Below are 111399 nucleotides of genomic sequence, written 5' to 3'. Positions count from 1 at the left end.
CCGACAGCGCGGAGTTCTGCGCGGGATGCATCCGGAAGTCCTCGGACTGCCGGCTGAGGCGCTCGTGCAGGGACTGCGCGAACGACTCCGCCCGCTGCCACCTCTCCTCGTGCGCCTCGCTGTGCCGCCGGCGGCTGCGCAGGTAGTCGCGGCCGCTGGCCGGTTTCGCCGCCGGCACGGCGGCGGACTCGGCGGGCTCGGACTCCACGAACACCTTCACGCCCCACTCCACCCGGCCCTCGAGCCGGTCGAGGGCGCGCCGGAAGTCGTCCTCGCGGGCCTCGATCATCGCCCGGATGCCGCTGTCGTCCCGGAACACGGTCGCGAGACGCAGGGGCAGCGGGGTGGTGACCGTGCTGAGCGCGGCGATCACGCCCTGATGGGCGCGGGCGGTGGCGCTCAGCCAGTCCAGGTCCTCCAGACGGGCCCGCAGCCCCTGCTCGTCGAAGTCCGCCTCCGGCACCGAGCTGACGACCGCGACCAGCCCGTGGTGGTGCAGCAGCGCCGGCGGCGCGCCCCCGATGCCGGTCAGCTCGGCCTGCAGGGGCGCGTCGAGCGGGCGGCAGACCGCGTAGACGTAGCGCAGTGCGCTCATGGGGCCTCTTCCTCCGTCGGCACGCTGCCGGGCGCCAGTTCCTGGAGTCGTTCGAGCCGCTCCCTGAGCTCGGCGTTCTCCTTCGCCAGCTCGTTCTGGCGGGCGCGGGACGACAGCGCGGGATCGGTCTCCCACCAGTCGATGCCCATCTCCTTGGCCTTGTCGACCGAGGCCACGACCAGCCGGAGCTTGATGGTGAGGAGTTCGATGTCGAGCAGGTTGATCTTGATGTCGCCGGCGATGACGACACCCTTGTCGAGCACCCGTTCCAGGATGTCGGCGAGGTTGGCCCCGCCGCCGCTCTGGCCGTAGGGCTCGGGGAACCGGCTGGCAGTCGTCATCGACGGCTCCTGCCTCCGGAGTACTCAGGCTCCTCCTCGGGCTCTTCCTCGTACTCCTCCTCGGGCTCCTCCTCGTACTCGTCCTCGTACTCCTCCTCGGGCTCGTCCTCGCCCTCGGCCTCGTCCTCGTAGGGCTCCTCGCCCTGCTCGTCCTCGGCTGCGGGCCGCTGGCCCTCCTCGTCCTCGTCCTCTTCGGGCTCTGCGGACTCCTCGCCCTCCTCGGGCTCCTCGCCCTCCTCCTCTTCGGACTCCTGGGGCTCCTCGCCCTCTTCGCCCTCTTCCTCCTCGGACTCCGCGGACTCCTCGGGCTCCTCGCCCTCCTCGGGCTCCTCCTGCCCGTTCTCCTCCTGCTCGGACTCCTCCTCTTCCACCGCGTCCTCGTGGCTGCGGACGACCTCGCCGTCGCGGATCTCCCCGCGCCAGCCGTCCTCCGCCTCGCCCTTGAGCGTGATGTGACGGGCGAAGTTCTTGAAGTCGAGCCGGACCCGGCGGCCCTGGGCGCGCCAGATGTTGCCCGTCTTCTCGAAGAGGCCGCTCGGGTAGTACTCCATGACCAGGAGGATGCGGGTGAGGTTCTCGTCGAGCCGGTGGAAGGTGACGACGCCCTTGGTGGTGCCCTTGGCGCCCTCCGACGACCACTGGATCTTGTAGTCGGGGACCTGCTCGACGGTGTGCGCCTTCCAGCTCCGGCTGGACCAGAAGATCTTGGCCTGCCAGTCGGAGTGCGTGTCGTCGGCGCGGCTCGCGCTCTTCACGCCCTTGGCGAAGGTGCTGAAGTCCTGGTACTGGGTCCACTGGTCGTAGGCGGTGCGCACCGGCACGCCGACGTCGACGGACTCGATGATGACGGTGGGCTTGTTGCCCCCGCCCTTCTTGCCCTTGCTCTTGCCGCCCCCGAGGCCCTTCAGCTTGCCCATGACGGTGTCCTTGGCGTGCGAGGCCCCGAGTTCCAGCGCGGAGCGCAGCGGGCCCTTGCCCTCGGTGACCTTGCGGCCGGCGTCCAGGGCGAGCTTGGCGAAGCCCGGACTGTTGCCCTCGGCGATGTCGTTGAGCTTCCCCGTGGTCTCGCCCAGCTTGCGGCCGAAGCCGGTCAGCAGCTTCTGCGCCTGGGCGCCCAGGTATTCCTGGACCTCCTCCTTGAGGCGGTCCGCCGCCTCGCTGTGTGCCAGATCGGACAGGGGGTTGCTCTTGGCCGCTCCGCCCGCGGCCTTGCCGACGGTCTCGGTCATCGGTCATCGCCGCCCTTCGACTGGCCGCCGCTCCGGCTGCCGCCGGCCGCGGCCGTCTTCTTCGTGGCCGTTCTGCGGGCAGCGCCCGCCTTCTTGGCGGCCGTGCTCTTCGCCGCGGCCTTCTTCGCAGGCGCCTTCTTGGCCGGCGCCTTCTTGGCGGCCTTCTTCGCGGGCGCCTCGCGGCGGGGCCGCTCGTCCTCCTGCTCGGCGGAGTCCTCGTGGGCCCCCTCGTCCTCCTCCTCGTTCTCCTCCGGCTCCTCCCGCTCGGAGCCCTTGCCGGGCACCACGCCGGAGAGCTGGTCACGCACCGCGTTGGTACGACCGTGCAGCCGGTCGGCGAGCGCGTTCATCTGCCGCTCGGCCATGGCTCCGGTGGCGGCCTTGCCGACGCCGCGCAGATCCTGCCGGAGCTGGTCCCCGATCTCCTTGAACTGCGGGTTGTCACGCAGCTGCTGGCTCAGCAGGTCCGCCACGGCCCGCGGAGTGAGGTTCAGCTTCTTCCCGGCCACCACGGAGCCGACGGCGAGAGCCAGTTTGAGCTTCTTGGTGCGTCCCAGCATGTAGCCGGCCCCTATCGCGAGGCCGAGTCCCGTTCGATTCATCACGTCGTCCCGTTCCCAGTGGTTTCGCCGGAGCGCAGGGCGGTCTCCAGCCGGTCGAGCAGTTCGTCCTCGCGGCGGTCGAACTCCTCCTCGCTGATCTCGCCTGCCTCCAGTTGCTCCTCCAGGCGGGCGAGTTCGGCCCGTACGGTGGCGGGGTCGTAGTAGATGCGCTCCGCCTCGCGGTACACCTGCTCGATCGCCCATCCGGCGCCGCGGACCGGTGCGAACGGCAGCAGCAGCACCTCGCTGATCAGTCCCACGATGTCCCTCCTTTCCGTTCGGGCCGAGCCGCCGTTACTGCGCTCCGGCGTCGGCGCCGGCCGTGCTGTCCGCGGGCGCGGCGGGGCCGGGCTCCACGAAGCTGTACGGCGGGAGCGGTCCGTTGACCCGCAGATCGAGATGGGGGTGGCTGGTGCGGACCTGCTCGACCGCGGCCAGGAACTCCTCGGCCGTGTCCCGGGGCACCAGGAACGACAGGTTGACCAGCCAGCCGGTGGACTCGGGGCCCACGCTCAGTGCGGAGCCGGCCGTTTCGAGGGCGGCGCGCACCTCAGCCGCGTCCTCGGCCTCCTTGTCCTTGACCGCCGCCGCGACCATCTCGCCGAGCCGGATCTTGTCGTCGTAACTGCCGCCGCCGGACTGCCGGTTGGCCTCGGCCAGGGAACGCACCTCGGCGTTCTCGGCCATCACGCGGTGCAGTACCGCCTCTTCGACGTGCGTGGCCTTGACGTTGTACTCGACCTTGCCGTCCAGCTCCCGCAGCCGCTCCTGGTAGTGCTGCGCGCGCTCGCCCAGCACCTGGGTGACGGAGTCGTCGTCGGGGGCGACGCTGCCGAACCGCATCGGCAGGATGCAGCCGGCCGCGCCGGTCTCGGCGAGCACGTTCTGGTGCGCGAGCAGGTCCCGGCGCTTGGGCCGCAGCCCCTCGGGCGCGTCGCTCACCACGGCCGCCAGGTCGCCGGCGGTCAGCACGCGCACCGGCATCGGCGGCTCGCCCACGCCGGACATGCCTTCGGGGAGCGCCGGGTGCGAACGGGCGGTGATGCCGTAGACGTAGGTGCTCACTCCGACTCCTCCTTACGCCGGGTCGCGGTCTTGCGGGCGCGCGGCCGGGACTCCCGCTGCCCCTCCTGGCCCTCGTCACGGGCCTGCTGGAAGGCGCCGGATATGGTCTCGGCGGCGCCGGACAGGGCGCCCTTGCTCTTGCCGCGGGCACCGGACTCGGTGACCTCGCCGACGATCTCGGGCAGGCCGGGGCTCTTGTTCGGACCCGACTCCAGGTCGAGGCGGTTGCACGCCTCGGCGAAGCGCAGGTACGTGTCGACGCTGGCCACGACGACGCGGACGTCGATCTTCAGGATCTCGATGCCGACCAGGGAGACACGGACGAACGCGTCGATCACGAGCCCCCTGTCCAGAACCAGTTCCAGTACGTCGTAGAGGCCGCTGCTGCCGCCTCCGCCGCCGCTCTGTTGTGCCGGTACAACGGTCATGCCGGCCATTCCTCCTTCTCGGTGATCGGACAAGCGGTGCGCCGGTGGTGCCGGGCGCGGGGGACGGGGGCTCAGCGGCCGCGCGCGTCCGCCCGTCCGCGTTCGTAGCGGCGGACGCGGCGATAGCCCGTGAGCTGCCCCTCCGCGTCCAGCTCCACCTGGTAACTCGCCATCAGGCTCATGGTGTCCGGGACCCGCTCGAGCTCCAGGACCTCCACGTCGAGCGACCATCCGTCCTCGGTCTGCTCGAAGGAGGACACCGACTCCGGCTGGAGCCCGGTCAGCTCGGCGAGCTGGGCGCGTGCCTCGCGCAGCACTTCCATGGGACGCGGCCGCCGGCCGGTGGCCGCGCCCTGCGGCGCGTCGTCGTCCGTCTGGGACGAGTTCTGCTTTTCCTGTGAGTCCTGTGACTGTTGAGTGTTCTTTGTGTTCGTCATGGCCACCTCTCCCCTGCGTGTGGCCGCTCATCCCTTGGCCAAACATTCCGGGGACGCGGGTTCTCGAAGCCGCAGGTGACAGACGGTGAACGCGGGCCCGGAACCGGCCAGGACCGGCCGTCGTCAGCCCTTCAGTCCCGCGAGGCGGCGCTGGGCGGGCCCGAGGGCGCGTCCCCGGCCCGGCAGTGCGGCCCACGGGTCGGTGCGGGCCTGGTCGGCGGCGTCGGCGATGGTCCAGCGGCGGGCGTGTACGCCCGGATCGGCCACCTGTTCCCAGCTTAGGGGCACCGCGACGGGCGCGCCGGGCAGAGCGCGGACGGTGTAGGGGGCCACGGCGGTCTGCGCGTAGCCGTTGCGCTGCACGTCCAGGTAGAGGCGATCGCCTCGGTCGCGCTTGCGGGCGGCGGTGGTGAGCCGGCCGGGGTGCTCGGCGGCCGCGAACTCGGCCACGTCATGGGCGAACCGGCGTACCTCGTCGAAGTCGTGGCGGCCGTCGAGCGGGACGACCAGGTGCAGCCCCCGCGAGCCCGTGGTCATCGGCGCCGCGGGCAGACCCAGCTCGTCCAGCAGCTCACGGAGCACGCCGGCCGCCTCCCGGACCGGGGCGAAGGTCTCCTCGGGGGCGGCGCTGGTCCCCGCGGGCGCCGGGGCCGGGTCGAGGTCGAAGACCAGCAGGTCGGGGTGGTCCGGACCGCCGGCCCGGTCGGTGCGGGAGAGCCAGCGGTGCAGGGTGAGGCAGGCCTGGTCGGCGAGGTACAGCAGGGTGGCGGTGTCGTCGCAGACGACGTGCGTCACCGTGCCGCCCTCCTTGGCGACCTCGGCCCGGGTGATCCAGTCCGGGTAGTGGTCGGGGGTGTTCTTCTGCATGAAGCGGGGGCCGTCGAGGCCGTCCGGATACCGTTCCAGCATCAGCGGACGGCCCCGCAGGTGCGGCAGCAGATACGGCGCGACAGACCGGAGGTACTCGGCGAGATCGTTCTTGGTGAAGCCCTCGGCGCCGCCCGGGAGGAGGACCTTCCCGGGCCGTCGGACGCGCACCGTGCGGCGGCCCGCCCGTATCGTCCGCGCGTCGTCGTCGCTCATCCCACGACCGCCTCCTCGACCAGCAGCTTGGCCGCGGCCGCGATGCCCGTGGCGTCGATGCCGGCGGCGTGCAGCTGCTCGTCGGGCGCGGCCGAGCCCGGCATGGTGCGCACCGCGAGCCGGACCAGGCGGGGCACGGGCCGCCCGTCGGCGAACGCCTCGGCGACGGCGTCGCCGAGACCGCCCTCCTCGTGGTGGTCCTCGACGGTGAGCAGGCAGCCGGTCTCCTCGCCGGCCCGGCGCAGGGTCTCGCCGTCGACGGGCTTGACGGAGTACAGGTCGATCACGCGGATCTGGATGCCGTCCTGGGCGAGCCGGTCGGCGGCCGCCAGGGCCTCGTGCACGGTGACGCCGGCCGCGACGACGGTCAGCCGGTCCTGCTCACCGGAGCGCAGCACCTTGCTGCCGCCGACCGGGAACTCCTCCTCGGGGCCGTAGATCACCGGGCTCTTGCCACGCGAGGTGCGCAGGTAGCGGACGCCGTCGAGGCCGGCCATGGTGGCGATCAGCCGGGCCGTCTGGTTGGCGTCGCACGGGTACAGCACGGTCGAGCCGTACACGGACCGGAACAGCGCCAGGTCCTCCAGGCCCATCTGCGAGGGCCCGTCCTGCCCGATCGCCACGCCGGCGTGCGAGCCGACCAGGTTGATCCCGCTGCCGCTGATGGAGGCCATGCGGACGAAGTCGTGGGCGCGGCTGAGGAAGGCCGCGAACGTCGAGGCGTACGGCACCCAGCCGCGGGCCGCCATGCCGACGGCGGTGGCGACGAGCTGCTGTTCGGCGATGTAGCACTCGAAGAAGCGGTCGGGGTGCTCCTTCGCGAACACCTCGGTACGGGTGGAGTCGCCCACCTCGCCGTCCAGCGCGACTACGTCGCCGCGGGCGGCGCCGAGCGCGGCGAGGGCCTTGCCGAAGGCGTCCCGGGTGGCCACCTCCTCGCCCTTGTCGTACTGCGGCAGCCGGACCGCGTCGGTGCTGAGGGAGCGGAGGGCGGCCGCGGCGGCCGGCTCGCTGACCCGGACCTTCAGCTCGCGCGGTCCGCCCAGCTCGGCGATGGCCTCCTCGGCCTCGGGCAGCGGCTTGCCGTGCAGGCCCTCGCGGTCCTCGACGGCGGCGACGCCCTTGCCCTTGAGGGTGCGGGCGAGGATCACGGTGGGCTGTCCGGTCGTCGACAGTGCCTCGCCGTAAGCGCGGTCGATGGCGTCGACGTCATGGCCGTCGATCTCGACGGTGTGCCAGCCGAAGGCCTGGAAACGGCGGGCGTAGGCGTCCAGGTCGTGGCCGTGCCGGGTCGGGCCGCGCTGGCCCAGCCGGTTGACGTCCACGACGGCCACGAGGTTGTCCAGGTTCTCGTACGCGGCGTGCTCGGCGGCCTCCCAGACGGAGCCCTCGGCCAGTTCGCTGTCCCCGCACAGCACCCACACGCGGTAGCCGGTGCGGTCCAGCCGCTGTCCGGCGAGCGCGATGCCCACGCCGACGGGCAGGCCCTGGCCGAGCGAGCCGGTGGCGGTCTCCACCCAGGGCAGCCGGCGCGGGGTCGGGTGCCCCTCCAGGCGGCTGCCGAGCTTGCGGAAGGTCAGCAGCTCGCCGTCCTCGATGGCGCCGGCCGCCTTGTAGGCGGCGTACAGCAGCGGCGAGGCGTGGCCCTTGGAGAGCACGAAGCGGTCGTTGGCGGGGTGCTCGGGGCGCTCGAAGTCGTAGCGCAGGTGGTTGGCGAGCAGCACGGCCATCAGGTCGGCTGCGGACATCGACGAGGTGGGATGCCCGGATCCCGCCGCGGCGGCGGCCCGCACGCTGTCCACGCGCAACTGCTGGCCGAGTTCGGCGAGTTCGGCGGTGTTCATGAATCTCCTTCTGCTGCTTCGGGTGGGTCCGCGGGGGCCGCGGAGTCGGTGCGCCGGACGGGACCGGGGGCGGGACGGCCGGTGGGCGGTGCGGATGCGGGCCGGTCCGCCGCGCGGGGGTCCGCCTGCCGGCCGGCGGACGGTTCGCCGTCGTCGCCGTGTGCGCCGCCGCCCGGACGTCCGGGGCCGCCGGGTACCCGGGCCAGCTCGGGGGATGCCGTGTCGAGGGGGACCGACCAGGACCGCACGAGACCCAACTGCACGGTCTGGCGCGGAAGTACGGAGTCCAGCAGCCAGTCGGCGGCGACGCGCAGGCGGTTGCCGGGCAGTGCGGCCAGGTGGTAGCCGCGGGTGACCGCGCCGGCCGGCGGGCCGGACAGCGGGACGCCGAACGGGTTCGCCGCGGCCTGTACGCCGCCGAGGTCCACGGCGAAGCCGAGGTCGCGGTGGCGGTAGGCGCGCCGGCGGCGGCCGAGGCCGAGCGAGGCGGCCACGTTCTCGCCGGCCACCCTGCCCTGCCGCCAGGCGTGCTGGGCGGTCATCGGGGTGAACTCGTCGGGACGCTCCAGGTCCGGCACGGCCGCCGCGTCACCGCAGGCGAACACCTCGGTGCGGCCCGGCACCTGGAGGTACGGATCGACGATGAGCCGGCCCCGCTCCAGCGGCTGCCCGACGTCCTCGATCAGCGGATCGGGCCGGACCCCGACGCACCAGACCAGGGTCCGCGACGGCACGAACTCGCCGTCGGTGAGCAGGACGCCGTCGTGCGTGGCCTCCTTCACGGAGGTGCCCGTGCGGACGTCCACGCCGCGCGCCCGCAGCACCCGGTCCGCGGTGCGGGAGAGCCGTTCGTCCATCTCCGGCAGCACGCGCGGCGCGGTGTCCAGCAGGATCCAGCGGGGCCGGGCCACACCGGGCAGGTCGCGGCGGGCCAGGTGGTCGGTGAGCATCCGCATCTGCGCGGCCACCTCGGTGCCGGTGTAGCCGGCGCCGACCACGACGAAGGTGCACCGCGCGGCGCGGACCTCCGGGTCGTCCTCCGTCGCGGCGAGTTCCACCTGCCGGGTGACGTGGTCGCGCAGGTACAGGGCCTCGGGCAGCCCGCGGAACCCGTGCGCGTGCTCGGCGACGCCGGGGATCGGCAACAGCTTGTTGACGCTGCCCACGGCCAGCACCAGCCGGTCGTAGCCGAGGGTCCCGGCGCGGTCCTCGGGGTCCCGGTAGTGGACGGTGCGCCGGTCGAAGTCGACCCGGCCGGCCTCGCCGAGCACCAGACGCACCCCGCGCAGGGTGCCGGGCAGCGAGACGGTGACCCTGCGGGCGTCCAGGATCCCGGCGGACACCTGGGGCAGCAGCGGCAGGTACAGGAAGTAGTCGGTCGGGTTGAGCAGGGTGATCAGGGCGCGGCCGCGGGTGATCCGGGCGAGGGTGCGGGCAGCCCGGTACCCGGCGAAGCCGGCGCCGACGATCACGACACGTGGTCGACTCACGGGTGTCCTTCCGGCGGTGTGGCTCCCTCCAGGCATTCCGCGTAGCCGGGGCCGTCGCACCCAAACGCCGCCCGGCTCACCCGGACGCCGGTCGCGCCCGCGTTTCGCCCGGACGGCGGCGGTTACCCGGCCCGGGTCCCGAAGCCCCCCACCAGTCGCGAATCCGGCCGTCCGGTCGCGCGGAGGTGTCCGTCATGCCCGAATACGGTTATTTCCTGGCCTGCGAGGAGCACGGGCCGGCCGAGCTGATCGAACAGGCCCGCATGGCCGAGCAGGCCGGATTCCAGGCGCTGTGGATCTCCGACCACTACCACCCGTGGAACGGCGAGCAGGGCCAGAGCCCGTTCGTCTGGTCGATGATCGGCGCGCTGTCGGAGGCCGTTTCGCTGCCCATCGAGACGGCCGTGACCTGCCCGACGGTACGGATCCACCCCGCGGTGCTGGCGCAGGCCGCGGCGACCAGCGCGGTGCTGACCGGCGGCCGCTTCCGGCTCGGGGTCGGCACCGGCGAGGCGCTGAACGAGCACATCCTCGGCGATCGCTGGCCCCCGGCGCATGTGCGACTGGAGATGCTGGAGGAGTCGATCCAGGTGATGCGCCGGCTGTTCACCGGCGAGGAGGTCAACCACCACGGCACGCACTACACGGTGGAGAACGCCCGGCTGTACACGGTCCCGGACGAGCCCGTCCCGATCGACATCTCCGGCTTCGGCCCGAAGGCCACCTCGCTGGCCGCGCGGGTGGGCGACGGCTACATCACGATGATGCCGGACGAGGAGATGGTCACCCAGTTCCGCAAGGGCGGCGGCGGGGCCAAGCCGGTCAGCGGCGGTACGAAGGTCTGTTACGGGACCGACCGCGACGAGTGCGTGCGGACGGTGCGCAGGCTCTGGTACAACGAGCTGCTGCCGGGCGAGATGGGGCAGGTGCTGCCCTCGCCGCGGCACTTCGAGCAGCTCGCGGAGCTGGTCACCGAGGACATGGTGCGGGAGAAGTCGGTGTGCGGGGACGACGTCGACGAGCATGTCGCGGCGCTGCGGGCGTTCGGTGACGCGGGGTTCGACCGGGTGTACGTGAACCAGATCGGGGCTGATCAGAAGGGGTTCTTCGACTTCTACCGCACGAAGGTGCTGCCGCGGCTCGGGTGAGCGGTGCGTTGTCGGGTGCGGGTGCGTTGGGGCTGGGCGCAGTTCCCCGCGCCCCTGGTGGGCGCGGGGGTGGGGTCAGGCCCTGTGGTGGGGGACTTCGTCCGGGGGGTCGGTGGGCATCGGGGGGTAGGGGGTGGCGGCCGGCCGGGTGGGGGCGTGGCCGGGTTTCGGGTGGGCGGCGCCGCGCAGCACGTAGGCGAGGGCGCCCAGGATCGCGGCGGTGATCAGTGCCGCCGCCCAGCCCGGCAGGCCCACGGCCAGGGCGAGGCCCACCGCGAGCGCCAGGGCGCCGCCCGCGTACAGGGCGACGGCGCCCGAGGCGGCGTAGAGCATGGCGGTGCGGCGCTGCTTGCGGCTCTGCTCGCGCAGTTCGTCGCGTACCGTCTCGCGTGCCACCTGTGCCAGCTCCTCGACGAGGTGCTTGTCCAGATGTTCCAGGTGATCCAAACGGTCCATGTCCTACGCCTACCCGCCGGCCTCGCGCGGTAACGGCGTCGCCCGGCGCCCGCCCGGGACTCGCCTGCGCCGGACCCGACGTCCCAACTAGGCTCGTGCGCATGGAGATTCTGGGCGCCACACTGCGTATCTGCGTCGACGACCTCGACACCGCGGTCCCCTTCTACGAGCGGCTGGCGGGCGGCCGGGCGCTCCGGTTCGAGCGCGGCGGGGTCGAGGTGGCCGCGATCGGCTCCTTCCTCCTGATGAGCGGCCCGGAGGCGGAGCTGGAGGTGCTGCGCAAGGTGACGGCGACGATCGCCGTCAAGGATGTGACCGAGGCGCACCGGCTGCTGACCGACCTGGGCGCCCGGGTCATCGTCGGGCCGGTGCCGACCCCGGCGGGCCGGAACCTGCTGGCGATGCACCCGGACGGCTCGATCTTCGAGTACGTGGACCAGAGCGGCTGAGCCGCCCGCTCAGCCGGCGTCCGGCCGCATCCGGAAGTCGAGGCGGGCGGGCAGCGGGTCGTCGGTGACCCGGGCCCACAGCCGCTCGATCACGTCCGCGCCCTCCCGCAGGTCCGCCACCTCGAAGCCGTCGTCGAGGACGGCCCGGGCGTCCGCCCGCCGCCCCTCGGCTAGCAGCAGCCCGGCCTCCAGCAGCCGGAACGCGCCGCGGCGCCGCACGGCGGGCAGCAGCCGGTCCCACACCGCGCGGGCCTGCGCCGTGCGTCCGGCCCGCAGCAGCGCGTCGAGCGCCTCCCTGCCGAGCGCGGCCACGGCGGCGGTCCAGGCCTCGCCGTCGGTGGGGGTACCTCCCACGCCGTTCAGGCAGTGGGGGAGCCGTTCGCGGCACAGGTCGTCGAAGGCCTCCGCGTACCGGTCGGCGGCCCGCTCGTGGTGGCCGGACTCCTGGTCGGCGACGGCCAGGCAGCGCAGCAGCGGCCACTGGGAAGGGGCGAGCGGCAGGGCCCGCTCCCAGCTCCGTACCGCCTGGGCGCGGTCGCCGGCGTGCCACTGGGCGACGCCGAGGTGGTACTCGGTGTGCGGGGTGGCGGGCGCGGTCTCCAGCATGTCCCGCCAGTGCGGGGCGACCAGCGTCTCGCCGGGCGGGCGGACCCGGCGCGGTTCCGGCAGCGAGCCGGTGCGCAGCAGCTCCAGCCAGGGCTCCTGCGCCTCGCCGAGGGTCGACTCGGGGAACGGCGTGCCGGGCAGTTTCCAGCCGGCGCGCCGGACCTCGAGCGCGCCCCAGCCGGAGCCGGTGGCCAGCCGCTCGCCGGGTTCGGTGTCGGCGTACGGCTGCCAGTCCGCGTACGCCTGCTCGACGCGGGCCCGCGGCAGGACCGCCGCCAGCCGGTCCTCGGCGCCCCGCACGACCGCGGACCACGAGGGGCCGTCGGGGTCGGCGTCCAGCGGGCCGTACGCCTCCAGCCAGGACAGCTCGCTCCCGGGTTCCAGCCGGACGTGCTCGAGCTGGGTGCGGGCGAGACCGGCCTGGATCTCGCAGTAGCCGGCGGTGCCGGGCTCGGTCAGCCACCCCTGCCAGCGCCGGCCGCCGGGGCCGCTGCCCCACACGAACAGCTTCCGGCCGCGCAGCACGTCGGTGGAGGTCTGCACGAGGCCGTGCCCGTCGGTGTCCAGCGCGGCGATCCAGCGGCGCCGGCCGTCCGGGACCTCGTAGAAGTAGTCGGCGGCGTAAGGGCTGTTGAGGGGGTAAGTGCGGTCGACGCCGTCATGGCTCGGGACCGGCACCCGGCGCAGCCGGCGCTCGTAGCCGAACTGCCAGGCCTCGTCGGCGGGGGCGAGGACCCGGCGGTCCTCGGGGACGGCGATGTTGGACCACCAGTAGACGGGCGCCGGGTGCTCGTGCGGGTTGCGGACACGGACGCCCACGTACAGGAAGTCGGAGCCCGGCGGGAGCCACAGGTCGACCTGGAACGGCAGGTCGCGCAGCCGCTCCCACTCCCACAGGCGCAGCATGGCGCCGCCGTCGGGGGCGGGGACGGGGGCGGCGTGCACGGGCGCGCAGGACAGGGTGGTGTGGCCGGTGGCGCCGATGTTCCACTCGATGCCGCCGGAGTACCAGGCGCCGTTGAGCGCGAAGTTGGCGGGCTGGAACACCGGGTTGCGGTAGAGGAGTTCGCGTCCGGTGGGCAGGTGGACCAGGGAGGCTATCCGGCCGCCGAGGCCGGGCAGCACGGTGGCGCGCAGCCGGTCGTTCTCGATCACCAGGGCCTGCAGGGCGCGGGGTTCGCGGGTTCTGCCGTACCCGTCGCGCACCCGCACCGGCAGGAGGCTGCGCAGCGGCTCGTAGTCGAGCTGCCGGGCCATGTCCCGAGGCATGTCCCCGCGGTCCCGGTCGTCGACGCGGTGCATCTCGTCGAGGGGGCGGAGCGGGGGCAGGGGGTTGTCGGGGCCCAACCGCGCGGCGGGCAGGGTGATGACCTCACGTCGGATCCTCGTCACGATGACCATGGAACCCGGCGTGCGGCGAGTCGGCCAGGGGATCTGCCGGTCAGGATTGCGCAAAGGCGGCCACGACCAGGTCCGCCAGCAGGGCTGCCGCCGTGCCCTCGGGGTCGAGGTCGGGGTCGTAGATGGTGACGTTGAGGCCCACGCAGCGCGGGGAGGCGAGCAACGGGCGCAGCAGCTCCTCCAGTTCGGCCGGCAGCAGGCCGTCGGGGTCGGGGCTGTCGACGGCCGGCATCACGGACGGGTCCAGTACGTCGGCGTCCAGGTGGACCCAGAAGCCGTCGAGTCCGGGTGCCCGGAAGGCCTCGGCGGCGGCCCGGGCGACCGGCCCGGGGCCCTCGGCGCGGATGCCGGCGACGGTGGCGGCCGGCATCTTCAGCGAGGCGAGTTCGGCCAGGTCGTCCGTGCAGGCGTCGCGGATGCCGAAGAACCGCACGTCCTCGTCCCTGAGATAGGGCCGGAGCCCCTCGATGTCCGTCAGGTCCGCCTGGCCGCGTCCGGTGCCGAGCGCGACCTCCTCACCGCCCGCGGCGCCGATCCGGCCGGAGTTCCCGGGGTGCCGGAAGTCGGGCGAGGCGTCCACCGCGGCGAGCCCGTACCGGCCGAGGCGGCGCATGGCGAGGGAGGCGCCGAGCTGGATGGAGCAGTCGCCGCCGAGCACGACGGGGAACTCCCCGGCCCGCAGGTGGCGTTCGACGCGGTCGGCGAGCCGCACGGTGTATCCGGCGAGGGCGGCCGCGTTGAACACCCCGTCGCCCTCCCGCCAGTCGCCGCGGTCGTAGCGGGGCGGTACGACGACTCCGCCCTCCCGCGCGCCGAGCCGCCGCGGCAGGCCCTGCTCCCGGAGGGCTCCCGCCAGCTTGTAGCAGCCCGGGACGGTGCCGGGGGCCGGCGGGCGCAGACCCAGGTTCGAGGGGGCGTCGAGCACGACGAGCGTTCGCATGGGCTCTCCTTCGGCCGGACGGAGGTTCAGTCGGCGGTGCGCATCTCGGCGGTCAGCGCCCAGCGTTCGTGGTCGCGCCAGGCGCCGTCGATGAAGATCATGGCCGGCGAGAAGCCCTCCAGCCGGAAGCCGGCGCCGCGGGCCAGGGCGACCGAGGCGGCGTTGTCCGGCTGGACGTTGATCTCCAGCCGGTGCAGTCCGAGCGGCCCGAACGCGTACCCGATCACCAGGTCGAGGCCCTCGCGCATCAGCCCCCGGCCGGCCGCGTGGGCGAAGACGCCGTAGCCGAGGGCGCCGCACTGGAAGCCGCCCCGGACGATGTTGTTGATGTTGATGAAGCCGGCGATGCCGCCGGTGTCCTTCTCGCACACGAGGAACCCGGCCCGGGCCGGGTCCTTGATGAGCGCCCCGGCATAGCTCGCGTACCCCTCGTCGTCGTCCGGCGGGAACAGCCAGGGCCGGTGCAGGTCCTTGCTCTCCCTGGCCCGGGCGGTGAACTCGGGGCCGTCCCCGGGGGTGAAGGCGCGGATGCCCACCCGGGGGCCGGTGGCGAGGTAGTGGGCTGCGGTGTGCGGCATCCGGCCAGCCTACGCGTCACCGGCCCGGGCACCCCACCGTGTTTTCCCGGCCCCGGCCGGCCCCGGCGCGGCGTGCCGGGGCCGGCCGGGGCCGTCGCGGGTCAGCGCAGGGCGGGCTCGTCCAGCGTCAGGGTTCCCGCGTCGGCGTCGAGTTCGGCCGTCACTCCGAACGGCACCGTCAGCGCCCCGTCGCAGTGCCCGAATCCGATGTCCTCGACGACCGGCACCCCGAGCCCGCCGAGCCGGTCGGCGAGGACGGCGCGGAGTTCGCCGTACGGGCCGCAGTCCCGCCAGGAGCCGAGCCCGATCCCGGCGACGCCGTCGAGCCAGCCGGAGCGCAGGAGCTGGGTCAGCAGCCGGTCCACGCGGTACGGCTGCTCGCCCACGTCCTCCAGCAGCAGCAGTCCGCCTCGGGCGCCGGGGTGGGCCAGGGGCGTGCCGAGGTCACTGGCGAGCATGCTGAGGCAGCCGCCGAGGGTCACTCCGCGGGCTCGCCCCGAGGCCAGGGCGGGGCGGCCCGAGGCGAGGGTGCGGACCGTCTCCGGTGCGAACAGGGTGGCCCGCAGGTGCTCCTGCGCCCGGGCGTTCTTGATGAAGTCGACGCCCGCGGCGGCCGGCCCGTGCAGGGTGACCAGGCCGAGCCGGGCGGCGAACGCCTGGTGCAGCACGGTGATGTCGCTGAAACCGGCGAACACCTTGGGCCCGGCGGCGCGCATCGCCTCCCAGTCGAGGAGGTCGGCCATGCGCTGGGCGCCGTACCCGCCGCGGGCGCAGAGCACCGCGTCCACGGCGGGGTCGCACCAGGCGCGCTGCAGATCGGCCGCCCGGTCGGCGTCGGCGCCCGCCAGATAGCCCAGCTCCCCGTGCCGGTCCAGCACATGGAGCGCGACCACCGGGTCGAGGTCCCAGCCGCGCAGCACGTCGAGACCGGCCTGGAGGCGTTCCTCGGGCACCGGGCCGCTGGGGGCGACGACGGCCACCCGCGCGCCGGGGGCCAGCCGGTGCGGCCGGCGCAGTTCCCTCATGGTCATGTGCCCAGCTCCAGCTTCGGCACGGCCGGTGTCGGGTCGAGGCCGAACACCTGCGAGTACAGGGAGAGTTCGGCCTCCAGGGCGCGCACCATGGTGTCGGCGCGCCGGAAGCCGTGCCCCTCCCCCTCGAAGGTGAGATAGGCGTGCGGCACCCCCCGGCCCTCGATGCCGGCGAGCAGGCGCTCGCTCTGAGCGGGCGGGCAGATCACGTCGTCCAGGCCCTGGAGCAGCAGGAACGGCGCGGTGAGCCGGTCGGCGTGGGTGGTGGGCGAACGTTCGGCGTACCGCTCGGGGACCTCGGCGAGCGGGCCGATCAGCGACTCGAGATAGCGCGACTCGAAGTCGTGGGTCTCCCCCGGCCCCCAGGTGGCGAGGTCCAGCACCGGGTAGATGATCGTGCCGCAGGCGTACACGTCCGTCCCGGTCAGCGAGGCGGCCGTGGTCCAGCCGCCCGCGCTGCCGCCCCGGATGGCGAGCCGGCCGCGGTCGGCGGTGCCCTCCTCGGCGAGGGCGCGGGCGACGGCCGCGCAGTCCTCGACGTCCACCACGCCCCACTGCTCGCGCAGCCGCTCCCGGTAGGCGCGGCCGTATCCGGTGGAGCCGCCGTAGTTGACCTCGGCGACTCCGATGCCGCGCGAGGTGAAGTAGGCGATCTCCAGGTCGAGTACGCACGGCACCCGGCCGGTGGGACCGCCGTGCGCCCAGATGACGTACGGCGGCAGTTCGCCGTCGGGGGCGGTGCGGCCGGGGTGGTGCGGCGGGTAGACGTGGGCGTGCACCTCGCGGCCGCCGGGCCCGGTGAAGACACGGGTCTCCGGCCGCGGGTAGTACGCGGGGTCCACGGCGTCCCGGTGGCGGGCGCCGATGGCCCGGGCGCGGCCGATCCGGGTGTCGAGTTCCACCACCTCGGGCCCGGTGCGCGTACCGGCCCCGACCGCGACGACCCGCTCGCCGTGGACGGCGAGGGCGGATCCGAACTCGGTCCAGGGCCCGGCGGCGTCGACGACCTCGCCGGACTCGGGGTCGAGTATCCCCAGCACGGCGGCGCCGCGGCCGTGCACGACCGCGATCAGGCCGTTGTCCAGCGGCGCGAACCAGTTCAGGCCGAGCTTCCACAGCGGCCCGGCGAACTCCTCCTCGCGCGGGCACAGCGGGGCGCCGTCGCGGTAGAGGTTCCACCAGCCGCCGCGGTCGCTCGCGTACAGCAGGGCGCCGTCGGCGGCCCAGTCCACCTGGGCGACGGACTCCTCGGGGCCGCCGGCGACGGTGCGGACCGAGTGCAGGGTGCCGTCGTCACCGACCTCGCCGACGAGCAGCTCGGTGCCGTCCCACGGCATCCGCGGATGGTCCCAGGCCAGCCAGGCGGCCCGGCGGCCGTCGGGCGAGAGCCGGGGCCCGGTGACGAACCGGTGCCGTTGCTCCACGAGTTCGCGGACGGCGGCCCGGTCGGCGGCGGCCGAGCCGTCCAGCGGGACGGCGGCCGGGACGCGCCGTACGTCGTCCGGACCGTCCCCGGTGAACTCCTCCAGCACGCACCACACCTCGCCGCGCGCGAGGTCCACCCGCGGCTCCGCCCAGCGCAGTCCGCCCTCCACCGGCGACAGCGGGGTGAGCGGGCGGGGTTCGGTGCCGGGCTCCCACCGGTACAGCCGCTGGTCGGCGAAGTTGGCGAACACCACGAGCGGCGCGCCGTCCTGGACCGTACCGGTCCACGGCCGGCCGCCGTACTCGATGACCCGGGTGCGGACGTTCCACGGCGCGGGCAGCACCGACTCCTCGGCGCCCTCGGCCGTGCGCCGGACCAGCGCCCGGCGGCCGCCCTCGGCGGGCCGGGGCTCGGTCCACCAGACCTCGTCGCCGACGAAGCCCACCCACTCCGGCTGCCCGTCGTGCGCCGCGGCCAGCGCCGCGTCGATCGGCGAGGGCCAGGACCCGTACGGCTGCTGCATGTTCTCCCCCATCGCCTAGGCCGTCCGCAGGAACCGGTCGAGGACCCGGACGCCGAAGTGCAGCGCCTCCACGGGCACCCGCTCGTCGACGCCGTGGAAGAGCGCCTGGTAGTCGAGGTCCTCGGGGAGCTTCAGCGGCGCGAAGCCGTAGCCGGTGATGCCGAGCCGCGAGAACTGCTTGGCGTCCGTCCCGCCGGACATGCAGTACGGCACGACGTGCCCCTCGGGCGCGAACTCCTCGACGGCCGCCCGCATCCTCGCGTAGGTGGGCGAGTCCAGGGGGGCCTGCAGGGCGACCTCGTGGTGGGCGAACTCCCAGTCCACGTCCGGTCCGGTGAGCCGGTCGAGGGTGTCGCGGAACTCCTCCTCGCCGCCCGCGAGGTACCGCCCGTCCACGTAGGCGACGGCCTCGCCCGGGATGACGTTGACCTTGTAACCGGCGTCCAGCATCGTCGGGTTGGCGCTGTTGCGGACGGTGGCCTCGACCAGCTTGGCGGCCGGGCCCAGCTTCCTCAGCAGCCCGTCCACGTCCTCGAAGTCGGCGTCGACGCCGTACAGGCCGGCCAGTTCGCCGAGCGCGGCCCGCACGGTCGGGGTGAGCCTGAGCGGCCACTCGTGCTCGCCGATGCGGGTGACGGCGGCGGCGAGCCGGGTGACCGCGTTCTCCTTGTTCACCTTGGAGCCGTGTCCGGCCCGGCCGCGTGCGGTCAGCTTCAGCCAGCCGGTGCCCCGCTCCCCCGCGGCGATGGGGTAGAGCTGCCGCCCGGAGCCGTCGTGGAAGGTGAAGGCGCCCGACTCGCTGACGCCCTCGGTGCAGCCCTCGAACAGCTCCGGGTGCTCGTCGGCGAGGAACCCGGAGCCGTCCTCGGCGCTGGCCTCCTCGTCGGCGGTGAACGCGACGACGACGTCCCGGCGGGGCCGTACGCCCTGCCGCGCCCAGGAGCGGACGACCGCGAGGATCATCGCGTCCATGTTCTTCATGTCGACGGCGCCGCGCCCCCACACCACGCCGTCGCGGATCTCGCCCGAGAACGGGTCGACGCTCCAGTCGGCGGCCTCGGCCGGCACCACGTCGAGATGGCCGTGCACCAGCAGCGCGTCGGCGGACGGGTCGGTGCCCTCGATCCGGGCGACGACGTTGGTCCGCCCCCGGGTCCGCTCCAGCATCACGGGTTCCAGGCCCGCCCCGGCGAGGCGCTCGGCCGCGTACTCGGCGGCCGGCCGCTCCTGGCAGTCGCCGCCGCCCCGGTTGGTGGTGTCGATGCGGATCAGACCGGAGGTGAACTCCACCACCTCGTCCAGGGCCTGCTGGTCAGCCATACTGCTCCTCCACTGCGGCCGAGACGATCGTGGTGACCGCCTTGAAGGTCCGGATTCCCTCGTACATGGTCCCGCTGGTGTACGCCACCTTGCGCTCGCCGACGCGTGCCACGCCGGGCACGACGGTCGCGGCCATCGCCAGGTGCTCGGCGTCGAACTCGACGGCGACCGTGAACGGACCGGCCGCCACCGGCTCGTACCGGACGGCGAGCTGGGCGGCCTCCTTGGCCGCGGCGCGGATGTCGGCGGCGGTGCGGGTGGGAGTGCGGCACACCGCCGCGTACCGGGACACATGGTCCTTCACCGCGACCTTGCGCGCCTCGGGCGCGTACCCGAGAGCGTCCTCGCAGGCCAGGTCGTCGCCGGTGACGAGCACGACGGGGACGCCGTACTCGGCGACGACGTGCGCGTTGAGCAGACCCTCGCTCGCGCGGACGTCGTTCACCCACACCCCGGTGATCTGGTTCGCGAGGTAGGTGTGGGCGAGGACGCCCTCCATGCCGGCGCCCGCGTGGTAGCCGATGAACGCGATGCCGTCGACGTCGCCGTGCTGGACGCCCTCCACCATGGAGAGCGACTTGTGCCGCCCGGTGAGCATCTCGACCCGCTCGTCGAGCCGCTCCAGGAGCAGGTTGCGCATGGTCCAGTGGGCCTCGTTGACGAGCACCTGGTCGGCGCCGCCGTCGAAGAAGCCGAGCACCGCGGCGTTCACGTCGGAGGTGAACATGGAACGGCACCGCTCCCACTGCGGTGTCCCCGGGAGCACGTCGGCCGGCCAGGTGACGCCGGTGGCACCCTCCATGTCCGCACTGATGAGGATCTTCATGCACCGCACGTTACGCGGTGTCCCGGGGCGGCGGCTACGACCCCCGTACGTGTGACCGCCGGCCCCGGGGCCCCGTCACTTGCGGGCGAGCACGAACCAGCGGGCGGGCAGGTCGATGCGGGTGCCGTCGGCCAGGTGCTCGGTCTGCGGCACGGTGGTCTCACCGGTGGCCAGTATCTCCAGGCCGGCCTCGCCGAGCAGGCGCGGGATCTCCTCGTCGTCGGCGTCGGCGGGCTTGAGGCCGTGGTCGAAGACCCGGCGCAGCTTGGGCCCCGGCCCCTCGGGGCCGCCGGCGGCCTGCTTGAGGACGTCGCGGGACCCGGACGTCAGCTCGACGACGAACGCCCGCCCCTCGGAGCCGATGAGCTCGGCGACCGCGGCGGCCACCGCGGCGCGGGCGTGCGGCTCGCTCTGGTGGATGACGGCGCGCATGTACACGTTGCTGTCGCCGAGCCGCTCGTGCAGTTCCCGGACGGCGCCGCCGTCCGTCAGGTCGAGCTGCTGGAACTCGACCGGGCCGCCGTTCGCCGCGCGCCGTGCGTGCTCGACTGCGGCGTGCGAGAGGTCGACGCCGACGGCGCGGGCGAACCGGGTGGCGAGGAAGCGGGTCTGGGTGCCGTTGCCGCAGCCCAGGTCCACTATGGGGCGGCCGGTGTCCGCGTACGGCAGGAGCAGTGCGCTGTGCGGCTCGGCACTCAGGGACGGGTCGGAGTCCCAGATCGCCTCTCCCGTCCCGTCGGCGGTCTCCCGCCAGTAACTCTCCCAGTTGTCGCGATAGTTGTCCGAGACGTTCACGGCGATCTCCCCACGGTCGGTTGCTTGATCGGAATATCGCGATCGCCGTGTGCGGGGCAAGGGTCCGGAGGCCACCTTCACCGGATGTACGGGCCGTGGCCACCGCGGGGGGCGCGCTGAGCAGGCGGCGCGCCCCCGGCTCAGCGCCCTTCGGCGAGGCCCTGTTCGAACCAGACGGTCTTGCGGTGCCCGGTGGCGCTGGCGCCCCACTCGCGGGCCAGCCGGCTGACCACCCGCAGACCGCGCCCGGCCTCGTCGTACGGTCCCGCGGCGAGCATGGAGGGCAGGGCCGGCTCGTCGTCCGTGACCTCGAACAGCAGGGCGTCGGTGCGGACCACCCGGAGTCCGACCCGGCCGCCGCCGCCGTGCCGTACGGCGTTGGTGACGACCTCGCTGACCAGCAGCCGCGCCGTCTCCACGGCCTGCGGCAGGTCCCAGTCCAGCAGCCGCTCGCACACCAGGCCGCGGACCCGGCCGACCTCGCGCGGGTCGGCATCGACGTGCCATTCGGCGACGTGGTCGCCGGGGATGCCGTTGAGCCGGGCCATGAGCAGGGCGACGTCGTCCTTGCGGCCGCCGTGGGTGTTGAGGGCCCGGATGATGGTGTCGCAGGCGTCGTCCATCGAGGCCGCGGGGTGGGCGGCGGACTCGCAGAGCGCGGCCAGGCCCTCGCCGATGTCGGAGCCACGCACCTCGACCAGGCCGTCGGTGCACAGCACCAGCCGGTCGCCGGGCGCGACCCGGACGACGGTGGCCTCGAAGGGGACACCGCCCACGCCTATGGGCGCGCCGGTCGGCAGGTCGAGCAGTTCGCTGCGGCCGTCCTCGGCCCGCACCAGCACGGGCGGGATGTGCCCGGCGTTGGCGAGGTGCAGTTCGCCGCGGATCGGGTCGTAGACCGCGTAGAGGCAGGTGGCGAGGTAGTTCTCGCCGAGCCGGCGGGCGAGGTCGTCGAGGTTGCGCAGCAGCTGGGCGGGCGGCGTCTCCATGGTGGCCATGGTCTGCACGGCCGTGCGCAACTGGCCCATCATCGCGGCCGAGTTCAGCCCGTGGCCCATCACGTCGCCGACGACGAGGGCGGTGCGGGAGCCGGGCAGTTTGATGGTGTCGAACCAGTCGCCGCCGATCCGGCCGAGCCGGGTGCCGGGCAGATAGCGGGTCGCCACGTCGCAGCCGGCCATCCGCGGGGTGACCTGCGGCAGCATGCTGTCCTGCAGGGTGTCGGCGACGTTCTCCTGGTAGGTGTACATACGGGCGTTGTCGAGCACCAGGCCCGCGCGTGCGGCGAGTTCGGCGCCCGTGGTGCGGTCCATGTCATCGAACGCGGCGCGGTCCGGGCGGCGCATCAGCACCATGAAGCCGAGGACGACGTTGCGCGCCTTGAGCGGCACGATCAGCAGCGAGCGGCCGCCGATGAGCGGCCTGAGGTCGCGCTTCTCGAACTCGCCGGAGATGCGGTTGGACAGCTCCTCGGTGACCCTCGGGATCAGCACCGGCTCGCCCGTCACCATGCACCGGTAGAACGGGGTGTGCTCGGGGAAGGCGAACGTCTCGCCGACCGGCACGGTGTCGTCCCAGCGGCCCGGTTCGTCGTTGTGCTCGACCCAGACCCGGTGCATCACCGTGCTGGCGTCCGGCGGGCCGTCCGGGAAGCCCTCGCCCGCCAGCACCGCCGAGCGCAGGTGGGTGCCGGCGAAGTCCGCGAAGCGGGGCACGGCGGCGCTGGTGACCTCGCGGATGGTCTCGCCGAGGTCGAGCGAGGTGCCGATGCCGGAGCTGACCTCGTTGAGGAACTCCAGCCGCTCGCGCACGGCGGCGTACTCCAGGTCCAGCTCCGCTCCGGCCGGGATCACGGGCGCGGTCCGCTGCTGCGGCACGACCGCCTCGGCGCGGTTGCGGCCGGGGCGGCGCGGCACACCCCAGTACGGGGTCACGGGCACCCGGTCGAACTGGCTGAACTCCAGCACGGGATAGCCGAGTTCGAGGATCTGGGAGACGATGCGGCCGCTGAGGTCGGGGCCCATGTTGGGCAGGACCTCGGGGAGCCGGCGCTCCAGTTCGTCGGAGGCGGGGAGTTCGGTGTGGCGGGCGAAGCCGGGTGAGATGTGCTCGGCCGTCTCGTCGTCGTAGCCGCGCTCCTCGCGCAGCCGGACGGCGTCGGCGGCGAGCACCAGCAGCCGGAACGGGCCCGGGCCGACCAGCGGGTAGGCCCACCAGAGGACGTCGATCCGCTCGTCGTCGGTCGCCTCGGCGCCGGACCGCCCCTCCTTGTGCGGGAACTGGCGGGCCCGGCCGGCGGTCGGGTAGGCGGTGCGGCCGCCGAGGGAGGCCTCCAGGTCGGGACCGAGCTCGTCGTACGCCTCGTAGGCGTCCGGCATCGGGTCGTCGTGCGGGTCGTCGGAGAGCGCGCCGGAGACCGGCAGCAGATCCACCGCGGGACGCCCGACCGCCTCCTGCCGCCCGACGCCGAACAGGCGGCCCGCGCCGCTGCTCCAGTGGGACACGAGACCGTCGCGGTCGACGACCACCACGGCAAGCGGAATCCGGCCCGCCGCGGCCTCGCCGGCGCCGCGGCCGGGAGGTGTGTCCCGCTCGCTGCCACGGTCCATGGCCCAGGCCCTCTCTCCCCACGGCTGTTCGCAAACGATCTGTGCCGCCCGCCACTACGGTACGGCGGCGGCCGGGCGCGATGTGCGGCAATCCCCGAATTGGTCTCCGCCTCGCGCACCGGCGCGCGGCCGGTCGGCCTGCGGGCGCCGTCCCGTCAGTCCTCGTGCCCCAGTTGCAGATCGCGTTCCGTGCGGCCGCCGCCCGCGACCTGCAGGACGGTCGCGACCGGCGGGTAGCCTGCGGCGATCACCGTGTACTCGCCGGAGGACAGGTCCACGAACCGGAACGCTCCGTCGGCTCCGGTGGTGAGGGTGTCCACCACGTTCCCGGCGGCGTCCAGGAGCGTGACGCGGGCGTCCTCCACCGCGCGGCCGCCGCTCGCCCGGACGGTGCCCCGCAGTACGGCGCCGCCCGCGAGCTCGACGTCCTGCCGGGTCTCCCGGGCGGCCTGCACGGTGACCGGGAGCGCGGCGGGCCGGAAGGCGGGCGCGCTGGCCGCGAGGGTGTACTCGCCCGCCACCAGCTCGGTGATGACGTAGCCGCCCTCCCGCCCGCTGCGGGTGCTGGCGACGACCTCGCCGTGCACGTTGGTGAGGGTGACGGTGGCGTCCCGGACGGGGCTGCCGTCGGCGGTGAGCACGCTGCCGGCGAGGCGTCCCGCGCCGCCGAGGACGACGTCGAGCTCCACGGGCCGCTCGCCGACGGTGACGGAGACGGCCTGCGGCTGGTGGCCGCCGGCGGCGGCGATCAGCACGTACGAGCCGACGCCGGGCGTGGCGAGCGCGTAGCGCCCGTCGTCGCCGCTCGCACCGCGTCCGATCTGCTGTCCGGCGACGTCGATGAGGGTGAGCGCCGCGCGGGGCACCACGGTCCCGTCGGGGTGCTGCACCGTGCCGCAGACGGGGATCCCGGCCGCGTACGGCGAGCGCGGCGCCCCGGCCGGGGGCTGGTGGCGGGCCTGCGGGATGGGGCTGGTCGCGGACACGGGCTCGGTTTCGGCGGCGTTGTGGGACACCAGCGGTTTCTCCTTGAGGAAGAAGGCGATGATCAGGCCGAGGACGAGCACCGGGACCAGGTAGAGGAAGATCCGGGGCATCGCGTCGGCGTAGGCGCGGATGTAGGCGTCGCGCAGCGCCGGTGGCAGCGCGTGCACGAGCTGCGGGGTCAGGGACTCGGGGTCGGGCAGCCCGGCGCCCGCGCTCGGCGGCAGTTCGCGCCGCAGGGCGTCGGTGAGCCGGCCGGCGAACAGCGTGCCGAAGACGGCGGCGCCGACGCTGCCGCCGATCTGCCGGAAGTAGTTGTTGGCGCTGGTGGCGGTGCCGAGGTCGGCGGGGCGCACGGAGTTCTGCACGGCGAGCACCAGGACCGGCATCACCAGGCCGATGCCGGCGCCGAGGACGGCCATCCAGACGCTGTAGTACAGCCGGGGCGTGTCCACCTCGAGCCGGGACAGCAGCCACATGCCCACGGCGGACAGGGCGCCGCCGAGGACGGGGTAGAGCTTGTACCGCCCGGTGTGGCTGATGAGCTGTCCGCCGGCGATCGAGGCGCCGACGATGCCGCCCATCATGGGCAGCATCAGCAGCCCGGACTCGGTGGCGCTGGCCCCGTCGACCATCTGCAGGAAGGTCGGCAGGTAGCTGGCGGCGCCGAACAGCGCCACGCCGATCACCAGGCCGACCAGACCGGTGACGTTGAAGACGGAGTCCCGGAACAGGCGGAGCGGGATGAGGGGTTCGGCGGCGAAGCGCTCGGCGACGACGAAGAGGACGGTGGCCGCCAGGGCGCCCGCGCCGAGGCCGATGATCTCCCGCGAGCCCCAGGCGTACTCGGTGCCGCCCCAGCTCGTCAGCAGCACCAGGCAGGTGGAGGCGGCGGCGAGCAGCAGCGCGCCGGGCACGTCGAGGCGGGCGCGGACGCGGGGCCTGGGCAGTTTGAGCACCGCCGAGACGACGGCGAGGGTGAGCAGGCCGAAGGGGACGTTGATGTAGAAGCACCAGCGCCAGGACAGGTGGTCGGTGAAGTAGCCGCCGAGCAGCGGGCCGGCGACGGAGGCGACGCCGAACGCGGCGCCGATCAGGCCCATGTAGCGGCCGCGCTGCCGGGGCGGCACGATGTCGGCGATGATCGCCTGCACCCCGATCATCAGCCCGCCCGCGCCGACGCCCTGGACGGCGCGGAAGGCGATGAGCTGGTCCATGCTCTGCGCCCGCCCGGCGAGCGCGGAACCGGCCACGAAGACGACGATCGCGAACTGGAAGACGCCCTTGCGGCCGAAGAGGTCGCCGAGCTTGCCGTACAGCGGCAGCCCGATGGTGGCGGTGAGCAGGTAGGCGGTGATCGCCCAGGACATCTTGTCCAGGCCGTGCAGCTCGCCGACGATCTTCGGCAGCGCGGTGGCGACGATCATCTGCTCCAGCGCGGCGAGCAGCAGCGCGAGCATGAGCCCGAGGAACACCAACCGCACGCGCCTCGCGTCGAGTTCGGCGGTCCGGGGCGGTGGGGGCGCGGCCGTCCCGGGGGGTGCCGTGACCGGCTCGTCCCGCACCAGAGTCGTCCCACCCACGTACCGCTCCCCTCGTCGCACCTGTCACACAATTCCCGCGCAAGACGACAACTGCGGACAAGTACGGCGAGTTACGGCACAAGCTCGAACGGGATGCGAATCCACTCGAACCGGTGAGGAGCACAACACCCCGGCGCGGGGCGGCCTTTGGGATCGGACGGAGATCGGACGCGGATCAGACGCGGATCAGACGGAGGCCAGGCCGAGGTCAGGCGCGGACGCGCCCGGTCACTTCTCGACCTCGCGCGCCAGGTTGGCGAGGACGGCGTCGTAGATCCGGCCGAGGCCCTTGGGCGCGAAGGTCCGCTCGAAGAAGCCGCCGACGCCGCCGGCGCCCTGCCAGGTGGTGGTGACGACGACCCGGGAGCCGCCCTCGCCGGCCGGGGTGACGCGCCAGGTGGTGACCATGGAGGAGTTGCGGTCCTTCTCGACCAGCTCGCCGTCGGTCGGCTCGCTGACCTCCAGCAGGCAGTCGCGCACCCGCTTGCTGGTGGCCTGGAGCTTCCAGTGCACGAGGGTGCCCTCGCCGTCGCCGCCCTCGCGGACCTCGTACTCGCTGAAGTGCTCGGGCAGCAGCCGCTGCCGCGTGCCGCTGTAGTCGGCGAGGGCGTCGAACACCTTCTCCGCGTCCGCCGCGACGACCCGCTCCGTAGTGGCCTCGACCTGCGCCATTGCGTTCCTCCAGGACCAGATTTCTCGAAGAGGGATCAAGCCAACCACCCCGGCGCCCGGCCGCCCAAATCGGGGTCGCACGATCATGGGAACAGATGTTCTATTCTGTGCGGCAGTGCTACCGAGGAGGCGTCATGCGCTGGGAGAACCTCACGGGCGAGACCGAACACCGCCGGGCCGACCCCGCCCTGTTCGGCGCGGACGCGGTGACCACCCGCACCTTCGACACGCCCGAGTTCGCGGGGATGACCTTCCACGAGGTCCGGGCGCGCTCGATCCTGAACCGGGTGCCGGGCGCCTCCCGGATGCCGTTCGAGTGGACGGTGAACCCGTACCGCGGCTGCACGCACGCGTGCGTGTACTGCTTCGCCCGCAAGACGCACGGCTATCTGGACCTCGACACGGGCATCGGCTTCGACACCCAGATCGTGGTGAAGGTGAACGCACCCGAACTGCTGCGCCGCCAGCTCGCCTCGCGCCGGTGGCTGGGCGACCACGTGGCGATGGGCACCAACGTCGACTGCTACCAGCGCGCCGAGGGCCGCTACCGGCTGATGCCGGGCATCATCTCGGCCCTCACCGAGCGCGCGAACCCCTTCTCGATCCTGACCAAGGGCACCCTGATCCTGCGCGACCTGGAACTGCTGACCCGGGCCGCCCGGGTGACGGACGTCGGCATCTCGGTCTCGGTGGGCTTCACGGACAACGCGCTGTGGCGCACCGTGGAGCCGGGCACGCCCGCGCCCGAGCGCCGGCTGGACGTGGTCCGCGTCCTCGGCGAGCACGGCATCGGCTGCGGGGTGCTGATGGCGCCGGTCATCCCCTTCCTGAGCGACCACCCGGACCGGCTCCGGGAGACGGTCCGGGCCATCGCGGCGTCCGGGGCCACCTCGGTCACGCCCCTGGTGCTGCATCTGCGGCCGGGCGCGCGGGAGTGGTTCATGACCTGGCTCGGGCAGCACCACCCGCACCTGGTGCGCCGCTACGAGCGGCTGTACGCGGAGGGCGCCTACGCGCCCAAGTGGTACCAGCGCCGGATCACCCGTCAGGTGCACGAACTGGCCCAGGAGTACGGCATCGGCCCCGCGCGCGCGGGAGCGGCCCGGCGGATCCGCCCGGCCGGGGCCGCCGAGGCGCCCGCTCCCGCCGAGCCGACCCAGCTCACCCTGCTCTGAGGGCTCCGGACCGGAGCGGCTCCGAGCGCGCCCGACTCCGGGAGCGCCGCTGGGAGCGTTGGAGGGCATCCCTCGGACCAATTGGGTCAAGTATGGGCAGAAAGGGTTCTGCGGGGGCCTGATTCCGGGACGATCCGGCGAGGACCGTGATCACACGGTTCGCGTCACCCTCCGTCCCGGGAGGACCCATGAGGACACGCGCAGCCGTGCTGTGCGCAGCCGCCGCCATGGTGGCGGGCTCGGTCACGGCCGTCCCCGCGCAGGCGGCCCCCGCCGCTCCGGCGCCGAAGCTCGTCTGGAAGAAGTGCGGCACCGACGACTACCCGACCCTGCAGTGCGCGTCGCTGAAGGTGCCGCTGGACCACGCGCGGCCGGCCGGCCGGCAGATCACGCTCGCCCTGTCCCGCGTCCCGCACACCGCTCCGGCCTCCCAGGGACCGCTGCTGGTCAACCCCGGCGGCCCCGGCGGCAGCGGTCTCAAGCTCGCCGGCTACGTCGCGTCGGCGCTGCCGAAGGCGGTCGCGGCCCAGTACGACGTCATCGGCTTCGACCCGCGGGGCGTCGGGAAGAGCACGCCGGCGCTGGACTGCTCGGCCGGCCGCTTCAAGCCGGTGCGGCCCGACACCGTGCCCGCGACGCCCGCGCTGGAGCGGGCGAACCTGGAGCGCGCCCTGTCCTTCGCCGCCGCCTGCGGCCGCAAGTACGCGGACGTGCTGCCGTACATCGACACCGTCGACGCCGTCCGGGACATGGACGCCGTCCGCCGGGCCCTCGGCGCGCCGCGCATCAGCTACTTCGGGTACTCGTACGGCACCTACCTGGGCGCGGTGTACGCCAAGCTCTACCCCGAGCGGGTGCGGCGCCTGGTGCTGGACTCGGTCGTGGACCCGACGGGCGTCTGGTACGAGGACAACATCGGCCAGGACTACGCCTTCGACGCCCGCCACCGCGCCCTGATGGCGTGGATCGCCCGGCACGACGCCACGTACCGGCTCGGCAAGGACCCGGCGAAGGTCGAGGCCCGGTGGTACGCGATGCGCGCGGCCCTGGCGAAGAAGCCGGCCGGCGGCAAGGTGGGCGCCGCCGAACTGGAGGACGCCTTCATCCCCGGCGGCTACTACAACGGCTACTGGCCGCACCTCGCGGCGGCGTTCGCGGCCTACGCCAACGAGGGCAGGACCGGGCCGCTGGTGAAGGCGTACCAGGACTACGGCGCGGTGGACGGCCCGGGCGACAACGGGTACAGCGTCTACGCGGCGGTGCAGTGCCGTGACGTGTCCTGGCCGCGCGACTGGAACCGCTGGCGGACGGAGACCTGGGGGGTGTACGCGAAGGCGCCCTTCATGGCCTGGAACAACGCCTGGTACAACGCGCCGTGCGCGTTCTGGCCGACCGGGACGCTGCGGCCGGTCGACGTCGCCAACAGGAAGCTGCCCCCGGCACTGCTGTTCCAGGCGACCGACGACGCGGCCACGCCGTACGCGGGCGGGGCGACGGCCCACCGGCTGCTGGCGGGCTCCCGGCTCGTGGTCGAGCAGGGCGGCGGCAACCACGGCATCAGCCTCAGCGGCAACGCGTGCCTGGACCGCTACCTGGCCGACTACCTGTCCGACGGCAGACTCCCGCGCCAGGCCGGCGTGGCGGGGGCGGCCGACGCGGTCTGCCAGAGGTCGCCGGACCCCGTACCCCCGTCCGGCAAGGCGGCCCCGACGGCCTCGCGCGGCGCGGAGCTGCACCGGCTGCTGGGTTTCCGCCGCTGACCGGCCGGCCCGGCCGCGCGAGGGCCGGTCCGCCGGATATTCAGGGGCGCCGGGCGGACCGGTTCCCTAGGGTGCGGTCATGGACGACCCCTCCCTCCGCATCCGCCCGATGGTCCTCGGCGACTGCGACCGTGTCTCGGAGATCCGGATCCGGGGCTGGCGGCACGCCTACCGCGGGCTCATGCCGCAGCCGTATCTCGACGCGCTGAGCGTGGCGCGGGACGCCGAGCGGCGCCGTACCTGGTTCGAGCAGGGGAACGGCGCGGTGGTGAACCTGGTCGCCGAGCGGGGCGGCGAGGTGGTCGGCTGGGCCGCGTACGGGCCGTACCGCGACGGTGAAGTGCGCACCGGGGACGCCGAGTTGTACGCCGTCTACCTCGACCCGGACCATCTGGGCACGGGCGTGGGCCGGGCGCTGCTCGCGGAGTCGGTCGAGCGGTGCGCCGGGCACCCGCGCATGTTGCTGTGGGTGCTGAAGGAGAACACGCGGGCCCGCCGCTTCTACGAGCGCGCCGGGTTCCGCTGGGACGGCGCCGAGGAGCCCTTCGAGGCGGGCGGCGAACTCGTGCCCGAGGTGCGGTACGCGCGGGCGCTGGGCGGCTGAGCCGGCGTCACTTCCGCTCCTGGCGCGGGATGCGCGCCAGCGCGCGTACCGCCGCCTCGGCGAGCGCCGGGTGCGCCAGGGCCTCGCCCAGCACCCGCCGGGCGCGGGCGTCGCCGAGCGCGCCGAGACCGTCCACGCAGGCGAGGGCCACCCGCCGGTAGGGGTCGTGCGGGCGCAGCCGGCGCTCCAGGGTGGTGATCAGCGCGGGCACGGACTCCGGGGCGCGCAGCTCGACCAGGAGCCGTACCGGGTGCAGGGCGTAGGCGACGCGCAGTTCGTTGGTGGCGAGGGCCGCCGCGGCGCGGGCCGTGCGCGGGTCGCCGAGCCGGGCGAGGGCGTGGGCGGCCGAGGCGCAGCGGGGCGGGTCGCGGTGGTTGAGCAGCAGCACGAGCGCCTCGAAGGCGCGCCGGTCGCCGGCCCGGCCCAGCCGGAACGCCGCCAGTTCCCGGGCCCACAGCGGCTGTCCGGGCGCGGTGAGCACCTCGGCGAGTTCGTCGTGGTCCCCGGTCGTCAGCAGCCGCTCGTAGCCGGGTGAGCCGTGCGACTCCTGCCGTAAGCGTTCCGTGAGCGATCGCAACTCTTCGTCCACGGTGCCAGCGTAGGCGGGTCTCCCGGGTGGAGGGAGCTACATCACAAAGTCGGCTTCGGCGCGGGGCTGGCGCGCTCGTTACCGGCCGGTTAAGCTCAGACGAGCGAGTTACCCACTCGCGTTCGCTCACGACGGTTTGGTGACGCAGCCGTCGTGCGCCGGTCGGTTCGGTACCTCGGTACCGCAGTACGACCCGGCTCCGGGACAGAGCCGGTCGGAATTCCGCCGCTCCCGGGCGTGTGCACGCCCGCGGTGCCGGCACCGGGCGTGTGCGCCAGCAGCCCGGCAACACCCGCACTCCTTCCCGCCCCGGTGTGCGCCTTCGGGCGCACCCGGCGCGTTCCCAGTCGTCACCCTCATTCCTGGAGTCCCGCGATGGCCACTCCCCTGTCCGACACCAATCTGTCCCCGCTCAAGACGATCGCCGTCGTCGGTCTCGGCACCATGGGCACCGGCATCACCGAGGTTCTCGCGAAGGCGGGCCGCGAGGTGATCGGCATCGACGTCGCCGAGGCCCAGACCGCGCGGGCGCTCGCCGCCCTGGAGTCCGCCGCCGCCCGTGCCGTCGAGCGCGGCCGGCTGACCGAGGAGGACCGCGCCGGCCTGCTGGCCCGGGTCCGCCTCTCCACCGACCTGCGCGCGGCGGCCGACGCCGACCTGGTCATCGAGGTGGTCCCGGAGTCGTACGAGGTCAAGCACCAGATCTTCCGCGAGCTGGACGGCATCGTGCGTCCGGAGACCATCCTGGCGACCGGCACCAACGCGCTGTCCGTCACCCGGCTCGCCGCCGACTCCGCGCGCCCCGAGCGGGTGCTGGGCCTGCACTTCTTCAACCCGGCCCCGGCGATGAAGCTGGTCGAGGTCGTCTCCTCGGTGCTGACCGCGCCGGCCGCGGTCGCCGCGGTCACGGACCTCGCGATCGAGCTGGGCAAGGAGCCGGTCGCGGTCGGCGACCGCCCCGGGTTCGTCGCGGACGGGCTGCTGTTCGGCTACCTCAACCAGGCCGCCGCCATGTACGAGGCGAAGTACGCCTCCCGCGAGGACATCGACGCCGCGATGCGGCTCGGCTGCGGCCTGCCCATGGGCCCCCTCGCCCTGCTGGACCTGATCGGCGTCGACACCGCGCGCACGGTGCTGGACGCCATGTACGCCGAGTCCCGCGACCGGCTGCACGCCCCCGCCCCGATCCTCAAGCAGCTCAGCGAGGCGGGCCTGACCGGCCGCAAGTCCGGGCGCGGCTTCTACACCTACGAGGCGCCGGGCAGCGCCGCGGTCGTGCCGGACCCGCTGACGCCGGCCGCCGGCGGCGCCGGGGCCGAGGGGCGCCCGGTCCGGTCCGTGGGCGTCGCGGGCTCGGGCACCATGGCCTCCGGTATCGCCGAGGTGTTCGCCAAGGCGGGCTACGAGGTCGTCCTCGCCGCCCGCAGCGAGGAGAAGGCGCAGACCGCGAAGGCCCGTATCGGCAAGTCGCTTTCGCGCTCTGTCGACAAGGGCCGGATGACCGCCGAGGCGGCCGCCGAGACCCTGGACCGGATCACCCCTGCGGGTTCCTACGACGCCTTCGCCGACGTCGACCTGGCGGTCGAGGCGGTCGCCGAGGACCTGGAGGTCAAGCGGCAGCTCTTCGCCGCGCTGGACAAGGTCTGCAAGCCGGGCGCGGTGCTCGCCACCACCACCTCCTCGCTGCCCGTCGTCGCCTGCGCCCGCGCCACCTCGCGCCCGCAGGACGTGATCGGCATGCACTTCTTCAACCCGGCCCCGGCCATGAAGCTGGTCGAGGTCGTGCGCACGGTCCTGACGGCCGACGACGTGCACGCCACCGTCCGCGAGGTCTGCGGGCGGATCCGCAAGCACGCCGTGGACTGCGGCGACCGGGCCGGCTTCATCGTGAACGCGCTGCTGTTCCCGTACCTCAACAACGCGATCAAGATGGTCCAGGAGCACTACGCGACGCTGGACGACATCGACGCGGCGATGAAGCTCGGCGGCGGCTACCCGATGGGCCCGTTCGAGCTGCTGGACGTGGTGGGCCTGGACGTCTCGCTGGCGATCGAGAAGGTGCTGCACCGCGAGTTCCGCGACCCGGGCCTGGCCCCGGCGCCGCTGCTGGAGCACCTGGTGGCCGCGGGCTGCCTGGGCCGCAAGACCGGCCGCGGCTTCCGCGAGTATGCCCGCCGCTGACGGCGTCGGCGACTGGTCCCGCACGGAGACGGACTGGGGCGGACTGCTCGATCCGGCGGGCAGCCCCCCGCCCCTCGCGGGCGGGGGATCCCCCGGACCTGCGCATTCTGCCGCGCACATGCAGTACGTTCGGGTCATGCCCCAGCCCGCCAAGTCCTCACGTACACCAGCCACGCCCGACGCGCCGGAAAGTGCCGCAGGCAGTCGCGCCGCCGCCCAGCGGCTGAAGATGCGCCGGGAACTGGCGGCCGCAGCGATGGAACTGTTCGCGACCAAGGGGTACGAGGCGACCACCGTCGACGAGATCGCGGCCGCGGCCGGGGTCGCGCGCCGCACCTTCTTCCGCCACTTCCGCTCCAAGGAAGAGGCGATCTTCCCGGACCACGACGACACGCTGATCCGCGCCGAGGCGGTCCTCAACGCCGCCCCCGCGCACGAGCATCCGCTCGACACGGTGTGCCGCGGCATCAAGGAAGTCATGAGGATGTACGCGGCCCGGCCGGAGATCTCGGTCGCCCGCTACAAGCTCACGCGCGAGGTGCCCACCCTGCGCGAGGCCGAGATCGCCTCGGTGGCCCGCTACGAGCGCCTGTTCACCCGCTACCTGCTCGGCCACTTCGACGAGCACGCGCACGCCGACGACGCCAACGACGACCCGCTGCTCGCCGAGGTCGCCGCCTCCGCCGTCGTCACCGCCCACAACCACGTCCTCAGGCGCTGGCTGCGGGCCGGCGGGCAGGGCGACGTGGAGGCGCAGCTCGACCACGCCTTCGCCATCGTGCGCAAGACGTTCGGCACCGGGATCGGCGCCGGACGCGGCCCGGCGCCCGGGCCGGCGGCCACCATGGCGCCGGCGGCGGTCTCCGCGCACGGCGAGGTCCTGGTGACGGTCGCCCGCACCGACGCGCCGCTCGACGAGGTCATGCGCACCATCGAGGAGGCGCTCAAGGAGCGCTGAGACGCCACGCGCCCTGTGATGACGGCCACCCTTCGGGGTGGCCGTTTTGGCATGTCAGGGGCCCTTTTCGGAGGCATTCCGGAGCCCGTTCGATCGATCATCGCTCATATGTTGCGTAAAGATTTCATCTGAGAGCAGCTTCTGGCACTCAGTGCCTTGCGACATGACACGCGGTGTCATACGTTGAAGGAAGTCCGGGCGGCCGGCGCGCAGAGACCATTCGTGCGCCGGCTGTCCCCGCAAGCCGGACGGCCTGCGCGCCCGGACGCCTGCGTCACAGGCACCCTCCCGCGCCACAAAGCGCTGCCGAAGCTCCACCCCCGCCGAACCGACGGCACACCCTCAAAACCCTCAGCAGCACTCCCAGCAGCACCGACGATCCCCCAGCGCCCCTCCCTCAGGGCGCTCACCGCCGGAGGCAACACCGTGACCGTGAAGGACATCCTGGACGCGATCCAGTCGAAGGACGCCACGTCCGCCGACTTCGCCGCCCTGCCGCTCCCCGAGTCGTACCGCGCGATCACCGTCCACAAGGACGAGACGGAGATGTTCGCGGGCCTGCAGACCCGCGACAAGGACCCGCGCAAGTCGATCCACCTGGACGACGTGCCGCTGCCCGAACTGGGTCCGGGCGAGGCCCTGGTGGCCGTGATGGCCTCCTCGGTCAACTACAACTCGGTGTGGACCTCGATCTTCGAGCCGCTGTCCACCTTCGGGTTTCTGGAGCGCTACGGCCGCACCAACGAGCTGGCCAAGCGCCACGACCTGCCGTACCACATCATCGGCTCCGACCTCGCCGGCGTCGTCCTGCGCACCGGCCCGGGCGTCAACGCCTGGAAGCCCGGTGACGAGGTCGTCGCCCACTGCCTCTCCGTCGAGCTGGAGTCCTCGGACGGCCACAACGACACGATGCTCGACCCCGAGCAGCGCATCTGGGGCTTCGAGACCAACTTCGGCGGCCTCGCCGAGATCGCGCTGGTCAAGTCCAACCAGCTCATGCCGAAGCCGGACCACCTGAGCTGGGAGGAGGCGGCGGCCCCGGGCCTGGTGAACTCCACCGCCTACCGCCAGCTCGTCTCCCGCAACGGCGCCGGCATGAAGCAGGGCGACAACGTCCTCATCTGGGGCGCCAGCGGCGGCCTCGGCTCCTACGCCACCCAGTTCGCCCTCGCCGGCGGCGCCAACCCGATCTGCGTCGTCTCCAGCGAGCAGAAGGCGGAGATCTGCCGCTCCATGGGCGCCGAGTCGATCATCGACCGCAACGCCGAGGGCTACAAGTTCTGGAAGGACGAGAACACCCAGGACCCGAAGGAGTGGAAGCGCTTCGGCAAGCGCATCCGTGAGCTGACCGGCGGCGAGGACATCGACATCGTCTTCGAGCACCCGGGCCGCGAGACCTTCGGCGCCTCCGTGTTCGTCACCCGCAAGGGCGGCACCATCACCACCTGCGCCTCGACCTCGGGCTACATGCACGAGTACGACAACCGCTACCTGTGGATGTCGCTCAAGCGGATCATCGGCTCGCACTTCGCCAACTACCGCGAGGCCTGGGAGGCCAACCGCCTCATCGCGAAGGGCAAGATCCACCCCACCCTGTCGAAGGTGTACTCCCTGGAGGACACCGGCCAGGCGGCCTACGACGTGCACCGCAACCTGCACCAGGGCAAGGTCGGCGTGCTGTGCCTGTCCCCCGAGGAGGGCCTGGGCGTGCGCGACGAGGAGATGCGCGCCAAGCACATCGACGCCATCAACCGCTTCCGGAACATCTGAGGACCCGGAGGTCCAGATGACTGAGCGTCAGCCCTCCGGATCGCGGAGGGAGAAGGACCGGCCGTGGCTCATGCGCACGTACGCCGGTCACTCCACGGCGGAGGCGTCCAACGAGCTGTACCGGCGCAACCTCGCCAAGGGCCAGACCGGTCTGTCGGTGGCGTTCGACCTGCCGACCCAGACCGGCTACGACCCCGACCACATCCTCGCCCGCGGCGAGGTCGGCCGGGTCGGCGTGCCCGTCTCGCACCTCGGTGACATGCGCCGGCTGTTCCAGGACATCCCCCTGGAGCAGATGAACACCTCGATGACGATCAACGCCACCGCCATGTGGCTGCTGGCGCTCTACCAGGTCGTCGCCGAGGAGCAGGGCGCGGACATCACCAAGCTCCAGGGCACTACCCAGAACGACATCGTCAAGGAGTACCTGTCCCGCGGGACGCACGTCTTCCCGCCCGGGCCCTCGCTCCGCCTGACGACGGACATGATCGCGTACACGGTCTCCCACATCCCGAAGTGGAACCCGATCAACATCTGCAGCTACCACCTGCAGGAGGCCGGGGCCACGCCGGTGCAGGAGATCGCGTACGCGATGTCCACCGCGATCGCCGTGCTCGACGCCGTGCGCGACTCCGGCCAGGTGCCCGAGGAGCGCATGGGCGACGTGGTCGCCCGCATCTCCTTCTTCGTCAACGCGGGCGTCCGCTTCGTCGAGGAGATGTGCAAGATGCGGGCGTTCGGCCGCATCTGGGACAAGGTCACCCGCGAGCGGTACGGCATCGAGAACCCCAAGCAGCGCCGCTTCCGCTACGGCGTCCAGGTCAACTCGCTCGGCCTGACCGAGGCGCAGCCGGAGAACAACGTCCAGCGGATCGTGCTCGAGATGCTGGCGGTCACCCTCTCCAAGGACGCCCGCGCGCGTGCCGTGCAGCTCCCCGCCTGGAACGAGGCCCTGGGCCTGCCCCGGCCGTGGGACCAGCAGTGGAGCCTGCGCATCCAGCAGGTGCTCGCCCACGAGAGCGACCTGCTGGAGTACGAGGACATCTTCGAGGGCTCGCACGTCGTCGAGGCGAAGGTGAACGCCCTGGTGGAGGAGTCCCTCGCCGAGATGGACCGGATCCAGGAGATGGGTGGCGCGATGGCCGCCGTCGAGTCCGGCTACCTCAAGGCGCAGCTCGTCTCCTCGCACGCCGAGCGGCGGGCGCGGATCGAGTCCGGCCAGGAGAAGATCGTCGGCGTCAACATCTTCGAGACGACCGAGCCGAACCCGCTCACGGCCGACCTGGACACCGCGATCATGACGGTCGACCCGGCGGTCGAGGCCCGGGTCGTCGCCTCGCTGGAGACCTGGCGGGACACCCGCTACCAGCCGCCCTTCAACCACCCGCGCCCCTGCAAGGCGCTGGAGCGGCTGAAGGAGGCCGCCAAGGGCACCGGCAACCTGATGGAGGCCACGCTGGAGTGCGCCCGCGCCGGGGTCACGACCGGCGAGTGGGCGGGCGCCCTGCGCGAGGTGTTCGGCGAGTTCCGGGCGCCCACCGGGGTGTCCTCCGCACCGGTGGCCGTCACCGCCGAGGCCGGCTCGGCCATGGCCGAGGTCCGCGCCAAGGTGGACGCCACCGCCCGCGACCTGGGCGTCGGCAAGCTCCGCTTCCTGGTGGGCAAGCCCGGCCTCGACGGTCACTCCAACGGCGCCGAGCAGATCGCCGTCCGCGCGCGCGACGCCGGCTTCGAGGTGGTCTACCAGGGCATCCGGCTCACCCCCGAGCAGATAGTGGACGCCGCCCTGGCGGAGGACGTCCACGCCGTGGGCCTGTCGATCCTGTCCGGCTCGCACGCCCAGCTCGTGCCGGACGTGCTGGAGCGCCTGCGTGTGGCCGGTGCCACAGATATACCGGTGATCGCAGGTGGCATCATCCCGAACGGGGACGCCGAGGATCTCCGGGCCGCCGGAGTGGCCGCGGTGTTCACCCCGAAGGACTTCGACATCACCGGGATCATCGGCCGCATCGCCGACGAGATCCGGAAAGCGAACAAGCTCGACCCCCTGGAGGTCCCCGCATGACGACAGTCAACCGCCTTCGCCCCCGCCGCTCCTGCCTGGCGGTACCGGGAAGCAACCCGCGCTTCCTGGAGAAGGCCCAGGGCCTCCCCGCCGACCAGGTCTTCCTCGACCTGGAGGACGCGTGCGCGCCGCTCGCCAAGCCGGAGGCGCGGCACACCATCGTCAAGTTCCTCAACGAGGGCGACTGGACGGGCAAGACGCGCGTCGTACGGGTGAACGACTGGACGACCGAGTGGACGTACCGGGACGTCGTCACGGTCGTCGAGGGCGCCGGCCAGAACCTCGACTGCATCATGCTGCCGAAGGTCCAGACGGCCCAGCAGGTCGTGGCGCTCGACCTGCTGCTGACCCAGATCGAGAAGACGATGGGCTTCGAGGTCGGCAAGATCGGCATCGAGGCGCAGATCGAGAACGCGCAGGGCCTGAACAACGTCAACGAGATCGCGCAGGCCAGCCCGCGCGTGGAGACGATCATCTTCGGCCCGGCCGACTTCATGGCCTCCATCAACATGAAGTCGCTGGTCGTGGGCGAGCAGCCGCCCGGCTACCCGGCGGACGCCTACCACTACATCCTGATGAAGATCCTGATGGCCGCCCGCGCCAACAACCTCCAGGCGATCGACGGCCCCTACCTGCAGATCCGCAACGTCGAGGGCTACCGCGCGGTCGCGCAGCGCGCCGCCGCCCTCGGCTTCGACGGCAAGTGGGTGCTGCACCCGGGCCAGGTCGAGGCGTCCAACGAGATCTTCTCGCCGTCGCAGGAGGACTACGACCACGCCGAGCTGATCCTGGACGCGTACGACTACTACACGTCCGAGGCGGGCGGCAAGAAGGGCTCCGCGATGCTCGGCGACGAGATGATCGACGAGGCCAGCCGCAAGATGGCCCTGGTGATCTCGGGCAAGGGCCGCGCCGCCGGCATGCAGCGCACCAGCAAGTTCGAGATCCCGGAGGCCTGAGCGCGATGCAGTTCGGACGCACCTACGAGGAGTTCGAGGTCGGGGCGACGTACAAGCACTGGCCGGGCAAGACGGTCACGGAGTACGACGACCACCTGTTCTGTCTCCTCACCATGAACCACCACCCGCTCCACATGGACGTCAACTACGCCGAGAAGACGACGGACTTCGGCAAGAACGTCGTGGTGGGCAACTACATCTACTCGCTGCTGCTCGGCATGTCGGTGCCGGACGTCTCCGGCAAGGCGATCGCCAACCTGGAGATCGAGTCGCTCAAGCACGTGGCGCCGACGTTCCACGGCGACACGATCTACGGCCAGACGACCGTGCTGGACAAGTGGCCGTCGAAGTCGAAGGACGACCGCGGCATCGTCTACGTGGAGACCAAGGGCTACAAGCAGGACGGCACCCTGGTGTGCGTCTTCCGCCGCAAGGTCATGGTGCCCACCGAGACGTACATCAAGGAGCGCGGCGGCGAGCAGCCCGGCCGCCCGGAGCTGAACGCCCCTTCGGAAAAGACGGAGAAGTAGCCATGGCGCGCCTCGCCCAGACCGCCGGTCTGAACGACGTCCAGCAGGAGATCCTCTCCACCGTCCGCGACTTCGTGGACAAGGAGATCATCCCGGTCGCGACCGGGCTGGAGCACCGCGACGAGTACCCGCAAGCGATCGTGGACGGCCTGAAGGAACTCGGCCTGTTCGGTCTGATGATCCCCGAGGAGTACGGGGGTCTGGGCGAGTCGCTCCTGACGTACGCGCTGTGCGTGGAGGAGATCGCCCGCGGCTGGATGTCGGTGTCCGGCATCATCAACACGCACTTCATCGTCGCGTACATGCTCAAGCAGCACGGCACGCAGGAGCAGAAGGAGCACTTCCTGCCCCGCATGGCGGCCGGCGACATCCGCGGCGCCTTCTCGATGTCGGAGCCGGGCCTCGGCTCCGACGTGTCGGCGATCACGTCGAAGGCGGTCAAGGACGGCGACGAGTACGTCCTGAACGGCCAGAAGATGTGGCTCACGAACGGCGGAACCTCGTCGCTGGTGGCCGTTCTGGTCCGAAGTGACGAAGGTCACCCCGAGGGCACGGCCCCGCACAAGTCGATGACCACCTTCCTGGTCGAGAAGGAGCCCGGCTTCGGTGAGGTCCGCCCCGGCCTGACCATTCCGGGCAAGATCGACAAGATGGGCTACAAGGGCGTCGACACCACCGAGCTGATCATGGACGGCCTGCGCGTTCCGGCCGATCGGGTGCTCGGCGGCGTCACCGGCCGAGGTTTTTACCAAATGATGGACGGAGTGGAGGTCGGCCGCGTGAATGTGGCGGCCCGCGGCTGCGGAGTGGCGCAGCGCGCCTTCGAGCTGGGCGTTCAGTACGCCCAGCAGCGGCACACCTTCGGCCGGCCCATCGCCCAGCACCAGGCCATCCAGTTCAAGCTGGCCGAAATGGCCACCAAGGTCGAGGCCGCGCATGCCATGATGGTGAACGCGGCACGCAAAAAGGACTCCGGGGAGCGAAACGACCTCGAGGCAGGCATGGCGAAGTACCTCGCCTCCGAGTACTGCAAGGAGGTCGTGGAGGACGCCTTCCGGATCCACGGCGGCTACGGCTTCTCCAAGGAGTACGAGATCGAGCGCCTCTACCGGGAGGCCCCGATGCTGCTGATCGGCGAGGGTACCGCCGAGATCCAGAAAATGATCATCGGGCGCAGGCTGCTCGAAGAGTATCGATTCCAGGGCTGATTGTCCGGAAACGGGGTGTTTTCTTCGAGAAGAAGATCACACCCCGTCGATACCCCTCAGCCGCCGACTCGGCTTCCTGGCTTGCCCAGTTGTGACCTGCGACCGGTACGATCCCGGGAAAGCCGCCGTCCCCCGTCAGAGCGCGGCATCATCCGCTACGAAGGTCATCCATGCCCCACAGCCAAACCTCTGCACACCGCGACAGCCTGGTAGGCGCACGCCTCGCGCGCGGAGCATCGCCGTGGCTTCTCCCGACCGTCGCCACCGCAGCCCTCAGCCTGGTCCGCGCCCGCCGCTCGGGCGCGGCCAAGGCCGTCGCCGTGCCCGCCACCGCGCTCGCGGCGGGCATGCTGTGGTTCTTCCGCGACCCCGAGCGCGAGATCGCCCCCGGCCGGGTCATCTCGCCCGCCGACGGCGTGGTGCAGAGCATCATGCCCTGGAAGGACGGCCGCACCCGCGTCGCGATCTTCATGAGCCCGCTCAACGTGCACGTGAACCGCGCGCCGCTCGCCGGCACCGTGACGTCGGTCGAGCACATCCCCGGCGGCTTCGTTCCCGCGTTCAACAAGGAGAGCGAGAACAACGAGCGCGTAGTCTGGCATTTCGACACCGAACTCGGCGACATCGAGATGATCCAGATCGCCGGCGCGGTGGCCCGCCGCATCGTGCCGTACATCCCCGAGGGCACGAAGGTCGAGCAGGGCGACCGCATCGGTCTGATCCGCTTCGGCTCGCGTGTCGACCTCTACCTGCCCGAGGGCGTGGAGGTCGCGGTCGAGGTCGGACAGAAGACCGTGGCTGGGGTGACTCGCATTGACCGTGATTGATCCGGAGACCCAGGCGGGCTGGGTGCCCGAGGCCGACGACGTGGACGACGAGGAGGAGATGCCCCTTTCTCTCCGCCTGTCGATAGCGGACACCCTGACGCTGGGCAACGCCACGTGCGGCTTCATGGCGGTGTACTTCACCACCACCGGCATCCTGATCCCGCACCTCACCGGCAGCCAGGAGTCCGGCATGGCCCGCCACAGCGCGGCCACGGCGGTCATCCTGATGCTCTGCGCGGCGGTCTTCGACCTGTTCGACGGCCTGGTCGCGCGGAAGCTGCGCTCCTCCCCGATGGGCGCGGAGCTGGACAACCTGTCGGACCTGATCAGCTTCGGCCTGGCGCCCGCGTACTTCGTCCTCGTCTACGGCATGGTCGCGGACGACGCGCACCAGAGAGTGGCGGCGCTGGGGGCGATCGTGGTGCTCCTCGCGGTGGTGCTCAGGCTGGCGCGGTTCAGCTGCGTGACGGTGAAGGACGGCACCTTCCAGGGCATGCCCTCGCCGTTCGGCGCGCTCACGGTCGTCTCGATCGTCCTGCTGGAGCTGCCCTTCGTGGCCACCCTGCTGGCGATCCTGGGCACCGCGTGGCTGATGGTGAGCCGGGTGGAGTACCCGAAGCCGCGCGGCCGCCTCGCCGGGGCGATGCTCTCGTGGATCGTCCTGTCGATGGGCCTGCTGGCCGCCTGGGCCTTCGACGCCCCGAGCGGGCAGCTGCTCCTGCAGACCGGCTGCGCGCTGCAGCTCGTCATGGGCGCGGTGATCCCGCTGTTCGCCACGGCCCGCCGGGTGAACAACTTCCGCGACAACCGCCGCGAGTCGCGGGCGGCCCAGCTGCCCTGACGCCCTCGCCGGCATCGACGGGTGTGGCCCGAGTCCTGAGGACTCGGGCCACACCCGTTTCGGCTTCAAGGGAGGAAGCGGCTCACCCGTTGACCCGTCAAGTACCAGCTGTCGTGGCCGAGTTGCAGCAGATCGGACAGCAGAGGAGGGTGGAAAAGGGGGCATTCTACCTGAAACGTCTGATTTCACTGGCCCAGGGAGACGGCCATGCCCGCACCCACCCTCAACGAGTACAAGGTGCCGCTCGCCTCGAAGGTCCCGGCGAACTACGGCGACCCGGTGGAGCTGTTCGTCCGGGAGTACAACGGCACCAAGACCAACAAACCACCCCTGCCCGTGCTGATGCTGCACGGCAGAAGCGTGCCCGCGCTGCCGGGGTTCGACCTGGCGCCGGTACCCGGCGGTTCCGCCACCCGGTACAGCTGGGCGCAGGAACTCGCAGACGACGGCTACGACGTGTTCATCATGGACCTGCAGGGATCCGGACGTTCCACCCGCCCCAAGGTGATGGACGAAGCCTGCAACGCGAACCCGGCCCAGCAGCAACAGGTCCTCGTCCCGCACCCCCTCACGGAGCCGTGCCCTCCCCCGCCGCCCTACGCGCACGAGCTGGGCAACTCCGAGAGCGACTGGGCGGAGCTGGACAAGGTGGTCGCGTTCATCCAGAACCTGCCGGGCCGGAACAAGCCGATCCGCTTCATCGGCTGGTCCGCGGCCGCCTTTGTGATGGGGCCCTACACCCTGCAGAATCCCGGCAAGGTCGAGAGCCTGCTCCTGCTGGCCCCGATGTTCCCGCCGAAGGGACGCTGGTCCCAGAAGCCCGCGGAGCCCTTCGGGCGCCCGATGGAGGCCGGGACCCTGCCCGTGTCCAAGCCGCCCAACATGTTCGGTTTTCCGATGAACGTCGGCAGCATGACCGGGGTGAAGGCCTCTCTGGCCAGTACCCCTGACCTGTGGGAGCCCGGTATCCCGGACCTCGTGTGGGCCGCCTGTATGGCGAACGACGCGCTCGGCAGCAAGTGGGGCCCCGAGGTGGCGGGCGCACCCGGCACGTACGAGGGCGTCCTGCGGTACCGCAACACCTACTGGTGGGGTTGGAACAACCAGACCGTGCCGTACGAGAACCCGGCCGGTACCCGGGTGCTCGGCGAACGGGTGCCCGTGCTGATCGTCTACGGGGACGCGGACCGGACCGCCAACAGCCCGGCCACGTTCCCCGACGTCCTGCGCTTCTCCGTGCCAGACCTCTACGCGGCCGTCCCGGGGCCGCAGAAGCTGATGTTCCGCCTCGCCGGTGCGGGACACTCGCTCGTCTGGGAGCGCACCGCGAAGCCCCTCCACCACATGTCGAAGCAGTGGTGCAAGAACCACAAGGTGGAGGGCCTCACCAGCGGCAGCTGGTTCCGGGACTTCGACGGTGAGCTGACCCCCGTACAGTGACGGCTCAGCCGAGCAGGTCCCGCGCGATCCGCTCCGCGACCCGTTCCAGGATCGGCCCCGCGTCCGCGATGCACGTCGCGACGTCCGGCTCGACGGACGTCAGCGGGTACGCCCGGCCGATCCCGGCGCGGCGCAGCGACTCCTCGGGCAGGGCGAGCCGCCCGCACACCGCGACGACCTCCTTGCCCGCCGCGCGGGCCGCGGCGGCGACCCCCGCCGGGGCCTTGCCGTGCAGGGTCTGCTCGTCCAGCGAACCCTCCCCGGTGATCACCAGCGAGGCGCGCTCCAGTGCCGGGGCGAAGCCCAGCACGTCCAGCATGACCTCGATGCCGGGGCGGAACCGGGCGCCCAGCAGGAGGGCGCCGTAGCCGATGCCGCCGGCCGCCCCCGCGCCGGGCGCCGCCGCGAAGTCCGCGGCCCGCGGGCCCACGGCGGTCTCCAGCACCTCGGCGAAGTGCGCGAGCGCGGCGTCCAGGGCCGCCACGTCGTCCGGGGTGGCGCCCTTCTGCGGCCCGTACACCGCGGGCGCGCCCTTCGGCCCGGTCAGCGGGTTGTCGACGTCGCTGGCGAGGACCAGTTCCACCGAGTCCAGGCGTGGGTCGAGGCCGGACAGGTCGGCCCGCGCCAGCGCGGCGAGGCCGCCGCCGCCCGGTGGCACCGGCTCCCCGTCCGCGTCGAGGAACCGCGCGCCCAGCGCCGACAGCATCCCGGCGCCGCCGTCCGTCGTGGCGCTGCCGCCGACGCCGAACACGATCGTCCGCGCGCCCGCGTCCAGCGCCGCGCGCAACAGTTCGCCCGAGCCGTACGTCGAGGCGGTCAGCGGCGCGAACACCCCGGAGGGCAGCCGCTGCAGTCCGCTCGCCTCGGCCATCTCCACGACCGCGGTGCCGCCGCGCAGCGCGTACGCGGCCGTGACCTCCTGCCCGAGCGGCCCGGCCACCCGGACCTCGCGGCGTTCGAAGCCGGCCGCGACGGCCGCGTCCACGGTGCCGTCGCCGCCGTCGGCGACCGGCAGCGCCTCGACCTCGACATCCGGCACGACCCGGCGCAGCCCGGCCGTGATCCGCTCGGCGACCCGCACGGCCGTCAGCGAGCCCTTGAACTTGTCCGCGGCGATGAGCACCCGACGGGTCCCGTTGCCTGCAGCGTCCGCCACCTTGCATTCCCCTTGCTCTCCGGGCCCCGCGCACGTCGGGGCCAGTCGCGCCGCTGTGACCTTAACCTCAGGACGTCCGCGCCGCCATGCCCTGCCCGAACCGTGGGAACCGGCTGGGAGGCGGCGGGGGAAAGCGGGTAGGGACCAGCCATGAGCGACCTCGACGACGGCCCGGACCTCGCCGACCGCGTCCACGGCGGCTGGCTCGGCCGGATCGCGGGCAACATGCTCGGCAAGCCGGTCGAGCAGGGCGAGGTGTGGACGCGCGAGCGCATCGACCGCTATCTGCGCCGGGCGGACGCGCTGCCGCTCACCGACTACCTGCCCGAGCCGGCCGACCCCGCCGACGCCGCCCTGCTGCGGCCCGAGTGGCGCCGGTGCGTGCGCGGCCGCGTCCACGGGAGCTGCCGGGACGACGACGTCGACTACGCGATCCTCGGGCTGCACCTGCTGGAGAGCCACGGTTTCGGCTTCAGCACCGAGCAGGTCGGCGACCTGTGGCTGCTCGGGCTGCCGTACCTGCAGACCTTCACCGCGGAGCGGGCCGCGTACCGCAACCTCGCCAACGGTCTGAAGCCGCCGCTGACGGCGACGTACGACAACCCGTACCAGGAGTGGATCGGCGCCCTGATCCGGGCCGACGTGCACGGCTGGACCAGCCCGGGCGACCCGCGCCGCGCGGCCTCGCTGGCCCGCCGGGACGCGGTGCTGTCGCACACCGGCAACGGTGTCTACGGGGCGATGTGGGCGGCCGCGCTGATCGCGGCGGCGTTCACCGAGCCGGACGTGCGGGACGCGCTGGAGAGCGCGCTGGCCGTGATCCCGGCGAGCAGCAGGCTGGCCCGGACCGTGCGCCGGGTGACGTCCCTGCACGGGGCCGGGCTGTCCTGGGAGGAGACCCTCGGCACGGTGTCCGAGGAGACCGCCGGGCTCGGCTGGATCCACACCGTCCCCAACGCGGCCGTGCTGACCGCCGGGCTGCTCTACGGCGACGGCGACTTCACCCGGACCGTCGCCCTCACCGTCCGTGGTGGCCTGGACACCGACTCCAACGGCGCGACGGCCGGTTCGGTGGCCGGGGTGATGACCGGCGCGGCCGCGATCCCGCCCCAGTGGACGGAGCCACTCCAGGACACGGTGCGCAGCGCGGTGTTCGGCTTCGACGGGGTGCGGATCAGCGCGCTGGCCGAACGCACCGTGCGCCTGGCGACGGCCGGGCGTTAGCGTCCGGTGTCCGGTTACCCTTCCTGGATGACCAGCACGGACACCTTCGCCGCGTACATCGCGAGCCTGCCCCGCGTCCTCGCCGCCGCAGCCGCGCTCTTCCGGGACTCCGAGGGGCGGGTGCTGCTCGTGGAGCCCAACTACCGCGAGGGGTGGGCCCTTCCGGGCGGGACCGTCGAGTCCGACGACGGGGAGAGCCCGCGCCAGGGCGCCCGCCGGGAGACGCTCGAGGAGATCGGCCTCGACCGCGAGCTCGGCCGGCTGCTTGCGGTGGACTGGGTGCTCGGCACGGGACGGCCGCCGCTGGTGGCGTACCTGTACGACGGCGGGGTCCTCACCGGGGCGGAGTTCGACGCCATCCGGCTGCAGGAGGAGGAACTGCTGTCCTGGCGCCTGGTGCCCCGCGAGGATCTCCCCGCGCACCTGCCCGGCGCGCTCGGCCGCCGGGTGCTGGCCGCGCTGGACGTCCTGGCGGAGGGCGCGGGCACGGCGGAGCTGGAGAACGGCCACCGGGTCGCCTGAGGGTTCAGCCCTCCGGGTCCGGGGGCCTGGCGTCCACGTCGCGCAGCGCCTCCTCGCGCTCGGCGACGCGCGCCTCGGTGCGGTGCCCGCGCTGGATGTAGTCGCGGACCACGAGTTCCACGGCGTCCTGCGGGTCGCCGACCCCCGCGAGCACCATGACCTCGACGACGAGCTGGGCGTCGAGCGAAACGGTCACCTTGGCCATGCCGCGACGCTAACAGCCGACGCCCGCCGCCGCGGCCGTATCCGAGGACGACGCCGGGGCCGGCGATATCCGTTCGCGGTGTCCTTGATCGGGTCCTACCCTCGGCCGTATGACCAAGCCCCTCATCGCCCTGCTGAGCGGGGCCGGCATCTCAACCGACTCCGGCATACCGGACTACCGCGGGCCCGACGGGCTGTGGCGGCGGGACCCGGAGGCCGAGAAGCTCGTGACGTACGAGTACTACATGGCCGATCCGGAGATCCGGCGGCGGTCGTGGTTGATGCGGCGCGCGAGCGGGGCGCGCGGCGCCGAGCCCAACGCCGCGCACCGGGCCGTGGCCGCGCTGGAGCGCTCCGGGGTCCCGGTCCGGGTGATCACGCAGAACGTGGACGGGCTGCACCAGCTCGCCGGGATGCCCGCCCGCAAGGTCCTGGAGCTGCACGGCACCGCGCGGAGCGTGGTGTGCACCAAGTGCCACGCCCGGGGGCCGATGGAGGACGCCCTGGCCCGCGTCGAGGCCGGTGAGGACGACCCGCCGTGCCTGGGGTGCGGCGGCATCCTGAAGTCGGCGACCGTGATGTTCGGTGAACGGCTCGACCCGGTCGTGCTCGGCGAGGCGGTCGCCGTCACCAAGGCCTGCCAGATCTTCATCGCCGTCGGCACCAGCCTCCAGGTCCAGCCCGCGGCCGGCCTCGCCGGCGTCGCCGCCGATCACGGGGCGCGGCTGATCATCGTCAACGCCGAGCCGACGCCGTACGACGACCTGGCCGACGAGATCGTGCGCGAGCCGATCGGCACGGCGCTGCCGGCCCTGCTGGACCGGCTGGGCGCGACGCCGGAACGGGGCGTGTGACCACGGCCGCTAGAACAGGGCCGTTCCCCGTTCGAAGTCGAGCAGGCGGCGTTTGCGGTCGAGGCCGCCGCCGTAGCCGGTCAGGGAGCCCGCCGCGCCGATGACCCGGTGGCAGGGCACGATGATGCCAATCGGGTTCCTGCCGTTGGCGAGGCCGACCGCGCGGGACGCCTTGGGGTTGCCCAGCTCGGTGGCGAGTTCGCCGTAGGAGCGGGTCTCTCCGTAGGGGATGCGGGTCAGCCGGTCCCAGACGCCGCGCTGGAACGGGGTCCCGGACAGGCGGAGTTCGAGGGTGAACTCCTTCAGCTCGCCGGCGAAGTAGGCGGAGAGCTGCTCCCGGGCCTCGGCGAAGGGGGTGTCGTTGGGGTCGCCGAAGGTCTCCTCGGGTGGGCGGTGGCGCTGGCCGGCCATGTAGAGGCCGCACAGGACGCCGTCCTCGGCGACGAGGGTCAGGGGGCCGTAGGGGCTGTCGGTGACGGTGTGCTGCTTCATCGTGAACGTCCTCACACGGGCAGGAAGTTGATGGGGTGGTCGTCCGTCGCCCACAGGTACTGGACCGCGTAGGCCCGCCAGGGGCGCCAGGACTCGGCGCGGGCGGTGAGCGCCGCCGGGGTGGCGGGCAGGCCCAGTTCCCGGGCGGCGCGCCGGATCCCCAGGTCGGTGGGGAGGAAGGCGTCGGGGTCGCCGAGGGCCCGCATGGCGACGACGTCGGCCGTCCACGGGCCGAAGCCGGGCAGGGCGAGCAGGCGGGCCCGCGCCTCGGCCCAGTCGGACTCGACGCCCAGGTGCAGGGCGCCGTCGGCCAGTTGGCGCACCAGGGTGGTCAGGGTGGTGCGGCGGGTCCGGGGCATGGCCAGGGTCTCCGGGTCCACGGCGGCCAGCGCCTCGGGTGACGGGAAGAGGTGGGTGAGGCCGCCCTCGGGGTCGTCCAGTGGCTTGCCGTGCGCGACGACCAGGCGGGCCGCGTGGGTGCGGGCTGCGGCCGTGGAGACCTGCTGGCCGAGCACCGCGCGGACGGCGAACTCGGCCTCGTCGACGGTGCGCGGCACCCGGCGGCCGGGCGCCCGGTCCACCAGCGGCGCGAGCAGCGGATCGGCGCGCAGCCGCTCGTCGACGGCGACGGGGTCGGCGTCCAGGTCGAGCATGCGCCGGCAGCGGCTGATGGCCACGGTCAGGTCGCGCGGGTCGCCGAGGGTGAGCCGGCAGGCGATGTGGTCGGGGTGCGGGGTGAGGGCGACGATGCCGTGTCCGTAGGGGAGGCGCAGGGTGCGCCGGTACGCGCCGTCCCGCCACTCCTCCACGCCCGGTACGGCGGTGGCGGCGAGGTGGCCGAAGAGGTTGTCCGGGTTGAGCGGGGCACGGAACGGCAGTCGCAGCGCGAGGGTGCCGGGGGTGCTCGCCGCGCGGTTCCCCGGCACCCGGGCGCGCAGCTCGCTCGGGGAGAGGGCGAAGACCTCGCGGACGGTCTCGTTGAAGGCCCGGATGGAGGAGAAGCCGGCCGCGAAGGCGATCTCCGCCATGGGCAGCGAGGTCGTCTCGACGAGCAGCCGCGCGGTCTGGGCGCGCTGTGCCCGCGCCAGGGCGAGGGGCCCGGCGCCCAGCTCGGCGAGGAGCTGGCGTTCCACCTGCCGTGAGCTGTAGCCGAGCCGGGCGGCCAGCCCGGTCACGCCCTCGCGGTCCACGACGCCGTCGGCGATCAGCCGCATCGCCCGGGCCACCAGGTCGGCGCGCAGGTTCCACTCCGGGGAGCCGGGGCTGGTGTCCGGGCGGCAGCGCTTGCAGGCCCGGAACCCGGCCTGCTGGCAGGCCGCCGCGCTCGGCAGGAACGTCATGTTCTCCGCCTTGGGCGGCACGGCCGGGCAGCTCGGCCGGCAGTAGATGCGGGTGGTCAGGACGGCCGTGAAGAACCATCCGTCGAACCGCGCGTCCTTGGACCGCACGGCGCGCACGCAGTGCTCCCGGTCGAGGTGCATCCCTGTCTGCATGGCTCAAGGATCGGTCACCGAGGGGGCCGCTCGCTGGCGGGAATCCGACACGTACGTCGCGGTGACCGGCGGGCGCCGCACAGCTCCGCGGGTGGTCAGTCCGTCCGCTCGCCGTGCCGGAACCGGGCTATCCACTCGGACGTGGCCCGCAGTCCGCCGAACGTGTAGAAGTGCACCTTCACCCTGCCGTGCCGGGCGGGGTCGTGGCGCCGGGCCAGGGCGTGCAGAAAGCGGTCGGGGCCCGCCGTGCCCATCAAGTTGGTCAGTGAGAACCCGTACTTGCGGGCCACGGAGGCGCTGGTGGCGACGCCGAAGCGGGTCGCGTACGTCATCAGCCGGCGCACCCCGGCGGGGCCGGGCACGCCGATGCGGACCGGCAGGGCGACGCCCCGGGCGCGGACGGCCTCCAGCCAGCCGAGCACGGGGTCGGCGTCGAATCCGAACTGGGTGATGACGTCGCCGGTGAGCCGTTCGGCGCCGAGGGCCGCCGACTTGTCGGTGAGCGCCGACCACAGCGCGCGGTCGGTGATCGCGGGGTGGCCCTCCGGGTAGCCGCTGATGCCGATGTGGCGCACTCCGTGCCGCTGGAGCAGCCCGGTGCGGATGACGGACAGGGCGTCCGGGTACGGGCCTTCCGGGCGGGCGGGGTCGCCGCCGACCACGAAGACGTTCTCGGCGGTGCCGTCCGCGGCCAGGCCGGCCAGGAACTCCTCCAGGTGGGCCCGGGACGGCAGGCGGCGGGCGGAGATGTGCGGCACCGGGACGAAGCCGAACCGCTTGACCTCGCGGGCGGCGGCCAGCCGCGTGGCGAGGTCCTCGCCGGCGAGGAACGTGACGTTGATCCGCGTGCCCGGCGGGATGGTGTGGCGCGCCTCCCGCAGCTTGGGCACGTCCTTGCCGGTCATCTCCAGCGAGAAGTCGTCCAGCAGCGAGGCGCCCACCGCGGGCGGGGCGGTGAGACCGGGGTTCATCGTGCTCCTCGTGCGGCTCCTGCCACCGCTTCCGGCGTCGGTCCTGACCGGGGCCGATGATGTCACGCGCGGTGCGGGCGGCGCGGAGCCGGGGGTCGCCCGGCATCCGGGACCGGCGGCTCCGCCCCGGCCACCGTCTCCGGTTCCGCGCCGGCTCCCGGCGCCGAGCCGGCCGTCGCGTCCGCGGCCGCCGTGCGGTCCGGTGCGCCGGGCAGGCGGGCGGCGGCGGCGAGGCCGCCGAGGCCGATCACGCCAAGGGTGATCATCGCGGCGGCGTAGGCGCCCGTGGTGAGACCGGCGACGAGGATGGTGCCGGCGATGGCGGTGCCGAACGACGAACCGAGGTTGGACACGCTGCGGGACAGGCCGGAGATCTCGCCCTGCCGCTCCTCCGGGAAGCTCGACTGGACGACGTTCACCGACGGGGTCAGCATCACGCCGAGTCCGAGCCCGATGAGCAGCAGCCCCGGCACGAAGGCCCAGGCGGTGGAGAAGGAGGCGACCAGGGCCACCAGCACCGCCACGCCCGCGACGGAGAGCGTGAAGCCGGCCATGATCAGCGTCCGCTGCGACCGCCGCTCGGCCAGCCGCTGGGCGGCCAGCGAGGTCAGCAGCAGCCCGAGCGTGGCCGCCGTGAAGATCACTCCGGTCTGGATGGCGTCGTAGCCGCGGACCACCTGGAGGTAGGCGGCGACCGTGAAGGACGTGCCCATGAGCAGCAGCCACTGGACGTTCTGCGTGACGAGCCCGAGGTTGGAGGTGCGGTCGCGGAACAGGCTGAGCGAGAGCAGGGGCTCGCGGCCGGCCCGTTCCTTCGCGCGCGTCGACCGGAAGAACCAGACGAGGACGAGGCCGCCGAGGACGAGCAGCGCGATCATGAGCCAGACGTCGTTGTCCGCCGCCAGGATGCCCATGACGATGAGTACCAGACCGGCGGCCGACAGGACCGCTCCCCCGGTGTCGAACGCGCGGTGCGGGTCCGCGGGCAGGGGGTCCTCGATACCGCGGCTCAGCCACACGATCAGCGCGATGACCAGCGCCTGGAACACGAAGGCCGCCCGCCAGCTGATGCCGGTCGTGATGAGTCCGCCGATCAGCGGTCCCGCCGCCGCGCCGATGCCGCCCAGCGCCATGATCACCCCGAAGGCCCGGGCACGGGAGGTGACGTCGGGGTACAGCAGGGTGGTGAGGATGTAGACCGGCGGGATCAGCAGGGCGGTGCCGACGCCCTCGAGGATCGAGTTGCCGAGGATGAGGACGCCGAGTCCGGGCGCTCCCGCGCACAGCAGCGCGCCCACGGCGTAGACGACGAGCCCGGCGAGGAAGCACCGCTTGCGGCCGTAACGGTCGGTGATCTTGCCGCCGGGGATCATCAGCGCGGCCATGACCAGCAGGAAGAGGGTGATGGAGACCTGCACCCCCTGGACCGTGGTGTCCAGGTCCCTGCTGATGTCGTTGATCATCACGTTCATGTTGGAGCCGGCGAAGCTGCAGATGAACTGGGCGAGGGCCAGCGCGGCGAGGACCCGCCGCTCCTCCGGCGGGACCTTGGCCGGTACCGCCTGGTCAGCCATCCTCGGCTCCCGCGTCCGTGGACTCGGGCGGCACCTTGAAGCCGTGGACGCCGGGGTGCCGGGTCCCACCGTCGCTCGGCAGCGCGTTCGCCCGGTTCAGCTCCTCGTCGAGCGCCATGGCGGCGGTGACGAGCGAGAGGTGGGTGAACGCCTGGGGGAAGTTGCCGAGCTGCTCGCCGGATGGGCCGATCTCCTCGGCGAACAGGCCGACGTGGTTGGCGTAGGTGAGCATCTTGTCGAAGGCGTGCCGGGCCTGCAGGAGGCGGCCGGAGCGGGCGAGCGCCTCGACGTAGAGGAAGCTGCAGAGGTTGAACGTGCCCTCGGAGCCGCGCAGTCCGTCGGGGGACGCGGCGGGGTCGTATCGGTAGACCAGGCTGTCGCTGACCAGTTCCTCGTCCATGGCGTCGAGGGTGCTGATCCAGTCCGGGTCGTGCGGGGAGAGGAAGCCGACCCGGGGCATCAGCAGCAGCGAGGCGTCCAGCACGTCGGTGTCGTAGTGCTGTACGAAGGCCTTCCGCTTGTCGTGCCAGCCGCGCTCGGTGATCTGCTCGAAGACCGCGTTCCGGGCGGCCGTCCAGCGCTCGACGTCGCCCGGGCGGGAGAACTCGGTGGCCGCGCGGATGCCCCGGTCGAACGCCACCCAGGCCATCAGCCGGCTGTAGGTGAAGTTCTGCCGGCCCCCGCGGGTCTCCCAGATGCCCTCGTCGGGGCGGTCCCAGTTGTCCGCCAGCCAGTCCAGCACGCCGCTCAGCGCCTTCCAGCCGCGTATCGCGCCGACGTCCCGGCCGACCACGAAGGCGTCGGAGGCCTCGCCGTAGATGTCGAGCTGGAGCTGGTCGGCGGCCGCGTTGCCCGCCCGTACCGGCCGTGATCCCAGGTAGCCCTCCAGGTGGTCGAGGGTCTCCTCGGTCAGGTGGGGGTCGCCGTCCACCCGGTACATGATCTGCAGGGGGTCGCCCGAGGTGGTGCCGCCGGCCTCGACGCGGTCGCGCAGCCAGCGGCGGAAGGCGTACGCCTCCTCAAGAAAGCCCAGGTCGATCAGGGTCCCGACGGACAGGGAGGCGTCCCGGATCCAGGTGTAGCGGTAGTCCCAGTTGCGCTCGCCGCCCGCCTGCTCGGGCAGGCCCATGGTGGCCGCGGCGACGGGCGCGCCGGTCGGCCGGTAGGTGAGCAGCTTCAGGGTGATCGCCGAGCGGTTGACCACCTCCTGCCAGCGGCCGCGGTAGGTGCAGGACCGCAGCCAGGACAGCCAGAAGTCGCGGCACCGCTCCAGGTCCTCGGCGACGCCGTTCAGGGACGGCGTCGCGGGGGCCGGAGCTCCCCCGTCCGCGCTGGTCAGGACGACGGCGGCGGCCTGGCCCGCGGAGAGGGTGAAGCGGGCGGTGACGTCGTCGCCGTCGGCCCGCAGCGTGATGCCGCCCGTGGTCTGGACGTGCAGGTCCGTGCCCGGGCCCCGCAGGACGCCCGCGTGGCCGTCCGTGAGGGTGAGGGAGTGCCGGGCGCGTCCGTAGTCGAAGCGCGGCCGGCAGGTGAGGACGAAGGGCAGGGACCCCCGCACGACCCGGGCGATCCTGATCAGACGGTGCCGGCCGGTGGGCTCGGGCGAGTCGACGGGGACCATGAAGTCGGCGACCTCGCCGACGCCGCCGGGGCCCATGAACCGGGTGACCAGGATCGCCGTGTCGGACAGGTACAGCTGACGCACCGTCATCCCGTCGCCGTCCGGGTGCTCCGCCGCCAGCCGGCAGTGCCCGCCGCGTTCGCTGTCGAGCAGCGAGGCGAAGACGCTGGGCGAGTCGAAGCGCGGGGTGCACCACCAGTCGACGGTCCCGTCGGACGACACCAGGGCCGCCGTCTGGAGATCGCCCACCATTCCGTGCTCCGCGATGGGCGGATACCTGTCCATGCGTCCTCCTCGCGCGCGGCGGCGACGGGTCGTGCACCCGCGCCCGGGGCGTGTCCGCGAAGCCGCCGCGCGGGCGTGGCTTCGCGGACACGGACTAGGGCATCGTGGCGGCGTCGTCGCGCTTGACGACGCACAGGGCCCAGATGATGAAGCCGGACAGCGCGATCATCACGACCGACCAGACCGGGTAGTACGGCAGGGACAGGAAGTTGGCGATGATGACGAGCCCGGCGATGGCCACGCCGGCGACCCGTGCCCACGTCGACGGCCCGAACAGACCGAAGCTGACGGCCACCGCGATCACACCGAGGACCAGGTGGATCCAGCCCCAGCTGGTGAGGTCGAACTTGAAGACGTAGTTCGGGGTCGTGACGAAGACGTCGTCCTGGGCGATCGCCATGATGCCGCGGAACAGGCTGAGCAGTCCGGCGATCATGAGCATGATGCCCGCGAAGGCCGTCAGTCCGCCGGCCCACTGCTGCTTGGCGGTCCCGGTGTGCGTGCTGGTGCGCGGTGCGGTCATACCAGTGCCTCCATTCGTCGAGGTGGGAGGTGCTCAGCGGCCGGACGAGGTCGGCACGCCGCGGGCGGGCTGCTGCGCCGTCCCGGAGCCGGTGCCGGTGCCCGTGCCGCCGCCGCCGCTGAGGACCAGTTCCTTCGCCCTGCGGAACTCGTCGTCGCTGATGTCGCCGCGCGTGCGCATCTCGGACAGCTTGGCGAGTTCGTCGGCGCTGCTCCTGCGGTCCGCGCCGCCCAGCGCGGTCTCCCGGACGTAGGAGTCGAAGGCCGCCTGCTGGGCCCGTGCCTGGTTCATCTCCCGCTCCCCCATGCCCCTGCCGCGGGCGATCAGGTAGACGAGGACGCCCAGGAACGGCACCACGATCACGAAGAGAGTCCAGCCGGCCTTGGCCCAGCCGCTCATGCCGTCGTCACGGAACACGTCGACGATGACCCGGAACAGCAGGACGAACCACATGATCCACAGGAAGAACACCAGCATCGTCCAGAAGGCGCTCAGCAGTGGATAGTCGTACGCGAGGTAGGTCTGCGCGCTCATTTCTCTCCTCAGTCCGGGGCTCCGGCCTGTCGAGCCGGCCGGGGCGTTGTCTGCCGATCCCAGCGTGCGCGGGGCGGGGCGGGGCGGCCTCACCCGAGGCGGGTGATCGTGGCCCCGGGCGCCACCGCCGTCCGGCGGCGGGCGCGACGGCGAGCCGGGTCCGTGCGGCCGCCGCCCGCCGGCGGTGCGGGCCGCACGGACCCGGCTCGTTTCGCGGGGCGTCTCGCCGGGCGCCCCCCGGGGTGTCTCACGGCGCGTGCCGCGGGGCGGCCTGCGCGGTGCCCGCCTTGCGCAGCGCGGACCGCCAGGCCAGGGCGACCGCGAGCTCGACCAGGCCCAGCAGGATGAGCCACAGCCCGAGCAGCCGGGTCAGCGCCCGCGCCGACTCGGTGGGCAGGACCAGCACCACGATCCCGGCGACGATGCCGAGCAGCGCTCCGCCGAGGACCACCCCGCGGTGCGGGAGGTCCTCGGCGGAGATCGCGGTGTAGAGCGTGAGGATGCCGGACACCAGCCAGGCGAGCCCGACGATCAGTGACAGCGCGGCGATGGTCTGCAGCGGGTTGCGCAGGCAGAGCACCCCGGCGAGGACGAACAGCAGCGCGATGAGCAGTCCGGGCAGCCGTTCCCCGGCTCCCTCCCGGGAGAAGGCGGTGACGAACCGCAGCGCGCCGATGAGCAGCAGGTAGAGGCCGATGAGGACGGCCAGGACGTGCAGGGTCTCGTCCGGCCAGACCAGGATGAGGATTCCCGGGACCAGCGTCACGAGCGCCGATCCCAGGATCCAGAGCCAGGACCGGGCGAGCACCGTCATGGCCTCCCCCGGCCCCTGTCCCGGTCCGGCGGCCGCCCCGCCGAACGCATGCGACGGTCCGTTGCCCGGTGCCGCACCACGCGACTCGGTCATGGCTCCTCCTCGCGTGAGCGACGGGGGCGTCTCCGGACCGCCAGGCGGGGCGGCGCGCGAACCCCTCGACGGCCAGAATTCCGTTCCGGGGGGCGGGAGGGATCACCCACCACGGGTGATCCCTCCCACCGGGCGGAACGGGTGGGGTGGAGTGGCACGGGGGTGAGGCACGAGGAGGGCACGCACATGACCGCACCGAGTGCCGTCACCGGCTCCCGGTCGCTGAGCGACCGCATGGCCCGGGGCCGGAACGCCCGCTCCCACGTGCCGCGTTCGGCCCACGGCGTCTTCGAGCCCGCGCCGGACCGGCCGGACGTGATCGAGGTGCTGGAACATCAGTCGGCCACGCGGCTGCCGGAGTTGGTGCCGATCCGCTACGGCCGGATGCTCGAATCCCCGTTCCGCTTCTACCGAGGGGCCGCGGCGGTCATGGCGGCGGATCTCGGCCCGCTGCCCGGCACCGGGCTGCAGGTGCAACTGTGCGGCGACGCGCACCTGCTGAACTTCCGGCTGCTGGCCTCACCGGAACGGCATCTGGTCTTCGACATCAACGACTTCGACGAGACCTGCCCGGGTCCGTTCGAGTGGGACGTGAAGCGGCTGGCGGCCAGCTTCGTCATCGCGGGCCGGGCCAACGGCTTCCCGGCCCGGCAGCAGAACGAGGCGGTGCTCCGCTGCGTGCGTGCCTACCGTGAGCGGATGCGGGAGTTCGCCCGCATGCGCACGCTGGACGTCTGGTACGCCCAGGACGACGCCGACCGGATGCGCGAACTGCTGGCCTCCTCGATGGACAAGGCGGGCAGGCGCCGTACCGAACAGGCGACGGCGCGCGCCCGCTCGCGCACCCACATGCGGGCCTTCGCCAAGCTGACCACGCTGACGCCGCAGGGGCGCCGGATCGCGGCGGACCCACCGCTGATCACTCCTCTGCGGGACCTGGAGGCCGGCAGAACGGCGGAGCAGGAGGACCGGTACCTGCAGTCGCTGCTGGAGGAGTACGCGCGCACGCTGCCCTCGGAGCGGCGGCATCTGCTGGACCGCTACCGGCTGGTGGACGTCGCCCGCAAGGTGGTGGGCGTCGGCAGTGTCGGCACCCGCTGCTGGATCCTGCTGCTGCTCGGCCGGGACGACGACGATCCGCTGCTGCTGCAGGCCAAGGAGGCCCAGGAGTCGGTGCTCGCGCCGTACACGCACGGGCAGCGGTACGACAACCAGGGCCACCGGGTGGTGGCCGGGCAGCGGCTCATCCAGACGACCAGTGACATCTTCCTGGGCTGGACCCATGTCATCGGCCTCGACGGACTGGGCCGGGACTTCTACGTGCGCCAACTGCTGGACTGGAAGGGCATCGTGCGCCCGGACACCATGGACCCCGCTCTGCTGAACCTGTTCGGGCAGGTGTGCGGGGCCTCGCTGGCCCGGGCCCACGCCCGCTCCGGCGACCCTGTCGCCATCGCCGCCTACCTCGGCGGCGGGGACCGCTTCGACCGTGCGCTGCCGCACTTCGCGCAGGCGTACGCGGACCAGAACGAGCGGGACTTCGCGGCACTGGGCGAGGCCGCGCGCTCGGGGCGGATCGAGGCGGCGGACGTGTGAGTCGCGGCGGCGGGACGGAGGAGACGCGTCCGGGCGGCGGAGAGCGGACAGGGGCGGACCGGAGCCTGATCCCGGCCTTCACTCGGGGACTTGACGCATCTCCACGACCCGCAGTCCCAGTGACTGGAAGCGGACCAGCAGCCCGTAGAGATGCGCCTGGTCGATGATCCGCCCGAACAGAACCGTCTGGCCGGACATCATCACATGATCGAGTTCGGGGAAGGCCTTGGTCAGGGTCTCCGACATGTGTCCATCGACGCGGATCTCGTAGCGCATGTGCCGTACTCCCGCCGCGGGCCGCCTGCGGTCTCACCTGCGATCGTGCTCCGCCACCGGGGCCCGGGCCTCACCCGGCACAGGTGATACGGGGGCCGCGCCCGGGATCGGCGGACGGGCGCGGGCGCGTCAGTGGGTCAGTGGGTCAGTGGGTCAGCGCGATCTTGAAGGCGATGATCACCAGGCCGAGCAGCAGATTGACCGCCGCCGTGACGGACACCAGCCGCCAGGAGGCTCCCGCCTGCCGTGCGCCGACCGCCGACCAGCCCACCTGGCCGGCCACGGCGACCGCGACGGCGAGCCACACGGCGCCCGCCACGTCCAGTCCCAGCAGCGGGCTCACGGCGACGGCGAGGGCCGGCGGGACGGCCGCCTCGACGATCGGCCACTCCTCGCGGCACACCCGCCAGACGGTCGGTCCGGTCAGCGACCGCTGCGCGAGCCGGGCGCCGAACAGCGTGGCGTGGACGTGCCCGACCCAGAAGACGAGACCGGTGAGCACCAGCAGCAGCACCAGTTGCACCCGGGGGAACTTGCCCAGGCCGCCGGCGCCGATCACCACCGACGCGGCGAGCATCGAGCCGTAGACGGCGCCCGTGTAGTCGGCGTGGCTGCGGCGGCCGGCACGCTGCGTCCGTGCGGTGGTCGGGCGGGTCGAGGACATCGGCGCATCCTTTCGGGCTCACGGGACGGGGTCGCCGGCGCCGGCCGGGGCGCCGCGCTCCGGCCGCTTGGCGCCGCGCTCCGGCGCCGACGGCAGGCCGGGCGTGACGAGGAAGCTCGCGAGGGTGATCGCGCCGGTGGCGAGGATCGCCGCCCTCAGGCCGTCGAGCTGCGCCGAGGCGTAGGAGCCGGTGAGCGCGTCGACCTCGGCCGGGGGCAGCCCGGCGTGCTCGGCGGCCGAGCGGACCTGGTCGGTGGGCACGAAGGTGAGACCGGCCTCGAGGGCCACCCCGGTCTGCTGCTTGGTCTGCGCCGACAGCACCGGATCGTTCTCCACGTCGGCGGTGAAGGCGTGGGCCAGCGCCCCGATCAGCATCGACCCGATGAGCGCGGTGCCCAGCGCCGACCCGAGGTTCTGCGCGGTGAACTGCAGGCCGCCGACCTCGCTGCGCTCCTCCTCGCCCACGCTGGACTGCACGACGTTGCCGAGCTGCGAGGCGAGCAGGCCCATGCCGATGCCGAGCACGGCCATGGCGGCGGCGAACTGCGCGTCGTCGATGGCGGGCTTGATGGTGGCCAGCAGCCACACGATGGCCACGGTGAGCGTCAGCAGGGCCAGCCGTACCACCCGGCGCGGCCCCAGGGTCCGGCCGAGCCGGGCGGCGGTCAGCGACGTGACGAGCATCGTGATGGACACCGGCAGCAGCCGCAGTCCCGTCTGGAAGGCGTCGAACCCCTGCACCACCTGCAGGTACAGGGGGATCGTGAAGAACAGCCCCAGCAGGATCAGGTTCTGGCTCAGCAGGGTCAGCAGCCCCGACCGCAGGGGCGGCACCCGGAACAGCGGCAGGTGCACCAGCGGGTCGGCGCCCCTGGCCTCCCGTGCGTGCTCCCAGCGCACGAAGAGGTGCAGCAGGGCCACCCCGGCGCCGACGACGAACAGGGTCGGCGCGAAGCCGAGGACGGTGAAGGGCGGGTTGCGCGGCTGCACCCAGCCCCAGGTGCTGCTCTGCAGCACCCCGAGCACGCCCAGCGCCAGCCCGGCCGCCGAGAGCACCGCGCCGGCCACGTCCATCCGGGGCGCCGGCCGGGTGCGGCGGGACTCCTTGATCACCCGGTGGCAGCACAGGACGGCGACGACGACCACGACCTCGCCCGCGAAGACCAGCCGCCAGGTCAGGTACGTGGTCACCCAGCCGCCCAGCAGCGGACCGACCGCGATCCCCGCACCGGCCAGCCCGCCGATCACCCCGTAGGCGACCGCCCGGTCCTTCCCCCGGTAGGACTCCGCGACCAGGGCCGCCATGGCCGGCAGCACCATCGCGGCGCCGAGTCCCTCGATGACGGACCAGCCGAGGGCGAGGACCCACAGCGTGGGCGCCAGCGCGGTCAGGGCCGACCCGGTGCCGTACACGGCGAGACCGAGGAGGAAGAGACGGCGGCGGCCGTGGATGTCGCCCAGCCGGCCCCCGATGATCATGAACGCCGCCATGACCAGCGCGTACAGGGTGATGACGGCCTGGATGGCGGTGACCTCGGTGTCGAAGTCCTCGACCAGCCGGCTGATGGAGACGTTCATGACGGACGTGTCCAGGACCATGAGGAACTGGGCCGTGCCCAGAACCATCAGCGCTCGCCAATGTCTCACGCGCTCCACCTCGCCGATCCGTGCCGGGGTCAGATCAACCCGCGTTCGCGGGCCAGCCGCACCGCGTCGCCGCGCCGGTTCACCCCGAGCTTCCGGTAGACGCTCTTGAGGTGGGTCTTCACGGTGTTGACCGACACGTACAGGTCCGCGGCGATCTCCTCCGTGGACATCATCTGGGCGAGCCGGCACAGCACCTCGCGCTCCCGTCCGCTCAGCTCCTCGACGACCAGCGGCGCCGGCTCGGCCGCCGCGCCCGGACGGGCCCGCGCCGTGGAGCCGCCGGGTACGAGCCAGCCGGCGGCCAGGGCCTGCAGGGGCGGGGTGTCCAGGAGGCGGCGGATTTGTGGTCCGGCCTCGAGGAAGGGGCGCCGCAGCCGTTCGCCGCGGGCGTCCAGCAGGGCGCGGGCGAGCAGTTTGCGGGCGGTGGCCTCGTCTCCGTCCTCCTGTGCGGCCCGCGCGCGCACCAGCGCGGCCCGGACGGTGACCCCGGGGCCGGTGCCGTCCCGGTCGTCCAGCAGGCCGACGAGGCCGATCGCCGCGTCGCGGTTGCCGGCGGCGAGCTGGGCCCCGGCCAGTTCCGCCGCGTACGCGGGCTCGCCGTCGTACGGCACCTCGTCCAGCACCTTCGCGGCGGAGTCCGGCCGGCCCTCGGCCAGATGGGCGGCGGCGGTGACCAGCGCGGTGTGCACCTCCGCCCAGGGGGATGCCGTCAGCGTCGGTACGGCCGGGTCGGCGACGGCCGCGGCGGCTCTGGGCTCGCCCCGCGCCAGCAGCAGCCGCGCCGTCGCCAGGGAGCGGCCGGCGGCGGTCACCGGGTCGAGCGGGACGGCCCTGGAGCCGGCCGTCTCGTCCAGCAGTCCGCGGGCCCGCGCGAGGTCGTCGCGTTCGACGGCCACCGCGGCCAGCACCAGTTGTCCCAGGCCGGGGTCCGCGGGGCGGCCCAGACCGAACCGCTCCGTCTCGCTCAGCGCGGCCAGCGCCTGGCGCTCCGCCCTGCCGAGCCAGCCGTTCAGATAGTCGATCAGGGCGAGCTGCCCCAGGGAGTCCTCCCTGGGCAGCGCCGTCGACGCCCCGCCGGGGCAGCCGGCCGCCTCGGCCAGGGCGTCGCGCGCGTCGTCGAAGCGGCCGGCCCACAGCCGGGCGGAGCCCAGGTGGGTGAGCAGCAGGGCGGTCAGCTCGGGGTGCTTGTCCAGCAGCGGGGCGGGGACCTCGTCGCGCAGCTTCCCGGCCTCGGCCACCGCTTTCTCGGCCCGGCCGGGCGATCCGGTCAGCCGCGCCGCCAGGGCCTCCAGCAGGACGCAGCTCAGCCGGGCCGCCGCGTCGGAGGGGAACGCCGCCGGGACGTCCCCGGTGTGCCGGCCGCCAACAGTGCGCGGGCCGTTCCCGTCGCGCAGGCCGGCCTCGGCCCGGCGCAGATGGGTCAGGCCGCGGTCCACGTCGCGGCCCGACAGGTCGCGCGCCGCGCGCACCAGTTCCGCCGCCGTGCCGGGGACCTCCGGCCCCATCCGGGCGAACAGCTCGGTGAGGTCGTCGGCCCGCAGGCCGGTGAAGAGCTGGCCGATCGCCAGGTCGTCGACGAGGGCACGGGTGGTGAACTCCCAGTCGCTCGCGGCGGCGCCGTGCGCCAGTGCCTCCGGCAGGGAGCCCGAGGCCCGCAGCCAGCGCGCGGCACGCCGGTGGAGTTCCGGTTCGAGGCCGGGCGAGCGGACCCGCAGATGGGTCCGGAGGATCTCGCCGAACAGCGGGTGCAGCCGGTACCAGGAGTGCCCGAGGTCCTCCACGAACGCGTTCTGGGTGTGCAGTCCGGCGAGCTCCGGCTCGACGCCGCCGGTGCCGGTCAGCGCCTCGGCGAGGTCGGGGCAGAACCGCTCCATCACGCTGACGCCCAGCAGCAGTTCCTGGGTCCGGGCCGGCTGCCGTTTCAGCACCTCGGCCAGGAGGAAGTCGGCGATCGTGCTCCGGCCGGCCTCGAAGTCCGCCAGGTACGCCTCGGGGTCCGGGTGCTGCTGGGCGGCCATGGCGCACAGCCGCAGTCCGGCGGCCCAGCCCCGGGTGCGCTCCACCAGGGCGCGGGTGGCCTCGGCGGAGAGCCGCAGGCCGTGCCGCTCCAGCAGGGCCACGGCCTCGTCGGCGGTGAAGGCCAGCTCGGCGTCCCGGATCTCGGTCATCGCCGCGGCGGCCCGGTACCGGTGCAGGGGCAGCAGCGGCTCGGTGCGGGTGACGAGTATCAGGCGCAGTCCCGGGCCGGCGTGGTGCAGGACGAACTCCAGCTGCTCCGCGATCTGCGGGGCGGTCACCCGGTCGAACTCGTCGAGCACGAGGACGGCGGGGCGCGCCCGCCCGCTGAGCGCGTCGGCGAGGCGGGCCAGCAGGGTGTGCTCCACCCGGCCGGCGTCTCCGGGGCAGTCGATACCGGCGGGCAGGGACACCCCGGCGGCGCGCAGGGCCTGGAGGACGTACGCCCAGAACATCCCGCAGCCCTGGTCCTCCGCCTCGTTGGTGAACCAGGCGACCGGCTGTCCGAGCCGGGCGGCCCAGTCCGCGACCAGCAGGGTCTTGCCCGCGCCCGCCGAGCCGTTGACCATCGTCAGCGGGGTGCCGAGGGCCTGGTCGAGGTGTTCGGTCAGCCGCCGCCGGCGCAGGAAGGTGGCCGGTCTGGCGGGCAGGGCGAAACGGGTCTGCAGAAACGGCTCTCCCAGTGGGTCGACGTACCCGACGGCTGGTCCCCGTGTGTTCTCGTGTCTCGCAGCCACGGGGTCATCACCCCCGTCCGAGGGCCGATGGACGCTTGCACTCCACGATCAGCATCGCAGTGTTCCCGTCCCCGCGCAGTTCGCACGGGTACGGGACGTGCCGGTGCGTCGCTTCGCGCACTCGCCCGCGCCGGGGAGCGGGCCGGCGCGGCGGCGCCGGTCAGGTCTCGTTCCCGGGCGGGCGCGCCTGCCCGCGTGCCTGGTGGAGCTGGGTGCGGCCGGCCGCCGCGAGCAGCGCGAGCACGGCCAGGACGCCGAGCAGCACGAGGACCAGCAGCAGGACCGTGAGCACGGTCGGGTGGTTCCACAGCGCGAAGACCAGCGCGATGATCAGCAGCACGACGAGGGTGATGGCCCGGCGGTAGGCCAGTGCCCAGGAGCCGACCCGCCCGGTGCTGACGTGGTGGGCGGCCGCCCAGCGCGCGGCGGAGTCGGCGGTGTGGTCGGAAGCGCCGCGCACGGCCACCGGCAGCCTGCCGGGCCCGACGAAGTACGCGCCCAGCGCGATGACGACGCCGAGGACGACGGCCGTGCGCAGGCTGATCCGCAGGAAGTGCAGCAGGGTGTCGAAGACGGCCGCGGCCGCGGCCTTCGACTGCACCTGGGGCGGGAGGTGGTCGAGGTAGTAGCGGCGGGCCACGACCAGGGCGATGGCCACCACCAGGCAGGCGAAGGCGGCGCCCAGCGCGGTGCGGGCGAGCGCTCTTCGGCGTTGGCGGGCCAGGAACACGCCGGCGGCGCCGAGGACGACGACGAGCACCGGGAACCAGTTGCCGACGACGTCGAGGAGGTGGGCGGCCTTGCGGAACTTGGCGAGTTCGTCGGAGTGGAACAGCACCAGTTGCTTGTTCACCTGCGGGATCTTGTCGGCGGGTTTCAGGCCCGCGTTCACCAGCTCCTGTTTGACCCGGTCCACGGCCGTGCCCACGTCCAGGGTGACCGTGCCGTCGCTGACGCCGACCGCGCCGCGGCCCTGGCCGGTGAGGGCGTGCACGACGGCGTTGTGGGCGGCGCGGTTGGCGGTGTTCCACACCGTGGCGAAGGCGTCGCTGTGTACGACGCGGGTGGCGGTCTTCGTGACGGCCTGGTTGACGGCGGAGTCGAGCTGCGGGCCCAGCCCCCTGACCGCGTCGGCGGCGCGCGGCGGCAGGCCCTGGGACTGCAGCCAGGAGGCGATGTCGGCGGCGGCCCGCTGACCGTCCACGCGGGCGCCGACGGCCTCGGTGATGCGGTGGACGGCGGCGTCCTGGATCGCGGGGTCGGTGGCCAGCGGGTCGACCGTGGCGACGTAGCGGTCGGTGTCCAGCACGATGTCGTGCACCCAGGTGGCGAGCAGCGCGACGGGCACGAGCACGCAGGTCAGCACGATCAGCACGGCCGAGGCGACGGCCCGCGCCACATGCCCCGCGCCTCCCCCGGTCCCCGCCTTGGGGGAACCGCCGGGCGGAGGCCGGTCGCCGCCCGGGCCGCCCCCGTGCGCCGGGGCCCCGGAGCCCTGCGAACCGGCCCCAGACCCGGCCGGCCCCGGAGCCGGCCCGGCTGAGCCCGGGCCCGGCCCGGCTGAGCCCGGGCCCGGCCCGGGGTGACCGGGGTCTGACGCGGACGCGTGCGGGGGTGGGGCCGGGTGCGGGGATGCGGGATTTCCTGCGGGCGAGGCCGGGGGCGGGCGCTCAGGGCCGCCGGGGCCTGCTGCGGACGCATCCTGAGCCGGGCGTTCGGAGCCGGGGCCCCCTGCGGGCCAGGCCTGGCTCGGGCGGTCGGGACCGGAGTCCGGCGCGGGCGCGGCTGGGCGCTTGTGCTCAAGGCCGGGGCCGCCCGCCGAGGACGGATGGTGATCCGGGCGCTCGGAGCCGGAATCCGGCGGGGCCGGGGTCGGGGGCTGGGGGGCGGGGCCGGGTGCGTGCGGGTCGGGTGAGGCGGGCACGTGGGGCCTCCGGCGTGGTAGGGGCCTGAACATCCCCATTGCGTCAGGCCCGTGGGTTCCACGCGCGCTGGGTAGACCGGACGGGCGAGCGGCAGTGGCCGTACGGGCGATGACGGGGAACGCTTCTCGCGCGGCGGCGGTTCGGCGTCTCAGGCGGTTCGGCGTCTCAGGCGGTTCGGCGCGGCGGCGGTTCGGCGTCTCAGGCGGTTCGGCGCGGCGGCGGTTCGGCGTCTCAGGCGGTTCGCGGGTCGCGGTCGCGCAGGGGCGGCGGGCTGCCGAGGCGGTGCGCCAGGAACGGCTCCTGGGCCATGACGGCGCCGACGCTGATGCTGACGGCTCCCGCGACGCAGACCACGATCAGCCAGGACAGCAGCACGAAGACGGAGCCGACGGGTCCGTACTCGGCCAGCGCGCTGTTCAGCGCCCGCGGCATGTACAGGCGCGCGGTCATCGCCAGCACGGTGAGCACGACCGCCGTGAGCACGGCGCCCGGCAGCAGCGGCTTCCAGCCGATCAGCCCGCCGAGCAGCAGGTGCTGGGTCCACCACCACAGCCCCACCTGCGTGAGGAGGGTGAGGGGGACGCCCAGCCAGGCGCCCACGCCGAACCCGTCGCGGACCGGGCCCTGGAGCACCAGCACCCCGAGCCACAGCGCGAGCCACGCCAGCCACCGCCACGGCGCGATGTGCGTGCCCGCGCGCGGGATCTCCCAGGCGCGCTTGCACAGCCGCTGCATCGCCCGGCTGACGGCGGTGGCGGACAGCAGGACCATCAGGCCGCCCACGACGCCCGTGGCCTGCTGGAGGTTGCCCGTCGTGGGTTCGAAGACCTTCACGAACTCGGCGTTCGCCGCGCCCGTCAGCCCGAACACCGCCCGCACCGAGTCGATCAGCTGGTGGCGCACCGACGCGGGCGCGTAGGCCGCGACGACGAAGAGCAACGGGACCGCGGTCAGGAAGCACTGCGCGGCGAGGCGGGTGCCGGAGTCGAAGATGTTCACCGACACCATCCGGTCCGCGAGATGCGTGACCACCGGGAAGCGGCCTTCCGCCCGGCGGTGTGCCGACTTCGCCCAGGCGACCATCCGGCCCACCGACGGCACCCGTGCGGAGGTCGGCATGGTGTGGCTCCTTTCGCTGCGTCCAGATTGGGGGGCGGCGCCCGGCACGGCACCCCGGAGACGGTCCGCCGGCCGGGAGCGGCGGCCACGAGATGTCGCTCCGGCGGGCGCTGCCTACGCTCGTGGTGTTCCGACACGTAGGGGTCCGCCATGGTGCTCGACCTGCTGCTCATCGGCCTGGCCATCACGCTCGACCCGCTCCCCCTCATGGCGTTCGTCCTCGTCGTGGCGTCGGCGAAGGGCGTGTGGAAGGGGCTGGTGTTCATCCTGAGCTGGCTGGCCTGTCTGGTCGCGGTGATCGCGATCGTCCTCGCCTTCACCGGCGGGCAGCCGCCACCGCCCAAGTCCCCGCCCTCGACCGCCGTCCTCGCGGTCAAGCTGCTCATCGGCCTGTCGCTGATCCTCTACGGCGAGCGCCGGCGCCGTCGCCGGGCGGCCGGCGCGGTCCCGGTCAGGGAGTCCTCGTCCGCACGGCTCACCGCCCGGATGGACCGCGGCACGCCCTGGGCCGCCGCGGGGCTCGCCGTCCTGCTGCAGCCGTGGGGCATGGTCGCGGCTGGGGCGACGGCGGTGGTGGAGGCGGACACCTCGCACTTCACGACCTGGCTCGCCCTGTGCGGCTTCTGCCTGCTCGCCACCGCGAGCCTGCTGGCCGTGGAGCTGTACGTGCTGTTCTCCCCGGCGGCGGCGAAGGACCGCCTGCTGAGGCTGCGCGCGTGGATGGAGGGCCACCAGGACCAGGCGCTGGTGAGCCTCTGCCTGATCCTGGGGTTCTGGCTGGTGGGCAAGAGCATCTACCAGCTCACCGGTTGAGCCGTGCCGGTTCGGAAGTGCGGGGCCCCGTGCCGCGTGCTGGAATTGGCGCTGGGGGCGGACGCACGCGGCTTGCAAGGAGTGGTCATGGAAAGCGTCGAAGAAATGGGCCCCGTCGACTACCTCGTGATCGAGTTTCCCGGCAACCGCATGACGGGCGAGGCGTTCCCGCTGCTGGTCGATCTCGCCGAGCGGGGCATCGTCCGCATCATCGACCTGGCCTTCATCCGCAAGGAGACCGACGGCTCGGTCGTCGCGCTGGAACTGCGCGACCTCGGCGACGAGATCGACCTGACGGTCTTCGAGGGCGCCTCCGCCGGTGTGCTGGACCAGGGCGACATCGAGGAGGCGGGCAACGCGCTGGAGCCGGGCAACTCCGCCGCGGTGCTGGTCTACGAGAACCTGTGGGCCGCTCCCCTGGCCCGCGCCCTGCGGCGCAGCGGCGCCCAGCTCGTGGCGAGCGGCCGCATCCCCGTCCAGGCCCTGCTGGCCTCGCTGGACGCCACGGAGGAGACGGTTCCGCCCGGCGGTTCCGCGGCCGCCTGACCGGCGGGCCCTCTTCGACACTGGGAGATGACGATCATGCCCGGACTGCTCAGGGGCGTCGCACGCACCGCCGTCGTCGCCGGAACCGCGACCGCCGTGTCCAACCGTGTCTCGCGCCGCCAGGCCGGCCGGTGGGCGCAGCAGGACAGCGCGCAGCAGCAACAGCAGTACGAACAGCAGCAGTACGCGCAGCAACAGCAGCAGACGGCCCCGCCGCCGCCCGCGCCCGCCGCCGCGCAGCCGGCCGCCGGTGACGACATGACCAGCAAGATCGACCAGCTCAAGCAGCTGGCCGACCTGAAGACACAAGGGGTGCTGACGGACGAGGAGTTCGAGGCCCAGAAGCGCCGTCTGCTGAGCTGACGGCGGGGCGCCCGCGAAGTCGGCCAGCCCCGTCAGAGGGCGATCACGGCGCGCATCAGCGTGCCCTCGTCGGAACGCCCAGGTCCTGGAGGCCGCCGCGAACGGATTGCGTATCCGTGCGTACGGGCCACGGACGGTCGGCGAGGCGCGGGCACGCCGGTATCGACCCGTTGCGGCGCCGCCCCCGATCCCCCCACGCGGCGCTGCAACCGGCCTCGTGCACAAGTGGTTGCGCCTCGCCGCGGCGACGCCCCCGTGCCCGCCGCGTCCGTCAGGGGAGCTGCGCGGCGAACGCCTCGTACGCCCGCTCGTCGAAGAGGACGAAGCGCGCCTCCTCGACCGAGGTCGGTGTGTCGCGCACCGTCCGCACCGCGATGCGGGCCGCGTCGTCCATGGGCCAGCGGTAGACGCCGGTGGAGACGGCCGGGAACGCGACCGTCCGGGCGCCGAGTTCGTCGGCGACCTTCAGGGACTCGCGGTAGCAGGAGGCGAGGAGTTCCGAGCGGTCCTCGGTGGCGGACCAGACCGGGCCCACCGTGTGGATGACCCAGCGGGCGTCCAGCGCGCCGGCCGTGGTGGCGACCGCCTGGCCGGTGGGCAGTCCCTTGCCGTATCGGGAGGCGCGCAGCTCCCGGCACTCCTCGAGGATGGCGGCGCCGCCCCTGCGGTGGATCGCGCCGTCCACGCCTCCGCCGCCGAGCAGCGAGGAGTTGGCGGCGTTGACGATCGCGTCGGCGCTCTGCCGGGTGATGTCGCCCTGGACGAGGGTGATGGTGGTCATGTCTGCCTCAGTCTCCGCCAGACGGCCTTCGCCGCGTTGTGCCCCGACATGCCGTGCACGCCGGGGCCCGGCGGGGTGGCCGAGGAGCAGATGAAGACGGCCGGGTGGGGGGTGTGGTACGGGAACAGGGACAGTCTGGGGCGCAGCAGCAGCTGGAGCCCGGAGGCCGCGCCGCAGGCGATGTCACCGCCGACGTAGTTGGCGTTGTGCGCGGCGAGTTCGGCGGGGCCGGTGGTGGCGCGGGCGAGGACGCGGTCGCGGAAGCCGGGCGCGAAGCGCTCCAGTTGGCGTTCGATGGCGTCGGTGAGATCGCCCCGCCAGCCGTTCGGGACGTGGCCGTAGGCCCAGAAGACGTGCTTGCCCTCGGGCGCCCGGGTGGGGTCGGCCACGCTGGGCTGGACGGTGATCAGGAACGGCCGGTCGGGGGCGCGGCCCGCGCGGGACGCCGCGTGCAGCGCGGTGCCGATCTCGGCCTGGCTCGCGCCGACCTGCACGGTGCCGGCGACGCGGGCCTCGGGAGCGGTCCAGGGGACCGGGCCGTCCAGCGCGTAGTCGATCTTGAAGACGCTGGGGCCGTAGCGGAAGCGGTCGTAGTGGCCGCCGAAGCCGGCGATGCGGGCGAGCGCGGCGGGCGAGGTGTCGAAGACGTACGCGCGGGCCGGCGGCAGGTCGTCGAGGCGCTTGACCTCGTAGTCGGTGTGCACGGCGCCGCCGAGGTCCGTGAGGTAGGCGGCGAGGGCGTCGGAGATGGCCTGGGAGCCGCCGCGGGCCAGGGGCCAGCCGCGGGCGTGCGCGGCCAGCGCGAAGACCAGGCCGACGGCGCCGGTGGCGAGGCCGCCGAGGGGCGCCATCACATGGGCGACAAGGCCGGAGAAGAGCGCCTTGACGGGCTCGTCGCGGAAGCGGCGCATCAGCAGGGTGGAGGGCGGCAGTCCGGCGAGGCCGAAGCGGGCCAGGGTGACCGGGTCGCGGGGCAGCGCGGTCGACGGCAGGGACATGAAGTCCCGGGCCAGGGTGTCCCACTTGGCCAGGAACGGCTCGACCAGCCTGCGGTAGGCGCCCGCGTCGCGCGGGCCGAAGGAGGCCGCCGTCTCGGCGACGGACCGGGCCAGCACCGCCGCGCTGCCGTCCGGGAACGGATGCGCCATGGGCAGACCGGCGTGCACCCACTGGAGTCCGTACCGCTCCAGGGGCAGGGCGCGGAAGGCGGGCGAGTTGACGCCGAGTGGGTGGGCGGCCGAGCACGGGTCGTGCCGGAAGCCGGGCAGCGTCAGTTCCTCGGTGCGCGCGCCGCCGCCGACGGTGGAGCGGGCTTCGAACAGGGCGACGGAGTGGCCCCTGCGGGCCAGCTCCACGGCAGCGGTCAGACCGTTCGGTCCCGCACCCACCACGACCGCATCGAGCATCGACGGCACCTTCGGACTCCTTCGTCAGCCGATGGCCACTCGCGATCAGGATATGCCGGTGCCTCCGCGGTGACCGGTGCCGGGTGCCTCAGCCGCCCGTGCGCAGCAGCCCCGCCACGCGGCGGGCGGTGGCGGCGTCCCGGGCGGCGGTGAACGGCAGTGTGTTGCCGCCGGTCACCCGGAACGGCTCACCGGTGAGCGTGAGGTGGGCGCCGCCCGCCTCCTCGACCAGCAGCAGGCCCGCCGCGTGGTCCCAGGCCGCTTCCCAGGAGAACGCGACCGCGTCCAACTCGCCCCGGGCGAGGGCGAGATACTCCAGTCCGGCGGAGCCGCAGGGGCGCGGGGCGACCCCGTCGGTCCACAGGGCGCGCAGCGCGTGCTTCTGCTCGTCGGTGGTGAAGTCCGGGTGGGAGGTGGCGACGGTGAGGTCGCGGCCGGGCGCGGGCGGGCCCGCGAACAGGCGCTCGCCGTCGAGGTGGGCGCCCCGGCCGCGGACGGCCGTGGCGAACGTGTCGGTCACGGGGGCGTAGGTCCAGGAGGCCTGGACGACGCCCCGGTGGGCGAGCGCGACCAGCGTGCAGAAGCCCTCGTCGCCGTGCACGAACTGGCGGGTGCCGTCGACCGGGTCGATGATCCAAACCGGTGCGTCGCCCCGTATCGCCTCGTAGGTGGCCGGGTTGGCGTGCACCGCCTCCTCGCCGACCACGACGGAGCCGGGCAGCAGGGCGCCCAGGACTTCGGTGAGCCGCTGCTCGGCGAGCCGGTCGGCGTCCGTCACCAGGTCGTGCGGGCCGCTCTTGCGGTCCACCTCGTGCTCGGCGAGGCGGCGGAAGCGCGGCAGGATCTCGGCCGCGGCGGCCTTGCGGACCGCTTCCTCCACGTCGGCCGAACCGCGGATGAGAAACTCCTCGATGGTTTCCGTTTCGTCGATCATGTCCTCCATGAGAACACGCGCCGCTGACAATCCCCGCCCGGCCGGTGGACACCGGGTGGAATCGGGATGAAGAGCGGGTGCCGCGGCGGCCGTCAGCGGCCGACGGCGTACCCCTGCATCCCGCGCGGGTTCGCGGCGGCGGACAGGACGCCCGTCTCCGGGTCCCGGGCCACCGCGCACAGGCGGCCCTCCGACCAGCCGGGGCCGACGGTGACGTCGTGGCCCCGGCGGCGCAGCGCGTCGATCACCCCGGGGTCCGTGCGGGACTCCACGGTGACGCTGCCGGGGCGCCGGCCGCGTGGGTGGAAGGAGCTGGGGAAGCTGTCGTTGTGCCAGTTCGGGGCGTCGATCGCGCCCTGCAGGTCGAGTCCGCCGCGGACCGGGGCGCGCAGCACGGCGGCGAGGAAGAAGTGCGGCTGCCACTGGTCCTGCTGGTCCCCGCCGGGCGTGCCGAACGCCATCACCGGGACACCGCCGCGCAGCGCGAGGGACGGGGTGAGGGTGGTGCGGGGGCGTCGGCCCGGGGTGAGGGAGTTCGCCAGCCCCTCCTCCAGCCACGTCATCTGCAGCCGGGTGCCGAGCGGGAACCCGAGTTCCGGCACGACCGGGTTGGACTGCAGCCAGCCGCCGCTGGGCGTGGCCGCGACCATGTTGCCCCAGCGGTCCACGACGTCCAGGTGGCAGGTGTCACCGCGGGTGCCGCCGTCGGCGGCCACCTGGGCCTCGCCGGTGAGGTCCGCGACGGTCGGCTCGCCCGCGCCCATCGGGCTGAAGCCTGAACCGGCGGCGGTCACGCGCGCGAGCGCCTGCGCGGGCAGGCGCGGGGTGCCGCCGCCCGGGCTGCCGGGGCGCAGCTCGTAGGAGGCCTTCTCGCCGACGAGCGCGCGGCGGCCGGCGTTGTACTCGTCCGACAGGAGGGCGGCGAGCGGCACGTCGGCCGCGTCCCCGTACCAGGCCTCCCGGTCGGCCATGGCGAGCTTGCAGCCCTCGATCAGCAGGTGGACGTAGTCCGCCGAGCCGTACGCGGGCAGCTCGGGCGGGAGCAGGGCCAGCTGCTGGAGGAAGACGGGGCCCTGGCTCCACGGGCCGGCCTTGCACACGGTCCAGCCGTTCCAGTCGTAGGTCACCGGGGCCTCGTACGTCGCCGACCAGCCGGCCAGGTCGGCCTCGGCGAGGGTGCCGGTGTGCCGCCGCCCGCTGGTGTCGAGGGTGGGCCGCCGGGACTGCCGTACCAGGGCCTCGGCGATGAAGCCGGAGCGCCACACCTCGCGCGCGGCGTCGATGCGCGCCTCCCGGTCGCCGGCCCGGGCGGTCTCGGCCAGCAGCCGGCGCCAGGTGGCGGCCAGGGCGGGGTTGCGGAAGCGCTCGCCGGGCCGGGGCGCGCGCCCGCCGGGCAGGTACACCTCGGCGGAGGAGGTCCACTCGGTCTCGAACAGCCTGCGTACGCTCTCCACGGTCGCGCCGACGTTCTCCACGGGCGCGTGCCCGTCTTCGGCGTAGCCGACGGCGTACTTCAGGACGTCCTCCAGCGGCTTGGTGCCGTGGTCGCGCAGGAGCAGCAGCCAGGCGTCGAAGGCGCCGGGCACGGCGGCGGCGAGCGGGCCGGTGCCGGGCACGAGGTCCAGACCGAGCCCCCGGTAGTGCGCGACGGTGGCGGCGGCCGGGGCGACGCCCTGCCCGCACAGCACGCGGACCTCGCCGCCGGCCGGCGCCAGCAGGATGGGCACCTCGCCGGCGGGCCCGTTCAGGTGCGGCTCCACCACATGCAGCACGAAGGCGCCGGCCACGGCCGCGTCGAAGGCGTTGCCGCCGTCCTCCAGCACCGCCATCGCCGACTGGGCGGCCAGCCAGTGCGTGGCGGACACCATGCCGAAGGTGCCCTGGAGGGTGGGCCGGGTGGTGAACCGCATCTGTCACCTCGGGGGTCGCGCGCGGGGGCCGGGACCACCAGTATCGGACCCGCCCGGCGCGGACGCGGTGCTTTTCCGGCCCCGCTGAACCGCCCCTTCCGCCGCCCCCGCGCCGCCTCTTCCGGGCGGGAGCACCCTTCGCGCCGGGAACACCGCCGGGCTCCGCGGCGTTGATCCCCGGGTGGAAGAGGGAGGCCCTGACAGTGCACGGTGAGTACAAGGTGCCCGGCGGCAAGCTGGTCGTGGTGGACGTGGCGGCCGAGGACGGTGTGCTGCGCGACGTGCGCGTGGCGGGCGACTTCTTCCTGGAGCCGGACGAGGCGCTGGACGCGGTGAACCGCGCGCTCGAGGGCGCCCCGGCGGACACCGACGCGGCCGGGCTGGCCGCGCGTATCGACGCGGCGCTGCCCGCGGGGACGGTCATGTACGGCCTGACCTCGGAGGGAGTCGGGATCGCGGTGCGCCGCGCGCTCGCGCACGCCACGGACTGGACCGACTACGACTGGCAGCTCATCCACGAGGGCCCGCAGCCGCCGGCCCTGCACATGGCCCTGGACGAGGTCCTGACCGCCGAGGTGGCGGCGGGCCGCAGGCCGCCCACGCTGCGGGTGTGGGAGTGGGGCGCACCCTCGGTGATCATCGGCAGCTTCCAGTCGCTGCGCAACGAGGTGGACCCGGAGGGGGCCGCCCGGCACGGCATCGAGGTGGTGCGGCGGATCTCCGGCGGCGGCGCCATGTTCGTGGAGCCCGGCAACACGATCACCTACTCCCTGTCCGTGCCCGAGTCGCTGGTGCAGGGCCTGTCCTTCCAAGACAGCTACGCCTATCTGGACGACTGGGTGCTCGGCGCCCTCGGCGAGATGGGCATCCGCGCCTGGTACCAGCCGCTGAACGACATCGCCACCGACCAGGGCAAGATCGCGGGCGCGGCGCAGAAGCGGGTCGTCGGGCCGGGCGGGGGTCCCGGCGCCGTGCTGCACCACGTGACCATGTCGTACGACATCGACGCGGACAAGATGGTCGAGGTGCTGCGGATCGGGCGGGAGAAGCTGTCCGACAAGGGCACCCGGAGCGCGAAGAAGCGGGTCGATCCGCTGCGCCGGCAGACGGGACTGCCGCGGGACGCGGTCATCGATCGGATGATCGGGTCGTTCCGCGGGCGGTACGGCCTCGTGGACGGCAAGGTGACACCGGAGGAACTGGCGCGGGCCGAGGAGCTGGCGCGGACCAAATTCACCTCGCCGGAGTGGACCGCCCGCGTCCCCTGACCGGACATAACGGTATTTTCAACATGGCGTCCGTGGGGCTGAGTTACCGGCCGGGCACACAGCGAGTTCGGCCTTCCGCCGCACACTCAGTCGTGTGACACTGTCGTCCCAGCCCACCCCGCGGGACCCTTCCGCGCCCCCTCCCCCACGAGAAGTGCGCCGTGCGTTCACTGCCTCTGCCGCTCGCCCTGGCCGCGCGCCTGATGCCGGTCGTCGTACTCGCCTGCGCCGGCTGGTCGATGTCCTCGGAGCCCGCCGCACCGGCGGCCACCGATCACCGGCCGTCCCGGCAGACGCCCACCGACTCGGCGTCCGCGCCGTCGTCCACCGCGGTGTCGAAGTCGTACAAGGCCGCGCCCGCCCCCTGCTCCAGCGTCCCCGTGGCGACCGTCAAGTCCCTGGTGCCCGGGGCGAAGACGTCGGGCAAGGAGATCCCGTCGACGGACACCGCGCTGCGCCGCACCTGCTCCTGGAACGCCCTCAAGGGCTACGACTACCGCTGGCTCGACGTCTCGTTCGAGATCACCGCGTCGGACGACGCCGCGAAGAAGGAGTACCAGCAGCGTGTCGCCGAGAAGAGCGGCGGCGGCGAGGTCCCGGGCGTCGGTGACGCCGGCTACTCGGTCGTGAACCTCACCACCGAGAGCAAGCAGGAGACCCGCGAGGGCGTGGTGCTGGTACGGGCCTCCAACGCGCTGGTCGTCGTCACCTACAACGGCAGCGACTTCGAGACCAAGAAGGCCCCCAGCACGGACGAGATCAACAAGGGCGCCATCAAGGCGGCGAAGAGCGCCGTGGCCGCCCTCGGGTCGGGCACGTCCGGCTGACCGTCCGTCAGGAGCGGGTGAGCGGCAGCGCCAGGTCGCGTATCTCGCGTTCGGTGACGGGCCCGGCGTGGACGGCCGCGATCCTGCCCCGGGTGTCGATGACGACGGTGAACGGCACGCCCGGCGGCACCGTACCCCTGGGGAACCGCAGCATCTGCCGGCCGGACGGGTCCCGGAAGCTGGGGTAACCGAGCCGGTGCTCCCGCTGGAAGGCACGGCCGCCAGCGGGGTCGGTGTCGGCGTCGAGTCCGACGACCCGCACGCCCTTCCCCGCGAGGTGTTCGTGCGCCGCGCAGAGTTCGGCCGCCTCGGCCCGGCAGGGGCCGCACCAGGACGCCCACGCGTTGAGGACGACGACCTCCCCCCGGTAGTCGGCCAGTCTGAGCGGTCTGCCGTCCAGGCTGTCGCCCACGAGATCGGGCGCGTCCTTGCGCTGAGCCGCCGGCAGGGGCCCGCTCCGCTCCGCCCCGGAACCGGCGGTCGCCATCCCGGCGTGGCAGGAGGCCAGCGTCAGGCAGGCGGCGGCCCACAGAATCGCTCGTCGCTTCACAACGGGGAGTATCTCAACAGCCTTGTGATCGACCTGTGTTGGGGGTGCCGAGAGCGCGCCCCGTGACGGGTGGGCGGCCCCGGCGGCCCGGGGCCGCCGGGGCGGGCCGTCTCAGACCGCCGCCTCCGCCGGGTCCTCCTTCCGCCCGGTGAGCCAGGTCAGCGCCAGGTACAGCACCAGGGAGGTGCCGAGGCCCACCGCCCAGCCGTAGTCGGCGAGGGGCGACAGCGCCGGGACGGGGCGGCCGTCGATCAGCGGGTGGAAGTCGGCGCCGCCGACCGCCAGCACGCCGCCGGCCAGGAACGCGGCGACCGCCCGCCAGTTCCAGCCGCCCGTGTACCAGTACCGGCCGCCCGCGCGGTACAGGTCGGCGAGGACCAGCCGGGTGCGGCGCAGGATCCAGTAGTCGGCGACGAGGATGCCGGCGACGGTGCCGAGCAGGCCGCCGACCAGGCCGAGCCAGGTGAAGATGTAGCCCTGCGGGTCCGAGTACAGCTTCCAGGGGAAGATCAGCACGGCCAGGACCGCGGTGATCAGCGCGCCGGTGCGGAAACTGACCTTGCGGGGAGCCACGTTGGAGAAGTCGAACGCCGGGGAGACCAGGTTGGCCGCGATGTTCACGGACAGGGTGGCGACCAGCACGGTGACCAGGGCGTAGAGCAGGCCGGCCACGTTGTCCGTCTTGGCGGCGAGCTGGACCGGGTCCCAGACGGGCTCGCCGTAGACCGCCTGGGACCCGGAGGTGACCAGCACGGACAGGAACGCGAACAGGGTCATCGTGGTGGGCAGGCCGAGGGCCTGCCCCCGGGTCTGGGCCCGCTGGCTGCGGCCGTAGCGGGTGAAGTCGGGGATGTTGAGCGACAGGGTCGACCAGAAGCCGATCATGCCCATCAGGGAGGGCCAGAACAGCTTCCAGAAGTCACCGCCCCAGCCCAGCTTGGACGGCTGGTCGAAGAGCGGTCCGACGCCCCCGGCCTTGCTGCTCATCCACCACAGCATCACGAACGCGCCGACCAGGACGAAGGGCGCCGCCCAGTTCTCGAAGCGGCGGATGGTCTCCATGCCGCGGTGGATGATGGCGATCTGAATGGCCCAGAAGATGGCGAACGACAGCCACATGGTCCAGGCGTGGCCGCCGATGTGCGAGGCGTTCGCCCAGCGGTCGCCGATGAGCTTGCCGGCGAGGAAGTAGATGGCCTCGCCGCCGATCCAGGTCTGGATGCCGAACCAGCCGCACGCCACCAACGCCCTGACCACTGCGGGCAGGTTGGCGCCGCGCACGCCGAAGCTGGCGCGGGCGAAGACCGGGAAGGGGATGCCGTACTTGGGTCCGGCGTGGCCGGTGAGCAGCATCGGCACGAGCACGATCAGGTTGGCGAGGGCGATGGTGAACACGGCCTGCTTCCAGTCCATGCCCACCGCGATCAGCCCGGAGGCCAGGGTCCAGGAGGCCGTGTTGTGGGCCATGCCCACCCACAGCGCGGAGAAGTTGTACGTCGTCCAGGTGCGTCCTTCCACCGGGACGGGAAGCAGGTCCTCGTTGGCGTACCGGCCGCCGGGCGGCCGGGTGCCGGGGGCGAGTTCGACCCGCCCGTCGGGCTGGGTCACCTGGCCGGACAGGGGTATGGCTGAGGGAGCGGTGTCGGTCATGGGCAGGCCAATCGGGGTGAGGTGGGTCGGGAGAGGCCGTGCGGGCGGCGCATGGGGGGTGCGCGGGTGAGCGCCCTGTGCCCCCTCGCCGCGACGGGACCGCGGCGAGGGGGAGACCAACGCGAGGGTGGCGGTCAGGCGTTGACCGCCGGGATCACCCGGGAGCCGTAGGCGTCGATGACGGCTTCCTGGGCGTCGTGCATGTCGTACACCGCGAACTGGTCGACGCCGAGCTCGCGCAGGGCGTTCAGCTTCTCGATGTGCTTCTCGGCCGGCCCGATCAGGCAGAACCGGTCGACGATCTCGTCGGGCACGAACCGGGTGTCGGGGTTGCCGCTGCGCCCGTGGTGTGCGTAGTCGTAGCCCTGGCGGGCCTTGATGTACTCGGTGAGTTCGTCGGGGACCTCGGCGGAGTGCTCGCCGTACTTGGCCACCAGGTCGGCGACGTGGTTGCCGACCATCCCGCCGAACCAGCGGCACTGCTCACGGGCGTGGGCGAGTGCCCCGGGCGAGTCGTCGGCGGTGACGTAGGCGGGGGCGGCCACGCAGACGGTGACCTCGGACGGGTCGCGGCCGGCCGCGGCGGCCGCGTCCTTGACGGCCTTCACCATGTGCTCGGTGAGGTAGAGGTCGGCGAGCTGGAGGATGAAGCCGTCGGCCTCCTCACCGGCCATCTTCAGCGCCTTCGGGCCGTACGCGGCCATCCACACCGGGAGTTCGGCGCCGGGGGCGACCCACGGGAAGCGGATCTTCGTGCCGCCGAGGTCGGCCTCCTCGCCCCGGCCGAGGGCGCGGATGACCTTCATGGCCTCGCTGATCCGGGCCAGCGTGTTGGGTTTGCGGCCGGCGACGCGCATCGCGGAGTCGCCGCGGCCGATCCCGCACACCGTGCGGTTGCCGAACATGTCGTTGAGGGTGGCGAAGGTGGAGGCGGTGACCTCCCAGGTGCGGGTGCCCGGGTTGGTCACCATGGGGCCGACCCGCAGCCCGGTGGTGTTCGCGAGGATCTGGCTGTAGATCACGAACGGTTCCTGCCACAGCACGGCGGAGTCGAAGGTCCAGCCGTGGCTGAAGCCGTTGCGCTCGGCCCGCTTCATGAGGCTCACGACACGGGAGGCCGGTGGGTCGGTCTGCAGGACGAGTCCGAAGTCCATGGGCGCCGCTCCTAGTTGAGGTACTGACAGGTGGTGCGCGGAGTGAAGGCGCCGTGGCCGGCGCGCCCGGTGTACTCCCGCTGGTCGATGACGACCTCGCCGCGCGAGAGCACCGTCTCGACGCGGCCGGTCGTGCGCCTGCCCTCGTAGGCCGAGTAGTCGACGTTCATGTGGTGCGTCTCGGCGGACATGACCTGCTCGGCGTGCGGGTCGTAGACGACGACGTCGGCGTCGGCGCCCGGGGTGATGGTGCCCTTCTTCGGGTAGAGGCCGAACATGCGGGCCGGGGTGGCGCAGGCGATCTCGATCCAGCGGCGCCGGGAGATGTGCCCGTCGACGACGGCCTGGTGCAGCAGGTCCATGCGGTTCTCCACGCCCGGCAGGCCGTTGGGGATCTTGGAGAAGTCGCCCCGGCCCAGCTCCTTCTGGCCGGTGAAGCAGAACGGGCAGTGGTCGGTGGAGACCACCTGCAGGTCGTTGGTGCGCAGGCCCTGCCACAGGGCGGCCTGGTGCTCCCTGGGGCGCAGCGGGGTGGAGCACACGTACTTGGCGCCCTCGAACTCCGGTTCGGCGAGATTGTCCGTGGACAGGAACAGGTACTGCGGGCAGGTCTCGCCGAACACGTTGAGCCCCGCGTCCCGGGCCCTGGCCAGTTCGGCGACCGCCTCCTGCGCGGAGACGTGCACGACGTACAGCGGGGCCCCGGCGACCTGCGCGAGCCTGATGGCGCGGTGGGTGGCCTCGGCCTCCAGCAGGGCCTTGCGGACCTCCCCGTGGTAGCGGGGGTCGGTCTCGCCCCGGGCCAGCGCCTGTTCGACCAGGACGTCGATGGCGATGCCGTTCTCGGCGTGCATCATGATCAGGCCGCCGTTCTCGGCGGCGCGCTGCATGGCCCGCAGGATCTGGCCGTCGTCGGAGTAGAACACCCCGGGGTAGGCCATGAACTGCTTGAAGCTGGTCACACCCTCCTCGACCAGCAGGTCCATCTCCTTGAGCGTCTCCTGGTTCACATCGGAGACGATCATGTGGAAGGCGTAGTCGATGGCGCAGTTGCCCTCTGCCTTGGCGTGCCAGGCGTCCAGGCCCTCGCGCAGGGTGCCGCCGACGCTCTGGATCGCGAAGTCGACGATCGTGGTCGTACCGCCCCAGGCGGCGGCGCGGGTGCCGGTCTCGAAGGTGTCGGCGGCGGTGGTGCCGCCGAACGGCATCTGCATGTGGGTGTGCCCGTCGACGCCGCCCGGGATGACGTACTTGCCCGTGGCGTCGATGACCCGGCCGTCACCGAACGCCTCGGCGGCCGGGGTGCCGGAGGCGGCGAGGGCGGCGATGCGGCCGTCCTCGATCAGGACGTCGGCGTGGATCTCGTCGGACGCGGTGATGACGAGACCACCGCGGATGACGGTACGGCTGCTCATGGTCCCTCTCCTCCCAGGGTGGGCGCTGCGGTCAGGGCGCGGTCAGCGGCGTGTAGGCGCCGGGCGCCCGGTCGCGGTAGAACTGCCAGCGGTCGCGGACCTCGCGGAGCTTGGCCAGGTCCAGGTCGCGGACGACGAGTTCGGGCTCCTTGTCGCTCGCCACCTCGCCGACGAACTGGGCCTCGGGGTCCACGAAGTAGGTGGTGCCGTAGAAGTCGTTGTCGCCCAGGTCCTCCACGCCGACCCGGTTGATCGCGCCGACGAAGTACTCGTTGGCGACGGCCGCCGCCGGTTGTTCGAGCTGCCACAGGTAGCGGGAGAGGCCGCGCGAGGTGGCCGAGGGGTTGAAGACGATCTCGGCGCCGGCCAGGCCCAGCGCCCGCCAGCCCTCCGGGAAGTGGCGGTCGTAGCAGATGTAGACGCCGATCCGGCCGACGGCGGTGTCGAAGACCGGCCAGCCGCTGTTGCCGGGCCGGAAGTAGAACTTCTCCCAGAAGCCCTGCACCTGGGGAATGTGGGTCTTGCGGTACTTGCCGAGGTAGGAGCCGTCCGCGTCGATCACGGCGGCGGTGTTGTACAGGACGCCCGGCTGCTCCTCCTCGTACATGGGCAGGACCAGGACGATGCCCAGCTCCCGCGCCAGCGCCTGGAAGCGCCGGACGGTGGGGCCGTCGGGGATCCGCTCGGCGTACTCGTAGAAGGCCTTGTCCTGCACCTGGCAGAAGTAGGGGCCGTAGAACAGCTCCTGGAAGCAGAGGACTTGGGCGCCCTGCGCGGCCGCGTCGCGGGCCGCCTGCTCGTGGACCTGGATCATCGACTCCTTGTCGCCGGTCCAGGCGGTCTGGAAGAGGGCGGCACGGATCACTCGGCTCATCGGGACCTCCGGTCGCTCGGTGTACGCCGAGACTAGGAAGCCCGGTGGGCCGGTTTGAGTTGCAGCGTGTCACGTCCGCGGGCGGTCGGCGTGCCACCGTGTCACGTGTTCGCCGGTACATGTTTCACCGCCGTTTTCCCAGGTCGTCGCATGTTTCACCCCTGTTGCGCGTCGTGCGCGAGGAGCGCTATGTGCACGGAGGCCGCTTGTTCGAAGTCGTCGAGGTCGACGCCGAGCCGTGCCTGTATGGCCTCCAGCCGGCGGTAGAGGGCGGGCCGCGAGACATGGTGCAACTGCGCGGTGCGGGACTTGTTGCGGCCCGTCGCCAGATACGTGCGCAGCACGTTCAGCAGCCCCTGGTCGGCCCCGCACAACAGCCCGTCCAGCTCCCGCTCGGCGAAGGACTGCACATGCGGGTCGTCCCGCAGCAGCCGTACCAGGCCGCGCAGGTGGACGTCGCGCAGCCGGACGACGGCCGGCAGGTCGAGTACGGCGGAGGAGTCGGCGACCGCGTCGGCGACGTGCCGGGCCTCCCGCAGCCCCGCGGGCACGTCCTCCCAGACGGTGCGGGGATCGGCGGCCGCGACCACGGCGTTCGGCACCCCGCTCGCCGTCCGCAGCCGCGCGGCGAAGTGGGCGGTGAGCGCCTCGGCGTGCTGGTCGCGGGCGAGGCTGAGCAGCACGGCGGTGGCCCCGTCGGCCAACTCGGCGACCAGCCCGGGCAGTCCCAGCAGCCGCAGCATCCGCTCGAGTCGGCCCGCGTCCCCGCCGGGCACGACGAGGGGGACGAAGGTGCGCCGGTTGACCGGCAGCCCGGCCGCCCGGACCCGGGGCAGCAGTTGCCGGGCGGGCACCACCCCGGAGACCAGGTCGGTGAGCAGGCTCTGCGCCGACTGCTCCTCCCAGGTGCGGGCGGAGCCGCCGCCGAGCATGCGGTGCAGCACCAGCGCCTCGGCGGTGCGGTCGGCGAGCAGCCGCCCGGTGGCCGTGTCGCCCCGGTACCCGCACAGCAGCAGCCGGCCCCATTGCTCACCGCGCCCGCCCAGCTCGGCGCGGATCCAGCCGTCGCCCTCGCCGCCTCCCCCGGTGCCTGAACGGCCTGGGTGGTGCCCCCACGCCTGGCGGGCGATCCGCTCCCAGTCGCGCAGCACGTCGTCCACCGCGGGGCGCTCCCCCGCCGTGGCGAGGACGCGGTGGGCGAGGTTGGTGACGACGACGGGGCAGCCGCTGTGCTGGGCGGCCTCGTCGAGCAGGTGCTGCAGCGGAGCGCCCGCGGTGATCAGCCCGGTGAGCGCGGTGCGGACGGTCTCCGACAGGCTCACCGCCGCGAACTTCCGCCGTACCAGGCGGGACTGCACCTCCTCGGTCAGCTCCGCGAACGGGAACGGCCGGTGCAGCACCACCATGGGGAGCCCGCACCGCTCGGCGGCCCGGCGCATCACCTCGGGCGGTGCGGGGAAGGCACGCCCGAGCCCGAGGACGACGGCCGCGGCCTCCGCCCGGTGCAGGGACTGGACGTACTCGGCCTGTTTGGCCTCGTCACCGGCCAGCAGCACGCCGGTGGTGAGCACCATCTCGCCGCCGGTGAGCATCACCCCGACGTCGGCGGCCTCGGCGACGTGCACCCAGCGCACCGGCCGGTCGAGCTGCCCCGCTCCGGCCACCACCTCGGGCTCCCCGGCGAGCACCCGCTCCAGGGTGAGCACCTGCCGGACGGACAGGGCGGGTTCCAGCGGCTGCCAGCCGGGCTGCCGGGAGTGGGAGGAGGTGGTGGTCATCGCCGTCGGCCCGCTCTCTAGTACGTGCTCCTCAGCGCGCGTTCCAGGATCGCCGCGCCCTCCTCGGCCTCCGCCACGGTCAGGGACAGCGGCGGGGCGATACGCAGGGCGCTGGTGTTGTGGCCGCCGCCCTTGCCGATGAGCAGGCCGCCGTCCCGGGCCGCCTCCAGGACGTTCGCGGCCGCCCGGGGATCGGCCTCGTCGGTGCCGGGCCTGACCAGCTCCACGCCGATCATCAGACCGCGACCGCGCACCTCCCGGACCCCGGGGAGCTGCGCGCCGACCGCCCGCAGCCGTTCGAGGAGCAGGCCGCCGACCCGCCGGGCGTTGCCCTGGAGGTCGTGTTCGAGGAGGTAGCCGAGGTTGGCGAGACCGGCGGCCATGGTGATCTGGGTGCCGCCGAACGTCGAGATGCTGTTGGCGTCCAGGCAGTTCATGATCTCGGAGCGGGCGATCACCCCGCCGATGGACATGCCGTTGCCGATGCCCTTGGCGAAGGTGACGATGTCCGGCGGGCCGTTGCGGGCGTGCGCCTGCCAGCCCCAGAAGTGGTCCCCGGTGCGGCCCCAGCCGGTCTGCACCTCGTCGCTGATCCAGAGGATGCCGTGGGCGTTCAGCACCTCCCGGAAGGCCGCGTAGAGGCCGTCCGGCGGCGAGGTGAAGCCGCCGACGCCCTGGACCGGTTCGGCGATCAGGGCGGCGGGGGGCCGGGTGTGCCCGAGGACGTCCTTCAGGTCCGCCACGCACGCGTCGATGAACGCGCGGTCGTCGAGTTCGGCGAACGGGCCCCGGCTGCGGACGCCGCCGTGGACGTACAGGGTCTGCAGCGGGGACAACGAGGTCGGGGACCAGCCACGGTTGCCGGTGATGCCGACCGTGCTGAAGGAGCGGCCGTGGTAGCTGTTGCGCATGGCCAGCACGGTGTTGGTGCGCCGGTGGGTGGTGGCGAGCAGCAGGGCGGTGTCGTTGGCCTCGGTGCCCGAGGTGGTGAAGAACACCCGGGCGTCGGGGATGCCGCTGAGCTGGGCGACGCGCTCGGCCAGTTCGACCATCGGCCGGTTGAGGTAGAGGGTCGAGGAGTGGACGATCCGGCCGGCCTGCTCGGTGACGGCCTTGGTCACCTCGGGCAGGGCGTGCGCGGTCATCGTGGTGAGGATGCCGCCGAAGAAGTCGAGGTAGCGGTTGCCGGCCGAGTCCCAGACGTGCCGGCCCTCGCCGTGGGTGATCTCCAGCGGCTCGTCGTAGTAAAGGGCCAGCCAGTCGGGCAGGACGCCGCGGTGGCGGGCGTAGAGGTCGTTCACGGCTGCACCAGTCCTTCGTAGGCGTCGGGGCGGCGGTCTCGGTAGAAGGCCCACTGCTGCCGGACCTGCTCGATGAGGTCGAAGTCGAGGTCGCGGACGACGAGTTCCTCGCTCTTGTCGCTCGCCGGGTCGCCGATGAACTGCCCGCGCGGGTCGACGAAGTAGCTCGTGCCGTAGAAGTCGTTGTCGCCGTACTCCTCCTGGCCGACCCGGTTGATGGCGGCGACGAAGTACTCGTTGGCGACGGCCGCGGCGGGCTGCTCGAGCTGCCACAGGTAGGAGGAGAGGCCTCGGTGGGTCGCCGACGGGTTGTAGACCAACTGGGCGCCGTTGAGCCCGAGTTGCCGCCAGCCCTCGGGGAAGTGCCGGTCGTAGCAGATGTAGACGCCGACCTTGCCGACTGCCGTGTCGAAGACCGGCCAGCCCAGGTTGCCGGGTTTGAAGTAGTACTTCTCCCAGAAGCCCTTGACCTGCGGGATGTGGTGCTTGCGGTACTTGCCGAGGTAGGAGCCGTCGGCGTCGATCACGGCGGCGGTGTTGTAGTAGAAGCCGGACTGCTCGACCTCGAAGACAGGCACGACGATCACCATGCCGGTCTCGCGGGCGAGGTCCCGCATCCGGCGGACCGTCGGCCCGTCGGGCACCGGTTCCGCCCAGCGGTAGTGCTCCGGCTCCTGGACCTGGCAGAAGTAGGGGGCGTTGAAGACCTCCTGGAAGCCGATGACCCGCGCGCCCCGGCGGGCCGCCTCGCGCGCGTGCTCCTCGTGCTTCGCCACCATGGACTCGGTGTCGCCGGTCCAGGTGGCCTGGACCAGTGCGGCACGTACGACGTTGGCCATGAGCTGCTCCTTCGACGCTACGTCCGAGCCTCTACGCCCGTAGAAACGGCCCGTAGAGGGACGAAAGTAAGCCTCCCGGACGTCCTTGCCAAGACCATCGTCGCCAACCCGCCAAGTCGATCACGTTTGACACTCCTTAGGGTGATCGCGGCGCCGGTCACGGAGCGAACCCGGCGACCCGCAGGGCGTGCACCATGTCCCAGTGGCGCTCCTCGGACGCGCCCGCGGCGGCCTCCAGCAGGAGCGGGACGAGCCGGTCCGGGTCGGCGGCGGCGCTGCGGGCCGCTTCCTCGGGCGTGCGGACCCGGACGTAGGCGTCCAGCAGTGCCCGCACCTCGCGGTCCCGTCCCTGCCCGGCCAGCTCCAGCACGGCCGCGCCGATCTCCGCGGCGGGCCGGGCCACGCCCTGCCGGAGCATCTGCCGGCCGTCCGCCGCCCGCCCGGCCGCCCGGAGCGCGTCGGCCGCGGCGACCAGCCGCTCGGCGGGCAGCGAGGCGGCCTCCCAGAGCAGGGTGTCCCAGTCGGCGCCGAGGCCGGCGCGCCGCAGCCCGTCCGCGAGCAGCGGGAGCCGGCCGGCGGGCCAGTGCGCGATCTCCACCAGCAGCGCGTGCGCCTCGCCGGTACGCCCCTCGGCCCGCAGCCGCACCAGCCGCTCCACGGCCCCGGCCACGGCTGCCACCGCCTGCGCGTCCAACGCCTCGGCTGGCCGCTCCACAGGCTCCTCCCCCGCCACCGCGCCGGCGAACCGGGCCCCTCGCGGCGAACGCCGGCCGCCCGACGCCCCGGGCACGGCGGGGAGGGGCGCCTGCGGCGGCACGGCGACAGGCACGGCACCGTCCTCGACGCCGCCGGCGAACCGGGCCCCGCCCCGGCGCCGCCTGCGGGCACCGGCGGGGGGCGGGGCGGGGTCGGGGGCGGGAGTGACCGTGCGGGGCTCGGCGGGGCCGCCGACGGGCGCGCGGCCGACGTCCGGGCGGCCGGCGTCCGAGCGGCCGGGCCCGGGAACCCGGCTGGCGTATCCCTCCAGTGCCCCCGGCTCGGCGAGGCCGCTGGCGGGCGCGCGGCCGGCGTCCAGATGGTCGGCGACCGGGTGTCCGGGCCCGGGAGCCCGGAAGGCGTCTGCCTCCGGCGTCCCCAGCTCTGCGAGACCGCCGGCGTCCGGGCGGCCGGACCGGGGAGCCCGGAAGGCGTATCCCTCCGGTGTCCCCGGCTCGGCAGAGCCACCGGCGGGCGCACGGCCGGCGTCCGGGCGGCCGGACCGGGGAGCCCGGAAGGCGTATCCCTCCGGTGTCCCCGGCTCGGCGAGGCCGCCGACGGGCGCGCGACCGGCGTCCGGGGCGCCAGGCCCGGAGGCCCGGAAGGCGGCTGCCTCCGGTGCCCCGGAGCGCGCCCCCCGCCCCGTCGCCGGAGGAACTCCCGGGTCATGCCCCGCTCGCGACTCCCCGGGCCGGGGCTCCTCATCGGCCATTGACGGACTTCCCCAGTCGCGCCCCTCCCGCGACACTCCCGGCCCGAACTCCGGCTCGACCGTTGACGGACTTCCCCAGTCGCGCCCCTCCCGCGACACTCCCGGCCCGAACTCCGGCTCGACCGTTGACGGACTTCCCCAGTCGCGCCCCTCCCGCGACACTCCCGGCCCGAACTCCGGCTCGACCGTTGACGGACTTCTCCACTCGCGCCCTTCCGGCGACACTCCCGGCCCGAACTCCGGCTCGGCCATTGACGGACTTCTCCAGTCGCGCCCTTCCCGCGACGCACCGGGCCGGGGCTCCGGTTCGGCCGCCGGCGCGGCGAACCAGGGGTTCGGCGGGGCGCCGGAGTGCCGCTCGTCCAGCGGCGGCCCGTCCTGCGGGCGCGGGGGCCCCGCCGGATACGGTCCCGCGCCCCGCGCGCCCGCGTCCAGCCGGGACAGCCGGGCCTCCAGCTCGGCGCGGCGGGCGGTGGCGCGGTCGTGGTCGTCGTGGGCCCAGGCGAGGTCGAGGCGGAGGGCCTCGGTCTCCTCGCGGGAGGTGGCGGCGGTGAGCCGGCGGGTCAGTTCCGAGCGGCGTTCGGCGGCGTACCGCTGCTCGCGGAGCATGACGTCGAGCCGGTCGCCGAGGGCGTCGCGGGCGCCGGGCAGGGTGTCGTACGCCGAGGCCGCCGCCGCGTGCAGGGCGCGGGCGCGTTCCCGCTCGGCCGTGGCGACGGCGGAGCCGTGGGCCGCCGCGAGGTCCTGCAGCAGTGACTCCAGCACGTCCCAGGGGGGCAGCTCCCGGCCGTTGAGACAGGCCCGCATCCCCTCGGGGTCCCGCTGCCAGAAGACGGCGCACCAGCCGCCGCCCTGGTCCAGACGCCCGAGGAGGCCGTCCAGGTAGTTCGCGAACTCCCGGACGTGAGCCGGAAGTTGCTCCACAGCCATGCCCGACTCCCGCCCGATCGCCAGCGCTTCGCCCGTCAGGCAACACCAGCCGTGTTACGGGTCCGCTACGCGGAGTTTTCGGCGAGTGTGCGGGCGGCTCGCCGCGCGGTCCCGGCCGGGGTGCGCGCCGGCTCGCGTCCGGCGCCCGTCAGACGCCCACGGGAGCGCACCGGGCCAGCAGGTCGTCCATGGACAGCCCGAGCGCCCCGGCCAGCGCGGCCACCGTGAAGAAGGCGGGGGTCGGGGCCCGCCCGGTCTCGATCTTGCGCAGCGTCTCGGCGGAGACGCCCGCCGCCGCCGAGACCTCGGCCATGCTCCGCCCGCCGCGCGCGTCGCGCAGCAACTGCCCGAGCCGCTCGCCGCGTTCGCGCTCTTCAGGGGTGAGAGGGGTGCGCACCATGGCCCCATTCTAATACCGTCGCGCGGCGGGCACCCCATTCAAATACCGGTATAGTAATTGGCATGATGGATCTGAAGACGGACACGTCGATCGACGCGATGCACGCGGCAGGACAGGTGGTGGGCCGGGCCCTCACCGCCGTACGGGAGGCCGCCGGCGTCGGCGTCTCGCTGCTGGAGCTGGACGAGGTGGCACGGGACGTGCTGCGCGAGGCCGGGGCGTCCTCACCGTTCCTCGGCTACCGCCCCTCCTTCGCGCCCACCCCGTTCCCGGGGGTGATCTGCGCCTCCGTCAACGACGCGATCGTGCACGGCATCCCGACCCGGCAGCGGCTGAGCGACGGCGACCTCGTCTCCATCGACTGCGGCGCCGAGCTGGACGGCTGGGTGGGCGACTCGGCGATCAGCTTCGTGGTGGGCCGCCCGAGCCCGGCGGACCTGCGCCTGGTCGAGACCGCCGAGCGAGCCCTGGCGGCGGGCATCGAGGCGGCCCGGGTCGGAAACCGCGTCGGCGACATCGCGCACGCCGTCGGCCGCGTCTGCCGTGCGGCGGGCTACGGCATCCCGGCGGGCTTCGGGGGCCACGGCGTGGGCCGCCGGATGCACGAGGAGCCGGACGTCCCCAACGAGGGGCGCCCCGGCCGGGGAGTCCCGCTGCGCCACGGCATGGTCCTGGCGATCGAGCCCATGCTGATCGGCAGCGGCAAGGACGCCTACTACGAGGCGGGCGACGGCTGGACCCTGCGTACGTCCGACGGCTCGCGCGCGGCGCACGCGGAGCACACCGTGGCCGTCACGGACGACGGCCCCCGGATCCTCACGGCGCGCGAGGCCTCCTGAGAGGCGGCGGGCGGGGAGCCGAAGGGCCTGCTGAGCGAGCGTTCCTGCACATGCCCTTCGCAGAAGCTCGTGTCATCGTGGCATGAGCGGCCCGCCCCCGGGTTACCCGGCCGCTCCGCACGTCGTCTGCGAAGGAAACGAAACGATGACCAGCGGCTACAACGGCCCGGAGGACCCCTTCGGAGAATTCTTCGCCCGCTTCTTCGGCGGCACCGGCGCCGGCGTCCCCGGCGGACGCGGCGCCCCCCGCCACATCGACATCGGGCGCCTGCTCAGCCAGCCGGCCCGTGAGCTGGTGAGAGGAGCCGCCCAGTACGCCGCCGAGCACGGCAGCCGCGACCTGGACACCGAGCACCTGCTGCGCGCCGCCCTCGCCGCCGAGCCCACCCGGAGCCTGCTCAGCCGCTCCGGGGCCGACCCGGACTCCATGGCCACGGAGATCGACCACCGCGCCGGTCCCGCGCACCAGCCGCCCGGCGAGGCGCCGCCGCCGACCTCGCTGTCGCTCACCCCGGCCGTCAAACGCGCCCTGCTGGACGCGCACGACATGGCACGGGCGAGCGGCGCCGGGTACATCGGGCCGGAGCACGTGCTGAGCGCGCTCGCCATGAACCCGGACTCGGCGGCGGGGCACATCCTGAACGCGGCGCGCTTCCAGGCGGGCGCCCTGCCGCCCGAGGCCCCCGAGGCCGCTCAGCCGCGCCCCGAGCGGCAGCGGCCCACCTCGACGCCGACGCTCGACAAGTACGGCCGCGACCTGACCGACATGGCCCGGCAGGGCCGGGTAGACCCGGTCATCGGCCGCGACCAGGAGATCGAGCAGACCATCGAGGTGCTGTCCCGGCGCGGGAAGAACAACCCGGTGCTGATCGGCGACGCCGGCGTCGGCAAGACGGCCGTCGTCGAGGGGCTCGCGCAGCGGATCGCGGACGGTGACGTGCCGGAGATGCTGGCCGGGCGCCGGGTGGTCGCCCTCGACCTGACCGGGGTCGTCGCCGGCACCCGCTACCGGGGCGACTTCGAGGAGCGGATGAACAACATCGTGGACGAGATCCGCGCCCACTCCGACCAGCTGATCGTGTTCATCGACGAGCTGCACACCGTCGTCGGCGCCGGTTCCGGCGGCGAGGGCGGCGCGATGGACGCGGGCAACATCCTCAAGCCCGCGCTCGCCAGGGGCGAGCTGCACATCGTGGGCGCGACCACACTGGAGGAGTACCGGCGGATCGAGAAGGACGCGGCGCTGGCCCGCCGGTTCCAGCCGATCCTGGTGCCCGAGCCGTCGGTTCCGGACACCGTGGAGATCCTGCGCGGGCTGCGCGACCGGTACGAGGCCCACCACCAGGTCCGCTACACGGACGAGGCGCTGGTCGCCGCCGTGGAGCTGTCCGACCGCTATCTCACCGACCGCCGCCTGCCGGACAAGGCGATCGACCTGATCGACCAGGCCGGCGCCCGGGTGCGGCTGGGCGCCGGGACCAAGGGCACGGACGTGCGCACCATGGAGCGCGAGGTGGAGCAACTGGTCCGGGACAAGGACCAGGCGGTCGCCGACGAGAGCTACGAGCAGGCCATGCAGCTGCGCGACCGGATCGGCGAGCTGAAGCGGCGGATCGCGGAGTCCAGCCAGGACGGGCAGGCCGACGAGGGCCAGCTCGAGGTGACGGCGGAGTCCATCGCCGAGGTGGTGTCCCGGCAGACCAACATCCCGGTCAGCCGGCTGACCCAGGAGGAGAAGGAACGGCTGCTCGGCCTGGAGGAGCATCTGCACCAGCGGGTGGTCGGCCAGGAGGAGGCGGTCGCGGTGGTCGCCGAGGCGGTACTGCGCTCGCGCGCCGGACTGGCCAGCCCGGACCGGCCGATCGGCAGCTTCCTCTTCCTCGGCCCGACCGGCGTCGGCAAGACCGAGCTGGCCCGGGCGCTCGCCGAGGCGCTGTTCGGCAGCGAGGAGCGCATGGTCCGCCTCGACATGAGCGAGTACCAGGAGCGGCACACCGTCTCCCGGCTGGTCGGCGCCCCGCCCGGGTACGTCGGCCACGAGGAGGCCGGCCAGCTCACCGAGGTGGTGCGCAGGCACCCGTACTCGCTGCTGCTCCTGGACGAGGTGGAGAAGGCGCACCCGGACGTCTTCAACATCCTGCTCCAGGTGCTGGACGACGGCCGGCTGACCGACTCGCAGGGCCGCACGGTGGACTTCACCAACACCGTCATCGTGATGACCAGCAACCTCGGCTCGGACGTGATCAGCCGGCGCGGCGCCGGGATCGGCTTCGGGCCGGGCGGCGCCGACGCCGACGAGGAGGCGCGGCGCGAGCAGATCCTGCGTCCGCTGCGGGAGCACTTCCGGCCGGAGTTCCTCAACCGCATCGACGAGATCGTCGTCTTCCGCCAGCTCACCGGCGGGCAACTGCGGCAGATCACCGACCTGTTGCTGGAGCGCACCCGCCGCCTGATGGTCGGGCAGGGCGTCACGGTGAGCTTCACGGACGGCGCCGTCGACTGGATCGCCGAACGCGGCTACCAGCCGGAGTACGGCGCCCGCCCGCTGCGCCGCACCATCCAGCGGGAGGTGGACAACCAGCTCTCCCGGCTGCTGCTGAACGGCACGATCTCCGAGGGCAGCCGGGTGACGGTGGACGTCGCGGACGGGCGTCTGGACTTCCGCACGGAGCGGAGCACACCGGCCGCCCCGCCGCCGGCCGCGCCCGCGCCGTCGGCACCGCCGCCGCCCGCTCCCCCGGCGGCCGCCGATACCCCGCCGGCGGCGGGCACCGGACCGGCGGCGCAGGGCCGGCCGGGCGAGGACGCCGGACCGGCGGACGAACCGCCGCCGCCCGCTCCCGAGTTGTAGGACCGGGCCGCGGGACGGCAGCGTGCGGGGCGGGGTTACGGCGCCGGGTTCACCACCATCGCCGAGCCGCCGCCCCGCCGGACCTTCTCGGCGGCCGCCAGCCACTCGCCGTCCGGCAGCCGCTGGACGCCGGTGGCCGCGCCGATCTCGGGGTTGAGCTTGAAGCTGTGCCCGATCGCCTCGAGCTGTGCCCGCAGGTCGCTGTCGTACAGCGCGGGTTCCAGCTCGGTCTGGGCGGCGTTGCGCTGGCTGGCACGCGGTGCGGCGATGGCGTCGACCAGCGGCAGGCGCCGGTCCAGGAAGCCGGTCAGGGTCTGCAGCACGGTGGTGATGATGGTGGCGCCGCCGGGGGAACCCAGCGCGACGACGGGCCTGTCGTGGCGGTCCAGGACGATCGTCGGGGAGATCGAGGATCGCGGTCGCTTGCCCGGGCCCGGCAGGTTCGGGTCGTGCACGGCCGGGTCGGCGGGCGTGAACGAGAAGTCGGTCAGCTCGTTGTTGAGCAGGAAGCCCCGGCCGGGGACGGTGATGCCGCTGCCGCCGGTCTGCTCGATGGTGAGCGTGTAGGCGACGACGTTGCCCCACTTGTCGGCCACCGTGAGGTGCGTGGTGTTCTCGCCCTCGTAGGTGGTCGGGGCCGCCTTGCCGCCGGTGCCGCAGGCCGCCGGGTGCCGCGGGTCCCCCGGCGGGACCGGGCTCTTGAGGACCGCGTCGTCCTTGATCAGGCAGGCCCGCGAGTCGGCGAACCGCTGCGACAGCAGCTCCTTCGTCGGTACGTCCTCGAAGGCGGGGTCGCCCACCCAGCGGCCGCGGTCGGCGAACGCGATGCGGCTGGCCTCGATGTAGCGGTGCAGGTACTGCGCCCGGCTCGCCTTCGACAGGTCGCTGCGCTCCAGGATGTTGAGCGCCTCCCCCACGGTCGTGCCGCCGGAGGAGGAGGGCGCGATGGAGTACACCCCGAGGCCGCGGTACGAGGTCCTGGTGGGCGCCTGGAGCTTGGCCCGGTAGACGGCGAGGTCCTTCTCCGCCAGCTTGCCGGGGCGCGCGTTCCAGCCGGATGCGGGGTCCACCGGCGGGTGTTCGACCGTCTTGACGATGTCGTCGCCGATGTCCCCGCGGTAGATCGCGGCCACGCCCCTGCGGCCCAGTTCCTCGTAGGTGCGCGCGAGTTCCGGGTTCCTGAGCGTGGAGCCGACGACCGGGAGCCTGCCGTTCGGCAGGAACAGCTTGGCGGTGTCCGGGAAGTAGCGGAACCGGGTCTCGTTGGAGGCGGTCTGCGAGCGGAAGGTGTCGTCCACCGTGAAGCCCTGGCGGGCGATCCGCTCGGCCGGCTTCAGGACCGTGCCGAGGCGCCGGCTGCCCCACTGGTCCAGCGCGGTCTGCCAGGTGGCGGGCGTGCCGGGGGTGCCGACGCTCAGGCCGCTGCTGACCGCGTCGGCGAAGGCGAGCGGCTTGCCGTTCTCGGTGAAGAGGTCCGAGTCGGCGGACAGGGGCGCGGTCTCGCGGCCGTCGACGGTGTGGACGGTGCGGGTCCTGGCGTCGTAGTAGACGAAGTAGCCGCCGCCGCCGACACCGGCCGAGTACGGCTCGGTGACGCCGAGCGCGGCGGCGGTGGCGACGGCCGCGTCGACCGCGTTGCCGCCCTTCTTCAGCACCTCGATGCCGGCGGCCGAGGCGTCCGCGTCGACGCTGGAGACGGCGCCGCCGTAGCCGACGGCCACCGGCGCCTTCTTGGCCGTGCCGCCGCTCCTCCCGGCGGGCGGCGCGGCCGCTCCCACCGTGACCACGACGGCCGAGACCGCCAGAACCGCCAGTTTCCGCGTGCCAGGACGACCCATCCGTACCTCCCGCAGGGACAAGTCCGCGCAGCGTAACGAGATTGCCTCCGTACCGACAGTACGCCTCGGGCACCCGCCACACGACCGTCACACCTCGAACACGGGTACGTAGTGGACGTGCCGGACCGCTACCATGCGCGGCCATGAACGACGACGTGCGCAACATCGTCCTGGGTGTCATAGCGGCGGGCGTCAGTGCCGCACTGGGCTGGCTGGCCCGGACCTACCTGTGGCGGCGCCGGCTCCGCCGCAAGCAGGCGTTCTTCGGGCTGCCCGACCACTCGGAGTCGCTGCTGGTCGTCAACCGCAACGCGGGCGGCCCGGAGCTGTCGGTGATGCGGCACGACGTGTTCGCCCTGCTGGAGCTGTCCGCCCTGATCAAGGACTGCAACGCGCACGCCCGGGTCGTGGCGCACGACGCGACCCAGCAGGGCTTCGGCGAGCGCACGGAGTTCTGCCTCGGCGGGCCCAGCTCCAACCGCCGGATGGCGGCCCACCTTTCCTCCCTGCTGCCCGGCGTGGGGGTGAACACCGAGGCGGAGTCGGGTCCGGAGGCGGGCGCCTTCCACATCGGCGGCGAGGACTACCGCGTGGAGGCCGGGAGGAGCGAGTACGTGCTGCTGGCCCGGCTCACCGCGGGCAGCCGGGGCGAGGAGGCCCGCCCGGTGTTCCTGTTCTGCGGCCAGCGGGCGATCACCAACCAGGCGGCGACCCGCTACCTGGCGCGCGGCCACGAGCGGTTGGCCCGCAAGTACGGCTCCGGTTCCTTCGTGCTGCTGCTGAAGGTGGTCAACTCGCAGGCGTACGGCCCCGATGTGGTGGAGCTGGTGGCGGACGTGACCCGGGCGGCCCGGACGCCGCTGCCGGAGGCCGCCGCGGCGACGGGCTCCTAGGGCCCTCAACAACCTTTACCCGTACGTAACTTACCGGCGGGTTACTTACGGCGGGAGCGCACGGCTACCGTCGGGTCACTTTGCACCTTACCGAGTCACCGAGTGAGGAGTGACCCCATGAGAAACGGTCGCACCGGCCTGCGCGCCTCCGTCACCGGAGCCGTCGCCACGGCGCTGGTCGCGGGTACGGTCGTCGCACTGGCCCCGGCCGCTCAGGCCGCCCCGTCCGTACGGTTCGTGGACATCACCGGCGCCGGCGGCACCGTACTGAAGGCGAACGTCGTCACGCCCGCGGGCGCCGACGGCTCGCGGACCTACCCGCTCGTCGTGCTGCCCACGAGCTGGGGCTTCCCCCAGGTGGAGTACCTGGCCCAGGCGAAGAAGCTCGCCGACTCCGGGTACGTGGTGCTGACCTACAACGCGCGCGGGTTCTGGCAGTCCGGCGGCGAGATAGAAGTGGCCGGTCCGCCGGACACAGCGGACGCCTCGAAGGTGATCGACTGGGCACTGGCCAACACCCCGGCCGACGAGCACCGCATCGGCATGGCGGGCGTCTCCTACGGCGCCGGCATCAGCCTGCTGGCCGCCGCCCACGACAAGCGGATCAGGGCGGTCGCCGCGCTCAGCGGCTGGGCCGACCTGATCGGCTCCATCTACTCGGGCCGCACCCAGCACGTCCAGGCGGCCGCCGTGCTGGACGGGGTGGGCACCCTCACCGGCCGGGAGAGCCCCGAGGTCCGGCAGGTCTTCGACCGGCTCTACGCCGGCGACCTGTCCCACGAGCAGGAGATGATCGACTGGGGACGCAAACGTTCGGCCGCGACCTACGTCGACCGGCTGAACCGCAACGGCGCCGCCGTCCTGCTCGCCGACGCCTGGGGCGACACCGTCTTCCCGGCCAACCAGAACGCCGATTTCTACCAGAAGTTGACCGTGCCCAAGCGGCTGGAGCTGCGCCCCGGCGACCACGCGACCGCCGAGCTGCCCGGCCTGTTCGGAGTGCCCAACGACGTGTGGACGGACACCGGGCGGTGGTTCGACCACTACCTCAAGGGCGCCGACAACGGCATCGACCGTGAGCAGCCGGTACAGCTCAAGTCCCGCAGCGCGGAAGGGTACGAGGGCTACCCCGACTGGAAGTCGGTCGGCGCGACCCGCCGGAAGGTCGCGCTCGGCGGATCCACCACCATCCACACGGGCGTCGACTCCGGCGCCGACGGCGGGACCGTGTTCCTCTCCAGCATCCTGGACCAGGTCGCCCAGCTGCCGCCCGTGGCGTCCATACCGCTGCTGCCGCGCCGCTGGGCGGCCGTGTGGCAGTCGGAGCGGTACGGCACCGCCCAGCGGGTACGCGGCACCGCGGCGCTGCACACCACGCTCACCCCGACCGCGGAGAGCGGCACCATGATCGCCTATCTGTACGACGTGGGCCCGCTCGGCTTCGGCAAGCTGGTGACCAACGCGCCCCTCACCTGGCACGGCAGGACGCCCGGTGAGCCGTTCGACGTGGACCTCGACCTGTTCTCCACCGCCTACGACGTCCCCGCCGGACACCGCCTCGCGCTGGTGGTGGACACGGTCGACCCGCTCTACACGGAGCACAACCCGTCCGGCGCGCAGCTGACCTTCTCCTCGCCGGCGGACGACCCGTCGTACCTGTCCGTCCCCTTGCGCGAGCAGTGATCTCCGGCTGCCGCCGGACGAGCCTGGCCCGTATGAACTGCCACCCCCCTACGGTCGCGGGGCCGTGGGGGGTTCCCCACCCGGCAGCAGCGCCCCCGGACCGGCCGTGACGACCGTCACCGCATCAGTCCCGGGACTGCGCTGCCCACGGCGGGACACCCGGCCGGCGAACCACGAGAGCAGCGTGCACATCCCGATGCGGATCGGCGCGATCACCATCACCACGGGGATGAACGGCAAATCGTAGTCGAGGTTGGACGCGATGAGCTTCCCCGCGTGGAGGAACTCCTCATACGTGATGAGAAAGCCCAGGGAGGTGTCCCTCAGCGCGACCGTCAACTGGCCCACGCCGGCGGGCAGCACGGCCGGCAGGAGCAGCCGCTGGACGCCCTCGTGCTCGAACGGCGTCCACGGGGCGGAGGTGAACTGGCCGGTGACGGGGAGGAGATCAGGGCCCGGAGAAGGAGCCTGGGCGCCGAGCCGTCCGGTGACGCTGAACGCACCCGCGATCGACTCAGGCCTCGGAGACCTCGGCGTAGAGCTGCGACAGTTCGGGGACACCGCTCGCGGCCCACTCCTGCCCCGCCCGCACGAGCTCGAATTCACGGCCGGAGGCGAGCCGCACGACCGGTTCGCCGTCGGCCCGGATCCGCCAGGCCGCGCCGGGCACGGTGCGCACCACGACCGTGCCCACGTACAGCCCCGCGTCATTGCCCAGCCAGGGCAGGATCTCCGGGTCGTCGCGCCAGCGCGGGACGAGCTGGTCCAGGGCCTCCAGGGAGGCCGGGGTGTCGTCGAGCCGGACGCCCGCCTGGGCCGCCTGCGAGCGGAGCAGCTCACACTCGGACAGCAGCGCGGCGATCGCCTCGGGGTCGGCCGGAAGCGCCGCGCGGCCGTTCTTGTGGTGCCGGTGGCCCAGGAACGGAATGTTCATGGGCCCAGCGTGGCATCACACGTCCAGGTCGACCACCACCGGCGCGTGGTCGGACGCGCCCTTGCCCTTGCGCTCCTCGCGGTCGACGTAGGCGTCCTTCACGGCCGCGGCGAAGGGCGCGTTGCCGTACACCAGGTCGATGCGCATGCCGCGGTTCTTGGGGAAGCAGAGCTGGCGGTAGTCCCAGTAGGTGTAGGGGTGGTCGTACTTCAGGGGGCGCGGGACGACGTCCGCGAGGCCCGCCTCGCGCAGCGAGGCCAGGGCGGCGCGCTCGGCCGGGGTGACGTGGGTGGAGCCCTCGAAGGCGGCCCGGTCGTAGACGTCCTCGTCGGTCGGCGCCACGTTGTAGTCCCCCAGCACGGCGAACGGGCGGCTGCCGGCCGCGTCACCGGCCACGGCGGCCCGCAGGGCCTCGAACCACTGGAGCTTGTAGGCGTAGTGCGGGTGCTCCACCTCGCGGCCGTTGGGCACGTACACCGACCAGACGCGGACCGGGCCGCAGGTCGCCGCGAGGGCGCGCGGCTCGGTGGCGCCGTCGTACCCCGGGTCGCCGGGCAGGCCCTTGACCACGTCGTCGATGCCGACGCGGGAGAGCACCGCCACGCCGTTCCACCGGCCGGTGGCGTGCACCGCCGCCTCGTAGCCCAGCTCCCGCAGCGGCTCGAACGGGAACTGCTCCTCGGCGATCTTCGCCTCCTGGAGGCAGAGCACGTCGGTGCCGCTGCTCTCCAGCCAGGCGAGCAGCCGCGGCAGGCGGGCGGTGATCGAGTTCACGTTCCAGGTGGCGATGCGCATGTCTCACAACCTACCCGCCGGGTGTGACAGCCGGCCCGGGTCACAGTTCGGCGGACGCTCCAGGCGCCAGCCGGCGGTGGTCCGTGCCGCCCAGGCGGCCGAGGTGGCCGTCGTAGATCGGGCGGGCGAGGTCGGTGAGCAGGGCGTCGTGCACGTCGAGGGCGCGCTGCGGCCGGACCTCCCGGACGTAGTCGATGACCTCGGAGATCTTGTTCCAGGGGGCCATCACCGGGACCATCAGGGTCTCGACCGGCTGCCCGGGGACCGTGAGGGCGTCGCCCGGGTGGAAGACCCGGCCGTCGTCGATCAGGTAGCCGACGTTGGTGACGCGCGGGAGATCCGGGTGGATGACCGCGTGCAGCTCGCCGTGGACCCGCACGTCGAAGCCGGCCGCGGTGAAGGCGTCGCCGTGGCCGACGGTGTGCACGCGGCCCGGGAAGGCCGGCGCGAGCAGGTCGGCCACCGACTTCAGGGTCCAGATCTCCGTGCCCGGGCGGGCCTCCAGCGCGGCCCGCAGCCGTCCCTCGTCGAAGTGGTCCGGGTGCTCGTGCGTGACCAGGATGGCGTCGGCGCCGGCCGCCGCGTCCTGCTCGCTGAACCCGCCCGGGTCGATGACCAGCGTCCGCCCGTCCTTCTCGAGGCGGACGCAGGCGTGGGTCTTCTTGGTGAGCCTCATGGCTCCCCATCCTGCCGCGTGCGGCGGCCTGGGGCCTCACTCGGCGGGGGTGGTCTCCTCCCGGACGACCTGCCGGGCCACCCGGAACGCCCGGCTCGCCGCCGGCACCCCGCAGTACACGGCCGCCTGGAGCAGCACTTCCCTGATCTCGTGGGGGGTGAGTCCGTTGCGCAGGGCGGCGCGGACGTGGAGGGCCAGGTCCTCCAGATGGCCGCCGGCGATCAGCGCGGTGAGCGTGACGCAGCTCCGGGTGCGGCGGTCCAGGCCGGGCCGGTCCCAGACCTCGCCCCAGGTGTAGCGGGTCATGAACTCCTGGAAGTCCCCGGAGAACTCGTCGGCCTGCGCCAGCTCCTGGTCGACGTACGCGTCGCCCAGCACCTCCCGGCGGACCTTCAGCCCGCTCTGGTACCGGTCCGGCGGCCCGGGCGGCTGCGGCGGCACGAAGGGGGCGATCTCGGCGACCGGGCCCGCCTGCGGCGGCGCGGCGACGGCCGGATGGACGGGCGCGGCCGGCAGGGCGGTCTGACCGGTGTCGTAGGGCTGCTGCCAGGCGGTGGAGAAGTGGCGGACCAGCAGGTCGGTGACGGCGGCGGGCTGCTCGACCGGGACCAGGTGGGAGGCGCCGGGCACGACCGCGAGGCGGGCGTCCGGGATGCCGGCGACCAGGGTGCGGGCCTCGGCGGGGCCGGTGACCTGGTCGTCGGAGCCGACCAGCACCAGCGTCGGCACGCCGACCCGGCCCAGCTCGGGCCGCACGTCGAAGCCGGCCAGGGCCTCGCAGGCGGCGATGTAGCAGCCCGGGTCGGTGGTGCGCACCATCTGCACGGCCCACTCGGTGATCGCGGGCTGAGCGGCGGCGAACCCGCCGGTGAACCAGCGGTCGGGAGAGGTCCGGGCGATCGGGTCGAGCCCGTTGGTGCGGACGATCACCCCGCGCTGGCGGAACTCGTCGGCGGTGCCGAACCGGGGCGAGGCGGCGACCAGCGCGAGCGAGGCGAGGCGCTCGGGGTGGCGCAGGGCCAGTTCGAGGCCGACCGCGCCGCCGAGGGCGCAGCCCGCGTATCCGAAGCGCTGCACGCCGACCGCGTCCAGCGTGGCCAGCAGCCGGGCGGCCAGCTCGCCGACGGACGGGGCGGGGTGGGCGGGTGCGCCGCCGTGGCCCGGCAGGTCGAACCGGAAGACCCGCCACTGCTTCGTCAGCTCGGGGATCTGCCGGTCCCACATGTGCCATGTGGTACCCAGTGAGGGACCCAGGATCAGGACCGGAGCGTCTTCTGGCCCGTCAAAGCGGTATTGCAGGGTGTTCGGGGGTGTCTCACTCACGCCCCAGACCCTCTCACGTCTCACGGACGCCCCTATAACGCAGGGGTACGGGAAACCGGTCTGACCAGGTTGAAGACCTCGCGGGCCGCATATCGCTTGAGGCATCGGACGATCTCACGTCGGTTCTTGCCCTCCTGCGTGCGGCGTTCGTAGTACGCCTGGGTGCGCGAGTCGTGCCGCAGCCGGGTGAACACGATGCGGTGCAGGGCGGCGTTGGCCTGCCGGTCGCCGCCGTGGTTGAGTCGGCGCGTGCTCCGACGGCCCGACGATTACTCGATGGGGCTGACTCCGCGAAGGGCAGCAAAGGACGCTTCGGTGTTCAGCCGCTCGGGGTTGTCCCCCATGGTGATCAGGAGAGTGACCGCGCTGTATACCTCGACCTGCTGCGCCAGCAGGTAGCGGGACAGGCCCGCGCCGAAGGTGCCGGTGCCCTCCACACCGGCCCGGCGCACCGTCCCCCGCTTGCGGGCCCACACGAGCAGCCGACGGTAACCGGCCACCGTCGCCGGAAAGACTCGGTGCCCAGGATCTTCCCCAGCGGGGACACCACGGCGGCGACGTGGGCCTCGCCGTGCGTGTCCACGCCCAGCACGACCTCTCTCCGTGCGGGAGGAGGTGCTGCGCTGTCTGGTCGTCATGGTGGTTCTCCTCCCGTGTGGCGACGTACTGAGTGGATGGCACCGGCCCGCTCGGGCGGTCTGAACCGTGATGGCGCCTGCAAGAAGGCAAGGCAACGACCCCTGTCGCGCGCGGCTCGCCGACGGGTCACAGGGCACCGGCCCTGGCGGGCAGGTCCTGTTCGGCCCAGACGACCTTGCCGTCCGTTGCGCAGCGGGAGCCCCACCGGCGCGAGAGCTGTGCGACCAGGTGGAGGCCGCGGCCGTGCTCGCCGAGCTCGCCAGGATGGCGGGAGCGTGGCTGGCCGGTGTTGCTGTCGAAGACCTCGCACGTCAGCACTCGGTGCTGGATGAGCCGTAGGCGGCTGAGTCCGCCACCGTGGCGTATGGCGTTGGTGACCAGTTCGCTGACGATCGACTCCACGGGCGTCACGAGCGGCTCCAGCCCCCATTCCCTGAGCTGACGGGCGGCCAGATGCCGGGCTGTCGTGACGGTGACCGGTTCGTTCGACAGGTCCCAGGAGGCGACCTGGGCGGGCTCGAGTGCGCGGGTCCGGGCAAGGAGCAAGGTGACATCGTCGGCCGGCGTGTGACTCCGCAAGGTCTCCATCACTCGCGAGCACATGTCCTCCGGGGACGCGCCCGGCTGTGCCAGGGCGGCGCCCAGACGGCGCAGGCCGGCGTCGATGTCCTCGTCCCGGGACTCGACCAGCCCGTCAGAGTAGAGGGCGAGCACGCTTCCTTCGGGCAGTTCCAGTTCCACGGACTCGAAGGGAACCAGGCCGAGACCGAGGCCGAGCGGGGCTCCGGCGGGCAGGTCGGGGACGGTGACCCGGCCCTGTGCGCCGACGATCAGGGGCGGCGGATGCCCGGCCCGCGCCATGGTGCACCGCCGGGTGACCGGATCGTAGACGGCGTACAGACAGGTGGCGCCCACCACCGCGGGGGCCTGGTCGGTGTCGTCGGTGTCCTCGTCGTTCAGTCGCCGGACCGTGTCGTCGAGATGTGTCAGCAGTTCGTCCGGGGGCAGGTCGAGGTCCGCGAGCGTGCGCACGGCGGTGCGCAGCCTGCCCATGGTCGCCGCGGCGTTGATGCCGTGTCCGACCACATCGCCGACGACGAGGGCCACCCGGGCGCCGGACAGCTCGATCACGTCGAACCAGTCACCGCCCACGCCGTGGTCCATGTCGGCCGGTACATAGCGCGAGGCGACCTCGACGGCGGCACCGCCCTGCACCCGGTGGGGAAGCAGGTCGCGTTGCAGGGTGAGGGCCGCGGTGCGCTCGCGCGCATACTGCAGGGCGTTGTCCAGGCTGAGCGCGGTCCGGGTGACGAGCTCCTCGGCGAGGAGCAGGTCGTCCTCCTGGAACGGCGTCTGTTCCTCGGAGCGGCCGAACAGCGCCAGTCCCAGCACGCAGCGCCGCGAACGGATGGGCACGACCAGCAAGGAGTGGACGCCGCTGTCGCGTACCTTCTGCGCCCGCACCGGGTCGTGGTCGACCCACGGACCGGCCTGGGTGTCGAGCACCGGCTCCAGGTGAGACCTGCCCGTGCGCAGGGCGACGGCGAACGACGAGCTCGGGTGGGCGTGGATCACCTCTTCCCGCACCCACGGCAACTCCATGAGTCCCAGGTCGACGGAGGCCAGACCAGCACGCCGCAGCAGCGGCGGGCGGCCGCTCGTCGTGCCGATCCCTGCCGAGGGTTCCACACCAAAGGGAACCGACTCGACCAGATCGACGAGGGCGTGGTCGGCCAGCAGGGGCACGGCGAGCTCGGCCAGTTCCTGCCCGGTCTGCATGACGTCGAGGGTGCTGCCGATGCGCGTACTCGCCTCGCTGAGGATGGCAAGGCGTTCGCGCGCCCGCCGGTTCCCGGTGACATCCACGGTCATGGAGCACACTCCCAGGGGCGTGCCGTCCGCGTCCTGGAGGCAGAAGAACGAGGCCGAGAACGCATGTTCACGGCGCCCGTCCGACAGGGGCCACGCCCGGTATTCGTGGATCATGGTGGTCCCGCTCTGCAGCACCTGCTGCATCACCACCTCGAGCGCTTCGGCCTCCACGGCGGGCAGTGAGTCCTTCAGACGGCGTCCGAAGCGCCGGTCACGGGGAATGCCGTCGTGGCGCTCCATGGCGTCGTTCACCCAGGTACAGCGCAACTGAGGGTCATACACCACGATGCCGATCGGTGCATGGGCAAGGAGCGACTCCCGCACCGGCCCGTTGGCAGGCTCCGAGGACAGGGCGCCTATGTCGGTCACGGATACCAGCCACCGGGTGCCGGCATCCTGTCCCCACAACAGCGAGACCCGCAGCGACATCCTGAGCGTGTGGCCGTCGCGGTGGCGGACCCCGGCGGTGCCGGACCAGCCACGTCGGGCACGGCGCTGCTGGGCGAACAGCGAAGCCATTCGGGCCTCCTCAGCGGGCGGTAGCACGTGTGCGGCGGATCGGCCCACCACTTCCGCAGCCGAGTACCCGACAAGTCGCTCAGCGGCCTGCGTCCACGCCGCCACCCTCCCGTCCTCATTGATCACCGCTATCGCCGAGTCCGGTACATCGCCGGGGCTCACCGGCTTGGCGAGTGGCGTGTGGTCGGTATGCGTCATCGTGGTTGATCCCCTTCAGTTCGGAGGTGAGGGAGTGCCGGCATGCGGGCGCGGCCGCCCGGTCTGTAGCCGTGGTGGACGGTCATGGGCAGGAGGCGGAGACCGGGGGTAGCGGGAGCCATGCGGTGCAGCGGGCGACCTCCGCCGCTGCCCTGTGACCCGCAGCCCGGCATCCGCCACCTTTACGCCGTTTTGCCCACTTCTGATGAAATAGTCAGATACGACCGCTTCATCGTCAAGGCCCCCGAAAGTGATCGTTCAATCAAATGTGGCCATGCAGCGCGACGAGGTAGGCGGGGGGCCTCTGGCGCCGCTGCAATCTGGGCGGCGAAGCTGGGGGGGCGGCGAGGTTCAGGCTGGACAATTCGGAGTGGCAGCGTGATGATGGATTCATCAGAACTGGTGACCTTGAGTGCGGTGTATGCCGATGTCAGCCTCACCCAGGAATCGATTCGAACGCCGTCGGGCCGAGACCCGGCAGGCACTCGTCCGCGCCGCGCGGCAGCTCCTGGCCGATTCGGGCGATACGAGCGCCAGCATCCGGACCATCGCGGAGCTCGCCGACGTGGGCTTCGGCTCGTTCTACAACCACTTCACGTCCAAGCCGGACCTGTTCGACGCGGCCGTGGCCGATGCACTGGAGGAGTTCGCCCGAGCCGTCGACAAACATCTGTATGGCGTCGACGACCCCGCCGAGCGCCTCGCCGCCGCTATGCGGCTTAGCGCACGCATGGCCAGCTCACACCCGGAGATCATGCGGATTCTCTGCCACAGCGAGCTCGGCCGCATATCCGCCGGCTGCGGACTGGCTCCGCGCGCGAGACACGACGTGGAGCAGGGCATGACTTCTGGCCGCTTCACCCTGGTCGACCCGATGATCGCCTTGACCGTGCTGAACGGCAGCCTGCTGGCGCTCCTGCAGCTCTGGTTCCATCAGCCCGAGGCCGACAAGGACCGTGCAGCCGCAAAGATGGCCGAGACGCTCCTGCACATGCTCGGCGTCTCCGCGGACGAGGCCCGTGACCTCGCCCGGCGGCCCCTTCCCGCTGCGGCGTGAAGACGATGGGCTGTCTGCCGACGACGCGGCTTCACAGTCGGATGGACAGGTGGCGGGGGCCGCGGAGCATCGCGTTCTGCCGGTACGGAGGCGGGTCTTCGACCAGGCGGGCGCTGCCGAGACGGGGAAGCAGGGCGCCGAGCGCGGCATACGCCTCGACGCGAGCCAGGGGACCGCCGTAGCAGGCGTGGATGCCGCTGCCGAAGCCGAGGTGCTGGTTGTCCGGACGGGCGGGCTCGAATCGGTCGGGGTCGCGGAACCGTATCGGGTCGCGGTTGCCCGAGGCCAGCACCAGAACGACGGACTCGCCTGCGGGGACGAGGGTGCCGGCGATGTCGATGTCGGCGTGGGGGATGCGCTCGCGCATGTGGACCGGGGGCTCGTAGCGCAATAGCTCCTCCACCGCACGCGGCAGCAGCTCCGGTTCCCGGCGCAGCCGGTCCAGCTGCTCGGGCTGGCGCAGAAGGGTGAGGGCGCCGTTCGTGATCAGGTTGACCGTGGTCTCGTGTCCGGCGATGAGGAGCAGTACGGCGGTTTCCGCGAGTTCCTCCTGGGTGAGCCGCAGAGCCGGGTCCGGCTCGTTGACGAAGGCGGAGAGCATGTCGTCGCCCGGCTTGCCGCGGCGCTGCTCGGCCAGGTTCAACAGGTAGCCGCCCATCTCCATCCGTGCCTGGTCGCCGGCCTTGTCCGGCTCGGTGGAGTCGTCGTCGGGCCTGACGTCGGCGGCTGCGACGAGCGCGTCTGACCAGGCCCGGAAGAGCGGTTCGTCCTCGTGCGGCACGCCGAGCAGGCGGCAGATCACGGTGACGGGCAGCGGATAGGCGAAGTCGTCGACGATGTCGATCTGCCGGCCCGCCTCGAACGGCTCCAGCAGCTCCCCGGTGATCCGGTCGATCTCGCCGCGCATGCCGTCGACCCGGCCAGGGCTGTGCGGGGGCCCGAACGGCCGCATGGCGAGGGTGCGCAACCTGTGGTGCTCGGGGTCGTCGAGCCGCAGGAACGGCGGCTTTGGGGTCACCTCGCCGCGGGTGCGGGGGTCGGCACTCATCCGTGGGTCGTGGAGCAGAGCGGCGATGTGGTGGTAGGTGCCGACCAGGTAGCTGCCGTCGGCCTGCCGGACCACAGGACCGGCCTCGCGGAGTTCCGCGTACAGCGGGTAGGGGTTGGGGCGGCTGGCGTAGTCGGTGATCCGTGCCAGCAGGGTCGCGGAGTCCATGGCGGCTCCTTGTGGGGCGGGATGGGGGGCTACACCAACGTCAGCCGGCGGTCGGGAAGGTGACCGGTGAGCGCGACGGTCGGGCCGTGGGACAGCACCGACGGATCCGGTACGTCGGACGGAATCGGAACGTCGGCCGCGATCGCCCTGTCCTGCGCGCCAGGCGGCGGTGGGAACGGGGCTGCCGTTTCGATCAGGTGCCGGTAGTAGTCGAGCGACTTGGCCATGTCGACGGTGACGGCGGCGGTGACCCGGCCCTGGTAGCCGTAGACCATCGCGAGCCGGCGCGCTTCGAGCGAGCCCTGGGCGATGACCACGCGGTCGGAGTAGGTGGGCACGCCCACCGACTTGATGTTAAGTCCGAACTGGGTCGACCAGAACACCGGGATGGCCAGGTGCGGGCGCCGCAGCGGCCCGGGACTGACCATGTTGTGGGCGGCCACCTCGGCCTGCTCCACCGCGTTGCCCCAGTGTTCCAGGGAGAGCATCTGGTAGCCGAACAGCGGGTGGGGGAAGCGGGAGACGTCGCCGGCCACGAAGACGTCGTCGGTGACGATCCCGTACATGTTGAAGGCCCGGCAGCCTGCGTCGCAGGCGATGCCGCGCGGGCCCGCCGCCAGCCCCGACTCCGCCAGCCACTCCACATTGCGGATCGCACCCAGGGCCACGACGCATACGTCCGCCTCGACGCGGCTGCCGTCGGACAGCTGCGCGCCCGTGAAGCTGCCGTTGCCGTTCAAGGCGGTAACCGTCACCCCGGTGCGCAGGTCCACGCCATGGTTGCGCTGCATGGCGGCGGCGAGCTTGGACAGGGTGCCGCCGAGCGCGCCTACCAGGGGTGCGGGGCCGCGTTCGGCGACGGTCACCTCAAGGCCCAGTTCCCGGCATGCGGAGGCGATCTCGGAGCCGGTGAAGCCGCCGCCGATCACCAGGACCCGCTCCGGTCTCGCGGCGAGTCGCTCGGCCAGTCCAGCGCCGTCCTCGCGCGTGCGCAGGGTGAACACGCCGTCCAGCGCGCCTTCCTCCGGGTTGGGCCAGGGCCGTGCCCGGGTTCCGGTGGCGATCAGCAGCCGGTCGTAGGGCAGGGACTCGCCGTCGGCCAGCAGGACCTGTTTCGCCAGCGGATCCACGCCGTTGGCGCGCACGCCGAGGCGCCACTCGGCGTCCGAGTCCCGTCGCTCCGGCAGCTCGAGGGTGTCCGCCGTCGCCTGCCCGAGCAGCACCTGCTTGGACAACGGCGGCCGGTCATAGGGCGCATGGGGCTCGTCCCCGACCACGGTCAGCGACCCGGTGAAGCCCTCCGCGCGCAGCGCCTCCGCAGCTCTCAGCCCGGCCAGCGACGCGCCGACGATGACGATCCGGCCGTCTTTCAGGTCACCGGGCACCGGTGCTCACCTCTTCCCCGAGGAGGATCGCCTGCACCGGACACGCCGCTGCGGCCTGACGCACCCGCTCCACCTGGTCGTCCGGGACGGCAGTGGCGTACAGCAGTCCTTCCTCCCCGTGCAGCTCGAACACCTCCGGGGCGAGGAACACGCACTGTGCATAGCCCTGGCAGCGTGTGAGGTCGACAACGGTCCGCATCTCCACCACTTCTTCCTCCGTTGTCACACCCCCCTCATCTCCAGCATGGGGCCAGACCCGGGTGCCCGCATGCCTTGTGATGGAGAGCTGAAATTCAGGCCAGCAGAGTGAGAGGGAAGGAGATCAACTCCCGGCAACACGACCTGGTTACCGAGAAGCGTTCAGGTGCGTCTCCTTCGACCAGGTGGACCGGGTGACCCGAGTCACTGCCATCCCACCCCTATTTCCATACGTCGTATGGTTATCCTGGCAGGGCAATTCCATACAACGTATGGAATTGCTTGACGGACAACGCCGCACAACGCCAGGCGCCTCACATCGCCTGCGAAAGCAGCCGTTGGTGCAGATCGCACCAGCCGGAAGGAAAGATCATGGAGAAACTCACGAAGCGGATCGCTGTCGCTGTTTCGTCCGTGGCGGTCGCGGGTGTCGCCGTTGTCGGTGCCGGGGGCACCGCTTCGGCCGCGACTCCCGCCTCTGTGCATGTCCAGCGGTCGGCCGAGGTCCACCCTGCCGACTACCGCTGGGACCACGGCGTGGGTTACCTGATTGAGCAGGGCTACTGCTGGGACGGAAAGCGTGGCTGGCACCACGACGACCATGTCGCCGGCTCCCTCTGGCACAGCCGCGACGGTCGCTGCTACCGCTGGGACGATGGGGGGCGCGGGTGGAAGTCCGACAGGTCCCACCGGCGCGACTGGAACCGCTACGAGAGCGACGGCCGGGGCTGGGACGACCACGACTGGGACCGCGGTGACCGGGACTACTTCGGCTGGGACCACCACCACCGGAATCACGGTGGCGGGGACTCCTACGGATGGGACCACTCCGACCGGAGCAACGGTGGCCGGTAGGACGGGTCCCGCCTGTGCCCCTGAGCGGAGGCTGCACCCCTCGCCTTGATGCCGGTCGGCGGCAGGGATGCGACCGCTGGTCACGGATCAGCGGTCCCCTGACCGCCGCCCGGGCGGGCGATCGAGCGAGGGCCTGCATTCTGCTCCCCCTCTGAACCTGCCTACGGCACCACCACGTGCCACAGGCGCGCGTCGCTTCTACTGCCGCGACGCCACGACCCGCACGGTGTGCCGATGCTGTCCGGCGCCCGGGCCCTGCTGAACACCTCCTGATCCGACGCGTGCTTGTCGCCACGAGCGCCGGGACGCAGCCGAGGCAAGGGGGTGCCTTGGAGTGAATGCCCATGGAGTCTTCGAGGACCGTGGTTCGGGTGGTGACCGCGCAGCTCGTCGTCTCGCGCACCTACTCACAGCCCTTGTGCATGCGGCTGCGGTACGAGCCCGCAGATCCCTACGTCGTCCGTGCCGCCTTCTTCATCCACAACGACGAGCCGGTCGAATGGACCCTGGGGCGCGACCTTCTGACCGACGGCCTGAACGGTTGCGCAGGTCACGGGGACGTCCGGATCTGGTCGGCCGCAGGGCGGGGTGACGAGTCGCTCTACATCGCCCTCGGGTCTTCCGCAGGAACCGCCTTGCTCGAGGTCCCCGTGCAGGACCTCTCGTCCTTCCTTCAGGACACCCAGGCTCTGGTGCCACGGGGTACCGAGTCCGCACTCATCGACTGGGATGCCGAACTGGCACACCTCCTCCCCCAAAGCTGACCGCCGACCATCCGTACCCAGAAGCAAAGGAACCAGTGTCATGTCCCAGTACCAGCTTCGCGTCTACACCATGCGCAGCTCCAACGCGCTCGCCGCCTACGAGAAGATCTGGGCCCAGCACATTCCCGGTATGGCCAAGCACCGGATCACCACCCACGGCGTCTGGACGGTGCCCGCGGCGCCCGGAAGCGACACCCCGCGGCTGTACGCCCTCGTTTCCTACAAGGACGCCGACGACGCGCAGGAGCGGCTGGAGGCATACCTGTCGAGCCCTGAATTCCGCACGGACATGGAGGGATTCGACATCAGCCAGATCGTCGGCCTCGACGAGACCCTCCTGACGCCCACCGTGGACTCACCCTTGCGCTGACGTCCGTCCTGTCGTGCCGACCGCCACCGGCCCTCGCAGTAACTGCATCTCTGCGCAGCCCCTTTGAACCCGACGACAACCCCCGATGGCCCTCCCCGGATGACTCGAAGCACCAGGAGTAAGACCAATGAAGTCCTTGAGAACTGTGGCCCAGGGGCTACCTGTGAAGCTTGTCGGCGTGCATGCGACGTCCTTGCCCGCGATCATGAATCTTCGGTACGAGCCGAGTGATCCCTATGTGGTCCGTGCCGCATTCACCACCGATGTCGACGGCCACGAGCCGGTGGAATGGATCATCGGGCGCGATGTGCTGATCGACGGCCTGGAGGGCCCCGCCGGCGAGGGAGACATTCGTATATGGCCCACCGGAAGGTCAGCGGGCCTTCTGAAAGGTCCGCCGGTACGCCTGCGGGGACACCCCGATCGCCGCCTGCAGGTGCTGCCGCAGGGAGGCGCCGGTCGCGAAGCCGACCTCGGCGGCGATCCGGTCCACCGGCAGGTCGCTGGACTCCAGCAGGTGCCGGGCGAGGCGCTGCTGGACCAGCCAGCGGCCGGGGCTGAGGCCCACCTCGTCGTTGAAGCGGCGGGGCGAAGGTGCGCAGACTCATCCGGGCGTGCCCGGCGAGGCCGGAGAGGGTGAGGGGCTCATCGAGGCGCTCCAGGGCCCAGGCGCGGGTGGCGGCGGTGCTCGCGGCGCCGCTGACGGGCACCGGCTGCTCGATGTACTGCGCCTGGCCTCCGTCGCGGAACGGAGGCACAACGCAGCGGCGGGCGACGGTGTTCGCCAGGTCGCTGCCGTGGTCGGTGCGGACGATGTGCAGGCAGATGTCGACGCCGGAGGCGGCTCCGGCCGAGGTGAGGATGCGGCCGTCGTCGACGAACAGGACGTCCGGGTCGAGCTCGACCTTCGGGTACCGGCACCGGAACTCGTCGGCCGCCTGCCAGTGAGTGGTGGCCTTGCGGCCGTCGAGGAGCCCGGCCTCGGCGGGGATGAGGCTGGATGTAGAACCACCCCGCCGGGCGGTCTCACCCCGTGTGACGGGGTGGCTCCCGTGTGGCGCAGTCTGATATCGCCCGCCTGCGGGCACGCCTCAGGCGCCGGCGCCTGGGGCGCAGCGTCCCAGGCTGACTGGCTCAATGACGGCGCGCCGGCCGTCACGACCGGCGGTGAGGCGGCCTTCCAGGCCCGTGATCAGCGTGTCCATCACGAGGCGGAACATGTGGTCCTGGTCAGGGCCTTCGGGGGCCGCACCCCTAGAGCCAGGGTCTGCGTCCGCGGCCCCCTCTTCGTCGGCTTCAAGGCCGTGGGGCCTGAGGGTCGACCACTGGTGGAGAGCGCCGTTGAGTTCGGCGGCGAGGACACCGACGACGACGGCGGCGATCAGCGCGGCGATCTCCGGGGCCTTCGACCGCGGTACCCCGGCGGCCGCCACGATCGCGGTGAGCGCGGTCCAGAACGGGTCGTCGGGCTGGATGAAGTCCGGCTGGTGGCTGAACGAGTAGGCCATCAGCTTGGGGTGACGGTGCGCCAGCGTCCGGAAGTCCGTGGCGAGCAGACGGATCCGCTCCTGCCAGGGAGCGTCCTCAAGCGTCACGGTGCGGAACTGCGCTCCGACCATTCTCGTCACGCCACGCAGCACGGCTTCCTTGTTCGGCACGTGGTGGTAAAGCGACATCGGATTCGCGTCGAGCTCGGTAGCGAGTTTGCGCATGGTGAGCGCCTCGACACCGTCCGCGTCGATGAGCCGCAGGGCGGCGGCGTAGATCCCGGCCTCGGTCAGAGGCACGTCTCTCTTCCTCGTTCCCCGCGGGGGACGTCTCACCTTCTTTTCCATACCCCGTACGGTACCAGTTCCGTACACGGTACGGAAATGAGCTTCATCACAGACCCACCTGCCCCCCGGGGGGTTGCACTCCACTTTCCGTACCACGTATGGTTCCATTTCCATACGGCGTATGTTTCTGTACGGCGCCACGGCATCGACCTGCGCAGCGCGCCCTTGCCCACCCCCTCCACCCCCTCCGCAGAGGAGCAAGACATGACCACGCACTCCGCGAACGACCTTCGCCCCATCCGGTCCCCGCGCGGGATCCCCCTCCTCGGCAACACGCCGCAGATCCCCGACACCAATCCGGTGGAGTACTTCGGTGAGCTGTCCAAGCAGTTCCCGGAGGGCATCTATGGCATGGACATCGCCGGCATCGAGCAGGTCTTCGTCTACGACCCCGACCTGGTGGCCGAGGTCTGCGACGAGACGCGGTTCTTCAAGCAGATCGAGAAGACGCCGCTGAGCCATGTGCGGGACTACACGGGGGCGGGCCTGTTCACGGCCCACCAGCACGAAGAGGAATGGGCCATGGCCCACCGGATCCTGTTGCCGGCCTTCAGCCAGCGGGCCATGAAGACCTACTTCGGGCAGATGCTGGAGATCGCCCAGAACCTGGTCGGCAAGTGGGAGCGCCGGGAGGGTCAGCCGGTCGCCATCACCGACGACTACACCCGGCTCACCCTGGACACCATCGCCCTGTCCGGCTTCGGCTACCGGTTCAAGTCCTTCGACAAGGAGGAACTGCACCCCTTCCTCAACGCGCTGCTGGAGGCGCTGATCGAGTCGATGCGGCGCTCCCAGGAGCTGCCGATGATGACCAAGCTCCGCAAGGCGGACGACAGGAAGTACCGCCAGAACATCCAGCTGATGCGCGACCTGGTCGAGAGCGTGATCAAGGAACGCCGCGAGGGGAAGGGCACCGGCGAGGAGGACCTGCTCGGCCTGATGCTGGAGGCCACCGACCCTGAGACCGGCAAGCTGCTGGCGGACGACAACGTCCGCGACCAGGTGGTGACCTTCCTGATCGCCGGTCACGAGACCACCAGTGGCCTGCTGTCGTTCGCCACGTACTCGCTGATGCGCAACCCGCACGTGCTGGCGCAGGCGTACGCCGAGGTGGACCGCCTGCTGCCCGGTGACACGGTCCCGGACTACGACACGATCATGCAGCTCGACGTGATCCCGCGGATCCTGGAGGAGACCCTGCGCCTGTGGGCTCCGATCCCGCTGATCGCCAAGGCGCCCATCGACGACACCGTCATCGGCGACCGGTACGAGCTCAAGAAGGGAACCAGGGCCAACATCCTCATGGGCGCGCTGCACTCCCACCCCAAGGCGTGGGACCGGCCGGAGGAGTTCGACATCGACCGGTGGCTGCCGGAGAACCGCGCCCAGCAGCACCCGCACGCCTACAAGCCGTTCGGCAACGGTGTGCGTGCCTGCATCGGCCGGCAGTTCGCGCTCACCGAGGCCCGCCTGGCGCTTGCGCTCGTGCTGCAGAAGTTCAGGTTCTCCGACACCACCGACTACAAGATGGACGTCCGCGAGGCGCTGACGCGCAAGCCCGGCGACTTCCAGTTGGTCGTCCGTAAGCGTCAGGACCACCAGCGGACCGTCTTCGGCGCCGCGGACCTGCAGACCGGGGGCACGCAGGCGCCGGCAGCGGTCAGCGGTGTCGGGGTGAACCTGACCGTCGCCTACGGCTCCAGCCTGGGCTCGTGCGAGGACCTGGCGCGGACCATCGCCGACC

Annotated in this window: 97 protein-coding genes and 4 pseudogenes (1 of these 101 only partly in view); 34 read left to right on the top strand and 67 right to left on the bottom strand. The window is 72.7% G+C overall.

Going from position 1 to position 111399, the window contains the following annotated elements; translation table 11 throughout:
- The 11 genes from ACZ7JA_RS32575 to ACZ7JA_RS32525 form a co-directional block, all read right to left on the bottom strand.
- Positions 1-595, bottom strand: partial view of a GvpL/GvpF family gas vesicle protein gene (locus ACZ7JA_RS32575; protein WP_351669010.1) — the 5' portion only. The gene continues 164 nt to the left of window position 1, outside the view; 595 of the gene's 759 nt are visible here — the first part of the coding sequence; it begins with the start codon at positions 593-595; its stop codon lies off the left edge, out of view.
- Positions 592-936, bottom strand: a complete 345-nt coding sequence (locus ACZ7JA_RS32570; RefSeq protein WP_199212706.1) for a gas vesicle protein — start codon at positions 934-936, stop codon at positions 592-594. The genes ACZ7JA_RS32575 and ACZ7JA_RS32570 overlap by 4 nt, the downstream gene beginning before the upstream one ends.
- Positions 933-2165, bottom strand: coding sequence for an SRPBCC family protein (locus tag ACZ7JA_RS32565; RefSeq protein ID WP_470811964.1), 1233 nt, complete (start codon positions 2163-2165; stop codon positions 933-935). Before ACZ7JA_RS32565 ends, ACZ7JA_RS32570 begins: the two co-directional genes overlap by 4 nt.
- Positions 2162-2767, bottom strand: coding sequence for a DNA primase (locus ACZ7JA_RS32560; RefSeq protein WP_393428910.1), 606 nt, complete (start codon positions 2765-2767; stop codon positions 2162-2164). The genes ACZ7JA_RS32565 and ACZ7JA_RS32560 overlap by 4 nt, the downstream gene beginning before the upstream one ends.
- A complete protein-coding gene (locus ACZ7JA_RS32555; protein ID WP_351669017.1) occupies positions 2767-3027 on the bottom strand; it encodes a gas vesicle protein GvpG in 261 nt (86 codons plus the stop codon). The genes ACZ7JA_RS32560 and ACZ7JA_RS32555 overlap by 1 nt, the downstream gene beginning before the upstream one ends.
- Positions 3028-3061: 34 nt before the next feature.
- A complete protein-coding gene (locus ACZ7JA_RS32550) occupies positions 3062-3832 on the bottom strand; it encodes a GvpL/GvpF family gas vesicle protein (protein WP_351669019.1) in 771 nt (256 codons plus the stop codon).
- A complete protein-coding gene (locus tag ACZ7JA_RS32545) occupies positions 3829-4260 on the bottom strand; it encodes a gas vesicle structural protein GvpA (protein WP_389301991.1) in 432 nt (143 codons plus the stop codon). Before ACZ7JA_RS32545 ends, ACZ7JA_RS32550 begins: the two co-directional genes overlap by 4 nt.
- Positions 4261-4331: 71 nt before the next feature.
- Entirely contained in the window at positions 4332-4697 is a 366-nt protein-coding gene (locus ACZ7JA_RS32540) for a gas vesicle protein GvpO (protein WP_389453430.1), read from the bottom strand.
- A 123-nt stretch (positions 4698-4820) separates the two neighbouring features.
- Positions 4821-5780, bottom strand: coding sequence for a non-homologous end-joining DNA ligase (ligD, locus tag ACZ7JA_RS32535; RefSeq protein ID WP_470811961.1), 960 nt, complete (start codon positions 5778-5780; stop codon positions 4821-4823).
- Positions 5777-7624, bottom strand: a complete 1848-nt coding sequence (locus ACZ7JA_RS32530; protein ID WP_351669027.1) for a transketolase — start codon at positions 7622-7624, stop codon at positions 5777-5779. The genes ligD and ACZ7JA_RS32530 overlap by 4 nt, the downstream gene beginning before the upstream one ends.
- Positions 7621-9114, bottom strand: coding sequence for an NAD(P)/FAD-dependent oxidoreductase (locus tag ACZ7JA_RS32525; RefSeq protein WP_470811958.1), 1494 nt, complete (start codon positions 9112-9114; stop codon positions 7621-7623). Before ACZ7JA_RS32525 ends, ACZ7JA_RS32530 begins: the two co-directional genes overlap by 4 nt.
- Before the next feature lie 194 nt (positions 9115-9308).
- Between ACZ7JA_RS32525 and ACZ7JA_RS32520 the strand changes: the two genes are divergently transcribed.
- Positions 9309-10262 carry an LLM class F420-dependent oxidoreductase gene (locus tag ACZ7JA_RS32520; RefSeq protein ID WP_403680949.1) on the top strand — a complete coding sequence of 318 codons (954 nt, stop codon included), beginning with the start codon at positions 9309-9311 and terminating at the stop codon, positions 10260-10262.
- Between the two features lie 75 nt (positions 10263-10337).
- Here the strand turns inward: ACZ7JA_RS32520 and ACZ7JA_RS32515 are convergent, their stop codons facing one another.
- Positions 10338-10718 carry a phage holin family protein gene (locus ACZ7JA_RS32515; protein ID WP_393428928.1) on the bottom strand — a complete coding sequence of 127 codons (381 nt, stop codon included), beginning with the start codon at positions 10716-10718 and terminating at the stop codon, positions 10338-10340.
- A 101-nt stretch (positions 10719-10819) separates the two neighbouring features.
- Between ACZ7JA_RS32515 and ACZ7JA_RS32510 the strand changes: the two genes are divergently transcribed.
- Positions 10820-11167 carry a VOC family protein gene (locus ACZ7JA_RS32510; protein WP_450746965.1) on the top strand — a complete coding sequence of 116 codons (348 nt, stop codon included), beginning with the start codon at positions 10820-10822 and terminating at the stop codon, positions 11165-11167.
- Between the two features lie 9 nt (positions 11168-11176).
- On the opposite strand, the gene ACZ7JA_RS32505 is transcribed toward ACZ7JA_RS32510, so the two are convergent.
- The 11 genes from ACZ7JA_RS32505 to ACZ7JA_RS32455 all read right to left on the bottom strand — a co-directional run bounded on the left by ACZ7JA_RS32505 (position 11177) and on the right by ACZ7JA_RS32455 (position 26461).
- Positions 11177-13174 (bottom strand): DUF5107 domain-containing protein, encoded by a 1998-nt coding sequence (locus tag ACZ7JA_RS32505; protein ID WP_470811955.1) that lies wholly within the window; start codon positions 13172-13174, stop codon positions 11177-11179.
- A 40-nt stretch (positions 13175-13214) separates the two neighbouring features.
- A complete protein-coding gene (locus ACZ7JA_RS32500) occupies positions 13215-14114 on the bottom strand; it encodes an arginase family protein (protein WP_351669038.1) in 900 nt (299 codons plus the stop codon).
- Between the two features lie 26 nt (positions 14115-14140).
- A complete protein-coding gene (locus ACZ7JA_RS32495; RefSeq protein WP_351669040.1) occupies positions 14141-14692 on the bottom strand; it encodes a GNAT family N-acetyltransferase in 552 nt (183 codons plus the stop codon).
- Positions 14693-14793: 101 nt separating this feature from the next.
- Positions 14794-15717: a S66 peptidase family protein gene (locus ACZ7JA_RS32490; protein ID WP_470812141.1), complete on the bottom strand. Its 924-nt coding sequence runs from the start codon at positions 15715-15717 to the stop codon at positions 14794-14796.
- 2 nt (positions 15718-15719) lie between these two features.
- Positions 15720-17684: an LpqB family beta-propeller domain-containing protein gene (locus ACZ7JA_RS32485; protein ID WP_470811952.1), complete on the bottom strand. Its 1965-nt coding sequence runs from the start codon at positions 17682-17684 to the stop codon at positions 15720-15722.
- A 3-nt stretch (positions 17685-17687) separates the two neighbouring features.
- Positions 17688-18992 carry a M20/M25/M40 family metallo-hydrolase gene (locus ACZ7JA_RS32480; protein ID WP_470811950.1) on the bottom strand — a complete coding sequence of 435 codons (1305 nt, stop codon included), beginning with the start codon at positions 18990-18992 and terminating at the stop codon, positions 17688-17690.
- A complete protein-coding gene (locus ACZ7JA_RS32475) occupies positions 18985-19818 on the bottom strand; it encodes a M55 family metallopeptidase (RefSeq protein WP_351669047.1) in 834 nt (277 codons plus the stop codon). The genes ACZ7JA_RS32480 and ACZ7JA_RS32475 overlap by 8 nt, the downstream gene beginning before the upstream one ends.
- A 75-nt stretch (positions 19819-19893) precedes the next feature.
- On the bottom strand, positions 19894-20613 hold the full coding sequence (locus ACZ7JA_RS32470; RefSeq protein ID WP_470811948.1) for a methyltransferase domain-containing protein: 720 nt from the start codon (positions 20611-20613) through the stop codon (positions 19894-19896).
- Between the two features lie 140 nt (positions 20614-20753).
- A complete protein-coding gene (locus tag ACZ7JA_RS32465; protein ID WP_470811946.1) occupies positions 20754-23222 on the bottom strand; it encodes an ATP-binding SpoIIE family protein phosphatase in 2469 nt (822 codons plus the stop codon).
- Positions 23223-23377: 155 nt separating this feature from the next.
- The gene (locus ACZ7JA_RS32460; protein ID WP_389453403.1) at positions 23378-25789 is read right to left on the bottom strand and encodes an MFS transporter; all 2412 of its coding nucleotides are present in this window, start codon (positions 25787-25789) and stop codon (positions 23378-23380) included.
- A 228-nt stretch (positions 25790-26017) separates the two neighbouring features.
- Entirely contained in the window at positions 26018-26461 is a 444-nt protein-coding gene (locus tag ACZ7JA_RS32455; RefSeq protein ID WP_351669055.1) for an SRPBCC family protein, read from the bottom strand.
- A gap of 134 nt (positions 26462-26595) precedes the next feature.
- Between ACZ7JA_RS32455 and ACZ7JA_RS32450 the strand changes: the two genes are divergently transcribed.
- The 3 genes from ACZ7JA_RS32450 (at position 26596) to ACZ7JA_RS32440 (ending at position 30000) form a co-directional block, all read left to right on the top strand.
- Positions 26596-27636, top strand: a complete 1041-nt coding sequence (locus ACZ7JA_RS32450) for an Rv2578c family radical SAM protein (RefSeq protein ID WP_389302028.1) — start codon at positions 26596-26598, stop codon at positions 27634-27636.
- A 188-nt stretch (positions 27637-27824) separates the two neighbouring features.
- Positions 27825-29396 (top strand): alpha/beta hydrolase, encoded by a 1572-nt coding sequence (locus ACZ7JA_RS32445; protein ID WP_404029689.1) that lies wholly within the window; start codon positions 27825-27827, stop codon positions 29394-29396.
- Between the two features lie 79 nt (positions 29397-29475).
- On the top strand, positions 29476-30000 hold the full coding sequence (locus ACZ7JA_RS32440; RefSeq protein ID WP_389302034.1) for a GNAT family N-acetyltransferase: 525 nt from the start codon (positions 29476-29478) through the stop codon (positions 29998-30000).
- Between the two features lie 7 nt (positions 30001-30007).
- On the opposite strand, the gene ACZ7JA_RS32435 is transcribed toward ACZ7JA_RS32440, so the two are convergent.
- The gene (locus tag ACZ7JA_RS32435) at positions 30008-30589 is read right to left on the bottom strand and encodes an adenylosuccinate lyase (RefSeq protein ID WP_351669063.1); all 582 of its coding nucleotides are present in this window, start codon (positions 30587-30589) and stop codon (positions 30008-30010) included.
- 375 nt (positions 30590-30964) lie between these two features.
- Between ACZ7JA_RS32435 and ACZ7JA_RS32430 the strand changes: the two genes are divergently transcribed.
- From ACZ7JA_RS32430 to ACZ7JA_RS32385, 10 genes are all read left to right on the top strand, one after another.
- On the top strand, positions 30965-32770 hold the full coding sequence (locus tag ACZ7JA_RS32430; protein ID WP_470811941.1) for a 3-hydroxyacyl-CoA dehydrogenase family protein: 1806 nt from the start codon (positions 30965-30967) through the stop codon (positions 32768-32770).
- Between the two features lie 136 nt (positions 32771-32906).
- On the top strand, positions 32907-33728 hold the full coding sequence (locus ACZ7JA_RS32425) for a TetR family transcriptional regulator (protein ID WP_351669067.1): 822 nt from the start codon (positions 32907-32909) through the stop codon (positions 33726-33728).
- Positions 33729-34160: 432 nt separating this feature from the next.
- Positions 34161-35498 carry a crotonyl-CoA carboxylase/reductase gene (gene ccrA / locus ACZ7JA_RS32420; RefSeq protein ID WP_351669093.1) on the top strand — a complete coding sequence of 446 codons (1338 nt, stop codon included), beginning with the start codon at positions 34161-34163 and terminating at the stop codon, positions 35496-35498.
- A gap of 16 nt (positions 35499-35514) precedes the next feature.
- Entirely contained in the window at positions 35515-37563 is a 2049-nt protein-coding gene (locus ACZ7JA_RS32415) for a protein meaA (protein ID WP_351669069.1), read from the top strand.
- Positions 37560-38522: an HpcH/HpaI aldolase/citrate lyase family protein gene (locus ACZ7JA_RS32410; RefSeq protein ID WP_161291613.1), complete on the top strand. Its 963-nt coding sequence runs from the start codon at positions 37560-37562 to the stop codon at positions 38520-38522. Before ACZ7JA_RS32415 ends, ACZ7JA_RS32410 begins: the two co-directional genes overlap by 4 nt.
- 5 nt (positions 38523-38527) lie before the next feature.
- Positions 38528-39052, top strand: coding sequence for a MaoC family dehydratase (locus ACZ7JA_RS32405; protein WP_351669072.1), 525 nt, complete (start codon positions 38528-38530; stop codon positions 39050-39052).
- A gap of 2 nt (positions 39053-39054) precedes the next feature.
- Entirely contained in the window at positions 39055-40260 is a 1206-nt protein-coding gene (locus ACZ7JA_RS32400) for an acyl-CoA dehydrogenase family protein (protein WP_351669075.1), read from the top strand.
- 170 nt (positions 40261-40430) lie between these two features.
- Positions 40431-41087, top strand: a complete 657-nt coding sequence (locus ACZ7JA_RS32395) for a phosphatidylserine decarboxylase (RefSeq protein ID WP_389302043.1) — start codon at positions 40431-40433, stop codon at positions 41085-41087.
- A gap of 22 nt (positions 41088-41109) precedes the next feature.
- A complete protein-coding gene (gene pssA / locus ACZ7JA_RS32390) occupies positions 41110-41928 on the top strand; it encodes a CDP-diacylglycerol--serine O-phosphatidyltransferase (RefSeq protein WP_250400422.1) in 819 nt (272 codons plus the stop codon).
- 207 nt (positions 41929-42135) lie between these two features.
- Positions 42136-43368: an alpha/beta hydrolase gene (locus ACZ7JA_RS32385; protein WP_351673508.1), complete on the top strand. Its 1233-nt coding sequence runs from the start codon at positions 42136-42138 to the stop codon at positions 43366-43368.
- Between the two features lie 4 nt (positions 43369-43372).
- Here the strand turns inward: ACZ7JA_RS32385 and ACZ7JA_RS32380 are convergent, their stop codons facing one another.
- Positions 43373-44524 (bottom strand): glycerate kinase, encoded by a 1152-nt coding sequence (locus tag ACZ7JA_RS32380; RefSeq protein WP_470811937.1) that lies wholly within the window; start codon positions 44522-44524, stop codon positions 43373-43375.
- Positions 44525-44674: 150 nt separating this feature from the next.
- Between ACZ7JA_RS32380 and ACZ7JA_RS32375 the strand changes: the two genes are divergently transcribed.
- Positions 44675-45748 carry an ADP-ribosylglycohydrolase family protein gene (locus ACZ7JA_RS32375; RefSeq protein WP_470811935.1) on the top strand — a complete coding sequence of 358 codons (1074 nt, stop codon included), beginning with the start codon at positions 44675-44677 and terminating at the stop codon, positions 45746-45748.
- A gap of 27 nt (positions 45749-45775) precedes the next feature.
- Positions 45776-46270: an NUDIX hydrolase gene (locus tag ACZ7JA_RS32370; protein WP_351673512.1), complete on the top strand. Its 495-nt coding sequence runs from the start codon at positions 45776-45778 to the stop codon at positions 46268-46270.
- 4 nt (positions 46271-46274) lie between these two features.
- On the opposite strand, the gene ACZ7JA_RS32365 is transcribed toward ACZ7JA_RS32370, so the two are convergent.
- Complete coding sequence (locus ACZ7JA_RS32365) at positions 46275-46475, bottom strand: type II toxin-antitoxin system VapB family antitoxin (RefSeq protein WP_351673514.1); 201 nt, start codon at positions 46473-46475, stop codon at positions 46275-46277.
- A gap of 109 nt (positions 46476-46584) precedes the next feature.
- Here ACZ7JA_RS32365 and ACZ7JA_RS32360 point away from each other — a divergent pair, with 109 nt between their 5' ends.
- Positions 46585-47328, top strand: coding sequence for an SIR2 family NAD-dependent protein deacylase (locus tag ACZ7JA_RS32360; RefSeq protein WP_450753090.1), 744 nt, complete (start codon positions 46585-46587; stop codon positions 47326-47328).
- A 9-nt stretch (positions 47329-47337) separates the two neighbouring features.
- Here ACZ7JA_RS32360 and ACZ7JA_RS32355 read toward each other — a convergent pair whose 3' ends face one another.
- The 8 genes from ACZ7JA_RS32355 to ACZ7JA_RS32320 all read right to left on the bottom strand — a co-directional run bounded on the left by ACZ7JA_RS32355 (position 47338) and on the right by ACZ7JA_RS32320 (position 55728).
- Positions 47338-47820, bottom strand: a complete 483-nt coding sequence (locus ACZ7JA_RS32355; protein WP_470811932.1) for a methylated-DNA--[protein]-cysteine S-methyltransferase — start codon at positions 47818-47820, stop codon at positions 47338-47340.
- Positions 47821-47831: 11 nt separating this feature from the next.
- The gene (locus ACZ7JA_RS32350) at positions 47832-49313 is read right to left on the bottom strand and encodes an AlkA N-terminal domain-containing protein (protein ID WP_351673524.1); all 1482 of its coding nucleotides are present in this window, start codon (positions 49311-49313) and stop codon (positions 47832-47834) included.
- A 95-nt stretch (positions 49314-49408) separates the two neighbouring features.
- A complete protein-coding gene (locus tag ACZ7JA_RS32345) occupies positions 49409-50284 on the bottom strand; it encodes a methylenetetrahydrofolate reductase (RefSeq protein WP_389302058.1) in 876 nt (291 codons plus the stop codon).
- A 62-nt stretch (positions 50285-50346) separates the two neighbouring features.
- Complete coding sequence (locus ACZ7JA_RS32340; RefSeq protein ID WP_470811929.1) at positions 50347-51858, bottom strand: MFS transporter; 1512 nt, start codon at positions 51856-51858, stop codon at positions 50347-50349.
- Positions 51851-53764: a glycoside hydrolase family 15 protein gene (locus tag ACZ7JA_RS32335; RefSeq protein ID WP_470811927.1), complete on the bottom strand. Its 1914-nt coding sequence runs from the start codon at positions 53762-53764 to the stop codon at positions 51851-51853. The genes ACZ7JA_RS32340 and ACZ7JA_RS32335 overlap by 8 nt, the downstream gene beginning before the upstream one ends.
- 94 nt (positions 53765-53858) lie before the next feature.
- Positions 53859-54287, bottom strand: a complete 429-nt coding sequence (locus tag ACZ7JA_RS32330) for a DUF7144 family membrane protein (RefSeq protein ID WP_351673532.1) — start codon at positions 54285-54287, stop codon at positions 53859-53861.
- A 33-nt stretch (positions 54288-54320) separates the two neighbouring features.
- Positions 54321-54821: an SHOCT domain-containing protein gene (locus ACZ7JA_RS32325; protein ID WP_389302065.1), complete on the bottom strand. Its 501-nt coding sequence runs from the start codon at positions 54819-54821 to the stop codon at positions 54321-54323.
- 247 nt (positions 54822-55068) lie between these two features.
- A complete protein-coding gene (locus ACZ7JA_RS32320) occupies positions 55069-55728 on the bottom strand; it encodes an HdeD family acid-resistance protein (protein ID WP_351671633.1) in 660 nt (219 codons plus the stop codon).
- A 186-nt stretch (positions 55729-55914) separates the two neighbouring features.
- On the opposite strand from ACZ7JA_RS32320, the gene ACZ7JA_RS32315 reads away from it, so the two are divergent.
- Positions 55915-57324 (top strand): DUF2252 domain-containing protein, encoded by a 1410-nt coding sequence (locus tag ACZ7JA_RS32315; RefSeq protein ID WP_389454115.1) that lies wholly within the window; start codon positions 55915-55917, stop codon positions 57322-57324.
- 78 nt (positions 57325-57402) lie between these two features.
- Here the strand turns inward: ACZ7JA_RS32315 and ACZ7JA_RS32310 are convergent, their stop codons facing one another.
- The 6 genes from ACZ7JA_RS32310 to ACZ7JA_RS32285 all read right to left on the bottom strand — a co-directional run bounded on the left by ACZ7JA_RS32310 (position 57403) and on the right by ACZ7JA_RS32285 (position 65708).
- On the bottom strand, positions 57403-57600 hold the full coding sequence (locus ACZ7JA_RS32310; RefSeq protein WP_351671639.1) for a hypothetical protein: 198 nt from the start codon (positions 57598-57600) through the stop codon (positions 57403-57405).
- A 145-nt stretch (positions 57601-57745) separates the two neighbouring features.
- Positions 57746-58264, bottom strand: a complete 519-nt coding sequence (locus ACZ7JA_RS32305) for a hypothetical protein (RefSeq protein WP_351671642.1) — start codon at positions 58262-58264, stop codon at positions 57746-57748.
- A gap of 18 nt (positions 58265-58282) precedes the next feature.
- Entirely contained in the window at positions 58283-59911 is a 1629-nt protein-coding gene (locus ACZ7JA_RS32300; RefSeq protein WP_450746387.1) for an MFS transporter, read from the bottom strand.
- A gap of 29 nt (positions 59912-59940) precedes the next feature.
- Positions 59941-62664 (bottom strand): winged helix-turn-helix domain-containing protein, encoded by a 2724-nt coding sequence (locus tag ACZ7JA_RS32295; protein ID WP_470811923.1) that lies wholly within the window; start codon positions 62662-62664, stop codon positions 59941-59943.
- A gap of 160 nt (positions 62665-62824) precedes the next feature.
- Complete coding sequence (locus ACZ7JA_RS32290; protein WP_351671650.1) at positions 62825-64063, bottom strand: hypothetical protein; 1239 nt, start codon at positions 64061-64063, stop codon at positions 62825-62827.
- A 757-nt stretch (positions 64064-64820) separates the two neighbouring features.
- Positions 64821-65708 (bottom strand): hypothetical protein, encoded by an 888-nt coding sequence (locus ACZ7JA_RS32285; RefSeq protein WP_351671653.1) that lies wholly within the window; start codon positions 65706-65708, stop codon positions 64821-64823.
- Between the two features lie 150 nt (positions 65709-65858).
- Between ACZ7JA_RS32285 and ACZ7JA_RS32280 the strand changes: the two genes are divergently transcribed.
- From ACZ7JA_RS32280 to ACZ7JA_RS32270, 3 genes are all read left to right on the top strand, one after another.
- The gene (locus ACZ7JA_RS32280; RefSeq protein WP_351671656.1) at positions 65859-66521 is read left to right on the top strand and encodes a GAP family protein; all 663 of its coding nucleotides are present in this window, start codon (positions 65859-65861) and stop codon (positions 66519-66521) included.
- An 87-nt stretch (positions 66522-66608) separates the two neighbouring features.
- Positions 66609-67067: a DUF6325 family protein gene (locus ACZ7JA_RS32275; protein ID WP_389302082.1), complete on the top strand. Its 459-nt coding sequence runs from the start codon at positions 66609-66611 to the stop codon at positions 67065-67067.
- Between the two features lie 36 nt (positions 67068-67103).
- Complete coding sequence (locus ACZ7JA_RS32270) at positions 67104-67430, top strand: SHOCT domain-containing protein (RefSeq protein ID WP_389454150.1); 327 nt, start codon at positions 67104-67106, stop codon at positions 67428-67430.
- Positions 67431-67701: 271 nt separating this feature from the next.
- On the opposite strand, the gene ACZ7JA_RS32265 is transcribed toward ACZ7JA_RS32270, so the two are convergent.
- The 4 genes from ACZ7JA_RS32265 to ACZ7JA_RS32250 all read right to left on the bottom strand — a co-directional run bounded on the left by ACZ7JA_RS32265 (position 67702) and on the right by ACZ7JA_RS32250 (position 72461).
- On the bottom strand, positions 67702-68211 hold the full coding sequence (locus ACZ7JA_RS32265) for an O-acetyl-ADP-ribose deacetylase (protein ID WP_404029659.1): 510 nt from the start codon (positions 68209-68211) through the stop codon (positions 67702-67704).
- Entirely contained in the window at positions 68208-69617 is a 1410-nt protein-coding gene (locus ACZ7JA_RS32260) for a phytoene desaturase family protein (protein ID WP_351671662.1), read from the bottom strand. The genes ACZ7JA_RS32265 and ACZ7JA_RS32260 overlap by 4 nt, the downstream gene beginning before the upstream one ends.
- An 88-nt stretch (positions 69618-69705) precedes the next feature.
- Entirely contained in the window at positions 69706-70551 is an 846-nt protein-coding gene (locus ACZ7JA_RS32255; protein ID WP_389302085.1) for an inositol monophosphatase family protein, read from the bottom strand.
- 92 nt (positions 70552-70643) lie between these two features.
- Positions 70644-72461 (bottom strand): gamma-glutamyltransferase family protein, encoded by a 1818-nt coding sequence (locus ACZ7JA_RS32250; protein ID WP_470811918.1) that lies wholly within the window; start codon positions 72459-72461, stop codon positions 70644-70646.
- A 203-nt stretch (positions 72462-72664) separates the two neighbouring features.
- Here ACZ7JA_RS32250 and ACZ7JA_RS32245 point away from each other — a divergent pair, with 203 nt between their 5' ends.
- Both ACZ7JA_RS32245 and ACZ7JA_RS32240 read left to right on the top strand, forming a co-directional pair.
- Complete coding sequence (locus ACZ7JA_RS32245) at positions 72665-73729, top strand: lipoate--protein ligase family protein (RefSeq protein WP_351671671.1); 1065 nt, start codon at positions 72665-72667, stop codon at positions 73727-73729.
- 161 nt (positions 73730-73890) lie between these two features.
- Positions 73891-74556 carry a hypothetical protein gene (locus ACZ7JA_RS32240; RefSeq protein WP_470811916.1) on the top strand — a complete coding sequence of 222 codons (666 nt, stop codon included), beginning with the start codon at positions 73891-73893 and terminating at the stop codon, positions 74554-74556.
- A 7-nt stretch (positions 74557-74563) separates the two neighbouring features.
- On the opposite strand, the gene ACZ7JA_RS32235 is transcribed toward ACZ7JA_RS32240, so the two are convergent.
- The 10 genes from ACZ7JA_RS32235 to ACZ7JA_RS32190 all read right to left on the bottom strand — a co-directional run bounded on the left by ACZ7JA_RS32235 (position 74564) and on the right by ACZ7JA_RS32190 (position 86915).
- The gene (locus ACZ7JA_RS32235) at positions 74564-75106 is read right to left on the bottom strand and encodes a TlpA family protein disulfide reductase (RefSeq protein ID WP_470811914.1); all 543 of its coding nucleotides are present in this window, start codon (positions 75104-75106) and stop codon (positions 74564-74566) included.
- A gap of 111 nt (positions 75107-75217) precedes the next feature.
- Positions 75218-76756: an NCS1 family nucleobase:cation symporter-1 gene (locus ACZ7JA_RS32230; protein ID WP_351671679.1), complete on the bottom strand. Its 1539-nt coding sequence runs from the start codon at positions 76754-76756 to the stop codon at positions 75218-75220.
- 134 nt (positions 76757-76890) lie between these two features.
- Entirely contained in the window at positions 76891-77910 is a 1020-nt protein-coding gene (locus tag ACZ7JA_RS32225) for a TIGR03842 family LLM class F420-dependent oxidoreductase (RefSeq protein WP_351671681.1), read from the bottom strand.
- Positions 77911-77921: 11 nt separating this feature from the next.
- Complete coding sequence (gene hydA, locus ACZ7JA_RS32220; protein WP_450746375.1) at positions 77922-79325, bottom strand: dihydropyrimidinase; 1404 nt, start codon at positions 79323-79325, stop codon at positions 77922-77924.
- A gap of 31 nt (positions 79326-79356) precedes the next feature.
- Positions 79357-80199, bottom strand: coding sequence for a nitrilase-related carbon-nitrogen hydrolase (locus ACZ7JA_RS32215; protein WP_250400376.1), 843 nt, complete (start codon positions 80197-80199; stop codon positions 79357-79359).
- Between the two features lie 155 nt (positions 80200-80354).
- Complete coding sequence (locus ACZ7JA_RS32210; protein WP_450746374.1) at positions 80355-81977, bottom strand: PucR family transcriptional regulator; 1623 nt, start codon at positions 81975-81977, stop codon at positions 80355-80357.
- Positions 81978-81994: 17 nt separating this feature from the next.
- Positions 81995-83278, bottom strand: a complete 1284-nt coding sequence (locus tag ACZ7JA_RS32205; protein WP_351671687.1) for an aspartate aminotransferase family protein — start codon at positions 83276-83278, stop codon at positions 81995-81997.
- A complete protein-coding gene (locus ACZ7JA_RS32200) occupies positions 83275-84117 on the bottom strand; it encodes a nitrilase-related carbon-nitrogen hydrolase (RefSeq protein WP_470811909.1) in 843 nt (280 codons plus the stop codon). Before ACZ7JA_RS32200 ends, ACZ7JA_RS32205 begins: the two co-directional genes overlap by 4 nt.
- A 157-nt stretch (positions 84118-84274) precedes the next feature.
- A complete protein-coding gene (locus tag ACZ7JA_RS32195) occupies positions 84275-86515 on the bottom strand; it encodes a DNA polymerase III subunit gamma/tau domain-containing protein (protein WP_470811907.1) in 2241 nt (746 codons plus the stop codon).
- 148 nt (positions 86516-86663) lie between these two features.
- Positions 86664-86915: a helix-turn-helix domain-containing protein gene (locus ACZ7JA_RS32190; protein ID WP_351671696.1), complete on the bottom strand. Its 252-nt coding sequence runs from the start codon at positions 86913-86915 to the stop codon at positions 86664-86666.
- 62 nt (positions 86916-86977) lie between these two features.
- On the opposite strand from ACZ7JA_RS32190, the gene map reads away from it, so the two are divergent.
- Both map and ACZ7JA_RS32180 read left to right on the top strand, forming a co-directional pair.
- Complete coding sequence (gene map, locus ACZ7JA_RS32185) at positions 86978-87754, top strand: type I methionyl aminopeptidase (protein ID WP_351671699.1); 777 nt, start codon at positions 86978-86980, stop codon at positions 87752-87754.
- 145 nt (positions 87755-87899) lie between these two features.
- The gene (locus ACZ7JA_RS32180) at positions 87900-90605 is read left to right on the top strand and encodes an ATP-dependent Clp protease ATP-binding subunit (protein ID WP_470811904.1); all 2706 of its coding nucleotides are present in this window, start codon (positions 87900-87902) and stop codon (positions 90603-90605) included.
- Positions 90606-90640: 35 nt separating this feature from the next.
- On the opposite strand, the gene ggt is transcribed toward ACZ7JA_RS32180, so the two are convergent.
- On the bottom strand, positions 90641-92443 hold the full coding sequence (ggt, locus tag ACZ7JA_RS32175) for a gamma-glutamyltransferase (protein WP_470811902.1): 1803 nt from the start codon (positions 92441-92443) through the stop codon (positions 90641-90643).
- A 143-nt stretch (positions 92444-92586) separates the two neighbouring features.
- Here ggt and ACZ7JA_RS32170 point away from each other — a divergent pair, with 143 nt between their 5' ends.
- Complete coding sequence (locus ACZ7JA_RS32170) at positions 92587-93336, top strand: hypothetical protein (RefSeq protein WP_351671707.1); 750 nt, start codon at positions 92587-92589, stop codon at positions 93334-93336.
- A gap of 117 nt (positions 93337-93453) precedes the next feature.
- Positions 93454-95019, top strand: a complete 1566-nt coding sequence (locus tag ACZ7JA_RS32165) for a CocE/NonD family hydrolase (RefSeq protein WP_389454069.1) — start codon at positions 93454-93456, stop codon at positions 95017-95019.
- A 48-nt stretch (positions 95020-95067) separates the two neighbouring features.
- Here the strand turns inward: ACZ7JA_RS32165 and ACZ7JA_RS32160 are convergent.
- The 7 genes and pseudogenes from ACZ7JA_RS32160 to ACZ7JA_RS32130 form a co-directional block, all read right to left on the bottom strand.
- Positions 95068-95385: pseudogene (locus ACZ7JA_RS32160) on the bottom strand (amino acid ABC transporter permease); the annotation flags it as partial.
- 148 nt (positions 95386-95533) lie between these two features.
- Positions 95534-95953: a DUF6278 family protein gene (locus ACZ7JA_RS32155; protein ID WP_351671713.1), complete on the bottom strand. Its 420-nt coding sequence runs from the start codon at positions 95951-95953 to the stop codon at positions 95534-95536.
- Between the two features lie 15 nt (positions 95954-95968).
- Positions 95969-96748 carry an exodeoxyribonuclease III gene (locus ACZ7JA_RS32150; protein ID WP_351671716.1) on the bottom strand — a complete coding sequence of 260 codons (780 nt, stop codon included), beginning with the start codon at positions 96746-96748 and terminating at the stop codon, positions 95969-95971.
- A gap of 40 nt (positions 96749-96788) precedes the next feature.
- A complete protein-coding gene (locus tag ACZ7JA_RS32145; protein WP_351671719.1) occupies positions 96789-97424 on the bottom strand; it encodes an MBL fold metallo-hydrolase in 636 nt (211 codons plus the stop codon).
- A 36-nt stretch (positions 97425-97460) separates the two neighbouring features.
- Positions 97461-98747, bottom strand: a complete 1287-nt coding sequence (gene pcaDC / locus ACZ7JA_RS32140) for a bifunctional 3-oxoadipate enol-lactonase/4-carboxymuconolactone decarboxylase PcaDC (protein WP_389454063.1) — start codon at positions 98745-98747, stop codon at positions 97461-97463.
- A 32-nt stretch (positions 98748-98779) separates the two neighbouring features.
- Positions 98780-99339 (bottom strand): annotated as a pseudogene (locus ACZ7JA_RS32135) (transposase).
- Between the two features lie 173 nt (positions 99340-99512).
- Positions 99513-101975 (bottom strand): SpoIIE family protein phosphatase, encoded by a 2463-nt coding sequence (locus ACZ7JA_RS32130; protein ID WP_470811898.1) that lies wholly within the window; start codon positions 101973-101975, stop codon positions 99513-99515.
- Between the two features lie 421 nt (positions 101976-102396).
- Between ACZ7JA_RS32130 and ACZ7JA_RS32125 the strand changes: the two genes are divergently transcribed.
- Positions 102397-103032, top strand: coding sequence for a TetR/AcrR family transcriptional regulator (locus ACZ7JA_RS32125; protein WP_470811896.1), 636 nt, complete (start codon positions 102397-102399; stop codon positions 103030-103032).
- 31 nt (positions 103033-103063) lie between these two features.
- Here ACZ7JA_RS32125 and ACZ7JA_RS32120 read toward each other — a convergent pair whose 3' ends face one another.
- Genes ACZ7JA_RS32120 through ACZ7JA_RS32110 form a run of 3 tightly spaced genes read right to left on the bottom strand, consistent with a single transcriptional unit; the run spans position 103064 to position 105832 of the window.
- Complete coding sequence (locus ACZ7JA_RS32120) at positions 103064-104248, bottom strand: cytochrome P450 (protein ID WP_470811894.1); 1185 nt, start codon at positions 104246-104248, stop codon at positions 103064-103066.
- 29 nt (positions 104249-104277) lie between these two features.
- Positions 104278-105633: an NAD(P)/FAD-dependent oxidoreductase gene (locus ACZ7JA_RS32115; protein ID WP_470811892.1), complete on the bottom strand. Its 1356-nt coding sequence runs from the start codon at positions 105631-105633 to the stop codon at positions 104278-104280.
- A complete protein-coding gene (locus tag ACZ7JA_RS32110; RefSeq protein WP_030176846.1) occupies positions 105623-105832 on the bottom strand; it encodes a ferredoxin in 210 nt (69 codons plus the stop codon). Before ACZ7JA_RS32110 ends, ACZ7JA_RS32115 begins: the two co-directional genes overlap by 11 nt.
- Positions 105833-106368: 536 nt before the next feature.
- Between ACZ7JA_RS32110 and ACZ7JA_RS32105 the strand changes: the two genes are divergently transcribed.
- The 4 genes and pseudogenes from ACZ7JA_RS32105 to ACZ7JA_RS32090 all read left to right on the top strand — a co-directional run.
- A complete protein-coding gene (locus tag ACZ7JA_RS32105) occupies positions 106369-106686 on the top strand; it encodes a hypothetical protein (protein ID WP_470811890.1) in 318 nt (105 codons plus the stop codon).
- Positions 106687-107057: 371 nt separating this feature from the next.
- Entirely contained in the window at positions 107058-107450 is a 393-nt protein-coding gene (locus tag ACZ7JA_RS32100) for an SsgA family sporulation/cell division regulator (protein ID WP_470811889.1), read from the top strand.
- Positions 107451-107490: 40 nt separating this feature from the next.
- A complete protein-coding gene (locus ACZ7JA_RS32095; protein ID WP_470811888.1) occupies positions 107491-107820 on the top strand; it encodes an NIPSNAP family protein in 330 nt (109 codons plus the stop codon).
- A gap of 127 nt (positions 107821-107947) precedes the next feature.
- Positions 107948-108136, top strand: a pseudogene (locus ACZ7JA_RS32090) (SsgA family sporulation/cell division regulator); the annotation flags it as partial.
- Between the two features lie 57 nt (positions 108137-108193).
- On the opposite strand, the pseudogene ACZ7JA_RS32085 reads toward ACZ7JA_RS32090, so the two are convergent.
- Positions 108194-108806: pseudogene (locus tag ACZ7JA_RS32085) on the bottom strand (GlxA family transcriptional regulator); the annotation flags it as partial.
- A 105-nt stretch (positions 108807-108911) separates the two neighbouring features.
- Positions 108912-109607: a TetR/AcrR family transcriptional regulator gene (locus ACZ7JA_RS32080; protein WP_470812138.1), complete on the bottom strand. Its 696-nt coding sequence runs from the start codon at positions 109605-109607 to the stop codon at positions 108912-108914.
- Between the two features lie 252 nt (positions 109608-109859).
- Here ACZ7JA_RS32080 and ACZ7JA_RS32075 point away from each other — a divergent pair.
- The coding region (locus ACZ7JA_RS32075) for a cytochrome P450 (RefSeq protein WP_470812136.1) at positions 109860-111399 on the top strand (1540 nt) is incomplete at its 3' end.

The sequence above is a fragment of the Streptomyces sp. NPDC038135 genome (assembly GCF_055601245.1).
This window is presented reverse-complemented; position numbering and strand designations above follow the sequence as displayed.

What these genes read in the sequence shown, in the direction of transcription:
- ACZ7JA_RS32375 (WP_470811935.1), top strand. Translation starts at nt 44,675, where the DNA reads ATGAGCGACCTCGACGACGGCCCGGACCTCGCCGACCGCGTCCACGGC.
- ACZ7JA_RS32515 (WP_393428928.1), bottom strand. Translation starts at nt 10,718, where the DNA reads ATGGACCGTTTGGATCACCTGGAACATCTGGACAAGCACCTCGTCGAG.
- ACZ7JA_RS32110 (WP_030176846.1), bottom strand. Translation starts at nt 105,832, where the DNA reads ATGCGGACCGTTGTCGACCTCACACGCTGCCAGGGCTATGCACAGTGC.
- ligD (WP_470811961.1), bottom strand. Translation starts at nt 5,780, where the DNA reads ATGAGCGACGACGACGCGCGGACGATACGGGCGGGCCGCCGCACGGTG.
- ACZ7JA_RS32440 (WP_389302034.1), top strand. Translation starts at nt 29,476, where the DNA reads ATGGACGACCCCTCCCTCCGCATCCGCCCGATGGTCCTCGGCGACTGC.
- ACZ7JA_RS32275 (WP_389302082.1), top strand. Translation starts at nt 66,609, where the DNA reads ATGGAAAGCGTCGAAGAAATGGGCCCCGTCGACTACCTCGTGATCGAG.
- ACZ7JA_RS32165 (WP_389454069.1), top strand. Translation starts at nt 93,454, where the DNA reads ATGAGAAACGGTCGCACCGGCCTGCGCGCCTCCGTCACCGGAGCCGTC.
- ACZ7JA_RS32360 (WP_450753090.1), top strand. Translation starts at nt 46,585, where the DNA reads ATGACCAAGCCCCTCATCGCCCTGCTGAGCGGGGCCGGCATCTCAACC.
- ACZ7JA_RS32215 (WP_250400376.1), bottom strand. Translation starts at nt 80,199, where the DNA reads ATGAGCCGAGTGATCCGTGCCGCCCTCTTCCAGACCGCCTGGACCGGC.
- ACZ7JA_RS32320 (WP_351671633.1), bottom strand. Translation starts at nt 55,728, where the DNA reads ATGACCGAGTCGCGTGGTGCGGCACCGGGCAACGGACCGTCGCATGCG.
- ACZ7JA_RS32455 (WP_351669055.1), bottom strand. Translation starts at nt 26,461, where the DNA reads ATGGCGCAGGTCGAGGCCACTACGGAGCGGGTCGTCGCGGCGGACGCG.
- ACZ7JA_RS32325 (WP_389302065.1), bottom strand. Translation starts at nt 54,821, where the DNA reads ATGAGCGCGCAGACCTACCTCGCGTACGACTATCCACTGCTGAGCGCC.
- ACZ7JA_RS32425 (WP_351669067.1), top strand. Translation starts at nt 32,907, where the DNA reads ATGCCCCAGCCCGCCAAGTCCTCACGTACACCAGCCACGCCCGACGCG.
- ACZ7JA_RS32530 (WP_351669027.1), bottom strand. Translation starts at nt 7,624, where the DNA reads ATGAACACCGCCGAACTCGCCGAACTCGGCCAGCAGTTGCGCGTGGAC.
- ACZ7JA_RS32130 (WP_470811898.1), bottom strand. Translation starts at nt 101,975, where the DNA reads ATGACGCATACCGACCACACGCCACTCGCCAAGCCGGTGAGCCCCGGC.
- ACZ7JA_RS32095 (WP_470811888.1), top strand. Translation starts at nt 107,491, where the DNA reads ATGTCCCAGTACCAGCTTCGCGTCTACACCATGCGCAGCTCCAACGCG.
- ACZ7JA_RS32305 (WP_351671642.1), bottom strand. Translation starts at nt 58,264, where the DNA reads ATGTCCTCGACCCGCCCGACCACCGCACGGACGCAGCGTGCCGGCCGC.
- ACZ7JA_RS32350 (WP_351673524.1), bottom strand. Translation starts at nt 49,313, where the DNA reads ATGCAGACAGGGATGCACCTCGACCGGGAGCACTGCGTGCGCGCCGTG.
- ACZ7JA_RS32265 (WP_404029659.1), bottom strand. Translation starts at nt 68,211, where the DNA reads ATGACCACCATCACCCTCGTCCAGGGCGACATCACCCGGCAGAGCGCC.
- ACZ7JA_RS32310 (WP_351671639.1), bottom strand. Translation starts at nt 57,600, where the DNA reads ATGCGCTACGAGATCCGCGTCGATGGACACATGTCGGAGACCCTGACC.
- ACZ7JA_RS32285 (WP_351671653.1), bottom strand. Translation starts at nt 65,708, where the DNA reads ATGCCGACCTCCGCACGGGTGCCGTCGGTGGGCCGGATGGTCGCCTGG.
- ACZ7JA_RS32415 (WP_351669069.1), top strand. Translation starts at nt 35,515, where the DNA reads ATGACTGAGCGTCAGCCCTCCGGATCGCGGAGGGAGAAGGACCGGCCG.
- ACZ7JA_RS32340 (WP_470811929.1), bottom strand. Translation starts at nt 51,858, where the DNA reads ATGGCTGACCAGGCGGTACCGGCCAAGGTCCCGCCGGAGGAGCGGCGG.
- ACZ7JA_RS32405 (WP_351669072.1), top strand. Translation starts at nt 38,528, where the DNA reads ATGCAGTTCGGACGCACCTACGAGGAGTTCGAGGTCGGGGCGACGTAC.
- ACZ7JA_RS32315 (WP_389454115.1), top strand. Translation starts at nt 55,915, where the DNA reads ATGACCGCACCGAGTGCCGTCACCGGCTCCCGGTCGCTGAGCGACCGC.
- ACZ7JA_RS32200 (WP_470811909.1), bottom strand. Translation starts at nt 84,117, where the DNA reads ATGGCCAACGTCGTACGTGCCGCACTGGTCCAGGCCACCTGGACCGGC.
- ACZ7JA_RS32450 (WP_389302028.1), top strand. Translation starts at nt 26,596, where the DNA reads ATGCGCTGGGAGAACCTCACGGGCGAGACCGAACACCGCCGGGCCGAC.
- ACZ7JA_RS32495 (WP_351669040.1), bottom strand. Translation starts at nt 14,692, where the DNA reads ATGCCGCACACCGCAGCCCACTACCTCGCCACCGGCCCCCGGGTGGGC.
- ACZ7JA_RS32210 (WP_450746374.1), bottom strand. Translation starts at nt 81,977, where the DNA reads ATGACCACCACCTCCTCCCACTCCCGGCAGCCCGGCTGGCAGCCGCTG.
- ACZ7JA_RS32480 (WP_470811950.1), bottom strand. Translation starts at nt 18,992, where the DNA reads ATGGCTGACCAGCAGGCCCTGGACGAGGTGGTGGAGTTCACCTCCGGT.
- ACZ7JA_RS32430 (WP_470811941.1), top strand. Translation starts at nt 30,965, where the DNA reads ATGGCCACTCCCCTGTCCGACACCAATCTGTCCCCGCTCAAGACGATC.
- ACZ7JA_RS32150 (WP_351671716.1), bottom strand. Translation starts at nt 96,748, where the DNA reads ATGCGCATCGCCACCTGGAACGTGAACTCGATCACCGCCCGCCTGCCG.
- ACZ7JA_RS32170 (WP_351671707.1), top strand. Translation starts at nt 92,587, where the DNA reads ATGAACGACGACGTGCGCAACATCGTCCTGGGTGTCATAGCGGCGGGC.
- ACZ7JA_RS32400 (WP_351669075.1), top strand. Translation starts at nt 39,055, where the DNA reads ATGGCGCGCCTCGCCCAGACCGCCGGTCTGAACGACGTCCAGCAGGAG.
- ACZ7JA_RS32395 (WP_389302043.1), top strand. Translation starts at nt 40,431, where the DNA reads ATGCCCCACAGCCAAACCTCTGCACACCGCGACAGCCTGGTAGGCGCA.
- ACZ7JA_RS32180 (WP_470811904.1), top strand. Translation starts at nt 87,900, where the DNA reads ATGACCAGCGGCTACAACGGCCCGGAGGACCCCTTCGGAGAATTCTTC.
- ACZ7JA_RS32225 (WP_351671681.1), bottom strand. Translation starts at nt 77,910, where the DNA reads ATGGACTTCGGACTCGTCCTGCAGACCGACCCACCGGCCTCCCGTGTC.
- ACZ7JA_RS32500 (WP_351669038.1), bottom strand. Translation starts at nt 14,114, where the DNA reads ATGCGAACGCTCGTCGTGCTCGACGCCCCCTCGAACCTGGGTCTGCGC.
- ACZ7JA_RS32545 (WP_389301991.1), bottom strand. Translation starts at nt 4,260, where the DNA reads ATGACCGTTGTACCGGCACAACAGAGCGGCGGCGGAGGCGGCAGCAGC.
- map (WP_351671699.1), top strand. Translation starts at nt 86,978, where the DNA reads ATGATGGATCTGAAGACGGACACGTCGATCGACGCGATGCACGCGGCA.
- ACZ7JA_RS32365 (WP_351673514.1), bottom strand. Translation starts at nt 46,475, where the DNA reads ATGGCCAAGGTGACCGTTTCGCTCGACGCCCAGCTCGTCGTCGAGGTC.
- ACZ7JA_RS32260 (WP_351671662.1), bottom strand. Translation starts at nt 69,617, where the DNA reads ATGCTCGATGCGGTCGTGGTGGGTGCGGGACCGAACGGTCTGACCGCT.
- ACZ7JA_RS32565 (WP_470811964.1), bottom strand. Translation starts at nt 2,165, where the DNA reads ATGACCGAGACCGTCGGCAAGGCCGCGGGCGGAGCGGCCAAGAGCAAC.
- ACZ7JA_RS32330 (WP_351673532.1), bottom strand. Translation starts at nt 54,287, where the DNA reads ATGACCGCACCGCGCACCAGCACGCACACCGGGACCGCCAAGCAGCAG.
- ACZ7JA_RS32195 (WP_470811907.1), bottom strand. Translation starts at nt 86,515, where the DNA reads ATGGCTGTGGAGCAACTTCCGGCTCACGTCCGGGAGTTCGCGAACTAC.
- ACZ7JA_RS32120 (WP_470811894.1), bottom strand. Translation starts at nt 104,248, where the DNA reads ATGGACTCCGCGACCCTGCTGGCACGGATCACCGACTACGCCAGCCGC.
- ACZ7JA_RS32410 (WP_161291613.1), top strand. Translation starts at nt 37,560, where the DNA reads ATGACGACAGTCAACCGCCTTCGCCCCCGCCGCTCCTGCCTGGCGGTA.
- ACZ7JA_RS32485 (WP_470811952.1), bottom strand. Translation starts at nt 17,684, where the DNA reads ATGGGGGAGAACATGCAGCAGCCGTACGGGTCCTGGCCCTCGCCGATC.
- ACZ7JA_RS32355 (WP_470811932.1), bottom strand. Translation starts at nt 47,820, where the DNA reads ATGAAGCAGCACACCGTCACCGACAGCCCCTACGGCCCCCTGACCCTC.
- ACZ7JA_RS32445 (WP_404029689.1), top strand. Translation starts at nt 27,825, where the DNA reads ATGAGGACACGCGCAGCCGTGCTGTGCGCAGCCGCCGCCATGGTGGCG.
- ACZ7JA_RS32190 (WP_351671696.1), bottom strand. Translation starts at nt 86,915, where the DNA reads ATGGTGCGCACCCCTCTCACCCCTGAAGAGCGCGAACGCGGCGAGCGG.
- ggt (WP_470811902.1), bottom strand. Translation starts at nt 92,443, where the DNA reads ATGGGTCGTCCTGGCACGCGGAAACTGGCGGTTCTGGCGGTCTCGGCC.
- ACZ7JA_RS32255 (WP_389302085.1), bottom strand. Translation starts at nt 70,551, where the DNA reads ATGATCGACGAAACGGAAACCATCGAGGAGTTTCTCATCCGCGGTTCG.
- ACZ7JA_RS32145 (WP_351671719.1), bottom strand. Translation starts at nt 97,424, where the DNA reads ATGAGGCTCACCAAGAAGACCCACGCCTGCGTCCGCCTCGAGAAGGAC.
- ACZ7JA_RS32510 (WP_450746965.1), top strand. Translation starts at nt 10,820, where the DNA reads ATGGAGATTCTGGGCGCCACACTGCGTATCTGCGTCGACGACCTCGAC.
- ACZ7JA_RS32505 (WP_470811955.1), bottom strand. Translation starts at nt 13,174, where the DNA reads ATGGTCATCGTGACGAGGATCCGACGTGAGGTCATCACCCTGCCCGCC.
- ACZ7JA_RS32250 (WP_470811918.1), bottom strand. Translation starts at nt 72,461, where the DNA reads ATGCGGTTCACCACCCGGCCCACCCTCCAGGGCACCTTCGGCATGGTG.
- ACZ7JA_RS32270 (WP_389454150.1), top strand. Translation starts at nt 67,104, where the DNA reads ATGCCCGGACTGCTCAGGGGCGTCGCACGCACCGCCGTCGTCGCCGGA.
- ACZ7JA_RS32345 (WP_389302058.1), bottom strand. Translation starts at nt 50,284, where the DNA reads ATGAACCCCGGTCTCACCGCCCCGCCCGCGGTGGGCGCCTCGCTGCTG.
- ACZ7JA_RS32280 (WP_351671656.1), top strand. Translation starts at nt 65,859, where the DNA reads ATGGTGCTCGACCTGCTGCTCATCGGCCTGGCCATCACGCTCGACCCG.
- ACZ7JA_RS32475 (WP_351669047.1), bottom strand. Translation starts at nt 19,818, where the DNA reads ATGAAGATCCTCATCAGTGCGGACATGGAGGGTGCCACCGGCGTCACC.
- ACZ7JA_RS32385 (WP_351673508.1), top strand. Translation starts at nt 42,136, where the DNA reads ATGCCCGCACCCACCCTCAACGAGTACAAGGTGCCGCTCGCCTCGAAG.
- ACZ7JA_RS32335 (WP_470811927.1), bottom strand. Translation starts at nt 53,764, where the DNA reads ATGGACAGGTATCCGCCCATCGCGGAGCACGGAATGGTGGGCGATCTC.
- ACZ7JA_RS32465 (WP_470811946.1), bottom strand. Translation starts at nt 23,222, where the DNA reads ATGGACCGTGGCAGCGAGCGGGACACACCTCCCGGCCGCGGCGCCGGC.
- ACZ7JA_RS32560 (WP_393428910.1), bottom strand. Translation starts at nt 2,767, where the DNA reads ATGAATCGAACGGGACTCGGCCTCGCGATAGGGGCCGGCTACATGCTG.
- ACZ7JA_RS32370 (WP_351673512.1), top strand. Translation starts at nt 45,776, where the DNA reads ATGACCAGCACGGACACCTTCGCCGCGTACATCGCGAGCCTGCCCCGC.
- ACZ7JA_RS32155 (WP_351671713.1), bottom strand. Translation starts at nt 95,953, where the DNA reads ATGAACATTCCGTTCCTGGGCCACCGGCACCACAAGAACGGCCGCGCG.
- hydA (WP_450746375.1), bottom strand. Translation starts at nt 79,325, where the DNA reads ATGAGCAGCCGTACCGTCATCCGCGGTGGTCTCGTCATCACCGCGTCC.
- ACZ7JA_RS32125 (WP_470811896.1), top strand. Translation starts at nt 102,397, where the DNA reads ATGCCGATGTCAGCCTCACCCAGGAATCGATTCGAACGCCGTCGGGCC.
- ACZ7JA_RS32490 (WP_470812141.1), bottom strand. Translation starts at nt 15,717, where the DNA reads ATGAGGGAACTGCGCCGGCCGCACCGGCTGGCCCCCGGCGCGCGGGTG.
- ACZ7JA_RS32230 (WP_351671679.1), bottom strand. Translation starts at nt 76,756, where the DNA reads ATGACCGACACCGCTCCCTCAGCCATACCCCTGTCCGGCCAGGTGACC.
- ACZ7JA_RS32520 (WP_403680949.1), top strand. Translation starts at nt 9,309, where the DNA reads ATGCCCGAATACGGTTATTTCCTGGCCTGCGAGGAGCACGGGCCGGCC.
- ACZ7JA_RS32570 (WP_199212706.1), bottom strand. Translation starts at nt 936, where the DNA reads ATGACGACTGCCAGCCGGTTCCCCGAGCCCTACGGCCAGAGCGGCGGC.
- ACZ7JA_RS32540 (WP_389453430.1), bottom strand. Translation starts at nt 4,697, where the DNA reads ATGACGAACACAAAGAACACTCAACAGTCACAGGACTCACAGGAAAAG.